We start from the raw sequence: 111778 nt of genomic DNA, 5'->3' as shown, positions 1-111778 counted from the left end.
CCACCCTCGACCACGCCGACACCCGCGCTGCCGTGAGCGCCGAGCGCGCGCTGCTTGCCGCCCTGGAGGCCGGCTGCACCGCCCCGGTCGGCGCGCTCGCCGAGGTGGTCGAGTCTCTCGATGCCGACGGCGCCACCACGCTCGAGCTGTCGCTGCGAGCCGTTGTTGCTGCCCCGGATGGCTCAGAGACGTTGCGCCGCAGTGCTTCAGGCCCCATCGAGTCGCCCGAGGGGCTGGGTGGCGCGCTCGCCGCCGAGCTGCTCGAGGACGGCGCCGCCGAGCTCGTCACCGCCGAGGTCATGACCGCCGACCACGAACGACCACCTTCGCCCGCCCTCGCACCGAATCCCGCCGAGCACTCACCGGAGCGTGCTTCGTGACAACCACCACCCGTTCCACCTCTCGCGCCACGGGCCGCGTCGCCTTCGTCGGCACCGGCCCCGGCGACCCCGGGCTGCTCACGCTGCGCGCCGTCGAGCTGCTCGGCGCGGCTGACGTCGTCGTGCTCGACCAGCTGCTGCGCGAGGCCGACGTCCAGCGCTGGACGCGCGACGACGTCGAGTTCGTCGACGCCGGCTTCGGCGACGACGGCACGCCGCTCACCGTGGCCGGGCGCGCCAAGCTGGTCACGCGCGCGGCCAAGGGCGGGCGCCGCGTCGTGCGCCTCATGGACGGCGACCCCGCCACCTTCAACGGCCTGGCCGAGGAGGCCGTGGCCTGCCGCAAGGCGCAGGTGCCCTTCGAGGTCGTGCCGGGCGTGTCCGCCGCGGCGGCCGTGTCGGCGTACGCGGGCGTGCCGCTGACCACCAAGTCCTCGCGCGCCGTCCACGTGATCAACCCCGGCGACGGCAAGGTCGACTGGGCGAGGTCGACCGGCTCCGACGTCACCGTCGTCGTGCTGGGCACGCCCGAGTCGTTGTCGGCCGCGCTGGTCGACCTGGCCGAGGCCGGTCGCGACGACTCCTGCCCCGTGGCGATCACCTCGCACGGCACGTCGACCGAGCAGCGCACGATCACCGCGACCCTCGGCGACGCCCCCGCGGCGCTCAAGGCCGCGCGGCTCGACAAGCCGGTCATGGCGGTCGTCGGTGACGCGGTGGGTCTTCGCGAGGAGCTGTCGTGGTTCGAGACCAAGCCGCTGTTCGGCTGGCGGGTGCTGGTGCCTCGGACCAAGGACCAGGCGGGCGCCACCACCGACCGGTTGCGTGACTTCGGTGCGGTGAGCGAGGTCGTGCCGACCATCTCGGTCGAGCCGCCGCGCACCCCGCAGCAGATGGAGCGCGCCATCAAGGGTCTGGTCACGGGCCGCTACGAGTGGATCGGCTTCACCTCGGTGAACGCCGTGCGCGCCGTCCGCGAGAAGTTCGAGGAGTTCGGGCTCGACGCCCGGGCGTTCGCGGGGCTGAAGGTCGCGGCCGTCGGCGGAGTCACCGCGAAGGCGTTGCGCGAGTGGGGGATCGAGCCCGACCTCGTGCCCAGCGGCGAGCAGTCGGCGCAGGGCCTGCTGGCTGACTGGCCGCCGTTCGACGAGGTGCTCGACCCGATCAACCGGGTGTTCCTTCCGCGGGCTGACATCGCCACCGACACCCTCGTCGCCGGCCTGCAGGAGGGCGGCTGGGAGGTTGACGACGTGACGGCGTACCGCACGGTGCGCGCCGCGCCCCCGGCTGCCGAGATCCGCGAGGCCATCAAGACCGGCAAGTTCGACGCCGTGGTCTTCACCTCGAGCTCGACGGTGCGCAACCTCGTCGGGATCGCCGGCAAGCCGCACGCCTCGACCGTCGTGGCCTGCATCGGCCCGGCCACCGCGAAGACCGCCGAGGAGCACGGCCTGCGGGTCGACGTCCTGGCACCCGAGGCGAGCGCTGCGGCCCTGGTCGACGCGCTGGCGGAGTACGGCGCCGGGCTCCGGCTCGCGGCGCTGGAGGCAGGCGAGCCCGTGGTGCGACCGAGCCAGCGCAAGGCCGGGTCGCGGCGCAAGGCGCGCTGACGTGGCGTTCCCGGCGCACCGCCCCCGCCGCCTGCGCTCGACGCCGGCCCTGCGCCGGCTCGTCGCCGAGACGCGGCTGCACCCCGCCGACCTCGTGCTGCCGCTGTTCGTGCGCGAGGGCGTCGACGAGCCGGTGCCGCTGACGTCGATGCCCGGCGTCGTCCAGCACTCCTTGACGTCGCTGCGGGCCGCCGCGCGTGAGGCGGTCGAGCTCGGCGTCGGCGGCCTGATGCTCTTCGGCGTGCCGCGGCAGCGCGACGCCGTCGGCTCGGGCGCGGACGACCCGGACGGCATCCTCAACGTCGCGCTGCGCGAGGTGCGCGACGAGGTCGGCGACGCCATCGTCGTCATGGCCGACCTGTGCCTCGACGAGTTCACCGACCACGGCCACTGCGGGCTGGTGGCCGACGACGGCACGGTCGACAACGACGGCACGCTCGAGCGGTACGCCTCGATGGCGCTGGCCCAGGCCGACGCCGGCGCCCACGTCGTCGGGCTGTCGGGGATGATGGACGGCCAGGTCGGGCACGTGCGCGCCGCACTGGACGACGCCGGGCGCTCCGACGTCCTGATCCTGGCGTACGCCGCGAAGTACGCGTCGGCCTTCTACGGGCCGTTCCGCGAGGCCGTCGAGTCGACGCTCACCGGTGACCGGATGACCTACCAGCAGGACTCCGGCAACGCGATCGAGGCGCTGCGCGAGGTGCGGCTCGACCTCGACGAGGGCGCCGACATCGTCATGGTGAAGCCGGCGCTGCCCTACCTCGACATCGTCCGCGCGGTGGCTGAGGAGTCCGACGTCCCCGTGGCGGCGTACCAGGTGAGCGGCGAGTACGCGATGGTCGAAGCGGCGGCCGCGGCCGGCATGATCGACCGCGAGCGCGCGATCATGGAGTCGCTGCTGGCGATCCGGCGGGCCGGCGCGTCGATCATCCTCACCTACTGGGCCGCCGAGGTCGCCCGCACCCTCTGACCCTCTTCGGCCACCCAGGCCGGTTTGCGCCACCAGGACCGCCTTCCGCTCCGTCATACCGGTCTGAGTGGCGCAACGGCACCCCGACCGGCCCGACGGGCTCCTAGGCTGCGGCGGTGCCCAGCAGCTCCTTCCCCTCCGCGGACCCGTGGCTCCCGCCGCTCGTCCAGCCCCTCTCGGTGGTGCCGCCCCCCGCCGGGCTTCGACCGCGGCCGTTAGCGGCGCGCGTGGTCGCCGGGTTCGCGGCGGTGTTCGCCGATCTCGTGGTCGTGAGCGGCGATCCGTTCACCGACAGCGCGGTCACGGTCTGGGCCCAGGAGCACGTGAGCCGCCACCTGATCATCCAGCCCGCGCTGGCGGCGCTGGTGGTGCTCATGTGGTTCGTCCTGCCCCTCGTGTCCTACCGCCGCCGGGACGCGCTGATGGTGCTGATCCCGTTCTACGGCCTGTGGATCATCGGGATGGCGTTCTACCGCCTCACCGGCCTGCCGTACCGCGACTGGCGTCCGCGACCCGACGAGCGCGACCATCTGGCAGCCGTCGACGGCCTGCCGCGCTACTACGTGCTGCTCGCCCCGGAGTGAAACGGGTGCTCCGAGCGGCGCGGCCGCGCCCGCGTCACACCGCCCGCGGCACGGCCGCCCGTCATCCGAACGGCCCCAACGCGGCCCGAGGTCTGGTTGCGGGGCCCTGCGGCGGGTTAAGGTCTGCCGCTGATCTCTACGATCCCCAGGGGGACCGGTGCGCCGCACCACCGTCTTGACCTCGCTGACGGCGACGGTGGCCGCTCTGCTCGTGCCCCTGGCGCCCGCCGCATCCGGTGCCGCGATCGCGCCGTCGTCCGGAGCCACGCAGGTGGTCGTGGGGAGTGGCGAGGGGTACTCGGGGCCGGCCTCCCGGGCCCTTCTGGAGGGCGCCGGGCACGTCACGCTGGCACCGAACGGCGCGGTGTACGTCGTCGTCGGCGCCGACCTGCTGAGGGTCGACCCGGTCGCCGACCGCGTCACGGTCGTCGAGCGGTTCGACGAGGCGCAGCAGCGCGGCGCGGTGGACGTGGCCGTCGTGGGCACGACGACGTACCTGCTCACGCCGTGGGGGCTCGACCGCCTCGACGGCGGGGGCGCTCGCACCCGGCTGTGGACCGGTCAGGCCACAGCGGTCGACGTCGGGACGGACGGCGTCGCCTGGCTCGCCCGCAGCTACGGCGTCACCCGCGTGCAGCCGGACGGTACGGCGAGCGCGGTGCCCGGCACCGACGTCATGCAGCCGGGGGACATCGCGGTGAGCGACTCCGGCTCGACCGCGTACGTGCTCGACCAGGCACCGGAGCGCTACGGCATCTACGCGGTGACCGCGGCCGGGGTGGGCGAGCGCGTGGCAGGCACCGGCTATCGCGACGACAGCCTGCGCGACGGAAACCTGGCGACGTCCGCCTCGACGGAGGCGGTGGGCGGCCTCAGCGTCGACGGCACCACCATCACGGTCGCGTCGCGCGAGTACCGGTTGGTCGCGAGCTTCCCCATCGGCGGGGTGATCACCGTCCGCTCCACCGGCGACTACGCAGGCGCCGTGGACGGCGTCGCCGGCACCACGGTGGCGACGACTTCCGGCTTCGGTGCCTCGGGCCTCACGCCCGAGTCGGTCGTGCGGCTCACCTCGGGCGGCTCCACCCGCATCCTGGGCGCCGACCCCGCGCGGCAGTGGTCACCCGACGGTGTCCTGGCCGTCGACGCCTACACCGGCAGCCTGCGCGGCGCCGCGCCGATCGACGCCACCCGCCTCGTCTTCGTCACTGCATCGGGCCTGGTGCGCGAGGTGGACGCCGACGGCCGGCTGCGCACCCGTGCGACCCTGGCTCCCATCCGGACGCGCGGGAAGGTCGCGGTCGGGCCGGACGGCACCGCGTACGTCGTCGACGACGCCGGACACGTCGTGCGCGTGCCCTCCAGCGGCTCGCCGCAGACGCTGCCGCTCACCGCGACGGCGGCCGACGTCGAGGTGCTGCCCGACGGCCGCGTCGTCGTCGCCGACACCTCGACCCCGCGCCTGCTCATCGCCAACGCGGACGGCTCCGCGCAATCTGTGCTGGCCACGCTCACCGGCACGCCCTCGGACCTCGGGCTGGACGGCGGCGACGCCGTCCTGGTCGCGGATGACGGCCTGCGTCGCGTGGCTCTGGACGGCAGCGTGACCACGCTGCTGACCGGAGGTCAGCCGACCGCCGCCGCTCGCGGGCGTGACGGCATCTGGACGGGCGAGCTGCAGCGGGTGCTCACGAGCGCGATCGTGCTGCAGCCCGGCGGCGGCCTGGGGGCGTTGCGCGCCGTCTTCGACGTCGGCCACCAGGCCCAGTCCGACGCCGGCGACGCGGTGCTGGTGACCCGGGACGACTCCGTGCTGCGCGTCACGGACGGCGCGGCGGTGCCGGAACAGGCCACCCCGCACGTCAACGCGACTCCCGGCGAAGGCCGGATCACCCTCACCACCGACGACGGCCAACCGATCGACGGCGTCGTGGTAGCCAAGCGCGGCAACCAGCCACCGCGTGACGAGTGGGACGGCGAGCCCGTGGGGTCGACGGTGTTCCGCGTAGGCGGCGAGCTCATCGCACCAGGCGAGCCGTACAGCTTCGCGGTGTTCGGCTCGGTCGGGGCGGTGACGGCCGGGGGCGTCTTCGTCAGGTCGTACGCCACCAGGGCCACCGCCACGGCTGCGGCGGGTCCGGACACGACGCCGCCCCCGCCGCCGTACAGCCCGACGGTCTACAGCGACCACACACAGATCCGGCTGACGTACGGCGACCCGATCTGGCAGGGCACGGACGTGCCGGACGTCGACCACACGGCGGTGCGGTACAGCTTCGGCGACCAGCCCCCGGCGTCTCCGACAGACGGCGTGGGGCTCGACGCGGGGTCGGGGAGCGGCCACGACGTCTCGATCCCCGACCCGGTGAAGGGTCAGCAGTACGGCATCTCGGTGTTCGTCGTGGACTTCCGAGGCAACTTCAGTCGCTGGAGCTCGGTGTCGCAGCTGGACTTCGAGCCGCCGGGCGTGGCGACGGGTGTTGCCGTCACCCCGTCGTACCGCTCCGCCGCTGTGCACTTCACGGCACCGTCGGACGCCGACTACCAGGGCGTCACGTGGGCCATCGCGCCCGGCAACACCGCACCGACGCTGCCGAGCGGGGCGTGGTTCGGTCGGTACCAGGACTTCACAGCGTCGAACCTGGCCATGGACACCACCTACACGATCGCGCTGTGGACCAGCGACGCCGCGGGCAACGTGTCGGCGCCCGTCACCGCCACGTTCCGCACGCTCCTGGACGCCACTCCTCCAGGGCCCGTCACCGGACTCACCGCCCAGGGCGGCAGCTACAGCATCACGGCGAGCTGGACGAATCCCACGGACGCCGACTTCGCGGGTCCGGTCGCCGAGCTGGTCGACCCCGCGAGCGGGGCGACCATGGCCTGCCCCACACTGAACAGCGCCAAGACCTCCTGTACCTGGCGGCTCAAGGGCGGTGCCACGCGGACGGTGCGGGTGCGCACCAAGGACGTCAACGACAACCTCTCGGACGCGGTGGAGGCGACGGCGACGACGCTGCCAGACACCAACGGCACCCCCACCATCCCCGACCCGGTCACCTGGTCGCCCGTCGACCCCACCACCCTGACGGTCCATCTGACGCGGCCCGACGTGCCCGACCTGGCGGCGATGTGGTGGACCCTCCGCTACAGCGGGGAAACCACCGGCTACGCCTCCGGCAGCCCGATCTCGCTGTCCCGCAGCGACTTGGTGCAGAAGATCGCCCTTCCGGACGCGGCTCGTACCTACGACCTCCACCTGTACGCCCAGGACCTCAACGGCAACCGCGACGAGCGCGTGCTGCACGACCTCCACGGTGGGCCGGACCCTGCCGGGCGGCCGTCGACACCGGGCGACGTCGCGGTCTCGTCCCCGGCCGACAACACCCTGCGCGTGACGTGGACGCCGAACCCGTGGTCGGCGCCCGTGACCGGGTGGGTCGTGACCGCCACGGCGGCCGACGGCACGGTGCGCACAGTGCGCACGGCGGGCACGGCCACCGGGGCCACCCTGGGTGACCTCGTCGGGCGCCAGACCTGGTCGGTCGTCATGCACGGCGCGAACGACGTCGGCGAGGGGCCGAACACGCCGCCGCAGGTCCTGCTCGTCGGTGACGCGACCGCGCCCGCGCGGGTCAGCGGCCTGACGGGGTCCTCGGCGTACGACACGGTCACCCTGCGATGGACGAACCCGGCGGCCTTCGACTTCGCCAGGGTGGCCGTCGTGCGCCGCGACCGCACGACCGGAGCCGCCACCACCCTGTACGCCGGCACCGGAACGAGCCTGCGGGCCACCGGTCTGGTGCCGGGACGGTCCTACGCCTTCGAGGTGCGCAGCTACGACAGGCTCGGCAACATCTCGGCGGCCAACACGCTGAACACCACCCAGACGGCCATCAGCGTGAGCTCGGCGTCGACCGTGCGCTACGGGTCCGCAGCGCGCGTCGTTGGTGGCCTGTACCTGAAGGGCCAGAGGCTGGGTGGGCGGTGGGTCAGCCTGTTCGCGCAACCGGTGGGCGCGACGACGTGGGCGCGCGTGGCGTCGACGACCACCGGCTCGACGGGCTACTACGCGTTCTCCGTCAAGCCGGCTGCGAACGTGCGGTACCGCGTCGGGTACTACGGCTCAGGAACCGTCGGCGGCTCCTTCAGCGCCGTGCGGACGGTCTACGTCGCGCCCTTGCTGAGCAACCACGCGAGCCGGACGTCCGTGCGACGCGGGTACACGGTGACGTTGAGCACGACGGTCTGGCCGAACCACGCGCGGCGGGCGGTCGCCTTGCAGCGGTGGACGGGGCGGGCGTGGGTCACCTCGACCTGGCGCTACCTCAGCTCGAGGAGCTCGGCAGGCGTGACCGTGCGCCCGACGTCCCGGGGGTACGTCTACTACCGGTGGTACCTGCCGGCGCACGCAGACCACGCCGGTGCCGTCAGCGCCGCGGTGCGGCTGCACGTGTCCTGAGGCCCGAGGGAACACCCCGCGGCGGTCGTTCGTCCTCACCTGCACTGGCCGAGGGAGCAGGGAGACACCGATGCAGATCACCGAGAGCGCCATCTCGCTCAACGTCCCGGATGTGGAGGCGTCCGCTGCTTGGGTGCAACGGCACCTGGGGTTCTCGCAGGTCATGGCCGCCGATGGCTTCTGCTCGCTCGCCCACCCGCGGGCCGGCTTCAACGTCATCTACCTGCGCACCGGGCTGCCGACGTTCAAGCCCGCTTCCGCGGCCGGCCGGGCCGACGGGCTGCTGGTCGTCTTCACGGTCGAGGACGTCGACGCCGAGTACGCGCGGCTGCAGGCCGAGGGGGTCGACGTCGTGACGCCGATCGAGACCGAGCCGTGGGGTGAGCGGTACTTCCAGATCGCCGATCCCAGCGGTGTCGTCTACCAGCTCGTGCAGTGGGTGACGCCGGACGAGGGCTGACCGAAGCGGTCAGAACGAGATGGGCAACGGCGTGGACTGGGCCGGAGAGCCCGGCAGGCCCGGCACGGCCAGGAACGCGCTGCCCTGGAGGTCAGAGCCGGCGGGTGCCAGGTGGGCGTCGTGCAGCCCGCGCGCGAGGGCGCGTGCCGCCTGCGTCGGCGCCGGTGATCCGTGCCACCACACGTAGGTGCGCCGCGGTTCGCTGCCGGGGCACGCCTGCAGCCCGTCGGGGACGGCGACGCGCGCGGTGACCACACCGGCGGCGCTGAGCTCGCGCTGGGCTGGGCTTGAGCCGCACGCCGAAGGGGCCGACCCGAGTATCTCGGGTCGGCCCCTTCGCGGTTGTGCAGCGGGCAGGACTCAGGCGTCCTTGCCGGCCTCGATCTCCAGGACGATGGTGACCTTGTCGCCGACGAGCACGCCGCCGGTCTCGAGCGCGACGTTCCACTCCAGGCCGAAGTCCTTGCGGCTGATCTCGCCCTTGGCGCTGAAGCCGGCGGTCGGCTTGCCCTCGGCCAGCGGGTTGGCGGAGGCGCCGTTGAACTCGAGCTCGAACGAGACCGGGCGGGTGTTGCCGCGGATCGTCAGGTCGCCGTCCAGCACGAAGTCGTCACCGTCGGTGCGGATGCCGGTGGAGCGGAAGGACAGCTCGGGGTAGGTCTCGACGTCGAAGAAGTCGGCGGAGCGCAGGTGGGCGTCGCGGTTGTCGTCACGCGTGCTGATGCTCGCGGCCGGCACGGAGGCCACGACCGAGGACTCCAGGATGTTCTCGGCGACCGTGATGGTGCCGGTGACCTGCGAGAAGTGGCCCTTGACCTTGCTGACCATCATGTGGCGGACGACGAAGCCGATCTCGCTGTGCGAGGAGTCGATCGTCCAGGTGCCGGTGGTGAGGCCGGGGAGGGTGGTGACGGTGCTGGTGCTCATGAAAGCTCCTTCGGGTCGGGCTCTGGGTGCGGGGTGAGGCGGGGGTGCAACGCTGACTACCTGGTTGCGATATCAACTACCGTAGCCGACGTTGGTTTAGTTTTCAACTTCCGATCCGGTACGCTTGTTCCATGACCGAGACCCGTTGGCTGGACGCCGAGGAGCAGCGCGCGTGGCGCAGCTACCTGCGCGCCGTCCGCCTCCTCGACGAGGAGCTGCGCCGAGGGCTCGAGGAGCACGGCCTGAGCCACCCCGAGTACGAGATCCTCGTACGCCTGTCCGAGAGCGACGAGCGCGTCATGCGGATGTCCGAGCTCGCGGCGAGCGTGGTCAGCTCGCGCAGCCGGCTGACGCACACCGTGGCCCGGCTCGAGCGCGAGGGGCTCGTCGTCCGGCGTGCCTGCACCCGCGACGGCCGCGGCGTCGAGTGCGTGCTCACCGAGCGGGGCATGGCCACGCTCGAGGCCGCCGCGCACACCCACGTCGAGCAGGTGCGCACCCATCTGCTCGACGCCATGAGCCGCGAGCAGTTCCTGGCCCTAGGCGAGGCGCTCAGCCAGGTGTCGCAGCGCCTCGACCCGCACGGCCGCCTCACCGTCTGACCCGCCCCCGCCCCCTCTGCGGTGATCATGCAGGCCAGCGCAGCGGGTGGTCACGGTTGTGGCGCGGTGGCACCCCGCGGCCAACCTATGGCAGCTGGGTGCCCCAGTCGCCATCGGCGAATGAAGTGATCCTCCCCGGACATGCGCCGGCGTGCATGATCACGGGTGGGCGGCCGGACCCGCGGTGCGCTGGCGTGCATGATCACGGGTGGGGAGGGAGCGGGTGGGGAGCTCTCAGGTGGCCTTGCGACAATGCCAGGCGTGACTTACCCCTACGAGGCCCCGGCCAGCGAGGCGCTGCTCGAGCGCGCCCGTCGCGTCACTCCCGGCGGCGTCAACTCCCCTGTGCGCGCGTTCCGCGCCGTCGGTGGCACGCCGCGGTTCATGACCCGCGCCCAGGGCCCCTACCTGTACGACGCCGACGGCCGTGAGTACGTCGACCTGGTGTGCTCGTGGGGTCCGATGATCCTCGGTCACGCCCATCCCGCCGTCCTCGAGGCCGTGCAGTCCGCCGCCGCCCGGGGCTTCAGCTTCGGCACGCCGAGCGAGAACGAGGTGGCGCTCGCGGAGGCGATCGTCGCGCGCGTCGAGCCGGTCGAGCAGGTGCGGCTGGTGAGCAGCGGCACCGAGGCCACGATGAGCGCGATCCGACTGGCCCGCGGGGCCACCGGCCGTAGCAAGATCGTCAAGTTCGCCGGCTGCTACCACGGTCACGTCGACGCGCTGCTGGCGTCGGCCGGCAGCGGCCTGGCGACCTTCGGCCTGCCCGACAGCCCCGGTGTCACCGGCGCGTCGGCGGCCGACACGATCGTCGTCCCCTACAACGACGTCGCCGCGGTCGAGGCCGCGTTCGCCGAGCACGGCGACCAGATCGCGTGCGTCATCACCGAGGCCTCACCGGGCAACATGGGCGTGGTGCCGCCCGAGCCGGGCTTCACCGCAGCCCTGCGCCGCATCACGGCCGCCCACGGTGCGCTGCTCGTCAGCGACGAGGTCATGACGGGCTTTCGGTGCTCGGACGCCGGCTGGTACGGCGTCGAGGGGCCGTACGACGACGGCGCGCCCGACCTGTTCACGTTCGGCAAGGTCATGGGCGGCGGCTTCCCCGCGGCGGCGTTCGGTGGCCGCGCTGACCTCATGGCGCAGCTCGCGCCCGACGGGCCGGTCTACCAGGCGGGCACGCTGTCGGGTAACCCGGTCGCGACCGCCGCCGGCCTGGCCACCCTGCAGCACTGCACGCCCGAGGTCTACACGCGCCTCGCGCAGGTGGCCGACACGATCAGCACGGCGGCGTCTCAGGCCCTGAGCGCGGCCGGTGTGCCGCACGTCGTCCAGCACGCGGCGAGCATGTTCAGCGTCTTCTTCACCGACCAGCCCGTGCGCGACTACGACGGCGCTCGCAGCCAGGACGTCGGCGCCTTCCGCGCGTTCTTCCACTCGATGCTCGCCCAGGGCGTGCACCTGCCGCCGAGTGCCTACGAGGCGTGGTTCGTGTCGGCGTCCCACGACGACGCCGCCGTGAGCCGGGTGCTGGATGCACTGCCGGACGCCGCGCGTGCGGCGGCCCAGGGGGGCGCGGCGTGAGCACTCGCACGATCGTGCACCTCCTGCGCCACGGTGAGGTGCACAACCCCGAGGGCGTGCTCTACGGACGGCTGCCCGGGTACCACCTGAGCGACCGCGGACGCCGGATGGCCGATCTCGTCGCCGACAGCCTGGCTGAGCGCGACGTCACCCGCGTCATCTCCTCGCCCCTCGAGCGCGCGCAGGAGACCGCGGCGCCGATCGCGTCGCGGCACGAGCTGCAGATCGCGATCGACGTCCGGCTCATCGAGGCGGGCAACCACTTCGAGGGCATGACCTTCGGTGTCGGCGACGGCTCGCTGCGTCACCCTGGCCACTGGCCCAAGCTCATCAACCCGTTCCGGCCGTCGTGGGGCGAGCCCTACGAGCAGATCGCGGCGCGCATGCTCGCCGTCGTCGACCGTGCGCGCGACGAGGCTCGTGGCCACGAGGCGGTGCTCGTCTCGCACCAGTCGCCGGTGTGGATCGCCCGGCTCAAGCTCGAGGACCGCCGCCTGTGGCACGACCCGCGCAAGCGTCAGTGCAGCCTCGCTTCGCTCACGAGCCTGACGTACGACGACGACCGGCTGGTGTCGATCGAGTTCAGCGAGCCGGCCGCGAGCCTGCTTCCTGGCGCCAGCAAGATCCCGGGGGCCTGATGCGGCGCGTCGTCTCGATCACCGTGCTCGCTGTGGCGACCTCGCTCGCCGTCGGCAGCTGCACGGGCGGCGGCACCGACACGGTGGCCGGGCAGGCGCGCGCCGGGGACGGCAAGGGCTACGTCGCCGGCGACGGCACCATCGAGCAGATCGCCCCCGAAGACCGCACGACCACGATCACGGTGCGCGGCACGACGCTAGAGGGTGAGGACGTCGACACGGCCTCCTACCGCGGCAAGGTCGTCGTGCTCAACACCTGGGGCTCGTGGTGCCCGCCCTGCAACGCCGAGGCGCCCGACCTGCAGAAGACGTGGACCGAGCTGAAGCCGAAGGGCGTGCAGTTCCTCGGCATCGACCTGCGCGAGGGCCCGGCGTCCGGGCGCGCGTTCCAGCGCAAGTTCGCCCTCACCTACCCCTCGCTGGCGTGGGACGGCGGCGGCGTGCTGCTGCAGCTGAAGGGCAAGGCGTCCGCCACCCCGACGACGCTCGTGATCGACCGGAGCGGACGCCTGGCCGCCCGCATCTCCGGCCAGGCCCAGGCGACGACGCTCAGCGACATGGTCGAGCAGGTGCTCGGCGAGGACGCCAAACCATGAGCGAGCTGGTCGCCTCGGGATCGCTGCCGGTGGCGCTGCTGGTCGCCGCGGTGGCGGGCCTCGTGTCGTTCGCTTCCCCATGCGTGCTGCCGCTCGTGCCGGGCTACCTCGGCTACGTCACCGGGCTGAACGGCGTCGCGCTGGAACGCCAGCGTCGCAGCCGGATGGCGACCGGTGCAGTGCTCTTCGTGCTCGGCTTCACGCTCGTGTTCGTCGTCGTCTTCGCCACCTTCTCCTCACTCACCCAGCTGCTCGTGGGGCACCAGGCGGTGCTGCTGCGGGTCTTCGGGGTGGTCGTGATCGTGCTGGGGCTGCTGTTCATCGGCGCCCTGCCCGGTGGCGGGCGCGTCGTGAAGCCGTCGTGGCGCCCGGCGGCCGGACTCGCCGGCGCGCCACTGCTGGGCGCGGTGTTCGCCGTCGGGTGGAGCCCCTGCATGGGCCCGACGCTCGCCGCCGTGCTCGCTCTCGCCACGGGTGAGGGGGGTGGCGCCTCGCGCGGTGTGCTGCTCGCCGTCGCCTACAGCCTGGGGTTGGGCATCCCGTTCGTCGTCGCCGCCGTCGCGTACGCCGGTGCCTCGCGTGCCCTCGCGGTGCTGCGCCGCCACCAGCGCGGCATCCAGGTTGCCGGGGGAGTCCTGCTCGTCGTGATCGGGGTGCTCATGGTGAGTGGCGTCTGGGTCGAGCTCGTCAGCCGGCTCGGGACGGCGATCGCCGGGTTCGAGGTGGCGGTGTGAGCGAGCCGTCGACGCGTCCCGCCGACCAACCGGTGCAGCCCCAGCTGGGGCTGCTCGGCACGCTGCGCTTCGCCTGGCGGCAGCTGACGAGCATGCGGACGGCGCTGTTCCTGCTGCTGTTGCTGGCGGTCGCGGCCGTTCCGGGATCGGTGCTGCCGCAACGCGGTGTCGACGCCAGCAAGGTGTCGGCGTACCTCAAGGAACACCCTTCGTCCGGCCCGTGGCTCGACCGGCTCGGTGGCTTCGACGTCTACTCGTCGGTCTGGTTCTCGGCGATCTACCTGCTGCTGTTCATCTCCCTCGTCGGGTGCGTGCTGCCGCGGACGCGGCTGCACCTGCGAGCCCTGCGGGCACGACCGCCTCGGGCGCCGTCGCGGCTCGGCCGGTTGCCGGCGTACCGCAGCCAAGTGGTGACGCTCGCCCCGGACGACGCGCTCGACCACGTCCGCACGTCCCTGCGCGCGAGGCGGTTTCGCGTCGACGTCGGCGACGGCTACCTCAGTGCCGAGCGCGGCTACCTGCGCGAGACGGGCAACCTGGCCTTCCACCTCTCGCTCGTCGTGCTGCTCGTCGCCGTGGCCCTGGGGCACCTGCTCGGCTGGCGCGGCGACGTCATCGTGCCGGTGGGCACGACGTTCTCGAACACCGTCTCGACGTACGACACGATCGACCCCGGCCCGTGGGTCGACACCGAGCACCTGCCGCCGTTCTCGGTGACCATCGACAAGGTGTCGGTGCAGTTCGAGACCGGTGCGGCCGAGCGCGGCGCCCCCCGCAGCTTCGAGGCGAACGTCACGACCCGCGCCAACCCGGACGCCGCACCCGAGCGGGGCACGATCAAGGTCAACCACCCGCTGCAGCTCGACGGCGCCAACATCTACATGCTCGGCAACGGCTACGCCCCCGTGATCACCGTGCGCGACAGCACCGGGGCCGTCGTCTACTCCGATCCCACGCCGTTCCTGCCGCAGGACGGCATGTACACGTCCACTGGCGTGGTGAAGGCGCCGGGCGCGCAGCCGCAGCAGCTCGGGATCGTGGGGCAGTTCCTGCCCACCTTGTCGCAGGGGCCGGGCATGCGACGCTCGGTCTTCCCCGACGCCCTCGACCCCGTGCTCGTGCTGACGGCCCTCGAGGGCGACCTCGGACTCAGCAGCGGTGTGCCGCAGTCGGTCTACAACATCGACACCTCGAAGATGAAGAGCCTCAAGATGCCGAACGGCGACACGTTCCGCGCGCTGCTGCGGCCGGGTCAGACCGTGCAGCTGCCGGGGGGCAAGGGCTCGATCACCTTCGACCGCGTCGAGCGCTTCGCGGGCCTGTCGATCCGGCACGACCCGGGCAAGCTGTGGGCGCTGGGGTCGGCGATCGTGGCGATGCTGGGGCTGGCGCTGTCGCTGTTCGTGCCGCGTCGACGCGTCTTCGTACGGGTGCGCCCGGACGACGACGACCCGGCCCGTACCCTGGTGGAGGTCGGTGCGATCGCCCGTGGCGAGGACTCCGGCCTGGACGACGAGATCGACCGTGCGCTGAGCGGCCTGCCCTCCGGCGGGAAGCCGGCAGCGGTGGTCCGATGAGGAGGGGCGCGTGAGCGTCAACGAGACCCTGGCCACGCAGGCCAACATCCTGCTCTACGGCTCCATGGCGAGCTACGCCGTGGCGTTCGTGGCCTACACGACCGACCTCGCGGGCGGCGCCGCTCGGGCCGAGCGTCGGCGTGAGCGCGAGGCCGTCGTCGAGCGCGAGCTGGTGGGCGCCGGGGCGCCGGTCGAGGCGACGTCGGCAGCCGCCGCGTCCGCCGTAGCGACCGACGTCGAGCCCGAGAAGCGGCGCGCGGCGGCCATCGGCACCTCGCTCACGATCCTGTCGCTGCTGCTGCACGCCGGGTCGGTCGCCCTGCGCGGCGCCGCCGTCCAGCGTCCGCCGTGGAGCAACATGTTCGAGTTCTCGACCGCCGGTGCGGCGGTCGTGACGCTCGTCTACCTGCTCGCCCTGAAGTGGCGCGACCTGCGCTACCTCGGTGCGTTCGTCGTCGGGCCGGTGCTGCTGACGCTCGGGCTCGCCGTGACGGTGCTCTACACGCGGGCGGCGCAGGTGGTGCCGTCGCTCAAGAGCTACTGGCTGGCGATCCACGTGAGCGTCGCGTTCATCGCCTCCGCCCTGCTGACCCTCGCCTTCTCGCTCACCGTGCTCTACCTCGCGCAGGACCGCCGCGAGCGCCGCAGCGCGGCCGGCGAGGTGGTGTCGCGCTCGTTCATGGACTCCCTGCCGGGCGCGCGCGAGCTCGACCTCGCGTCGTACCGGTTGCACGCGGTGGCCTTCCCGCTGTGGACCTTCACGCTCGTCGCCGGGGCGATCTGGGCCGAGAGCGCGTGGGGCCGATACTGGGGCTGGGACCCCAAGGAGGTCTGGACCTTCGTCATCTGGGTCGTCTACGCCGGCTACCTGCACGCGCGCGCCACGCGCGGCTGGCAGGGGCGCAAGTCGGCCACGATCGCGATCATCGGTTTCGGCTGCCTGCTGTTCAACTTCCTCGTCGTCAACATCTTCTTCGTCGGCTGGCACAGCTATGCCGGCGTCGGCTGACGGGTCGCCGGGCGCGAGCGGGCCACTCGCCGTCCTGCGCGCCGAGCGGGCGCAGCTCGCCGAGCAGCTGTCGACGCTGCAGCGTGAGTTCGACCGCGTCGTCGATGCCTCGGCGTCCTCGAACGCCGACGACGAGCACGACCCCGAGGGCTCGACCATCGCGTTCGAGCGCGCCCAGCTGGCCGCGGTGCTCGACCAGACGCGCGAGCGCCTCGCCGACGTCGACCGGGCGGTCGGGCAGGTGGCCTCCGGCGACTACGGCCGCTGCGCTCGCTGCGGGCAGCCGATCGACCCCGAGCGCCTGGTGGCCCGCCCGACGGCGACCCTGTGCATCACCTGCGCCCGCGCCCCCCACCCCTGACCGTGCACTTCGGATCCAAGAGTGCACGGGGAGTCGGGGCACGGGGGTTCGGGATGCGGGGGTTCGGGATGCGGCGGACGTGCCGCCGGGGGAGCCTGGCGTCATGACCGATCACCAGCCCGAGCCCCAGATCGACCACGAGCCCGACAAGGAGCACGGCGACCCCGTGATGGAGGAGTTCGAGCGCGACGGTGCCGAGGAGCGCACGCTCGACGACATCGGCGAGGGCGAGACGCAGGACGGCCCGGCCTGACGGCACACTGGGCGGTGTGAGCGTCGCCGTCCGCCGTGCCCTGCCTGCCGAGTACGCCGCCATCGGCGACCTCACCGCCCGCGCCTACCTGGACGACGGCCTGGTGCCCGATGGCTCTGACTACGACGCGACGCTGCGCCGCGCCGACGACCGGGCGTCCCACAGCGAGCTGCTCGTAGCGGTGGACGACGACGGCGCGCTGCTCGGCACCGTGTCGTACGTGCAGGCCGGCTCGCTCTACGCCGAGGTCTCGCGTGAGGGCGAGGCTGAGTTCCGCATGCTCGCGGTCGACCGCAGCGCCCGCGGCCGCGGCGTCGGGCGTCTGCTCGCCCAGGCCTGCATCGACCGCGCCCGCGCGGACGGCGTCGGCGCCGTCGTCATCTCGACAGCCACGAACATGGCACCGGCCCACGCCCTCTACGACTCGCTGGGCTTCGTCCGGCTGCCCGAGCGCGACTGGCGCCCGATCCCCAGCGTGCTGCTGCTGGCCTACCGGCTGGAGCTCACGCCCGCGCCGCCAGCGCCCTGACCGACTCCACGAAGTTCCCGGCGAGCGCCGGCCGCCCCAGGTGCCAGCCCTGGCCGAACTGGACGCCGAACCCGGCGAGGGTGGTGAGCTGGTGCGGGGTCTCGATGCCCTCTGCGACGCACTCCATGCCGAACGACGTCGCGAGCTGCACGACCGTGCGCGCGATCGTGTCGTCGCGGTCGAGGTTGGCGACGAACTCGCGGTCGATCTTCAGCACCTGCAACGGCAGGCGGGCGAGGTAGGCGAGCGAGGAGAAGCCGGTGCCGAAGTCGTCGACCGCCACGGTGATTCCCTTGACGCGCAGGTGCTGCAACGCCTCGCGGGTGCGCTCGACGTCGTCGACGACGTCGCGCTCGGTGATCTCCAGCGTGAGCGCGCCCGGCTCGAGGCCGGCGTCGTCGACCAGCCGGGACAGCTCGTCGGGCAGGGACGGTGTGAGCAGGTCGCGGGCGCTGATGTTGACGGCGACGCTGCGCACGTCGGCGAGACCGGCCTGGCGCCAGGCGGCGAGGGCCCGCACCGACTGCCGCGCGACGGCGAGTGCCAGGTCGAGGCCGAGGCCGAGCTCCTCGGCGAGCGGCACGAAGCGCAAGGGTGAGACGTCGCGGCCGTCGATCTGCCAGCGTGCGAGGGCCTCGGCGCCGACGACGCGTCCGGTGGCGAGGTCGACCACCGGCTGGAACACCGCGGTGACGGCGCCCGGGCGCAGGTGGTCGCCGTCGACGTTGCCGGCCTCGATCGCCTCCCGCAGCTGCTGCTCGACGGCGAGGTCGGCAGCCACCTCCTCGCTCATGGCGGCGTGGTAGAGCACGGCGGTGCCGCGCCCGGCGCGCTTGGCGGCGTACATCGCCGCGTCGGCGGAGCGCAGGAGGTCGGCGCGGGTCTCGATGCCGGCGCCGCTGACGGCCACGCCGACCGACATCCCGATGCGGTACGGCGCGCCGTTGAGGTCGACCGGCTGGTTGAAGAGCTGGACCAGCCGGTGGCCCATCTCCTGCGCCCGCTGGGGGGACGTGGGGGCGCAGACGATGGCGAACTCGTCGCCGCCGAGGCGCGCGGCGCGCTGGTGCGGGCCGAGGAGCGAGGCCAGTCGCCCCGCGACCTCGCGCAGCAGTCGGTCGCCGGCGAGGTGGCCGAGGGTCTCGTTGACGTTCTTGAACCGGTCGAGGTCGATGATGAGCACCGCGACCTGGTCGTCGTCGCCGCCGCTCCGCGCGTGCAGCGCGGTGTCGATGAACAGGTCGAGCGAGGAGCGGTTGGGCATCCCGGTGAGGTTGTCGTGCGTGGTGGCGTGGTGCAGCTCACGCTCGGCGTGCTCGGCGGCGAGCTGACGCCGTCGGGCCTCGTCGCGGGCCGTGCGGTAGGCCGCGCCGGAGTAGGCGACGATGAGGCCGATGCCGGCGAGCAGGAGCGTGCGCAGCGTCCAGCCCGACAGCGTGACGTGGGGGATCGCCGTGCCGGTGAAGTACTGCGTCAGCAGGCCCGCGGAGATGCAGCCCGTCACCCACCACGCGATGCGGCGGGGGAGCAGGAGCGGGTAGACGGCGATGATCGCGTACCACCACTGCAGGACGTGCGAGACGAGGTGCACGTTGAGCAGCGGCAGCGTGAAGGCGATCGCGCTGAGCAGCAGGGCGCGGGTGACCAGGGCGCCCGTGCCCTGCCACCCGGCGAAACCGGCGGCGCCGAGAAGGCCGGTCAGCAGGACGAGCCCGAGCGCTGGGGGACCGCCGCCGACGAACACGACGGCGACCAGACCCAGCGCGGAGAGCATGAGCGGCAGCACCGGCTCGAAGCGGACGGCCGGTCCCGACGCCTCCGGGGCGCCGAGATCAGGGTCGACCGGGTCAGAGCTCACGTGATCGTTGTCGGCGTGCTCGGGGTCATTCTTGACACTGACGGGTGGCGAGGTGTTCGCCACCTCGCCGCGAGGTCAGCGCGACCAGCGACGCAGCAGGCCGGCGATGCTGGCGCGGGGACGGGTTGAGCGGGCGGTGCTGGGCTGCGCGAGCCGCGTGATCTCGGTGATGTAGGCGCGCGCGTACTCCGGGGTGACCATGATTCCTTCTCTGTCGTTGCTTTGGATGTGTTGGCTGTATCGGCCCAACGCCGATGATCCTACCAGTATTCCTCGGCCTCGGCTTTCGATTCTTTAGCACTACGGGGCTTCGGCCTATGATGTGGTGATGGACGCGATCGACCGCCAGCTGGTGGCTGCGCTGCACGACAACGCCCGCGCCAGCTGGGCCGAGCTCGGGCGCTTGGTGGGCCTGTCGGGCCCGAGCGTGCAGGAGCGCGTGCGCCGCCTGGAGGACCGTGGCGTGATCCGCGGCTACCGGGCCGAGATCTCCCCGGACGCCGTGGGCCTGGGAGTCAGCGCGCTCGTCGACCTCTACCAGCGCGACGAGGTGCCCACCGAGGACGTCTCCGAGCAGCTGCGCGCCATCCCCGAGGTGGAGGACTGCTGGTACGTCGCCGGCGACGAGGAGTTCGTCGTGAAGGTGCGGGCGCAGGACGTCGCGGGCCTGGAGGCCGTCATCAGCAAGCTCCGCGGGGTGCGCGGCGTGGCCCGCACGCGCACGACGGTGGTGCTGTCCACGTACTGGGAGGGGCGCGGGCTGCCGCTGCCCCCGGCCGACCCGCCCGCGGGCGACCCGGGCGACCGGGACGACCAGGGCTCGTCGGCGCGCCCGTAGGCTGGACGACGTGACGGTCCTTCGCTACTCGCTGCTGCGCCTGATGCTCCTGCTGGGCGTGCTCGTCGCCCTGTGGCTGCTCGGGGGCCTGTGGGCGCCGCTGCGTGACCCGCTGCTGCTCGTCCTCGCGACCGCGGTGCTCTCGGTCGTGCTCTCCTACTTCGTGCTGCGCGGGCCGCGCGAGGCGATGACCCAGCAGATCGCCGACCGCGTCTCCGGCCGCCTCGCGCCCGCCCCCGCGGACGAGGACGCCGCCGCGGAGGACGCCGAGGCCGCGGGCCCGGTGCCGCCGTCAGCCGTGAAGCCGTCAGCTGCGGAGCCGTCAGCCGAGCGCGAGCCCCAGGCCCAGCAGCACGCCGTAGACGAGCTCGGCGCGCCCGGTGTCGCGCAGCACGGGGATGAGCCCGAGGCCGGTCACACCACCTCGGACGACGCGCACCGCCGGCCAGAGCAGCAGGGCTGAGGCGAGGGCGAGCAGCGCCCACGGGCTCCTGGCCCCCACGGCGACCGCCAGCACGAGCGGGACGGCGACGAGCGCGACGTACAGCCCGCGGGTGCGGGCGTCGCCCAGCCGGACGGCGAGCGTGCGCTTGCCGGCGACGGCGTCGGTGGGGATGTCGCGCAGGTTGTTCGCAACGAGGATCGCGCAGGCGAGGCTGCCGATCGCGACCGCGGCCGCCCAGCTCGCCCACGACAGCCGCCCGGCCTGCGTGTACGTCGTGCCGAGTACCGCCACCAGCCCGAAGAACACGAAGACGAACAGCTCGCCGAGACCGAGGTAGCCGTACGGGCGCGAGCCGCCGGTGTAGAACCACGCCGCGACGATCGCCAGCGCGCCCACCACCAGCAGCCACCAGGCGCTCGCCAGCGCCACCAGCGCGAGGCCGGCGACCGCGGCGACGCCGAACGCAGCGAAGGCGGCCGCCTTCACCGCGCGGGGCTCGGCCGCGCGCGAGCCGGTGAGCCGGAACGGGCCGACGCGGTCGTCGTCAGTGCCGCGGACGCCGTCGGAGTAGTCGTTGGCGTAGTTGACCGCCACCTGCAGTGCGAGCGCCACGACGAGCGCGAGCAGGGCGCGGACCAGGTCGAACCCGTCGAGGGCCGCGGCGGCGCCCGTGCCAGCGGCGACGGGAGCCACGGCCGCCGGCAGCGTGCGGGGTCGGGCACCTTCGATCCACTGCGCGGGGGTCGCCATGCGCACGATCTTCTCGTGCCGCCCCGCGCGGCTCGCACGCGGGTTGGTGCGCCGGTCAGGCGAGCCGTTCGGCCGCCAGGCGAGTGGCGGCGGCGCGGTCGGGCTTGCCGAGCGCCTTGTGCGGGAGGGCGTCGACGCTGACGAGCGCGCGCGGCGCCGCCGCCGCGCCGATTCGCTCGCTGGCCTTGTCGCGCAACGCCTCCAGGGGCGCCGTCCCCACCACGACGGCCACGACCCGCTGGCCCCACTCGACGTCGGGCACGCCCACCACGAGGCACTCCCGGACGCCGGGCACCTCGGCGAGCACGGCCTCGACCGCCTGGGGCGAGACCTTGCTGCCACCGGTGACGATGACGTCGTCGGCGCGACCGTGCACGGTCAGCCGGTCGCCGGCCAGGCTGCCGACGTCGTCGGTCTCGAACCAGCGAGTTCCGTTGCGCTGCAAGAACTTCGGCGACTCCGGCTGGAGGCGGTAGCCGCGTGCGACGACCGGGCCGCCGAGGCGGATGCGCTCGCCGACGTCGACGTGCACGCCGTCGAGCGGGACGCCGTCGTAGACGCAACCACCGCAGGTCTCGCTCATGCCATAGGTCGTCACGACGCTCACGCCGGTGCCCCGCGCGCGAGCGAGCAGGGCCGGCGTGGCGGCGGCACCGCCGAGCAGCACCGCGTCGAACGAGCGCAGCGCGTCCAGAGCGTCCGGCCCGGCGTCCAGGAGGCGCACGAGCTGCGTCGGCACCAAGGCGGTGTAGCGGCGGCCCGGCGCGCGCTCGATGAGCGCCTCGGTGGTCGCGACGAAAGCCCTGGCGCGGAACCCTTCTCGCAGATCGAGCAGCTGCGGGTCGGTGCCGGCCGCGATGGACCGCAGCAGCACCTGCACGCCGGCGACGTGGTGGGGTGCGAGGGCGAGCAGCCAGGTGCCGGGGCCGCCCAGCCGGTCGTACGTCGCGGCCGCCGAGGCCTGCAGCGCCGACGCGGGCAGCAGCACGCCCTTCGGCTCGCCGGTCGACCCCGAGGTGGCGACGACGAGAGCCGTGGGGTCGGTGTCGTCGTCCTCGCCCTCGCGCAGTGTCGTGCCGGCCTGCAGCGACGCGCGAGCGCGTACCGACGCAGGGTCGGCAGACGTCGGCAGGATCGCGTCGCCGCTGCCGTCGAGCGCGGCGGCCAGCAGGTCGAGTGCGTCGCGCAACGGAAGACCGGCGAGATCGACGGCGCTCAGCTGGCGGGACACGTCCTCAGGCTAGGTCAGGCGCCGCCTACTGCGTGTGCTGGGTGACGTTGATGATCGCGCCGTTGGGATCGCGGACGAAGAACCGCCGAAGTCCCCAGTCCTCGTCGGTGATCGGGTACGTGATCTCGGCACCGGCAGTGACCGCGCGCGCGTAGACCTCGTCCACGTCGTCGACCTCGATGGAGACGTCGGGATGCTGGTGCGCCTTGACGTCCAGCGACATGACGCTCAGCTGCACCTCGCGCTGGTCGGTGCCGAAGAACAGGATCCAGTCCAGGCCCTGGCCACCCTCGAGGCCGATGACCCCGGTGTAGAAGGCCCGGCTCGCGTCGAAGTCGCGCGACAGGATGTTCGGCTTGATCCGCTTGACCGCCACACCTGACCCTACTGCGGCGTGAGCGGGGGCCGGCTGGGGTCGCCGTCCGCGCCGCCCACCAGGCCGCCCTCGTACGCGACGACGACGGCCTGTACGCGGTCGCGCAAACCGAGCTTCATGAGCACTCGCGCGACGTGCGTCTTCACCGTGGTGTCACTGATGTACAGCTCGGCCGCGATCTCCGCGTTGGACAGTCCACGGGCCACCAGGCGCAGGACGTCCAGCTCCCGCGCCGTGAGCCGATCGAACGCGGGCTCTGGCACCTGCGGCCGCTCGTGCGCGAACCGGTCGACGAGTCGTCGCGTCAGTGCGGGTGCGAGCAGCGCATCGACACCACGAGCGACTTGGCGGACGGCGGCCACGATGTCCTCGGCGGCCATGTCCTTGAGCAGGAATCCCGACGCACCGGCGCGCATAGCGCGGTAGACGTACTCGTCCAGGTCGAAGGTGGTGAGCATCAGGACCTTGGTGACCGACGCCGAGGCCGTCAGCCGGGTCAGGGCCTCCAGCCCGTCGAGGCCAGGCATCTGCACGTCGAGGAGCAGGACGTCGGGCGTCGTCGCCGCCACGAGCGCGAGCGCCTCGGTGCCGTCGGCCGCCTCCCCGGTGACGGCGAGGTCGGTCTCGGCCTCGAGGATCATCCGCAGTCCGCTGCGCACCAGCGGCTGGTCGTCGGCGATGGCGACGCTGGTCATCAGCCCACCACGTGCGGGGTCCGCAGCGGGAGCACCGCTTGCACGGCGAATCCTCCGTCGGCGCACGGGCCCCAGCTGATCTCGCCGGCGCAGGCGGCGGCCTGCTCGCGGAGCCCGATCAGGCCGTGGCCGCCGCCGAGGATGCCGCTGGGCCGGGTGCCGGCGCCGTTGCGCACGACGATGGTGAGACGGCCGTCGTCGTGGCGCAGTCGCACGCTGGCCGGTGCGCCGCGCGCGTGGCGCAGCACGTTGGTCAGAGCCTCCTGGACGACGCGGTAGGCGAGCGCGTGCACCCGCGGGTCGAGCAGTCTGATGGACTCGAGCTCGGCTGGGTCCGTGCTCAGATCCACGCCCGCCGCGAGCGTGCGCTCCAGCAGCGACGGCAGGTCGGCACCGGTGGCATCCGGCTCGATCGAAGCGGCCGTCATGGCGGCGAGACCGTCGCGTGCGGCGGCGGCTACGGTCGCCATGATGACGCGCGCGCCGTGGGGGTCAGCGGCTGCGAGTCGTCGAGCCGCGCCCGCCTGGATCGCCACCACCGTGAGGCTGTGCCCGATCTGGTCGTGCACCTCGCGGGCGAGCCGCAGCCGCTCCTCGACGACGGCCCGTTGACGAGCCACGGTTTCCTGCCCTTCCAGCAGCCGGTTCGTGACGCGGCTGAGCTCGACCAGCCGACTCGCCTCGTTGACCGCCAGCCCACCGAGCCAGCACAGCAGGAGCATCACCGTCACGCCCAACGGGTCGGACACGCCGACGCCCGCAACCTGGCCGATCGAGCACGCCAGGAGGCCGAGCGCCGCTGCTCGTCTGGTCGACAGGGCGGCGACAGCGAACGCCGAGGCCACGGCGAGCGCCGCACCGCTGAGCATGCCGTCCATCGGGGCGACGAGGCGCGAGAAGGCCGTGGCGGCCACCCACAGGACGACGACGGCGGCCAGCGGGCGCCACCAGACCAGCATGAGGGGCAGGGTGAGCGCGAAGGCGGCCGTCACGGCAACTGCGGCCGGGACGGCGATAGGCACCGTCTGGGTCGACTCGAGGGCCAAACCCGCGCCGATGACTCCTGCACCGAGCACGGCCCACCGCTGGGCGACCGCCCTCAACGGCCCCAAAAACTCTGCTTGAGGTGGTGGTTCGGTGTGCGGGACTTCGACGGGTGCTGTCAGCGCCACGACCTCCTCACGCGTCCGGCTGAGCAGCTGTCGGGCGGCCTGTTCGACGTCCTCGGGCTCGGCGCCGGCGTCCACCTGGTCAGCGAGCCGGCGGAGGCCCCTCAGCAGGGTGGGCCGCAGATGCTCGGCAGTGCGCAGTCGTTCAGCGAGCACCGCGGCCTCGCGTCGTGCCTGCTGCTCATGCACTACCTGGGTGCGCTGGCGCTGGAGCGCGGCGAGCCGCTCACGTCGTGCGCGCACCGCACGGCCGACGGCGGTGGGCAGGACACCGACGAACGCCGTGACGAAGGCGACGCCGCTCACCAAGGACCATCCGTGCATGCTCGGGAGGTCGACCACGAGCACGACACCGAGAGGGAGCAGACCTCCGAGCATCACCACGCGGCCTCGACCGTGCGCGCCCAGCGAGTACGCCGACAGCAGGAGCGCCAGCATCCACACTCCGCCGCTGTCACTCGCGCCAGGCCAGACGCGGGCCTGCACCGTCGTCCCGGCCGCGGCCAGCGCGGTGATCACGACGATCGGCAACGTCGGGCGCACGCGGCGCAGGGCGAGGACGCCCAGCGCAGGCGCTCCGGCCGCGGCGAAGGCCAGCAGCGCGGGCGTCTGCCGATGCAGGGCGACGGCCTCGCCGAGGGCGGCCAGCACGAAGACCGCGGCAACCACCAGGTCGCCTCTGGTCAGGCCCGCACGCGCCAGCACGACCTCCAGCGTAGGCAGCGAAGGCCCTCTCGGCGTCCTCCTTGCGGATGACTGCACCAGGCGGACCCGCCTTCGGCCGTCAGGCGGACGACCCGGGGCCCGGTGCTGCCTAGCGTGGGCGGCATCCCTCGTGAAAGGACCTGTCATGACCACATCGACCCTGCAGCCCGCGGCGCGTACCGACGCGTCGTGGCTGCGGCTCACGCTCGCCGGCATCGCGTTCGCGATCGTCGGTCTCCTGATGATGGGGCTGGCGATGCTCTTGGTGCCGAGCGTCAACGAAGGGGGCGACTTCACTGGCGTCTCCGACTACGTCCTCACCGCGGCGGCGCTCCCGCAAGGGCTCGGGCTGTTGCTGACGGCTTTCGGGGTGCACCGTCTGCAGGGCGGCCGTGACGGTCGTCTGGGCAGCGCCGGGGTCTGGCTGTACGGGGTCTGCGTGACCGAGCTCATCATCCAGTGCATGGCCTCCGTGGCCGTGGGCTCCGAGCTGATCTGGGGGCCGCTCTACCCTGTGTGCGCCTTCGGTCTGATGCTCGGCCTCGCGCTCCTGGCGGCCGGCTCGTGGCGCGTCGGTCTCGTTCCGCGGTGGATGCTGGCGCTCTGGCCCCCGCTAGGGCTCGTGGGATCGTTCCTCGGCGTGGGTCCGATTCCGCTCGTGTTCGTCGGGTTCCTCGTGGCGCTGGCCGTGGTGCTGCGCGAGCGCGTCGGGCGCTGATCCTTCATCGACCCCCAGCGCGCACCGGCCGTCCTCGTCAACGGCAGCTCGCCGTCGGCTCAGGCCTCGTCGTCGGGCAGCGGTACGCGAAAGACCCTGAGCGAGAGCGCCAGCAGGTCGTAGTAGCCGGTGAGGGTCACGAGCTCGACGAGGCGCTCGAGGCCCAGGACGTCGCGCGCGAGCTCGAACTGCTCGTCGTCGAGGTCGCGGTGGTCGAGCAGCGCGACCACCGTGTCGCGGGTCACCGACTCGGTGGGCGACAGCGACGCGGGGCTCTGGTGGTCGCGCAGGGCGTCCAGCTCGTCCTGGGTCAGCCCCACCTGGCGGCCGACGCGTTCGTGCGCGTACCACTCGAACGCGCTGTCGCGGGCGGCGGCCAGGGTCAAGATGGCGATCTCACGGCAGCGATCCGACAACCCCGTCTCGAAGCGGATCGCCGCCCCCAGGCGCTGCAGCGCCATCCCCACCCCGGGGCTGGCCAGCATCGCGTTGAACGGCCCTTCCAGAGCGCCGTCAGAGTCGGTGAGCCGGAACAGCTGGGGCCCAGCGGCCCTCGGGCCGCCGGCGATGGCGTCGTACACCGCTCGGCGCTCCGGAGCCAAGGCGTCCGGCGCGTACTTGGGCAGTCGCTGGTGCACTTGTCCTCCCGTGGCCGGCCGCCGGACCCGTCCGGTCCGCGCTCCGCTGAGCCCGACGGCCACAGTGCACCACGCGACGTGCCCCGGTGCCGGCTGACCCTCCCTCGAGATCGCAGTAGTGGCCGATCGCGGCGTCCTCGGAGTGGCCGCTACTGCGACCTCGGCGACTGCGCCGGCTCAGTAGTACCAGGGGAACGCGGACCAGTCGGGGTCGCGCTTCTCGAGGAACGCGTCGCGGCCCTCGACGGCCTCGTCGGTCATGTAGGCCAGGCGTGTCGCCTCACCGGCGAAGACCTGCTGGCCCATCAACCCGTCGTCCGTGAGGTTGAACGCGAACTTCAGCATGCGCTGGGCGGTCGGGCTCTTGCCGTTGATCTCGCGGGCCCACTGCAGCGCAACGGTTTCGAGCTCGGCGTGGTCGGCCACCTCGTTGACGGCGCCCATCCGCTGCATGGTCTCGGCGTCGTAGGTGCGGCCGAGGAAGAAGATCTCTCGGGCGTTCTTCTGGCCCACCATCTTGGCCAGGTACGCCGACCCGTAGCCGCCGTCGAACGAGCCCACGTCGGCGTCGGTCTGCTTGAAACGCGCGTGCTCGCGGCTCGCGATCGTGAGGTCGCACACCACGTGCAGGCTGTGCCCGCCGCCCGCAGCCCATCCCGGCACGACGGCGATCACCACCTTCGGCATCGTGCGGATCAGCCGCTGCACCTCCAGGATGTGCAGCCGGCCGCCGGACGCCTTCACCCGCGCCTCGTCGACCGTGTCGGCCGTCTCGCCGGTCGCGTACTGGTAGCCGCTGCGGCCGCGGATGCGCTGGTCGCCGCCGGAGCAGAACGCCCAGCCGCCGTCGCGCGGGCTGGGGCCGTTGCCGGTGAGCAGCACGCAGCCGACGTCCGGTGTCATGCGCGCGTGGTCGAGCGCGCGGTAGAGCTCATCGACCGTGTGCGGGCGGAAGGCGTTACGCACCTCGGGCCGGTCGAAGGCGATGCGCACCGTGCCGGCGTCGCGGCCGTCCTCGACGGCCCGGTGGTAGGTGATGTCGGTGAAGTCGAAGCCCTCGACCTCTCGCCACGCCGACGGGTTGAAGATCTCGCTCACGCGCTCACTGGTCACATCGGCGAGGATAGGGGCGTGCTGCCCGACCTCGACGCCCTGCTGGCCGCCGCGCACGTCGTGAGCCTGCCGATGCGCGTGCGGTTCAGGAGCATCACGACCCGCGAAGCCGTTGTGCTGCAAGGGCCGCACGGCTGGGGCGAGTTCTCACCCTTCGTCGAGTACGACGACGCCGAGGCCGCGCGCTGGCTCGCGGCGGGAGTCGAGTCGGCGTGGTCGCCGCCAGTGTCGCGCGTGCGTGACGCCGTCCCGGTGAACGCCACGGTGCCCGCGGTGCCGGCGGCTGACGTGGCAGCAGTGCTCGAGCGCTTCGACGGCTGCCGGACGGCGAAGGTGAAGGTTGCCGAGCCGGGCCAGTCGCTGGCGGACGACGTCGTGCGCGTCGGCGAGGTGCGCCGGCTGCTCGGGCCCACCGGCCGGGTGCGGGTGGACGCCAACGGCGCCTGGAGCGTGGACGACGCGCTGCGGGCTGCCCAGGCGCTTGCGCCCTACGACCTGGAGTACCTCGAGCAGCCCTGCGCGACCCTCGACGAGCTGGGCGAGCTGCGGCGGGCGCTCGCCCGCTCCGGCGTCGACGTCCTCGTCGCGGCCGACGAGAGCATCCGCAAGGCCGACGACCCGCTGAAGGTCGCCGCCGCGGGCAGTGCCGACGTCGTCGTCGTGAAGGTCGCCCCGCTGGGGGGTGTGCGCGCCGCCCTCGAGGTGGCCGAGGCGTGCGGGCTCCCCGTCGTCGTGTCATCGGCGCTCGACACGTCCGTGGGTATCGCGGCAGGCGTCGCGCTGGCCGCCGCGCTGCCCGACCTGCCGTACGCCTGCGGGCTCGGCACCGTGGGGCTCTTCGAGCGCGACGTCGCGTCGACCCCGCTGCGGCCTCGCGCTGGTGAGCTCAGTGCCGCGGCGGCCAGTGCGGTGCACCCCGACCAGCTCGCCGACGTCCTGGCTGGCCCCGAGCGTCAGCGGTGGTGGCGCGACCGGCTGGCCCGCTGCCACGCCGTGCTCAGCGCACGATCCTGACCCCCGCCGCGTCGAGCACGGCCCACACCACCTTGCCACCGCCGGCAGCGGGTAGCGCCCCTGACGTCGCGGCCAGCGTCTGCACGATGCGCAGCCCGCGGCCGGACAGGCTGTGAGGGTCGACGGCCGGGGTCACCGGCGGCTCGTCGCCGCGGTCGCGGACGGCCACGCGCAGCCGACCGTCGTGCTCGGCCAGCTGGACGTCGACGTCGCCGTCGGTGTGCTGCACCGCGTTGGTCACCAGCTCACTGACGACCAGGGGCCCCGCTTCGAGGTGCTGCGGCACCTGCCAGTCCAGGCACGTGCGCGTGAGGAACGCCCTGGCCGCGCGCGCGGCGAGCGCGTTGCCCGTCACCGCCAGGACCGCCGTCCGCTGGGCGCCGCCCGTTCGCAGCTGCGACCACGCGTGCAGCAGGGACGACGAGCGCTGCAGGTGCCGCCCGCCCGGCCGGGCCGCCACCTCGGCCCAGCCTGCGTCGTCGGCCCAGACCACGACCACCGGCGTGGCCCGCCAGCGCGCGACGTGACGTCCCAGCCCCGCCAGCGCGGTCACGAGCGGCTCGTCGGCCGCGGCGTCAGGCGGCAAGGCGCACACCAGCCCCAGCGGGCACTCGGCCAGCGCGAGCTGCACGGTGAGGTCGAGGGCGGCCACGGCGTCCGGACCGGACTGCAGCACCTCGACCAGCCACACGCCGAGGTGCTGGTAGGCGGTGACCTCGTGCTGGCTGCCCAGCGTCACGCGGGCCGACCAGCTGGAGTCGGCCCAGCTGCGCTCTGAGGGGAGGGTCCGACCAGACCACGCAGGCGGTGCGATCGGTGTCATGGCCACTGCCTCGCATCCGAGCGCGGCACGGACGACTCCACGAGAACGCCCACCCACGCCTGCAGGAAACGTACGCCGGGCCGTCGCTCGGTGGAAGAGGTGCGGCAGGATCTCACCGTGAACCCGAGCACCGCCTGCGCCGAGGTCGTCGTCGACGAGCTCGTCCGCCACGGAGTACGCGACGCCGTCCTGTGCCCTGGCTCGCGGTCGGCCCCGCTCGCGTTCGCGCTGCACGGCGCCGACCGCGACCAGCGGCTGCGGCTGCACGTGCGCCTCGACGAGCGGGCCGCGGCGTTCCTCGCCCTGGGGCTCGCCAAGGGCAGCGGGCGGCCCGTGCCCGTCGTGACGACGTCCGGCACCGCCGTGGCCAACCTGCACCCCGCCGTGCTCGAGGCGTCGCACTCCGGCGTCCCGCTGCTGCTGCTCACCGCCGACCGGCCGCCCGAACTGCGCGGCACCGGCGCCAACCAGACCACCGACCAGCCTGGGATCTTCGGCTCCGCCGTCCGCTGGCAGCACGACCTCGGCACGCCCGACACGCGGCCCGGTCAGGTGCCGGTGTGGCGCTCGACGGTGTCGCGAGCGATCGCCGCTGCCACCGGCGTGCGCGGCGAGCAGCCCGGCCCCGTGCACCTCAACCTGCCGTTCCGCGAGCCGCTCGTGCCGGGCGAGGGCCCGGAGCTCGCCGAGCCCCTCGGTGGGCGTCCGGACGGCGCACCGTGGACCGCGCCGGTCACCGGACCGGTGGTGAGCCGCGTGCTGTCGGCCCCTCCCGTGCCCGACGACGGGCGGCGGACCCTGATGGTGGTGGGCGACCTGCCACTCGAGGACGTCGACTGGGGCGCCGCCGCGGCCGAGCTCGCGGCCTCGCGCGGCTGGCCGCTCATCGCGGAGCCGTCGAGCGGGGGAGCGCGCTCGCACGCGCTGCCCCACGGCACGCTGCTGCTCTCGGCGACGGACTGGATGGCGTCCCACCGGCCGGAGCGGGTCGTCGTCGTCGGGCGGCCCACGCTCGCCCGGCCGGTGTCGCGGCTGCTCGCCGACCCCGGTCTCGACGTCGACCTCGTCGTGGCGCCGGGGCCCTGGCCGGACCCCGCGGGACGCGCCCGTTCGGTGCTTCCGCTGGAGTCGCTGCTCGTGCAGGGCGGCGGCGCGGCAGCCGAGGCGTCCGGCTGGGTCGCCGAGTGGGCGGACGCCGCGTCCCTCGTGTCGGCCGCCGTGGCGGGTCCGGTGGCCCAGAGCTGGCCGTCCGGGGTCGCCGTGGCCCGCACGCTCACCGGCGCCGTGGCCCCGGACGCCCAGGTCTTCGCCGGGTCGTCGAACTCCGTGCGCGACCTCGAGCTCGCCGCGACGCCCGGGCCGCGGGTGGTCGCCAGCCGCGGTCTCGCCGGCATCGACGGGTGCCTGTCGACGGCGTCCGGGCTGGCGCTCGCGAGCGAGCGGCCGACGTACGCGCTCGTGGGTGACCTGACGTTCCTGCACGACGTCGGCGGGCTGGTGGTGGGGCCGCCCGAGCTGCAGCCCGACCTCACCGTCGTGGTGGTCAACGACGACGGCGGAGGGATCTTCTCCCTGCTCGAGCCGGGGGCGTCGCAGCACGCCGCGGCGTTCGAGCGGGTCTTCGGGACGCCGCACGATGCCGACCTGGCCGCGCTGAGCCGGGGGGCCGGTGCTCGATTCACCAGCGTGTCGGCGCCCGACGAGCTGGCCGAGGTGGTCGCGGCGCCGCCGAGCGGCCTGCACGTCGTCGAGGTGCGGGTCGACCGCACCGGGCACCGCGACCTGCACGCGCGGCTGCGCGCGCTGGCGGCCGACGCCCTGCGCTGACTGCGTGGGCCGGTCAGGCCGCGGCGGGGTGGCGCGAACCAGCCTGGGTGGCGCACACCAGCCTGGGCGGCGGAAGGGTGGGGCTCAGGCGCGGTCGAGGGCGTCGCGCATGGGCACGAGCTTGGCGTCGGACTCCGCGAGCTCGCGCGCCGGGTCCGACCCCGCGACGATGCCGCAGCCGGCGAACAGCCGCACCCGGTGCGGGTCGGCGCCGTCGAGCTCGGCACAGCGCAGCGCGATGCCCCATTCGCCGTCGCCGCGGCCGTCGGTCCAGCCGACCGGGCCGGCGTACCGACCGCGGTCCATGCCCTCGAGCTCGCGGATCAGCTCGACGGCGGCCGCGGTGGGCGTCCCACCCACGGCGGCCGTGGGGTGCAGCGCCGCCACCAGCGTGAGCGACGTCGCGCCGTCCGACAGCACACCCGCGACGTCGGTGGCCAGGTGCATGACGTTCGGCAGGTGCAGCACGAACGGCGCCTCGGGCACGTTCATCGACGTGCAGTGCGGTGCGAGGGCGTCCGCGAGCGAGCGGACGGCGTACTCGTGCTCCTCGAGGTCCTTGCTCGAGCGCGCCAGCGACGCGGCGAGCGCCAGGTCGTGATCGTCGTCGCCGGTTCGGCTGATCGTGCCGGCGAGCACGCGGGAGTGCACCAGGCCCCGCTCGAGGCGCACGAGCAGCTCGGGGGTGGCGCCGACGAGTCCGTCGACGGCGAACGTCCAGCAGCCGGGATAGCTCTCGGCGAGCCCGCGCAGCAGCCAGCGGGGGTCGACGGGATGCGCGGTGCGGGCCTCCAGGTCACGCGCCAGCACCACCTTGTCGACGTCGCCGCGCGTGATGCGCTGCACCGCCTGCGCGACCACGCCTTCCCAGTCGGCGCCGGACATCGTGCCGTCGGCGTACGTGACTGCGCCCGGCGCGCGCGCCTCGTGGCGTGCCAGGCTGGCGGCGGCCGGCAGCGCCCCCTGCGTGGCGGTGGTCGTGACCCACCAGCGCCCGCCGCGGTGCCCGACGACGACCGCGGGCACCGCCAGCACGCTGCCGGGCGACCCGGCGTCGAAGGTGAAGGAGCCGAAGGCCACCGGCCCGGTGCCCGGCAGGTCGACCTCGTCGCGGACGACGGCGCCGGACACGGTCTCGGCCCACCACCGCTGGGCCTGCTCGAAGCGGTCGTCGCCCCGGGAGGCGAAACGAGCCGCCTCACCCCAGCCGACGAGTCCCTCGCCGCGGCGCACCCACGAGACGCAGGGCTCGTCGGGCAGCAGGTCGAGCAGGGGGCCGGGGTCGTCGAGCGCGACGGTACGCACGACGAGCGGTGCGGCGGCTCCGGACGCGGCGACGGTCACGTCGATCAGCGTAGGCGGCGCCCGCCCGGTGTGCCCCACGCAGGGTGCGCTGGCGTGCATGATCACGCCAGGAGGGCGGGCGTGATCATGCACGCCAGCGCACCGGGCCTCGCCGGGCCAAGGCCGCGTGCGCGAGGATGGCGCCGTGACCCGAGCCCACCTCGACAAGCGCCCCGACGAGGTCGCCGCGATGTTCGACACCGTCGCCGCGCGCTACGACCTCACCAACGACGTGCTCAGCCTGGGCCAGGACCGCCTGTGGCGTCGGGCCGTCGGTCGCGCCCTCGACCTGCGGCGCGGCGAGCGCGTCCTCGACCTCGCAGCCGGCACCGGCACGAGCAGCGAGCCCCTCGTGGCGGCCGGCGCCGACGTGGTGCCGGCCGACTTCTCGCTCGGCATGCTGCGCGTCGGCAAGCGCCGACGTCCGGACCTGCAGCTCACCGCGGGCGACGCCACGCGCCTGCCCTTCGCCGACGGCTCGTTCGACGCGGTCACCATCTCGTTCGGCCTGCGCAACGTCGTCGACACCGGCGCCGCCCTGCGCGAGATGCTGCGCGTGACTCGACCTGGGGGCCGGTTGGTCATCTGCGAGTTCAGCCACCCCGTGTGGGGGCCGTTCCGCGCCGTCTACGTCAACTACCTCATGCGGGCGCTGCCGCCGATCGCGCGCCGCGTGAGCTCCAACCCCGACTCCTACGTCTACCTCGCCGAGTCGATCCGCGACTGGCCCGCGCAGGAGCAGCTGGCCGGCCTGCTACAGCAGGCCGGCTGGGCCGACGTCGCGTGGCGCAACCTGTCGGGCGGCATCGTCGCGTTGCACCGTGCGGTGCGGCCCGCCTGATCATCGCCGTCTCCGGATGCGGACCCGGCCAACCCCGGCTTGACTGGCCTCTCGAAGCACCCGCGTCGACACGGACGCCGACCGAGGAGGCAGGCATGGGAGCCGACGACAAGCTGAACAACACCGGCGAGGACCTCAAGGGCAAGGCCAAGGAGGCCGCCGGCAAGCTCACCGACGACGAGCGCATGGAGGCCGAGGGCAAGGGCGACCAGTCCAAGGCCGACCTGAAGAACGCCGGCGAGAAGGTCAAGGACGCGTTCAAGCACTGAGCGTCCTGACCCCGAGATCGTGATGGCGACCGGCTCCCCGACGGGGGGGCCGGTCGCGTCGCGTCCGGCTGGCCTAGACTCACCGATGCGTTCGTGAAGCCGATCACAAGCGGTGGACGGCGCACCGCGGCCCCCGTCCGCCCGGCCGCCTCCGGCGGCCCTAGGATGAGGTCGCTTCGGGCCCTGTGGGCTGCCCTGCGGCCACCAGGCCGCGAGTCGCCCGGCAGTCACCGCCCGAGCCACGCAACTGACGAGACAGAGGGGAGCGAGACGGCGTGAACCCCTACGTGCCGATTCTCGTCCTGTTCGCTTTGGGAGCAGGCTTCGCGGTGTTCTCCGTGGCCGCCGGCTCCGTGGCGGGCCCCAAGCGCTACAACCGCGCCAAGGTCGACGCCTACGAGTGCGGGATCGAGCCGTCCCCGCACGCGGCGGGCGGTGGCCGCTTTCCGGTCAAGTACTACCTGACCGCCATGCTCTTCATCATCTTCGACATCGAGTCGGTGTTCCTCTTCCCGTTCGCGGTGGGGTTCCAGCGGCTGGGTGTCTTCGCGCTCGTCGAGATGGTGCTGTTCATCCTCACCGTGTTCATCGCGTACGCCTACGTGTGGCGACGCGGCGGACTGGAATGGGACTGAGGCCTTCATGGGTATCGAGGAGAAGCTCCCCGCCGGCTTCCTGCTGACGACCGTCGAGTCGCTCGCGGGATACATGCGCAAGAGCTCGGTGTGGCCGGCGACGTTCGGTCTGGCCTGCTGCGCCATCGAGATGATGGCCGTCGGCACGCCCGACTACGACATCGCCCGCTTCGGCATGGAGCGGTTCAGCGCCACGCCGCGCCAGGCCGACCTGATGATCGTGGCCGGCCGGGTGAGCCAGAAGATGGCCCCCGTCGTGCGCCAGGTCTACGACCAGATGCCCGAGCCCAAGTGGGTCATCTCGATGGGTGTCTGCGCGAGCAGCGGCGGCATGTTCAACAACTACGCGATCGTGCAGGGCGTCGACCACATCGTGCCGGTCGACGTCTACCTGCCCGGCTGCCCGCCCCGGCCGCAGATGCTGCTCAACGCGATCATCACCCTGCACGAGCAGATCCAGAGCATGCCGCTCGGCGTCAACCGCGAGCAGGCGGCTCGGGCCGCCGAGGCCGCGGCGCTGCAGTCGACGCCCACCGAGCACATGCACGGGCTGCTGCGATGAGCGACGCGACGAACGAGCCCGGCCGGAAGGACGACGTGAGCGAGCCCCGCGAGGCCGACGAGAAGGCCGCTGGCCAGACCAAGCCGACCTCGGCGGTGGCCCAGGAGGCCGCCCCGACGACGGCCGAGGTGCACAAGTCGCCGGTCGACCAGCCCGAGGTCACGCACGCCGAGGTCGTCGACGTCCGCACGGGCATGTTCGGCGTCCAGGACGCGGGTGACACCTCCGGCTACGGCGGTCTCGTGCGCCCCGTGGTGTTCGCCGCTCCGGCGCAGCGCCCGCTCGACGGGTGGTGGGAGGACGCCGTCACCGACCTCGAGGCGGCGCTGGGCGACGAGGGCGTGACCTTCGACGACGCGATCGAGAAGGTCGTGGCCGAGCTCGGCGAGCTCACGCTGTTCGTGCGGCGCGAGGCGCTGCCCGTGGTCGCGCGCACCATGCGGGACGAGCCGAGCCTGCGGTTCGAGATCTGCACCGGCGTGAGCGGCGTGCACTACCCGCACGAGACCGGCCGCGAGCTGCACGCCGTCTACCACCTGCTGTCGATCACCCACGGCGCCCGCCGCGTGCGGCTCGAGGTCGCCTGCCCGGACGGCGACGCCTGGATCCCGTCGGTCATCGACGTCTGGCCGGGCAACGACTGGCACGAGCGCGAGACGTGGGACATGTTCGGCATCGTCTTCCGGGGCCACCCGGCGCTCACCCGGATCCTCATGCCCGACGACTGGCCGGGCCACCCCCAGCGCAAGGACTACCCCCTCGGCGGCATCCCCGTCGAGTACAAGGGCGCGCAGGTACCGCCGCCCGACGAGCGGAGGTCGTACAGCTGATGAGCGACCAGACCATCACCCCCGGCGCCACCCCGGACTCCCAGCGCGTGGACGCCGACCCGTACGGCGCCACGGACGCCGGCGCACCCCTCGAGGGCGCGGTGTTCAACGCCTCCGGCGGCGACTGGGACGACGTCGCCGAGGAGGCGGCCGCCCTCGGCGAGGAGCGCATCGTCGTCAACATGGGGCCCCAGCACCCCTCCACCCACGGCGTGCTGCGGCTCATCCTCGAGATCGACGGCGAGAGCGTCACCGAGGCCCGGGCCGGCATCGGCTACCTGCACACCGGCATCGAGAAGAACATGGAGTACCGCACCTGGGTGCAGGGCGTCACGTTCTGCACGCGCATGGACTACCTCACGCCCATGTTCCAGGAGGCCGCGTACTGCCTCGGCATCGAGAAGCTGCTCGGGGTCACCGACCAGATCCCCGAGCGGGCCTCGATCATCCGCGTGCTGATGATGGAGCTCACGCGCATCTCCTCCCACCTGGTGGCCACGGCCACCGGCGGTATGGAGATGGGCGCCACCACCGTCATGACGGTCGGCTTCCGCGAGCGCGAGCGCATCCTGGCCGTGATCGAGAACATCACCGGCCTGCGGATGAACAACGCCTACGTCCGCCCCGGCGGGGTGGCGCAGGACCTGCCGCCGGGCGCCATCGACCGCATCCGCGACATGGTGCCGGCCGTGCGCGCCGGTCTGGGTGAGCTCGAGGCGCTGCTCAACGAGAACCCCGTGCTCAAGGGCCGCATGGTCGACGTCGGCTACCTCGACCTCACCGGCTGCATCGCCCTCGGCGTCACCGGCCCGGTGCTGCGCTCGACGGGCCTGCCGCACGACCTGCGCAAGGTCGCGCCGTACTGCGGGTACGAGACCTACGACTTCGAGGTCATGACCCGCGACACCTGCGACGCCTACGGGCGCCTGCGGATCCGCCTCGACGAGTGCTACGAGTCGCTCAGCATCATCGAGCAGGCGGTCGACCGGCTGCAGAACACGTCCGGGCCGGTGATGATCGACGACAAGAAGATCGCCTGGCCCGCCCAGCTCGCCATCTCCTCCGACGGCATGGGCAACAGCCTCGACCACATCAGGCACATCATGGGCACCTCGATGGAGGCCCTGATCCACCACTTCAAGCTGGTCACCGAGGGCTTCCGGGTGCCGGCCGGCCAGGTCTACCAGGCCGTGGAGTCGCCGAAGGGCGAGCTCGGCGTCCACCTGGTGAGCGACGGCGGCACGCGTCCCTACCGCGCGCACTTCCGCGACCCGAGCTTCAACAACCTGCAGGCCACGGCCGCGATGTGCGAGGGCGGCCAGCTGGCCGACGTCATCGTCGCCGTCGCCTCGATCGATCCCGTCATGGGAGGGGTGGACCGCTGATGCCCGCGGACGACCAGGCCACGTTCGCCGTCGCAGGCGCCGCCGAGGGGGCGGACGCCTACCCCGACGACGTGCGCACCCGGCTGGACGCCGACAGCGCCGAGATCATCGCGCGTTACCCGCAGGCCCGCTCGGCGCTGCTGCCCATGCTGCACCTCGTGCAGAGCGAGGACGGCTTCGTCAGCCAGCGCGGCATCGAGTACTGCGCGCAGCGCCTCGACCTCACCACCGCCGAGGTGGCCGGCGTCGCGACGTTCTACACGCAGTACAAGCGCCACCCCAACGGCACCTACACCGTCGGCGTCTGCACCAACACGCTGTGCGCGATCATGGGCGGCGACGCGATCTTCGACTCCCTGTCGCAGCATCTCGGCGTCGGTCACGACGAGACGACCGACGACGGCGCCATCACCCTCGAGCGCGTCGAGTGCAACGCGGCCTGCGACTACGCCCCCGTCGTGATGGTCAACTGGGAGTTCTTCGACAACCAGACGCCGTCGTCCGCCCGCGACCTGGCCGACCGGCTGCGCGCCGGTGACGCGGTGCAGCCCACCCGGGGCCCGAGCCGGGTCTGCACCTTCAAGCAGGTCTCGCGCACGCTCGCCGGTTTCCCTGACGGCCTGGCCGACGAGGGCCCCGGCGCCGGCGAGCCCACCCTGCGCGGCCTGCAGCTGGCCCACGAGAAGGGCTGGACGGCGCCCCAGACCTCCGCCCCCAACGCGGGAGCCGCATCCGAGCAGGTCGCCGCCGAGCACGTCGCCGACCCTGCCCACCCCAGTGCCAACGACGCCGCCATCGCCTCTGGCACGCAGGGCGCCGCGTCCACCCAGCCCGCGAAGGAGGACTGAGCCATGACCACGCTCACCCCGATCCTCAGCGAGTTCTGGGACGCCGACCGCTCGTGGTCGATGGAGACCTACGAGGCGCACGACGGCTACCAGGCGCTGCGCAAGGCGCTCGGCATGGCGCAGGCCGACGTCATCACGACCGTCAAGGACTCCGGCCTGCGCGGGCGCGGCGGCGCCGGCTTCCCCACCGGCATGAAGTGGGGCTTCCTGCCCCCGCCGGACGGCGGCCCTCGCTACCTCGTCGTCAACGCCGACGAGTCCGAGCCGGGCACCTGCAAGGACATCCCGCTCATGATGGCGACGCCGCAGTTCCTCATCGAGGGCGTCGCCATCACCTCGTACGCCATCGGCTGCAACCACGCCTTCATCTACGTGCGCGGCGAGGTCGTGCACGTGCTCCGCCGCCTGATGCGCGCGGTCGAGGAGGCGTACGCGAAGGGCTACCTGGGCAAGAACATCCTCGGCTCGGGGTTCGACCTCGACGTCACCGTGCACGCCGGCGCGGGCGCGTACATCTGCGGTGAGGAGACCGCGCTGCTCGACTCCCTCGAGGGTCGTCGCGGCCAGCCGCGGCTGAAGCCGCCGTTCCCCGCGGTGGCGGGCCTGTACGCGCGCCCGACGGTGGTCAACAACGTCGAGTCGATCGCCAGCGTGCCGCCGATCCTGCTCAAGGGCGCGGACTGGTTCACGTCCATGGGCACCGAGAAGTCCACGGGCTTCGGCTTCTTCAGCCTCTCGGGCCACGTCAAGCACCCGGGCCAGTACGAGGCACCGCTGGGCATCACGCTGCGCGAGCTGCTCGACATGGCCGGCGGCATGCGCAGCGAGCAGAGCAAGCTGAAGTTCTGGACGCCGGGCGGATCGTCGACGCCCATCTTCACCGCCGAGCACCTCGACGTCCCGCTGGACTTCGAGTCGGTCGGTGCCGCGGGCTCGATGCTCGGCACGCGCGCGCTGCAGATCTTCGACGACACCACGTGCGTCGTACGGGCGGTCGACCGCTGGATCGACTTCTACGCCCACGAGTCCTGCGGCAAGTGCACGCCGTGCCGCGAGGGCAACTACTGGATGAAGCAGGTGCTGCACCGGCTCGAGCACGGCCAGGGCACGGAGGCCGACCTCGACAAGCTGCTCGACATCTGCGACAACATCCTCGGTCGCGCGTTCTGCGCGCTCGGAGACGGTGCCACGAGCCCGGTGACGTCGAGCATCCAGTACTTCCGCGACGAGTACCTGCGGCACCTGCCGTCCGCTGAGAACCCCAGCGGTGGCTGCCCGTTCGACCGCGCAGCCTCCGCCCTGTTCGCACCTGAGGTGATCGCAGCACCATGACGACGACGACCAGCGTCACCACCCCCTCGGGCGGGGACGCCGCCAAGCGCGACGACCTCGTCTCGATGGTCATCGACGGCGCCACCGTCGAGGTGCCCAAGGGCACGCTCGTCATCCGGGCCGCCGAGCAGGTGGGCGTGCAGATCCCGCGCTTCTGCGACCACCCGCTGCTCGAGCCGGTCGGCGCCTGCCGCCAGTGCCTGGTGGAGGTCTCGACCCCCGGTCCGGACGGCTCGCTGCGCGCCATGCCCAAGCCGCAGGCCTCCTGCACCCTCGCCGTCAGCGAGGGCATGGTGGTCAAGACCCAGCGCACGTCGCCGGTGGCCGACAAGGCCCAGCACGGCGTCATGGAGTTCCTGCTCATCAACCACCCGCTGGACTGCCCGGTCTGCGACAAGGGCGGCGAGTGCCCGCTGCAGAACCAGGCGCTGTCGAACGGCCGGCCCGAGACCCGCTTCGACGACGTCAAGCGCACGTACCCCAAGCCGATCAACATCTCGAGCCAGGTGCTGCTCGACCGCGATCGCTGCGTGCTGTGTGCGCGCTGCACCCGCTTCAGCAAGCAGATCGCCGGCGACCCGTTCATCGAGCTGGTCGAGCGCAGCGCGCTGCAGCAGGTCGGGATCTACGCCAAGCAGCCGTTCGAGAGCTACTTCAGCGGCAACACCGTGCAGATCTGCCCGGTGGGCGCGCTGACGGGTGCCGCCTACCGCTTCCGCGCCCGGCCGTTCGACCTCGTGTCGGTGCCGTCGGTGTGCGAGCACTGCGCGTCCGGCTGCGGCCTGCGCACCGACCACCGCCGTGGCGTGGTGCTGCGCCGGCTGGCCGACAACGACCCGCAGGTCAACGAGGAGTGGAACTGCGACAAGGGGCGCTGGGCCTTCCAGTACGCCACGCTCGACCGTCTCACCCACCCGCTCGTGCGCGACACCGACACCGGCGAGCTGCGCGTGGCCTCCTGGCCCGAGGCGCTGTCCGTCGCCGCCGAGGGGCTGCGCGCCGCCCGCGCGGCCGGCGGCGTCGGCGTCCTCACCGGCGGGCGCGTGACGCACGAGGACGCCTACGCGTACGCCAAGTTCGCGCGCGTCGTGCTGGGCACCAACGACGTCGACTTCCGCGCCCGGCCGCAGTCGGCCGAGGAGGCCGAGTTCCTGGCCCACGCCGTGGCGGGGGCCTGGGTCGGCGCCGAGGGCGTCAGCTACGACCAGCTCGAGCAGGCTCCGGCCGTGCTGCTGGTGGGGCTGGAACCCGAGGAGGAGTCGCCGATCGTCTTCCTGCGCCTGCGCAAGGCCGTGCGGGCGCACCGCCAGCAGGTCGTCTCCATCGCCAGCTGGGCCACCCGCGGGCTCGAGAAGCTCGACGGCCGGCTGATCCCGGCCGGTCCCGGCACCGAGGCCGAGGTGCTCGACGCCCTCGCCGAGGGCCTGGCCGAGGTCGAGGACACCACCCAGCTGCTGCGCGCCGAGGGCGCTGTGGTGCTGGTCGGCGAGCGGCTGTCGCAGACGCCCGGCGCCCTGTCGGCGGTGCTGCGCCTGGCCGAGGCCACCGGCGCTCGCATCGCCTGGGTGCCCCGGCGCGCCGGTGAGCGCGGCGCCGTCGAGGCCGGTGCGCTGCCGAACCTGCTGCCCGGGGGCCGCCCGGTCGGCGACGCCGCAGCGCGCGTCGACCTGGCCGCGGCCTGGGCCGTCGACGGCCTGCCCGAGCAGCCCGGACGCGACACCGCCGCCATGCTGGAGGCCGCGCGCAGCGGCGAGCTCGGCGGCCTGGTCGTGGGCGGTGTCGAACCGGCTGACCTGGCCGATCCCGTGGCCGCGGTCGAGGCACTCGACGCCGCCGGGTTCGTCGTCTCCCTCGAGCTGCGGCCGAGCGCCGTCACCGAGCGCGCCGACGTCGTCCTGCCGGTCGCCGCGGTCGCCGAGAAGGGCGGCACGTTCTGGACCTGGGAGGGTCGCGAGCGGCCCTTCGGTATCGCGCTGGAGACCAACGCGCTCAGCGACTACCGCGTGCTCGACCTGCTGGCCGACGAGCTGGACGTCCCGCTGGGCCTGCGCGACCTCGCCAGCGTGCGGGCCCAGGCCGCCGAGATCGCGGTGTGGGACGGCGAGCGGGCTGCGGCGCCGTCCGTGCCGGCCGCCGAGCCCCCGGCGGTCGGCCCCAACCAGGCCGTGCTGTCGACGTGGCACCTGCTGCTCGACGCCGGCCGGCTGCAGGACGGCGAGCCCTGGCTCGCCGGCACCGCCCGTAGACCGGTGGTGCGTCTGTCGGCCGCCACGGCCGCCGAGGTCGGTGTCGCCGAGGGCGACCTGGTCACCGTGTCGACCGAGCGCGGTCAGCTCACGCTCCCGCTGGTGGTCACCGACATGCCCGAGCGGGCCGTGTGGCTGCCCACGAACCAGACGGGATACCCGGTGCGTACGCTCCTCGGGGCTGATTCCGGCTCCGTCGTCACGCTCAGCAGGGGAGGTGCGGCATGACCACGGCCCTGCTCACGGCCAACCCCGGCGCCGCTGACTTCAGCGACACCACGTGGTGGCTGGTCGTCATCAAGGCGCTGGCGATCTTCGTCTTCTTGATGCTCAACACGCTCATCGTCATCTGGTTCGAGCGCCGGGTCATCGGGCGCATGCAGCAGCGGCCGGGCCCGAACCGCACCGGCCCGTTCGGCCTGCTGCAGACGCTGGCCGACGGCATCAAGCTGGCGCTGAAGGAGGACATCATCCCCAAGGCCGCCGACAAGGCGGTCTACATCATCGCCCCGGCGATCGCCGGTGCGATGGCGTTCGTGTCCTTCGCGATCATCCCGTTCGGTCCCGAGGTCTCGATCTTCGGGCACCGCACCCCGCTGCAGCTCACCGACATCCCCGTCGCGGTGATCTTCGTGCTCGCCGTCGCGAGCGTCGGCGTCTACGGCATCCTGCTGGCCGGCTGGTCGTCGGGTTCGACGTACCCGCTGCTCGGTGGACTGCGCTCGTCGGCGCAGATCGTCAGCTACGAGATCGCCATGGGCCTGTCGCTCGTGCCGGTGTTCCTCTACGCGGGCTCGATGTCGACGTCCGAGATCGTGCACGCGCAGACCTCGCAGTGGTTCATCATCCCCGCGATCTTCTCGTTCGTGGTCTACGTCATCACGATGCTGGGTGAGACCAACCGCCTGCCGTTCGACCTCGCCGAGGGCGAGGGTGAGCTCACCGGTGGCTTCCACACCGAGTACTCCTCGCTGAAGTTCGCGATGTTCTTCCTCGGCGAGTACGTCAACATGCTCACCGTCTCCGCTCTCGCCACCACCTTGTTCCTCGGCGGCTGGCGCGCCCCGTGGCCGCTGTCGTCGATCAACGACGGCATGTTCAACCACGGCTGGTGGCCGATCCTGTGGTTCGTCGTCAAGCTGTGGATGTTCCTGTTCTTCTTCGTCTGGGTCCGCGGCTCGCTGCCCCGGGTGCGGTACGACCAGTTCATGCGGTTCGGCTGGAAGTTCCTCATCCCCGCCAGCCTGCTGTGGATCGTGGCCGTCGCGACGATCCGCGCGCTGCCCGACATCACCGACACCGGACGTCGCGGCCTGTTCATCGCCATCGGCGTGCTGGCGCTGATCGGTGGCGCCATTGCCTGGGCCGTCGACTCGCGCTCGGCCCGCCGCGCGGACGAAGGCGGCTGGGACCTCGGCGAGATCGACCCGTTCGCCGGTGGCCACCCCGTGCCACCACTGCCCGGCCAGACCATCGCGGTGACCCGCGGGCCCCGCCCGCGGCCCGCGGACTCGGAGCGCGCGCTCACCGGCGCGGCCCCGAGCACCACCGAGGAGGATCTTCGTGGCTGACGGATCACTGCGTCCGGCCGGCGACTCGACGCCGGCGCAGGGCGGGCGAGGCCATGCCGAGCCCCGCGAGCCCCGCAAGAGCGACAAGAAGCGGCTGCTGGCCACGCTGGCGCCCCAGGTCGCGGGCTTCGGCGTCGCCTTCTCGACGATGTTCAAGAAGGTCGCTACCGAGGAGTACCCCGAGAAGCCGCGCGGCACCGAGCCGCGGTACCACGGCCGGCACCAGCTCAACCGTCACCCCGACGGTCTGGAGAAGTGCATCGGCTGCGAGCTGTGCGCCTGGGCCTGCCCGGCTGACGCCATCTACGTCGAGGGCGCCGACAACACCGAGGACGCGCGCTACTCCCCGGGTGAGCGCTACGGCCGCGTCTACCAGATCAACTACCTGCGCTGCATCTTCTGTGGGCTGTGCATCGAGGCGTGCCCCACGCGCGCGCTCACGATGACCAACGAGTACGAGCTCGCCGACGACGCCCGCGGCAAGCTCATCTTCGAGAAGGACCAGCTGCTCGCGCCGCTGCGCGCCGGCATGCTCGCCCCGCCCCACCCCATGCCCGAGGGCGCGAACGACAAGAGCTACTACCGCGGTGAGGTCGACAAGGCCACGCCCGAGCAGCAGGCGTGGGTCGAGGAGCGCGCCGGTCAGCTCGGCGACGAGTCGGCCTCGGCCCTCGGCCCGCAGACGCAGGGCACGGCACTGGCCGAGGAGGCCCGTCGATGAACGCCATCGTCCTGCCGGCCCAGCTGCTCGCGGCCGGTGACCCGTCGCCTGGCTCGGCCGAGACGGTGATGTTCTGGATCCTCGGGCCGATCATGGTGCTCGCCGCGCTCGGTCTGGTCTTCGCGCGCAAGGCGGTGCACGCGGCGCTCGGCATGGCGGTGGTCATGGTGAGCCTCGGGGCGATCTACCTGGCTCAGGACGCCGACTTCCTCGGCGTCATCCAGGTGTTCGTCTACACCGGTGCCGTGATGATGCTGTTCCTGTTCGTGCTGATGCTGGTGGGCGTCGACTCCTCGGACTCGATGATCGAGACGATCACCGGCCAGCGCTGGGTGGGCCTGCTGCTCGCGATCGGACTCGGCGTGCTGCTCATCGCCGGCGTCGGCTCCGCGACCTTCGGTCAGCCGCTCGGCCTCGCCGACGCGAACGCGGACGGCAACGTCAACGGCATCGCCAACCTCATCTTCGGCAAGTACGTGTGGGCCTTCGAGGTCACCAGCGCCCTGCTGATCACCGCCGCCATGGGCTCGATGGTGCTGGCGCACCGTGAGCGGCTCGGCATCAAGCGCACCCAGCGCGTGCAGGCCGAGGAGCGGTTCCGCACCGGCAGGATGCCGGCGGGCCTGCCGGCCCCGGGCGTCTTCGCCCGCCACAACGCCGTCGACACCCCGGCCCTGCTGCCCGACGGCACGCCGAGCGAGCTGTCGGTGTCGCGGGTGCTGCGCATCCGCCAGCAGGTGCGCCCTGCCGACGACTTCGACCGTGACGTCCCGGCCATCGAGCAGGACGTCGAGGAGGGGGGCCGGCGATGAACCTGACCAACTACGTGTACCTGGCGTCGATCCTGTTCGCGATCGGTGCGGTCACGGTGCTGCTGCGGCGCAACGCGATCGTGGTGTTCATGGGCGTCGAGCTCATGCTCAACGCGACCAACCTGCTGTTCGTGACCTTCGCCCGCATGCAGGGCAGCCTCGACGGTCAGGTGGTGGCGCTGTTCGTGATGCTCGTCGCGGCCGCCGAGGTCGTCGTCGGGCTCGCGATCATCCTGAGCATCTTCCGCGCCCGCCGCTCGGCCTCGGTCGACGACGCCAACCTGCTCAAGCTCTGACGGGCACGAGAACCGAAACGGAACCGATACCCAGATGACCACCACATCGCTCCTCGCGGCCGAGGGCACGTCGCAGGTCGCCGCAGCGTCGGGCGTCTTCTCCCTGACCTGGCTGCTGATCGGGCTGCCGCTGCTCGGCGCCGTGGTGCTGCTCTTCGGCGGCCGGCGCACCGACCGCTTCGGCCACCTGCTCGGCACCGCCGCCTCGTGGGCCGCGTTCGTCGTCGCGGCGCTGCTGTTCTTCGCCATGGTCGGCAAGGGCTCCGGCGAGCGCGCGGTGGGTCAGCACCTGTTCACCTGGGTGCCCGCGGGGTCGTTCAAGGTCGACGCCGGGCTGCTTCTCGACCCGCTGTCGATGGCCTTCGTCCTGCTCGTGACGTTCGTCGGCTCGCTGATCCACGTGTACTCGATCGCGTACATGGAGCACGACGCCGACCGGCGGCGCTTCTTCGGCTACCTCAACCTCTTCGTGGCCTCGATGCTGCTGCTGGTGCTGGCTGACAGCTACCTGCTGCTGTACGTCGGCTGGGAGGGCGTCGGCCTGGCGTCGTACCTGCTCATCGGCTTCTGGTACCAGAACTCCGCGTACGCGGCCGCCGGCAAGAAGGCGTTCGTGGCCAACCGGGTCGGCGACTTCGGCCTGTCCGTCGCGATCATGATCATGTTCGTGCAGTTCGGCGGGGTCGACTTCCGCTCGGTGTTCGCGGGCGCGAGCGGCGCGTCCGAGGGTGCGCTCACCGCCATCGGCCTGATGCTGCTGCTCGGAGCGTGCGGCAAGTCGGCGCAGTTCCCCTTGCAGTCCTGGCTCGGTGACGCCATGGCCGGCCCGACGCCGGTCTCGGCGCTCATCCACGCGGCCACGATGGTCACCGCCGGCGTCTACCTCGTCGTGCGCTCGCACCCGATCTTCGACCTCGCGCCCACCGCGCAGCTGGTGGTCGTCATCGTGGGCGCGATCACGCTGCTGTTCGGTGCGATCGTCGGCTGCGCGAAGGACGACATCAAGAAGGCTCTCGCCGCCTCCACCATGAGCCAGATCGGCTACATGATGCTGGCTGCCGGCCTCGGCCCGATCGGCTACGCGTTCGCGATCTTCCACCTGCTCACGCACGGCTTCTTCAAGGCCGGCATGTTCCTCGGGGCCGGGTCGGTCATGCACGGTATGAACGACCGCGTCGACATGCGCCGGTTCGGCGGCCTGTCCGGCGTCATGAAGATCACCTGGATCACCTTCGGGCTCGGGTGGCTCGCGATCCTGGGCGTCCCGCCGTTCGCCGGCTTCTGGAGCAAGGACAAGATCATCGAGGCCGCGTTCATCGGCGAGGGCTGGCGGCCGTGGGTCTTCGGCCTGGCCGCGCTCATCGGCGCCGGGATCACGGCGTTCTACATGTCGCGCCTGTTCTTCATGACCTTCCAGGGCAAGCGGCGGTGGGAGGACGACGTCCACCCGCACGAGTCCCCGCTGCTCATGACCGTGCCCATGATGGTGCTGGCGGTCGGCTCGGCCTTCCTCGGCCTGATCCTGGGTCCGACGAACCTCATCACCAACTGGCTGGCGCCGGTCGTCGGCGAGCACGCCGAGGGCGAGCCGGTGATCGCCGTCCCGGTGCTCATGGTGCTCACCCTGCTGCTCGTGGTGATCGGCATCGCGCTGGCCTGGATGCAGTACTGGCGCGCCCAGGTGCCCCTCGTGGCGCCGACCGGCTCGCTGCTCACCCGCGCGGCCCGCCGCGACCTGCTGCAGGACGACGTCAACGAGGCCGTGCTCATGCGCCCGGGCCAGCACCTGACCCGCTCGCTGGTGTTCGTCGACAACAAGGGCGTCGACGGCGCCGTGGGCGGCTTCGCCGCACTCATCGGCGGGACGTCGGCCCGGCTGCGTCGCTGGCAGAACGGCTTCGTGCGCTCGTACGCCCTCAGCATGCTGGCCGGCGTCGTCGTCGTGCTGGCCGCGCTGGCGGTGATCCGGTGAGCGCCCCGGTGACCGACCCGGTGACTGACCTCAGCTGCCCTGACCACCCGCGACGCGGAACGGACCGATGATGCAGAACTTCCCCTGGCTGACGGTGATCGGCGCCGTGCCGCTCGTCGGCGCGGTGGTCGTGGCCCTGCTGCCGCGTGGACTGGCCGGGCGGGCCAAGCAGGTCGCCCTCGCGGTGTCACTCGTGCCGCTGGTGCTGACCATCGCCATGGCCCTGCGCTTCGAGGCCGGCGGCCCGCAGTTCCAGTTCACCGAGCACCACCGCTGGATCCCGCAGTTCGGCGTGAGCTACGCGGTCGGCGTCGACGGCATCGCGCTGGTGCTCGTGGCGCTCGCCGTCGTCCTGACGCCGGTGTGCATCCTGGCCGCCTGGCACGACGTGCCCGAGGTCGGGCGGCGCGAGCAGAACTACTTCGCGCTTTTCCTCGTGCTCGAGACGATGATGGTCGGCGTCTTCGCGGCCACCGACGTGTTCTTGTTCTACGTCTTCTTCGAGGCGATGCTGATCCCGGTCTACTTCCTGATCGGGTCCTTCGGCGGGGCGCAGCGCCAGTACGCAGCGGTGAAGTTCCTGCTCTACTCCCTCGCCGGCGGTCTGGTGATGCTCGTCGGCGTCATCGCGCTCTACTTCGCCGGCCCCGGGGGCGCGGACGGCTTCCTGCTCAGCAAGCTCACCGGCCTCGACATGGGGGTGGGTGCCGAGCGGCTGATGTTCCTGGCCTTCTTCTTCGCCTTCGCGGTGAAGGCCCCGATGTTCCCCGTGCACACCTGGCTGCCCGACGCTGCGGCCGAGGCTCCCGCGCCGGTGTCCGTGCTGCTCGTGGGCGTGCTCGACAAGGTCGGCACCTTCGGCATGATCCGCTTCTGCCTGCCGCTGTTCCCAGACGCCTCGCGCTGGGCGACGCCGGTCGTCATCGTGCTGGCGCTGGTGTCGATCATCTACGGCGCGCTGCTCGCGATCGGGCAGACCGACCTGCTGCGGCTGATCGCCTACACGTCGGTGTCGCACTTCGGCTTCATCGTGCTCGGCATCTTCGCCATGACCTCGCCCGGCCAGAGCGGCTCGACGCTGTACATGGTCAACCACGGCTTCTCCACCGCGGCGCTGTTCCTCGTGGCGGCCATGCTGATCCGACGGCGTGGCTCGCGTCGGATCCCCGACTACGGCGGCTGGCAGCGGGTCACCCCGCTCATCGCGGGAGTGTTCCTCCTGGCCGGCATGTCGAGCCTGGCGCTGCCGGGCCTGTCGAGCTTCGTCAGCGAGTTCCTGGTGCTGGTGGGCACGTTCAGCCGGTACCCGGCGGCCGGTGTCGTGGCCACCGTGGGCATCATCCTGGCCGCGCTCTACATCCTGCTGATGTACCAGCGCATGATGACCGGCCCGCGCCCCGAGACCGTCACGGGGACTCGCGACCTCGGGGCACGCGAGGCGTGGGTCGTGGCGCCGCTGATCGTCGCGATCATCGGGCTCGGTGTCTTCCCCAAGCTCGTGCTCGACGTCGTCGACCCGGCCGTGAAGAAGACCATGACCCAGGTGGGGGTCACCGACCCCGCGCCGCGGGTCGCCCCTGCAGCTGAAGGGACCTCCAAGTGAGCGCGCTGGTGACGGCGGACGTCACGGCACCGTCGGTCAGCTACCACCTGGTGGCGCCGATGCTGATCGTCCTCGGGACGGCGCTGGTCGGCGTCCTGGTCGAGGCGTTCGTCCCGCGGCGCTGGCGCTACGCGAGCCAGGTCAGCGTCACGCTGGTCGGCCTGATCGCGGCCTTCATCGCCGTCGTGCTGGCCAGCGACCACACCAAGGCGAGCACGCTGGCCCGAGCGGTGGTCATCGACGGTCCGGCGCTGTTCTTGCAGGGCACGATCCTGGTGCTGGCGATCCTCGCGGTGCTCACGATGGCTGAGCGGTTCGCGGGCAACGAGGGCGACGCCTTCACCTCGCAGGGGGCGAGCGTGCCCGGCTCGGCGTACGAGGCGGCCACCGCCCGCGCCGGCTGGGTGCAGACCGAGGTCTTCCCGCTGACGCTGTTCTCCGTGGCGGGCATGATGCTCTTCCCGGCCGCGGGCGACCTGCTGACCCTGTTCGTCGCGCTCGAGGTGCTGTCGCTGCCGCTGTACCTGCTCACCGGCCTGGCCCGCCGTCGCCGGCTGCTGTCGCAGGAGGGCGCGCTCAAGTACTTCCTGCTCGGGTCGTTCTCGTCGGCGTTCTTCCTGTTCGGAGCGGCGCTGCTGTTCGGCTTCTCGGGCTCGCTCTACCTCGGTGACATCGCCCAGGCGATCGGCACCCGCACCAACGCCGACGCGATGCTGCTGATCGGCATCGCGATGGTGGCGATCGGGCTGCTGTTCAAGGTCGGCGCCGTCCCGTTCCACGCCTGGACGCCGGACGCCTACCAGGGTGCTCCCACCCCGGTCACCGGCTTCATGGCCGCGTGCACCAAGGTCGCGGCCTTCGGCGCGATGCTGCGCGTGTTCTACGTCGCGGTGAGCGCGGCGCGCTGGGACTGGCAGCCGATCGTGTGGGGTGTCGCCATCATCACGATGGTGGTCGGTTCCGTCCTGGCCATCACCCAGACCGACATCAAGCGCCTGCTGGCCTACTCGTCCATCGCGCACGCGGGCTTCGTGCTCACCGGCGTGCTGGCCTTCGACCGCGCCGGCATCGCGGGCACGCTGTTCTACCTGGCGGCGTACGGCTTCACCACGATCGGCGCCTTCGCCGTCGTCACGCTGGTGCGCGACAGCGCCGGCGAGGCGACGCACCTGTCGCAGTGGGCCGGCCTGGCGCGCCGCTCGCCGCTGCTGGCCGGCGTCTTCACGCTGTTCCTGCTCGCCTTCGCGGGCATCCCGTTGACGTCGGGTTTCACCAGCAAGTTCGCGGTGTTCTCGGCGGCGATCGCGAACGGCGGCACCTGGCTGGCGGTGGTCGGTGTGATCTCGAGCGCGATCGCGGCGTTCTTCTACGTCCGCGTCATCGTGCTGATGTACTTCTCGGCGCCGGCGCCGGACTCCGAAGGCACCCTCGTGGCGGCGCCGAGCGCCTTCACCACGATCGCGATCGGCATCGGCGCGCTCATGACGATCCTGCTGGGCGTCCTGCCCGGCCCGCTCCTCGACCTGGCGAGCCGCTCGGCTCTGTTCCTGCCTTGACGACGCCATGACCGACCTCACGAGCGCCAGTGGAGCCGAGGCCTTCGGGCTGCTGCTCGACGACGCCGACCTCGGGGCCGCCGTCACCGACGGCATGGCGCGGGTCGAGCAGGGGCTGCGCGAGTCGGTCGGTCACGTCGACAACTACATCGCCACGACGGCGGGGCACCTGCTCGGGGCGGGTGGCAAGCGGTTCCGGCCGTTGCTGACGCTGCTCGCCTCGCAGGTCGGCCCGCAGGCGGGCAAGGTCTCGGACGACGTCGTCAAGGCGGCCGTGGTCGTCGAGCTGACCCACCTGGCCTCCCTCTACCACGACGACGTCATGGACGAGGCGCTCATGCGCCGGGGCTCGCAGTCAGCCAACGCCCGGTGGGGCAACACGGTGGCGATCCTCACCGGCGACCTGCTCTTCGCGCGGGCCTCGCAGGTGGTGTCGGATCTCGGCGCCGACGCGGTGCGCGTGCAGGCCATGACGTTCGAGACGTTGTGCTCGGGCCAGATCCGCGAGACGGTCGGACCGGCCGAGGGCCAGGACCCCGTCGAGCACTACCTCGCGGTGCTCGCCGAGAAGACCGGAGTGCTCATCGCGACCGCGGGTCGCTTCGGTGCGTGGTTCTCCGGCTGCGACGAGGCCACCACCGAAGTCATGCGCCAGTACGGCGAGCGCATCGGTGTCGCCTTCCAGCTGGCCGACGACCTCATCGACCTGTCGTCCCAGGCCGAGCAGTCGGGCAAGACGCCGGGCACCGACCTGCGCGAGGGCGTGGCCACGCTGCCGGTGCTGTTCGCCCGCGAGTCCGACGACCCGGCCGACGCGCGCCTGCGCGAGCTGCTCGACGGTGACCTCACCGACGACGTCCGGCACGCCGAGGCGCTCGAGCTGCTGCGCCGTCACCCGGCCATGGAGCGGGCGCGGGCGCAGACGCGCGAGTGGGCCGAGGCCGCCCGGCAGGCGCTCGAGCCGCTGCCCGACAGCCCGGTCAAGGCGGCCCTGGCCACGCTGGCCGACGGCGTCGTCGAGCGCACCGCCTGACCCACCCCCCTGCGCGGCCCTTCCCGTTGATCACGTCAAGTGGGTGACACGCCGCTTGTCGAGGGGTGCAACCCTCGACAAGCGGCGTGTCCCCTCGGGAACCGGATCAACGGGCGGGGGGAGAGCCTAGGGGCGGCGTCCACAGGGGCCAGGAGTGTGGTTGACGGTGGCCACCAGCCTGCGAGAAGATCGTCCGGCACGCCGTGGGGCGCGGAGCGTGGGCGTGGCAGGAGGGGCTCGAGGGTGGACGTCACGTTGTTGAGCGCGTTCGTGCGGGTGTCGGAGATCGGGTCGATCTCTGAGGCGGCGCCGGTGCTGGGCTACTCCCAGCCGGGGCTGAGCCAACGGATCCAGTCGCTCGAACGCCGGCTGGGGTGCCGGCTGTTCGAGCGCGGCCCGCAGGGGGTGCAGCTCACCGACACCGGTGCGGCCGTGCTGCCCTACGCACGGATCCTGCTCACGGTGGCCGACGAGCTCGCCGCCACCGCGCGGCGCCCCGTCGGCTAGGGCGCCTGCTCCGGCACGGTGGTCGCGACGAGGGCGCGGCTGCGCCGTCGTCGCGACGCCTGCACCGAGTCGACGGTGAGCACCACCAGGGCCGACCACACGATCGCGAAGCCCACCCACCGCGAGAGCGGCACGCTCTCGCCGAGCAGCAGCACGCCCACGAGCAGCTGCAGCACCGGCGTGACGAACTGCAGCAGACCGATCGTCACGAGCGGCACGCGCCGAGCCGAGGCCGCGAACAGCAGCAGCGGCAGCGCCGTGGCCACGCCGGTGGAGGCGAGCAGCAGCCCGTGCCAGGGGGCGTCGACGGTCATGGTGCCGCGCCCCGTCACCTCGAGCCACACCAGCGCCGCGGCGGCCAGCGGGAAGAGCAGCGCCGTCTCGGTGGTGAGGCTCGCGACGGCACCGACGTTCACGCCCACGCGCTTCTTCATGAGCCCGTACGTCGCGAACGACGCCGCGAGCGACAGCGCGATCCACGGCGGCCGCCCGTACCCCGCGGTGAGGACGACGACCGCGACCGCTCCGAGGCCCACAGCCACCCACTGCGGCCGGCTGAGCCGCTCGCGCAGCACCAGCACCCCGAACAGCACGGTGACCAGTGGGTTGATGAAGTAGCCGAGCGCCGCCTCGACGACGTGCCCGGAGTTCACGGCGTAGACGTAGATACCCCAGTTGAGCGCGATGCACAGCGCGGCCACGGCGAGCGTCGCCAGCTGGCGGGGTGCGCGCAACAGCGGCCGCACCCACGCCACCTGCCGGGTCGCGGCGAGCAGCAGCAGGCACACCACGAGCGACCAGGCCACGCGGTGCACGACGATCTCGACCGCACCGGCCGGCTTCAGCGCGCGGAAGTACAGCGGGAACGCGCCCCACAGCAGGTAGGCGCCGGCGCCGTAGACGGTGCCGCGCCGCAGCTCGCGTGCCTCGGCGTCGTCGTCAGAGGCGCTCACGCGCCCCCGCCGACCGTCCAGGTGTCGTTGCCCGCGATGAGTGACTGCAGGGCCTCGGTGGTAGGCGGGCCGTCGGCGCTGGCGGTCGTCACCTGCGCGCGCACGAGGTCGTCGTACGTCGGGCGCTCGACGTCGCGGAAGACGCCGACCGGCACGTGCGTCATGTCGGGGGAGTCCAGGCGCGACAGCGCGAACGCGAGCGAGGGGTCAGCGGCGTGCGCGTCGTGCACCAGCGCGGGGCGCCCGTCGGACGCCGGCACCACGGCCAGCGAGCCGTCGGCCTCGCGCACCACCACGCGGGCCTCGTCGCCCTCCCCGAGGGTGAGCGGCTCGCCGTGCTGCAGCCGCAGCAGCCGGGCCTGCGCCTGGTCGCGGTCCTTGAGGACGTCGAACGCCCCGTCGTTGAAGATCGGGCAGTTCTGGTAGATCTCGACGAGTGCGGTGCCGCGGTGCTCGGCCGCGGCACGCAGCACCTCGGTGAGGTGCTTGCGGTCGGAGTCGAGCGTGCGGGCCACGAAGGTCGCCTCGGCGCCGAGGGCCAGCGACACCGGGTTGAAGGGGTTGTCGACCGACCCGGCGGGCGTCGACTTGGTGACCTTGCCCGTCTCGGACGTCGGCGAGTACTGCCCCTTGGTGAGCCCGTAGATCCGGTTGTTGAACAGCAGGATCTTGAGGTTCACGTTGCGCCGCAGCGCGTGCACGAGGTGGTTGCCGCCGATGGAGAGCGCGTCACCATCGCCGGTGACGACCCAGATCGACAGGTCAGGGCGCGAGACCGCGAGCCCGGTGGCGATGGCCGGCGCGCGCCCGTGGATCGAGTGCATCCCGTAGGTGTTCATGTAGTACGGGAAGCGGCTCGAGCAGCCGATGCCGGAGATGAACACGATGTTCTCCCGGCGCAGGCCCAGCTCGGGCAAGAAGCCCTGCATCGTCGCGAGCACCGCGTAGTCACCGCAGCCCGGGCACCAGCGCACCTCCTGGTCGGAGGTGAACTGCTTCTTGGTCTGCGGCGCGGCGCCGTCGGGCAGCCGGGGGACGTCAGCCAGCCCGGAGGGCATGCCGAGGTCGATGGTCATGAGCGCACCTCCTGGGCGATGACGGGTGCTCCGCTCGCCGCGGAGATGACCTCGGCGAGCTCGGTGGTGGTGAACGGCAGGCCGCGCACCTGGTTGTAGCCGGTGACGTCGACGAGGTACTTCGCGCGCAGCAGCATCGACAGCTGCCCGAGGTTCATCTCGGGCACGATCACCTGGCGGTACGCGCGCAGCACCTCACCGGTGTTGGCGGGGAACGGGTTCAGGTGCCGCAGGTGCGCTTGGGCGACCCGGCCACCGGCGGCCCGCACGTCGCGCACCGCCGCGCTGATCGGCCCGAACGTCGAGCCCCACCCGAGCACGAGCACGTCGGCGCCGCGGCCCTCGGCGTCCTCGGGGTCGTCGACGACCAGCGGCGGCACCGACCGTGCGACGCCGTCGACCTTGGCCTGGCGCAGCCGCACCATGTGGTCGTGGTTGTCGGGGTCGTAGCTGATGTTGCCCGTGACGTCGGCCTTCTCGATGCCGCCGATGCGGTGCTCGAGACCGGCCGTGCCCGGCACCGCCCACGGGCGGGCGAGCGTCTCGGGGTCGCGCAGGTAGGGGCGGAACACCGGCTCACCGGCGTCGTCGACGGCGTTCGGCGCGCTGGCCAGCTCGACGTCCATGGCCGGCAGCGCCTCCAGCTGCGGCACCCGCCACGGCTCGGACCCGTTGGCGAGGTAGCCGTCCGACAGCAAGAACACGGGCGTGCGGTAGGTCGTGGCGATGCGCACGGCCTCGACCGCGGCGTCGAAGCAGTCGGCCGGTGAGCTGGCCGCGACGATCGGCACCGGCGCCTCGCCGTTGCGGCCGAACATCGCCTGCAGCAGGTCGCTCTGCTCGGTCTTGGTGGGCAGACCGGTCGATGGGCCGCCGCGCTGGATGTCGCAGATGACGAGCGGCAGCTCGAGCGAGACAGCCAGCCCGATGGTCTCCGACTTCAGGGCGACGCCGGGGCCGGACGTGCTGGTGACGCCCACGGCCCCGCCGAACGACGCGCCGAGCGCCGCCCCGATGCCGGCGATCTCGTCCTCGGCCTGCAGCGTCGTGACGCCGAAGCGCTTGAGGCCCGACAGCGTGTGCAGGACGTCGGACGCCGGCGTGATCGGGTACGAGCCCAGCACCAGCGGCCGCCCGGCGAGGTGCGCGCCGACGACGAGGCCGTAGGCCAGGGCGATGTTGCCGGTGATGTTGCGGTAGGTGCCGGGCGCCATCGGGGCGGGAGCGATCGAGTAGCGCACCGCGAAGTCCTCGGTGGTCTCGCCGTAGTTCCACCCCGCGTGCAGCGCGGCGAGGTTGGCCTTCAGGATCTCGGGCTTCGCCGCGAACTTGGCGTGCAGGAACGCCTCGGTGGTGTCGGTGGGCCGGTCGTACAGCCACGACAGCAGGCCGAGGGCGAACATGTTCTTCGCCCGCTCCTTCTCCTTGCGGGTCAGCTCGAAGTCGGCCAGCGCCTCGACCGTGATGGAGGTGAGCGGCAGCGGGTGCAGGTGGTACGACGCGAGCGTGTCGTCGTCCAGGGGGCTCGTGGTGTAGCCGACCTTGGCGAGGTTGCGCTTGCTGAACTCGTCGGTGTCGACGATCACGGTCGCGCCGCGGGGCAGGTCGCGCAGGTTGGCCTTCAGGGCGGCGGGGTTCATCGCGACGAGCACGTCCGGTGCGTCGCCCGGCGTCATGACGTCGTGGTCGGCGAAGTGCAGCTGGAAGCTCGAGACGCCCGGCAGCGTGCCCTGCGGCGCGCGGATCTCGGCGGGGAAGTTGGGCAGCGTCGACAGGTCGTTGCCGAGCGCCGCGGTCTCGGACGTGAAGCGGTCGCCCGTCAGCTGCATGCCGTCGCCGGAGTCACCGGCGAATCGGATCACCACGCGGTCCAGCTTGCGGACGGCCTTGCCGCTCGTGGGGTGCTTCATCTGCGCCGTCATCGCCCTGTTGTCGAGGTCTTCGCTACCTACGCCATCGTAGGTCGTGTGCTGGGCGCATGACCCGCCGGCCGCCATCTGGACGCAGGCGCTCACGCCACCCGGGGCGCGGCGCTGGTCTGCGGCGGCACACCGAGTACCCTCTAGGCGAGTTTGACCAAGGGGTGACCACGACGACGCACGACGGCTACCGGCACGAGGCACTGCTCTACCGGGACGACGCCGACTACCTCGCCGGCACGGTGCCGTTCCTCACCGATGCCCTGGCCCACGGCCAGCCGGCCATGGTGGCGGCCCCGCCCGACCGGCTCGACCTCGTGCGTTCCGCGCTGCCCGCGGGCGGGGCCGGCATCCACTTCGTCGACATGGTCGAGCTCGGCCACAACCCCGCGCGGATCATCCCCGCGTGGCAGTCCTACCTCGACCGCTTCCCCGGCCAGGCCGTGCGCGGCGTCGGTGAGCCGGTGTGGGCCGGGCGTCGGCGCGCCGAGATCGAGGAGTGCCACCTGCACGAGACGCTGCTCAACGTCGCGGTGCCGCCCGAGACGCCCCTCTGGCTGGTCTGCCCGTACGACGTGGAGGCGCTGGGTGAGCCGGTGGCGCTCGCGGTGCAGCGCAGCCACCCGACGTACGTCGAGCGTGGCCAGCTGCGGGGGAGCCCGGTGTACGCGGGGCTCATCGAGCTGCAGGACGTCTTCGGCGGCGCGCTCGACGAGCCCACCGCGCCGGTGCGCGAGCTGCCCTTCGGTGACCACGACCTCGGGCGCGTGCGTCAGGCAGTGCGCGAGCACGCCGCGGCGCTGAGCCTGAGCCACGACCGCGTGGACGACGTCGTGCTGGCCCTCACTGAGCTGGCGACCAACAGCCTGCGCCACGGTGGCGGGCAGGGCCTGCTGCGCACGTGGTGCGAGCCGGACGCGCTCGTGTGCGAGGTGAGCGACTGCGGGTGCATCACCGACCTGCTCGTCGGGCGGCGCGCGCCGCAGCCCAGCGACGAGGGCGGCCGTGGCGTGTGGATGGCCAACCAGCTCTGCGACCTGGTGCAGGTGCGTTCGGGGGACGCCGGCACCGTCGTCCGCACCTACACCTGGCTCTAGCCGAGCCGCGTCACGCCCCCTCGGCCGGCGTCAGGCCGCCAGCGACCCGGCGAAGATCTGCCAGGCCAGGGCTGACTTGGCCACCAGGCTGAGCACCAGATAGGCCTTCTCGCCCACGAGGTACCGCCGCCACCCCCCGACCTTGCGGTACTGCAGCCACTGGTTGAGCGCGAAGCTGTTGAAGAAGACGAAGAGCGACACGAAGATCCCGACGACGAAGCCGGGCACCTGGTCGGCGGCGACGAGGTTGTAGCCGATCGCGAGCCACGGGGCCGCGCCCGCGATGCAGCCGAACCAGAACGGCAGCATCGTCACCCGCTGCGTGCTCGGCGGGTTCATGGCCTCCTGCAGCCAGCCGAACAGGATCATGGCGACGTTGGCGGCGGCGATCCCGATGAGCGCGGAGATCCCGTCGATGCCGGTGTAGAGCGCGATGAGCACCACCATGAGCGTGGCGCTGACGGAGTACTCGGCCCACCGGAAGCGGTTGATGCCGGCGGCCAGTTCGGTCTCGTAGGTCCGTCTGAACACGGTGGCCGTCAGCAGGTGGTCGAGCGCCGCGAGGCCCAGGAACACCGCGACGGCCGGGCCGACCGGCACGTCGAACAGCGGCTCGGGTGCACCTGCCGGTGTCCCTGGTGGCCCGGCGGGCAGCGACCGCGTGACGGTGACTGCGAAGTCCTTCGCGAGCAGCAGCACCGCCGCCGCCTGGCCGAGGTGCAGCGCCGTGAGCGCGAGGTTCCACCGGCGCAGCGACCGCAGGTCGCGCTGCTCGGTCTCGGTGCCCATGCACCGATCATCGCGCGTGGGCGGTGGCGAGGGACCCAGACCGAGGAACTCGCGGCTAGGCTGCGAGCGTGGGCCAGCTGCCGCCGTACGCCGTGGTCGGGATCGTCGTCCTGACCGGCATCGCGCTGTTCCTGGCCGGCACGCAGGGCACGCGCCTGCTGCGCCCCGCGGCGCCCACGGCCGCCAAGCTCATGACGTACGAGTGCGGGGTCGACCCCGTCGGCGAGGGCTGGGCGCAGACCAACGTGCGCTACTACCTCTACGCCTACCTCTACGTGGTGTTCGCGGTGGACGCGATGTACCTGCTGCCGTGGGCGACGGTGATCCGGCTTCCCGGCTTCGGCTGGCGGACCCTCGCCGAGATGGGCGTGTTCCTCGGCGTGCTGGCGGTCGGGTTGGCGCACGCCTGGCGCCGCGGCCTGCTGCGCTGGGTCTGATCCGGCGGGACGTCGGGCCCTGCCGTTCGCACGGCGGGTGAGCGCACGCTCGAGGTGGTTGCTGGAGGTGGTCACCCGTGCCGGTGATGTGGGTGTCCTTCGGAGTCGTGATCGTGGCCGCGGCGGTGCGCGCGCGCCGCAGCGTGCGGGCGCTGCAGGTGGGTCTCGTGGCGGTCGCGGGGCTGTTCGTGCTGGCCGGTGCGCTGGTGAACGCGGCGTACCTGATGCGGGGGGACGACTACGCGACCTTCGCGAGCGGCTCGACGATCGGCTTCGTGCGTGACACGTGGGCCTCGCTCGTCGTGCCGCACCACCACCTGTTCATCGGTCTGCTGGTGGCCTTCGAGGCGACCGTGGGCGTGCTGGTGCTGCTCGGGCCGCGTGCCCGCGAGGTCGGGCTGGTGGCGGCGATCGTGTTCCACGTGCTGCTGGTGTCGTTCGGCTGGGGGTTCGCGCTCTGGTCGGCTCCGATGGTCGTGGCGCTCGGGCTGCTGCTGCGGGCGTCGCGCCGTCGTCCGGACGCCTTGGCGAGCTGGAGTGGTGCGCCGACCTCCCGCGGGACGCCGCGCCGTACTTTGCACGGCGTCTGAGCACTTCACGCGGCGTCGACGCCGCGTGAAGTGCTGGCGCGCCCACTTCACGCGATCACCGGGGAGGCCCCGCGGATGGGTGGGGGAGGGTGGCGTGCGCAGTAGGGTGGCGGCCGTGGCTGTCGACCTCCCGGCTCCCCGTGTGGGCGCGCTCGCCGAGGCCGCCCCGCGCCCGCTGCGGCTGGTGCTGAACTGGGGACGGCGCTACAGCCTGTGGGTGTTCAACTTCGGCCTGGCCTGCTGCGCGATCGAGTTCATCGCGGCTTCGATGGCGCGGCACGACTTCATCCGCCTCGGCGTGATCCCCTTCGCGCCCGGTCCGCGGCAGGCCGATCTGATGATCGTGAGCGGCACGGTCACCGACAAGATGGCGCCGGCGATCCGGCGGCTCTACGAGCAGATGCCGGAGCCGAAGTACGTCATCTCCTTCGGCGCGTGCAGCAACTCCGGCGGACCGTACTGGGACTCCTACTGCGTCACCAAGGGCGTCGACCAGATCATCCCCGCCGACGTCTACGTTCCCGGCTGCCCACCGCGGCCCGAGGCGCTGCTGCAGGGGATATTGCGGCTGCAGGAGAAGATCGCCGCTGAGTCCGTGACCGGCGAGTCGATCGCCCGGCGCCGGCGTCCGGTGTCGGCGGCGCAGGTGACGCGGCCGCTCGTCAGCCCGGACGACGGCGGTGCGGTGCGTCCCGCCGGGGCCGACGCATGACCGCCGCGATCGGTGAGCCCGATCTGGTCGCCCGCCGCCTCGGCAGCGCCATGGGCTTCGACGGCGAGCTCGCGGCCGAGGACGCGAACGGCGTCGTGTGCGTCGACGTCCCTCGCGAGCAGTGGCACGACGCGATGCTGGCCGCCCGTGACTCTTTGGGCCTCGACTTCTTCGACTGGCTGAGCGGTGTCGACGAGCCGGCGGCCGACCCGGCGTCCGTGGACGTCGTCGCGCACCTCGTCGTGTCGCAGTCCGGTGGCGACGGCATCGGCGACAGCGCGGGCCTGGTGCGGCTGCTACTGCGCACCCGCGTGCCGGCCGACGACCCGGTGCTCGCGAGCGTCACCGACGTCTGGCCCGGCGCCGCCTGGCACGAGCGCGAGACCCACGAGATGTTCGGCCTCGACTTCGCCGGCTTCGACGACGGCCAGCGCACGCTCGACGGCGAGCCGTTGGGCCTGCGCCCGTTGCTGCTGCCGGACGGCTTCGAGGGCACGCCGCTGCGCAAGTCGTTCGTGCTGGCCGCCCGTGCGAGCAAGCCGTGGCCGGGCGCCAAGGAGCCCGGCGAGAGCGACACGGCCGCCTCGCCGTCGCGCCGCAAGATGCTGCCTCCCGGCGTTCCGGACGCCGAGTGGGGGCCGCGCGAGCCCGGCGCCGCCGTCCAGGGTGCGGCCCAGCCCGGCGACGGACCCGACGATGGACCCGGCGATGGACCCGGCGACGGACCCGGCGATGGCTGACGCCCTCGAGGTGGTGGTGCGCGTCGTCGCGGTGCTCGCGGCGTTCCTCACCCTGCCGCTGCTGGTCGGCCAGACCGAGCACAAGGTCATGGCGCACATGCAGGGCCGGCTCGGGCCGATGTACGCGGGCGGCTTCCACGGCTGGGCCCAGCTGGTCGCGGACGGCGTGAAGTTCATGCAGAAGGAGGACGTCACGCCGGCGGCTGCCGACCGGCGGGTCTTCCGGCTAGCGCCCGCGGTCGCGCTCGTGCCCTACCTCGTGGCCATGGTCGCGATCCCGCTCGCGCCCGGCGTGGTCGGGGCCGAGCTGGACGCCGGGTTGCTCTTCGTCCTGGCCGCCAGCGCGGTGGGCGTGCTCGGCACGCTGATGGCCGGCTGGAGCAGCGCCAACAAGTACGCGCTGCTCGGCGGACTGCGCGCGGCCGCGCAGCTGCTGTCGTACGAGCTGCCGATCGTGCTGGCCGCCAGCAGCGTCGCGATGGCCGCCGGAACGCTGTCACTCGTCGGCATCGGCGAGGCGTGGCGCCCGTGGTGGCTGGTGTGGCAGGCGCCGGCCCTCCTCTGCTTCCTCGTCGCGGGCGTCGCCGAGCTGCAGCGCCCGCCGTTCGACATGCCGGTGGCCGACTCCGAGATCGTGTTCGGCCCGTACACCGAGTACACCGGCCTGCGCTTCGCGTTCTTCCTGCTGAGCGAGTACGCCGGCATCGTCGTGCTCTCGGCGCTCACCGCGGTGCTGTTCCTCGGCGGCTGGCACGGCCCGTTCAGCGACGCGCTCGGCTGGCTCTGGACGCTGCTGAAGACCGGCGCCGTCGCCGTCCTCGTCATCTGGGTGCGCGTGGCGTGGCCGCGCCTGCGCGAGGACCAGCTGCAGGCGTTGGCCTGGAAGGTGCTCGTCCCCCTGGCGCTGGCTCAGCTGGCGCTCACCGGACTCGTGGTGGTGATGATCTCGTGAGCGACCGACCTCAGCCCAAACCCGGCAAGCCCGGCCTGCCCGGACTCATCAAGGGCCTCGCGGTCACGGCCAAGAACCTCACGACGCCGAGCCACACCGCCGAGTACCCGGACGTCGAGCCGTCGCTGCCGCCGCGCAGCCGGGGCGTCATCGCGCTGGTGCAGGAGAACTGCACCGTCTGCATGCTCTGCGCGCGCGAGTGCCCCGACTGGTGCATCTACATCGACTCGCACAAGGAGACGCTGCCCGCGGCCACTGAGGGCGGCCGCGAGCGCCAGCGCAACGTGCTCGACCGCTTCGACATCGACTTCTCGCTCTGCATGTACTGCGGCATCTGCGTCGAGGTCTGCCCGTTCGACGCGCTCGAGTGGAGCCCGGAGTTCGAGTACGCCGAGCTCGACATCAAGGACCTGCTGCACGACAAGGAGCGGCTGTCGCAGTGGTTCGCCACTGTGCCGCCCCCGCCCGGCCCGGAGGCCGGCGCCGCCGAGCCCAAGGAGGTGGCGGCGGCCCTGCGCCCGGCGCGCCCGCGTCGTCCGGTGCGCCCGCCGGCGGGTGGCGCGGACGGCGGCGCCGCGCCGCCGCCGGGGGAGCAGGCGTGAGCGCGCGCGACGTCCTGTTCGTCGCCCTGGGGGTGCTGACGGCGGCGGCGGGCCTGCTCGCCGTCAGCTCGCGCCAGGTGGTGCACGCGGCCCTGTGGCTGGTGACCGCGCTGGGTGCGCTCGCCGGGTGCTACCTCGTGCTGGGCGCCGAGGTCGTCGCGCTCGTGCAGGTGCTGGTGTACGTCGGCGCGATCGTCGTCCTGGTGCTGTTCGCGCTCATGCTCACGCGCGCACCGATCGGGCGGTCTGCGGATCTCGACGCCCGCTGGCCCCAGCGCGTCGCTGCCGCTGCGGCGGGTGGCGCCGTCGCGGCCCTGCTGGGCACGACGCTGGTGCTGGCCGTCGGTGGGCGCGCGGTGGCCGTCGACGAGGGTCGCGCCGCGGCCGAGCCGCTCGCCCGCTCGCTCTTCGGTGCGTGGGCGCTGCCGTTCGAGGTGCTCTCGCTGCTGTTGCTGGCCGCGCTCGTGTCGGCCCTCCTGCTCTCGCGTGAGCGGGGTGAGCGGTGATCCACCTCGCCTCCCCGCTGCTCCTGGCGGCGGTGCTCGCGGGCTGTGGCGTCTACGGCGTGCTGGCCCGACGCAACGCGGTGCTGGTGCTGATCGGCATCGAGCTGATCCTCAACGCCGCCAACCTGCTGCTCGTGACCTTCGACGTGGCGTACGCCGACCGGCTGCACGGCGGGCAGGTGCTCACCCTGTTCGTCATCACGGTGGCGGCGGCCGAGGTGGGCGTGGCGCTCGCGGCGGTGCTGCTGCTGTTCCGCCGCCGCGGCGACGTCGACCTGCAGCGCGCCCGCGACCTCGCCGAGCGCGTGGACGTCCCGTGAGCGCCCTGGCCTGGGCCGCGCGGGTCGCCGTGCTCGCGCCGCTGCTGGCGGCGCTGGCCGGCAGCTTCGTCCCCCGGCACGGACGTCGCGCGGCGGCCGGGGTGGCGCTGGCGGGCACCGCGGTCGCGCTCGTCGCCGCGCTGGCCGAGCTGGCGCTCGCCGGCGACGTGCGGCGCGTGGCGCTCCTCGGCTCGGTGCCCACCGGTGGCGGTGTCGTGCACCTCGACCTGCGGGCCGACGACCTCAGCGCGGTGGTCGCGGTGATGGTGGCCGTCGTCGCGCTGTGCGTGCAGCTGTACTCGACCGCCTACCAGGCCGCGGACCCGCGCTACCGCGCGTTCGCCGCGACGGTGTCGCTGTTCACCGCGGCGATGATGCTGGTGGTGCACGCGGACGACCTCGTGCTGCTGCTCATCGGCTGGGAGGCGATGGGCCTGTGCTCGTACCTCCTGGTGGGTCACGAGAGCGAGCGCGAGGCGGCGCGCGCCGCGGCCGTGAAGGCGTTCCTGGTGACGCGGGTCGGTGACGTCGCGTTCGTGATCGGCATCGTGGTGCTGTGGGTCGCGGGCGGCACCACGCGTCTCAGCACCCTGCTCGAGCCGGCCGCGCTGCAGGCGGTGGGCACGCCGACGCTCACTGCTGCCGCCCTGCTGCTGATCGTCGGTGTCATCGGCAAGTCGGCGCAGTTCCCGCTGCACACCTGGCTCCCCGACGCCATGGAGGGCCCGACGCCGGTGTCGGCGCTGATCCACGCGGCGACGATGGTCGCGGCGGGCGGCGTGGTGCTGGCCCGGCTGCTGCCGCTGCTCGGCCACGCCCCCGCTGCCCGCGCGACGCTGGCGGTGGTGACGGCCGTGACGATGCTCGGCGCGGCGCTGGTGGCCCTCGTGCAGACCGACCTCAAGCGCGTGCTCGCGTGGTCGACGATCAGCCAGGTCGCCTACCTGCTCGCCGCGCTGGCCGTCGTCCCGGTGGCGCTCGGGCCGGCGTCGTCGGTGGTGCACCTGCTGTCGCACGCGGGCTTCAAGGCCCTGCTGTTCCTTTCGGCCGGCGCGCTGGCGCACCAGGTGCACAGCACCGCCCTCGGTGACCTCGCCGGAGCCGGCCGGCGCGCGCCGGCCGTCGCCGGGCTGTTCACCGTCGGGCTGGCCTCGCTGGCCGGCGTGCCGCCGCTGTCGGGCTACTGGTCGAAGGAGGCCGTGCTCGGCGCGGCCGAGGAGGCGACGCACGGCGGCTGGGCGTGGACGGCCTGGCTCGTGCTCGTCGTCGGGCTGCTCACCGGTCTGGTCACCGCCGCCTACTGCGGCCGCACGTGGTGGCTCGTCGTGCGCGAGACGCCGCGCGAGGCCCACGCCGAGATGGCGGACGTCGAGGACGCCGGAGCCGAGGTGGCCGCGGCCGAGGGGGCGGTGCCCGTGACGCCGGTGCCCCGCGCCATGACCGTGCCCCTGGTGGTGCTCGCCGTGCCGGCCGTGGCCGGGGGGCTGCTGCTGATCGGTCCGGCGGCGCCCGGCCAGGTGCACGTCGGCATCGCGACGGCGGTGCTCGGCGCGGTGCTCGCCCTGCTCGGGGCCGGCGGGGCACTGGCGGTGGCCCGACGCTCGGGCGATCCGGCCGCGCTGCTACCCGTTGCGGCGCAACGGGTGCTGGCGTCCGGCTTCGGCATCGACCGAGCCCAGCACGTCGTGGTGGTGCGGCCGGCGCGCGCCCTGGCCCGGCTGCTGACGGCCGGTGACCGCGACGTCGTCGACGCGTACGTCCGCGCCCCGGCCACGCTCAGCCGCTGGGCGGGGCTCGTGCTGCGCCGCACGCAGACCGGCAACCCCACCGGGTACCTCACCTGGGTGGTCGCCGGCGGCGTCGTCGCCGCCCTCGTCGGGGTGGGGCTGCGATGAGCGCCCTGCTCGTGCTGCTGGTCGGGCTGCCGCTGGTCAGCGCGCTCGTGCTGATGCTCGCGCCGCGCCGGCTGGGTGAGGACGTCGCCCCCACCGTCGGGGTGGTCGCCAGCGCGATCACGGCACTCGCGGCCGTGCTCACGCTGGCCTCCGCGCCCTGGCGCGCTGCCGGCCCGGCGCTCGAGATCGACGTGCCGTGGGTGCCCACGCTCGGGGTGCGGCTGCACCTGGTGCTCGATGGCATCAGCGTGCCGCTCGTGCTGCTCACCGCCGGGCTCGGCCTGGCGGTCACGCTGCACGTCGCGCGCCGCCCACCGGCTACTGACCCGGGGCTCACGCCGTCGACCCGCTCGCTCGTCGCGGCGCTGCTCGCCGTCGAGGGCGGCGCGCTCGCGACCTTCACCGCCGCCGACCTGATCGTGTTCTTCCTCGCCTTCGAGACGGTGCTGATCCCGATGTGGGCGATCGTGCGGTGGTGGGGCGACCCGCACGACGCCGCAGCCCGGCGCGACGCCGCAGCCCGCTTCGTGCTCTACACCGCGCTCGGATCGGCCGTGATGCTGCTGGGGTTGCTGGTCGTGGCGCTCGACGCCGGCACGAGCGACCTCGTGGCGCTCGCCTCCGCGCACGGCGACGGCATGGGCCGCACGGCCCAGGTGGTGGCGGCGGCCCTCCTGCTCGGCGGTCTGGCGGTGAAGGTGCCGGTGTGGCCGCTGCACACGTGGCTTCCGGCCGCGCACACGACCGCGCCCACGGTCGGCTCGGTGCTGCTGGCCGGAGTGCTGCTGAAGATGGGCAGCTACGGCATGGTGCGGATCGTCGTCCCCGTGGTGCCGCAAGGGTTCTCGGTCGTCGCTCCCTATCTCGCGGCGTTCGGTGTCGTCGGGATCGTCTGGGGTGCGCTGGTGTGCCTCGTCGAGCGCGACCTCAAGCGGCTGGTGGCGTACTCGTCGGTGTCGCACATGGGGTTCGTGACGCTCGGCATCGCCACCGGCACGCCTCAGGGGCTGCAGGGCGCGCTGTTCGCCAACGTGGCACACGGCATCATCACCGCACTGCTCTTCCTCGTCGCCGGTGGGCTGAAGGACCGCACCGGCAGCGGCCTGCTCGCCCGCATCGGCGCCGGTCTGCGCGACAGCCGCCCGCGGCTCGGCGCGCTGCTCGCCGTCGGCTGCATCGCCGGTCTCGGGCTTCCCGGGCTGGCCGGGTTCTGGGGTGAGCTGCTCGCGATCTTCGGTGCGTGGCAAGGCTTCTCGGGTGGGTCGGTGACGTACTGGCGGGTGCTCGCGGTCGTGGCGGCGGTGGGGACGGCGCTCGCCGCGGCCTACCTGCTGCGCGTGCTGCGCACGGTGTGGCACGGCGTCCCCGCGGCTACGGGCGGTGCGGACGCCGGCGACCCCGGCGACCCGAGCGACGCCAGCGCGGTGGAGCTGTGGGTGGGTGCGCCGCTCGTGGTGCTGACGGTGGCGCTCGGGCTGTTCCCGTGGCTGGTGCTGCGGCTCACCGAGCCGGCCGTTCAGGCGCTCCTCGCGGTCGCGAGGGGGACGATCTGATGGGCGTCCCCGCGGTCGACTGGCTCGCCGTCGCGCCCTCGCTGCTGCCTGCGGGCGGAGCGGTCGTCGTCCTGGCGGTCGACGCGGTGCTGGGACGCGGGCGCGCGCCGCGGGTGCTCGGCGGGATCGGCGTCGCGAGCCTGCTGGCGGGGCTCGTGACGCTGGTGCCGCTCGCGTCCGGCACGCGGCGCACCTTCTGCGCGGCGGCAGGCTCGTGCGGCTGGGTGGCGAGCCACCTCAGCTTCGCGCTGCAGCTCGTCGTGCTCGTGAGCGCGCTGGTGACGCTGCTGCTCGCCCTGGCCGACCTGCGCACCGGCTGGCCGGACGTCGACCGGACGGCGCGGCCCCTGGCCGAGCTGCTCGTGCTCGTGCTCACCGCGACGGCGGGAGCGGCAGCGCTCGCGGCGGCGCGCGACCTGGCCACCTTCACCGTCGCGCTCGAGACGGCGTCGCTGCCGCTGGTGGGGCTCGTGGCCCTGCGCCGCGACTCGCGCGGCGCCGAGGCCGGCGTCAAGCTGCTGCTCACGGCGGTGCTGTCGTTCGGCCTGCTGACGCTCGGCGTGGCGCTGCTCTACGCCTCGACAGGGTCGCTGTACCTGGGTGCGCCGGTGTCCGAGCAGCTCGGTGACCTCGCAGTCGTGCACGGGCTGGGCCTGGCGCTCGTCGTGGCCGGCGCCGCCTTCAAGCTCTCGCTCGTGCCGTTCCACCTGTGGACGCCCGACACCTACGCCGGCGCGCCGCTGCCCGTGGCGGCCTTCCTGTCGACGGTGTCGAAGGCGGCCGGGCTCACTGCCGTCGTCGTGGTGCTGGCGGTCGGGGCACCCGAGCGCAGCACCGTGTGGGCCGCGCCGGTCGGTGTGCTGGCCGTGCTCACCATGACCGTCGGCAACCTCGTGGCGCTGCGCCAGGACGGCGCCGTCCGGCTGCTCGCCTGGTCGACCGTCGCGCAGGCCGGGTGGGTGCTGCTGCCGCTGGCCGGGGCCGTGGGGCACGGCCGGGTGCCCGGCGCGGTGTCGGCGTCCGTCGCCTACCTGCTGGCCTACGTGACCGCGACGGTCACGGCCTTCGCCGTCGTGGCGCGCACCGCCCGGGTGCACCGCGACGGCGAGCGCCACCGGCTGACGGCGTACGCCGGCCTCTGGCGCGAGCAGCCGGCGCTCGCGCTGGTGCTCGCCTTCGCGCTCGTCTGCCTCGCGGGCCTGCCGCCGGGGGTCATGGGGCTCGTGGCGAAGGTCGTGGCGATCGTGCCGGTGGTGGGCGCCGAGGCGTGGTGGCTGGTCGGGTTCGCCGTGGTCAACGTCGTGCTCGGCGTCGCGGTCTACCTGCGCTGGGCGGTGCAGGTGTTCTCACCGCGCGTTGACGGCGAGGTCGTCCCCGAGGCACCGCCCACGCCCCTCAGCGCCCGGCTCGCGCTGTCGCTGGCGGCCGCCGGGTGTGTGGCGCTGTCGGTGCTGCCCGAGGGGCTCATCGGCCTGCTCGCCGGCGCCCCGCTGCACTGACCCCGGTGATCACGTGAAGTAGGTCCCCAGCACTTCACGCGGCCCGGACGCCGCATGGAGTGCTGGCATCCCGTGCCAGGCTCGGGACGCCGTCCGGCCGCCGGGAACGTTGGACGCCGGTCCGTGCGTTCCACCCACAGCCGCGCACGGTGCGCCGGCGACTGCACTCGGAAGGACGACATGGGCCACCAGCACTTCAACGGGCTCAAGACCGCGGCGCTGCTCGGCGGCATCTTCGGCCTGCTGCTGCTCGTCGGTGGGGTGATCGCGGGCGGCCGGTTCATCTGGGCTTTCGCGCTGTTCGGCCTGGCGATGACCGCCTACGGCTACTGGAACAGCGACAAGATCGCGATCCGCGCCATGCACGCGCGCCCGGTGAGCGAGGCCGAGCAGCCGGCGATGTACCGCATCGTGCGCGAGCTGTCGACGCGCGCCCAGCAGCCGATGCCGCGCCTGTACGTCTCGCCGACCATGGCGCCCAACGCCTTCGCCACCGGCCGCAACCCGCGCAACGCCGCCGTCTGCGCCACCGAGGGCATCCTGGCGATCCTCGACGAGCGCGAGCTGCGCGGCGTGCTCGGCCACGAGCTGATGCACGTCTACAACCGCGACATCCTCACCTCGTCCGTCGCCGCGGCGATCGGCGGCGTGATCACCTCCGTCGCGCAGATCGGCCTGTTCTTCGGTGGCGGCTTCGGCGGCAGCGACGAGGACCGCCCCAACCCCATCGCCATGCTGCTCATCGCGCTCGCCGCCCCGCTCGCCGCCGTCGTGATCCAGATGGCCATCAGCCGCACCCGCGAGTACGACGCCGACGAGGACGGCGCCAACCTCACGAGCGACCCGCTGGCCCTGGCGTCGGCGCTGCGCAAGCTCGAGTCCGGCACCCGCCAGCTGCCCCTGCCGCCCGACCGCGAGCTGGTGAACTCCAGCCACCTGTTCATCGCCAACCCGTTCCGCGGCGACGGCTTCAGCAAGCTCTTCAGCACCCACCCGCCGATGGCCGAGCGCATCGCGCGGCTGGAGTCCATGGCCGGCTACCGCCGCTGACCTTCCCCCGTTGATCACGTTCAGTGGGCGACACTCCGCTTGCCGAGGGTTGCAACCCTCGGGAAGCGGAGTGTCACCTAGGTAACGTGATCAACGGGGAGAGGGCGCTGGGTCAGGCGCGTGGCACCAGCACGCCACGGTCGAGCTCGGCGAGGGACGCGCACCCGGCCAACCCCATCGTGAGCTCCAGCTCGGCCACGACGTGCTCGAGGACGGCGGTGACGCCGGCCTCACCCGCCAGTGCCAGGCCGTAGGCCCACGGTCGCCCGATCCCGACGGCGTCGGCGCCCAGCGCGAGGGCGACAAGGGCGTCGGCTCCCGAGCGCACGCCGCTGTCGAAGATCACCGGCACCCGCCCGGCCACCCGCTCGACGACGCCGGGCAGCGCGGCGAGGGACGCGAGCGCGCCGTCGACCTGGCGTCCGCCGTGGTTCGACACCCACACGCCGTCGACGCCGGCGTCCAGCGCTCGCGAGGCGTCGTCGGCGTGCTGGATGCCCTTGAGCACGATGGGCAGCCGCGTGCGCTCGCGCAGCCAGGCCAGCTCGTCCCACGTGAGGCTCGGCCGCGAGAACACCTCGAGGAAGGTCTCGACCGCCGCCCGCGGCAGCGGCGAGCGCAGGTTCGCCCGCGTGCTGCCGGGGTGGTGGCGCGCCATCGACAGCAGCGCCGCGACGGCCGCGGGGGTGGGCCGCTCGCGCTTCCCCCCGGACGCCGACCCCGCCCTCACCCGCTCGCGCACCAGCTCGGCGAACACCGGGTCGGCGGTGTACTGCGCGATGCCGAGGCCGTGCGCGAACGGCAGGTACCCCAGGTCGAGGTCACGCGGACGCCACCCGAGCGTGTGGGTGTCGAGCGTGACGACGAGCGCCTCGCACCCGGACGCCTCCGCGCGCCGGACGAAGCTGTCGGCCAGCTCGTCGCGGTTGCTCCAGTAGAGCTGGAACCAGCGCGGCCCGCTCGCCGCGGCGGCGACGTCCTCCATCGAGTGCGACGCTTGGCTCGACTGCACCATCGCCAGCCCGAGCCGGGCGGCCGCGCGGGCCACCGCGAAGTCGGCGCCACGGTGCGCGAGCTCCAGCACGCCGATGGGGCAGAGCAGCAGCGGCGCCGGGAGCCGGCGACCGAACAGGTCGGTCGAGGTGTCGGGCGCTGAGACGTCCCGCAGCATGCGCGGCACGATCGCCCAGTGGTCGAAGGCCGCGAGGTTGGCCCGCGCCGTCCGCTCCTGGCCGGCCGAGCCGGCGACGTAGGCGAAGGCCCGCCGCGACATCCGCTGCTCGGCCGCCGCCTCGAGCGCAGCCCCGGACGTCGGCGCCACCGGGCGCCGCCCGTACACCCCGGCGCGGTAGATGGCCGCCTGCACGGCCCGGCCGACGCTGGCCACGGCCGTCAGCGGTAGTTGGTGAACTGCAACGCGACGTCGAGGTCGGACTCCTTGAGCATGCGCTGCACGGCCTGCAGGTCGTCACGCGACTTGCTCGTGACGCGCAGCTCGTCGCCCTGGATGTGCGCCTTCACCGACTTCGGCCCCTCGTCGCGGATCAGCTTGGAGATCTTCTTCGCGCTCTCCTGGCTGAGCCCCTCCTTGAGGGTGGACTCGATGCGGAACTCCTTGCCGGAGGCCTTGGGCTCGCTGGAGTCGAGCGCCTTCAGCGACACGCCCCGGTGCACGAGCTTGGACTGCAGGACGTCGAGCACGGCCTTTGCGCGCTCCTCGCTGTTGGCCTTGATGAGGATCATCTCGCCGCTCCAGCCCACCGAGGCGTCGGTGCCCTTGAAGTCGTAGCGCTGCGCGACCTCCTTGGCGGCCTGGTTGAGCGCGTTGTCGACCTCCTGGCGGTCGACCTTGCTGACGACGTCGAACGAGGAGTCGGCCATGGTGTCCTCCTGGTGGGACGGCTGGTGGGGGATCGGGTTTCGGATCGGCAGGGCGTCCTTGCTATCCTTCCATCCGCCGGAACCCGGGGGCACTTCGGTGCTCGCGCCCGGCACGGCAGGTTGCCCGAGCGGCCAATGGGAGCGGACTGTAAATCCGTCGCGAAAGCTTCGAAGGTTCGAATCCTTCACCTGCCACTCGCTGGACGCACCCGACCCCCACCTCTGGTGGGGGTCGCGTGCGTTGCGGGACGCCGCGGCGTCCCGCGCTCTCGGAGTGCCCAGGGGTCAGGTCGCTGACCCAGGTGTGGCCAGAGGTCAGCTCGCGCCGTGGCGGTCGGTGCCCGCCGTCGGCTGAGCCCGACTCGCCCTACGGGTTCGGCTGCGAGGATTCGCGCACGACGAGCAGCGGCGTCAGCCGTTCGGACTCGACCTCCTCGCCGCCCAGTCGCTTCATGAGCAGGTGCACCGCCTTGACGCCCATGTCGTGCATCGGCGATCGCACGGTGGTGAGTGGCACCGGCAGCGACCCGGCGAGCGGGACGTCGTTGTAGCCCACGACCGCGACGTCGGTGCCCACCTGCAGGCCGGCCTCGCGCAGGGCGCCCATGGCGCCGATCGCCGCGAAGTCGTTGGTGGCGAACACCGCTGTGGGCCGCCGACGTGAGGCCAGGATCTGCTGCATGGCGTCCCGGCCACCGGGCGTGTCGAAGTGCGAGTGCACGACCTTCGAGCGCGCGATGGTGATGCCGGCCTCGGCGAAGGTGTCGACGAAGCCTGCGGTGCGGTCGATTCCGGTGCTGGCGTAGGGCTCGCCGGCGATCACCGCGACGTTGCGGTGGCCCAGCTCGAGCAGGTGCTGGGCCGCGAGCCGGCCGCCCTCGTAGTCGTCGCACGTCACCGACGGGTGGTGCGACGCGCGGCGCGAGACGAGCACGAACGGCACGCCCTGGTGCGCGACGTCGTCGAGGAAGGTGCCGTCGATGTAGGCGTCACCGAAGATCATCGCGTCGACGCGACGGGCGAGCACCATCTGCGTGCGCAGCCGCTGGGCCACGGGGTCGTCACCGGTGTTGGCGACGAAGGCGGAGAACCCGAACGACGCCGCGGCCTCCTCGACCCCCTCGTAGATCGTGGCGAGCACGATGTCGACGAGGCGGGGCACCAGGACGCCGATGAGCTGGCTGCGGCGGGTCCGCAGCCCCGTCGCGTGGGGGTTGGGCTGGTAGCCGACCTCGAGGGCGATGCGCCGGATCCGCTCGGTGGTGGACGCGCCGGCGGTGCGTACGCCCGTGCCGGTGCTGCCGTTGAGCACGCGCGAGACGGTCGAGACGTGGACGCCGGCGAGCTCGGCGACGGTGCGCAGCGTCGCCCGCCCCGACGCGTCGACGTAGGGCAGCCGGCCCTCTTCGCCCCGAATGGTCATGCACCCGCCCTCTCGTCTGGTCGACATTTTTCCATCAAGACCCTTGACGGCTGCGACCCACGCCGGATTGAATCTGCGCAATCGTTCGGCGCAAACGTTAGCGCTAACGGTAGGGCGAACCCCAGTACCGGGAGGTCGGTCAGTGCGCGCAGTGACGGTGCTCGCCACGGGCGGGACGATCGCGAGCCGCACCAACGCTCAGGGCAGCACGGTGGCGAGCGCGTCGGGCGCCGAGCTGCTCGAGCGGCTGGGCCGGCTCGACGTCGACGTCACCGTGCGCGACGTCTTCCGCGTCGGCAGCTACCTCATGACGCTCGAGCGCATGCACGAGCTGGCCGGGCAGGCCCAGCGCGTGCTCACCGACCCGGCGGTCACGGGCCTGGTCGTCACCCACGGCACCGACACGATCGAGGAGACGGCGTTCTTCCTCGACCTGTTCGTCGGCTCCGACCGGCCGGTCGTCGTCACGGGCGCGCAGCGGCCCGCCGACGCGCCCGACACCGACGGCCCGCGCAACCTCGCCGACGCCATCAGGGTCGCTGCAGAGCCTGCGGCACAAGGGCTCGGGACGGTCGTGGTCTTCGACGGCGCCGTCTTCGCCGCCGCTGGCGTCCGCAAGGTCCAGACGCTCGCCTCGCACGCGTTCGGTGCGCCCGACCACGGCCCGCTCGGCTGGGTGTACGGCGACTCGGTGAGCCTGTCGCGGCGCCGTGGGCCCCGGCGCGTGCTGCCGGTGGCGGACTTCGACGCCGCGCGGGCCCGCGTCGACATCGCGGCGTGCTACCCCGGAGCGGACGCGACGGCGCTGCGCGCCCTGGCGGCGGCCGGAGCCCGCGGCATCGTGCTCGAGGCCACCGGCGCCGGCAACGCGAACCCCGACATCTGCGCCACGGTCGAGGAGCTGACGGCGCAGGGCGTGGTCGTCGCGACGTCGACCCGCGTCGCCTGCGGCCCCGTCGCCTCGATCTACGGCGACGGCGGGGGCGCCGACCTGCTCGGCGCCGGCGCGGTGCCCATGGGGCTGCTGCGTCCGGGCCAGGCGCGCGTCCTGCTCGCCGCACTGCTGGGGGTGCACGCCGACCCCGACAAGGCGCGCGTCGCCCTGCACGACCACCTGTCCAGCTGACTCCCCGTGTCACACCGCCTCGGCTGCCGCAGCTGAGCCAGAAGAAGAGGAGATTGCCTTGCCGAAGGAAATTCTCTGTGCGTTCGGCGTCGACGTTGACGCGGTCGCCGGATGGTTGGGTTCCTACGGCGGTGAGGACTCACCCGACGACATCTCGCGAGGGATGTTCGCCGGTGAGGTGGGGACCCCCCGTCTGCTGAACCTGTTCAAGAAGTACGACCTGCCGAGCACGTGGTTCGTGCCGGGGCACTCCATCGAGACGTTCCCCCAGCAGTTCCAGCAGATCGTCGACGCCGGGCACGAGATCGGGGTGCACGGCTACAGCCACGAGAACCCCATCGCGATGAGCCGTGAGCAGGAGACGGCGGTGCTCGACCGCTGCATCGACCTCATCCAGAACGTCACCGGACGCCGCCCGACCGGCTACGTGGCGCCCTGGTGGGAGTTCTCCAACGTCACGAACGAGCTGCTGCTCGAGCGTGGCATCAAGTACGACCACTCGTTGATGCACAGGGACTTCACGCCGTACCGCGTCCGGGTCGGAGACAGCTGGACGAAGATCGACTACTCCGCCTCGGCCGACGACTGGATGAAGCCGCTGGTGCGTGGTGAGGAGACCGACCTCATCGAGATCCCGGCGAACTGGTACCTCGACGACCTGCCGCCGATGATGTTCATCAAGTCCAGTCCCAACAGCCACGGCTTCGTCAACCCTCGCCAGCTCGAGGAGATGTGGCGCGACCAGTTCGACTGGGTCTACCGCGAGATGGACTACGGCGTCGTCACCTTCACGATCCACCCGGACGTCTCGGGGCGTCCGCAGGTTCTCCTGATGCTCGAGCGCCTGATCGAGCACATCAACCAGCACGAGGGTGTCCGGTGGGCCACCTTCGACCAGATCGCGGACGACTTCGCCGCCCGCCACCCCCGCAACGGAGACAGCGCATGAGTGACCTCGCCACGCCTCTCGAGGGGGAGGAGTCCGCCCGCCAGCGGGCGCGCTTCCCCCACTTCACGCGCAAGCAGACCAACACCGCCATGGTGCTGGCGCTGCTCGCCTGGACCGTGGCCGTCTTCGACTACGGCCTGTTCGGCACACTGCTGCCGGCGATGCAGGACGACTTCGGCTGGTCGGAGTCGACCGCCTACCTGGTCAACACCCTCATCGCCGTCGGCACGGCGATCGTCGCGTTCGGCGTCGGCCCGGTGATCGACCGGCTCGGCCGCCGCCGCGGCATGATGCTGACGATCGGCGGCACTGCGGTCGCGTCGGTGCTGACCGCGATCATCCCCGCGCGGCTCGGTGCCGTCAGCAACACCGCGATCGTCGCCGTCCGCTCGCTCGGCGGCCTCGGGTTCTCCGAGCAGTCGGTGAACGCGACCTACCTCAACGAGGTCTTCGCGATCACCGAGGACGAGAAGAAGCGCGAGCGTCGCGGCTTCTGGTACGGCATCGTGCAGGGCGGCTGGCCGCTGGGCTTCCTGCTGTCGAGCGCCCTCGCACTCGTGCTGCTCGACCGCCTGGGCTGGCGCGCGATGTACCTCGTCGCGACGCTGCCAGCGGTGGTGCTCATCATCGTGATCAGCAAGAAGCTGCGTGAGACGCCGCAGTTCGAGCTGCACCAGCGCCTGACGCGGCTGAAGAAGGAGGGCAAGTCCGCCGAGGCCGAGCGCCTGGCCGCGGAGTACGGTGTCGAGCACACCGAGAGCGCGCCGATCGCGCGCATCATGCAGCCCGAGCTGCGCCGCAACACGATCGTGCTGTCGCTGGCGTGGATCATCAACTTCTTCGGTATCAACATCTTCAGCGTCCTGGGCAGCTCGGTGCTGGCCAACGCCAAGGGCGTCGAGCTCAGCACGGCGTTCTGGATGCTGATCGTCATCAACCTGGGCGCGTACTTCGGCTACGTCTTCCACGGCTGGCTCGGCGACCGCATCGGCCGCAAGAAGACCATCGTCATCGGCTGGATGATCTCGGGAGTGGCCTTCGCGGCCATGCTCTCGCCGGTCGTCGACACCGCGGCGCTCATCGTCGCCACCTACGCCATCGGGCTGTTCTTCCTGGTCGGCCCGTACGCCGCGATCATGTTCTACATGGGTGAGTGCTACCCGACCGACTGCCGCGGTACCGGCACCGTGATCATCGGCGCCATGAGCCAGCCCGGCACGATCCTGGGTGGTTTTCTCTTCACGGCCGTTGCGGCGGCGTGGGGCACGGGCCCGGCCGCGCTCTGGGTCGGGGCGCTCGGCACCTTCCTGTCCGGCGTCCTGATGCTGTTCGCCAAGTCGGTGCCGCAGCTCGAGCACTGAGTCCGGTCGCTCACCGCCGTCGAGCGGAGGGGGCGCGCCTGCCGCGCCCCCTCCGCCACGACCCCCACGAAGGGTGCATCACATGCCAGGCAGCACCAGCGGCCAGCAGGTCGCCGTCATCACGGGCGCCGCGAGCGGCATCGGTCGGGCGCTCGCCGTGCGGTACGCGCGCGAGCGCGTCAACGTCGTCATCGGCAGCTACCCCGGCGACCCGCACGACCCGCACGAGACGCTGCGCCAGGTCGAGGCCGAGGGCGGTACCGGCCTGGTGGTCGACGTCGACGTCCGCGACGCCGGGCAGGTCGACGAGCTCGCCCGCCGGGCCCACGAGACGTTCGGACGCATCGACAAGGTCGTCGCCAACGCCGGCATCCTGCGCCGGGCCCCCCTCGCCGAGCTCACGGACGACGCTTGGGACGACATGCTCTCGGTCGACCTCACCGGCGTGCTGCGTACCTTCCGGTCGTGCTCGCCGTACCTCGGGGAGGGCGGTGCGATGGTCGCTGTGTCGTCGATCGCCGGTGGCGTGTACGGCTGGGAGGACCACGCGCACTACGCGGCCGCCAAGGCCGGTGTGCTCGGCATCTGCCGCAGCCTGGCCGTCGAGCTGGCTCCGCGCGGCATCCGCGTCAACGCCGTGATCCCGGGCCTCATCGAGACGCCGCAGTCGTCCGACCCGGTCAACTCCTTGGGGCCCGAGGGTCTCGAGCGGGCCGGCGACGACATCCCGTGGGGTCGCGTGGGACGCCCCGAGGAGGTCGCCGACGTCATCTGGTTCCTCACCTCGAACGACTCGCGGTACGTCACGGGCCAGGAGCTCGTCGTCGACGGCGGCCTCATCGTGAAGATGCGCGCATGAGCGGCGTCCTGAGCGGGCAGACCGCACTGGTCACCGGAGGGGCCAGCGGTATCGGGCGGGCGATCGCGGCGGCGTTCGTCGACAGCGGCGCGCAGGTCGTGGTGCTCGACCGCGATCCAGCGGTGAGCCAGGAGGCAGCCGAGGCCCTGGGCGCGCGCGGAGCGGTCGCGGCCGACGTCACCGACGAGCAGGCGGTGGTGCGCGCGGTGGCCGAGGCGGAAGAGCAGCTGGGCCGCATCGACGTCCTCGTGAACTCCGCGGGCATCCTCACGCAGTCGCCGCTGGTCGAGATGTCGCTGGCCCAGTGGCAGCAGACGATCGACGTCGACCTCACCGGCGTGTTCCTCCTGTGCCGCCACGTCGTGCCCGGCATGGTGGCCCGCGGGTTCGGGCGGGTCATCAACATCGCCTCGCAGCTCGCGCTCAAGGGTGGCACGTCGCTGACGCACTACAGCGCCGCCAAGGCCGGCGTCATCGGCCTCACCAAGTCCCTGGCGCTGGAGGTGGCGCGCGACGGCGTCCTGGTCAACGCGATCGCCCCCGGACCCATCGAGACGCCACTCGTCGACGGCATCTCCGAGGACTGGAAGCAGGCCAAGCGGGCCGAGCTGCCGCTCGGGCGGTTCGGCACGCCGGCCGAGGTGGCACCCACGGCGGTGCTGCTGGCCAGCTCACCGGGCGGCGACCTGTACGTCGGGCAGACGCTCGGCCCGAACTCCGGCGACGTGATGCCGTAAGGGGGATCCACCATGTGCGGGGCCTGCAGCAGGAAGGTGGCGACCGACCCGTGGTCCGGTGTGCTGGCCACGCGCCGGGCCCGGTGGGAGGCGACGCGCACGGTCAACGACGTGCTGCGGCGCGCCGGCCACCCGGCTCGCGTCGACGTCGGCAGCGGCCCGTGGGTGGTGCGCTCGGGCACCGGAGCCGCCGCGCTCGCCGACACGGTGACCGACGTGTGGCGCCGGCTCGTGGCCGTCCGGCCGATCGACGAGGCCCACCTGGCCGACCCGGGTGACGCGAGCCGCTCCCCGGTGGTGCTCGCGGTGTTGGACGCCGCCCGGCACGTCAGCGCGAGAGGCGTTGCGACACAACGAACCGAGTGAGACGGCGACATGACGAAGAGGGTGAGTGCATGACGGTGAAGGTCACGATCAACTCCGACATGGGGGAGTCCTTCGGGATCCACTCGTTCGGCAACGACGACGCCCTGCTGCCCCACATCGACACCGCGAACATCGCGTGCGGATTCCACGCCGGCGATCCGGTGGGTATCCACGAGACCGTCGCCAAGGCTGCGGCCGCAGGTGTGACGGTGGGGGCGCACCCCGGCCTGCCGGACGCCGTGGGCTTCGGGCGGCGCGAGATGAAGCTGTTCCCCGAGGAGGTGCGCGACCTCGTGCTCTACCAGGTCGGTGCACTGAAGGCGTTCTGCGACATCGAGGGAGTGCCGCTCGACCACATCAAGCCGCACGGCTCGCTCTACGGCATGGTCGCTCGCGACGAAGAGCTGATGGACGCGCTGTGCGACGTCGCCGTCCACTACGGCGTCCCGGTGTACGGCATGACGGGGACGGCGCACGAGCGGGTCGCGCAGCGGCGCGACGTGCCGTTCGTCGCCGAGTTCTACGTCGACCTGGGCTACCGCGCCGACGGCAGCCTCATCATCGCTCGCCGACCGCACGCGACGGCGCCGGAGCTCGCGGCCCAGCGGGCCGTGCGGGCGCTGCGGGAGGGCGTCGCCGAGGCCGACACCGGCGAACGCATCCCGGTGAGCTTCACGAGCATCTGCGTCCACTCCGACACCGCCACCGCCGTCGCGGTGGCGGCGGCGGTGCGCGACGTCATCGAGTCCGCCGACACGGACGTCACCGAGAAGGGAAGTCAGCATGGCTGAGCACGTCGTCCACTCTCCGCTCCCCGGGGTCTTCTACCGCAGGCCCTCACCCGACGCCGACCCGTACGTCGAGCCGGGTGAGCAGGTGACGGCGGACCAGACGATCGGCCTGGTCGAGGTGATGAAGCAGTTCGCCGAGGTGAAGGCCGGGGCCGACGGAACACTCGTGTCGTTCGTGGTCGAGGCCGAGCAGGTGCTGTCGCCGGGCGAGCCGGTCGCCACCATCGAGGTCGCCTGATGCGAAAGCTCTTCATCGCCAACCGCGGTGAGATCGCCGTGCGCGTCGCCAGGGCGGCGCGCGAGCTCGGTATCTCCACGGTCGCGGTGTGCAGCGAGGCGGACGTCGACGCGGTGCACGTGCGCTACGCCGACGAGCACGTGGTGGTCGGCCCCGCACCCGCCGGCCAGAGCTACCTCGACGTCGACGCCGTCGTCGCGGCGGCGAAGGGGTGCGGTGCCGACGCCGTGCACCCCGGGTACGGCTTCCTGTCGGAGAACGCCGACTTCGCCGAGCGCGTCATCGGTGCGGGGATGACCTGGGTCGGTCCCTCGCCCGAGGCGATCCGGCTCATGGGCGACAAGGCACGTGCTCGGGCCAGCGCCCAGCAGGCCGGCGTCCCGACGATCGCCGGGTCGGACGGTGCGGTGGTGGACCTCGCGGCCGCCCAGCGCGTGGCGGCCGACGTCGGTTACCCGGTGGCCATCAAGGCCGCGGCGGGCGGCGGTGGCCGAGGCATCCGCGTCGTGGGCTCCGACGACGAGCTGCGCTCCCAGCTGCCCGTGGCGCAGGCCGAGGCGCGGGCGGCGTTCGGCAGCGCCGAGGTGTACCTCGAGCGCTTCGTCCCCCGGGCCCGGCACATCGAGGTGCAGGTGTTCGGCGACGGCACCGACGTGATCCACATGGGCACACGCGACTGCTCGATGCAGCGCCGCCGGCAGAAGGTCGTCGAGGAAGCCGGCGACCTCGGCCTGCCCGCCGACGTCGAACGCGCCATGACGGATGCCGCGGTGCGGCTGGCGAGCGCGGTGTCGTACCGCGGCGCGGGCACGGTGGAGTTCCTCTACGACGCCGAGCGGAAGGACTTCGCGTTCATCGAGATGAACACCCGCATCCAGGTGGAGCACCCCGTCACCGAGATGGTGTGGGGTTTCGACCTCGTGCAGGAGCAGCTGCTGGTCGCTCGTGGGCAGGCGCTGTCACGGTTCCAGGACCAGCACCCACCGCGCGGGCACGCCATCGAGGTGCGGCTGAACGCCGAGGACCCCGCGACGGGGTTCATGCCCAGCCCGGGACCGCTCACGCGCTTTCGCCTCCCCGGCGGCCCCTTCGTCCGCGTCGACTCGGGGTACGAGGAGGGCGGTCAGGTGCCGCCGTTCTACGACTCGCTGCTCGCCAAGGTGATCGTGTGGGGGGCGACGCGCGACGAAGCGATCTCCCGGCTGCGCCGCGCGCTCGCCGAGGTGGAGGTGGAGGGCGTGGCCACCACCGTCGGCTTCCTGCGCGACGTCGTCGACCTGCCCGAGTTCCGCAGCAGCGACCACCACACCCGGTTCCTGGAGGAGTGGATGGCGCGAGAGGAGGTGGCGGTGTGAGCGCCGCCGTGGCGAACCCCCGCTACTCCTGGGGTGGCGACGAGCACCTCGTGGTGCAGATCGCCGAGGCGATGAGCCTGGAGGCCAACTTCACCGCCATGGCGATGAGCAAGGCCCTCGCCGACGAAGGCCTCGACGGCGTGGTCGACATCTGTCCGGGCAACGCGTCCTTGCTGATCCGCTTCGACCCCGACGTGATCCATCCCCGTCAGCTCGAGGCCGTCGTCCGGCGCATCGAGGTCGGCGTCACCGAGGCGCCACGGCTGGGGCTCGACACGCGCATCATCGAGGTGCCGGTCTGGTACGACGACCCGTACACGAACGAGACCGGAGCCCGCTTCCGCGACCGTCACCAGCGGCCGGAGGGCAACGACCTGGAGTTCGCGGCGATCGCCAACGGGCTGGACTCGGTGGAGGCGTTCATCGAGGCGCACTCCGGCTTGCCGTGGATCACGTCCATGGTGGGGTTCGTCGCCGGACTGCCGTTCATGTTCCAGATGGTCGAGCAGGAGCGGCAGCTCCAGGTGCCGAAGTACATCCGGCCGCGCACCGACACACCGGCCCTGACCGTCGGCTACGGCGGCTGCTTCTCGTGCATCTACTCGGTGCGCGGGGCGGGCGGCTACCAGATGTTCGGTCTCACCCCGGCGCCGATCTTCGACCCCGAGCAGCGGCTGCCCGACTTCGCGGACTTCATGGTGTTCTTCCGCCCTGGGGACATCGTGAAGTTCCGTCCCATCGACGAGGCCGAGTACCGCGGCATCCAGGCGGAGGTCGAGGCCGGCACCTACCGGTTCCGGACGGCGCCCGTGAAGTTCACCCTGGAGGACTTCCTCGCCGACCCCGACCGCTACAACGCAGGTCTCCTGGAGGCACTGAATGTCCATTGAGGTCATCTCGCCGGGACTCGGCTGCAGCGTGCAGGACCGCGGGCGGCCCGGCTACTACGACGTGGGCATCCCGCCGTCGGGTGCCCTCGACCTGCAGTCGGCGCTCGCGGCGAACCTGTTGGTGGGCAACGGCCCGGACGCCCCGGTGATCGAGGCCGCGTACCTCGGCCCGCAGCTGAGGTTCACCGAGCCGGCCGTCATCGCGGTGACGGGCGCGGCGATGGAGGCCCGGCTGAACGGCGACGTCGTGCCCCAGTGGGAGTCGCTGGCGGTCGCGACCGGGGACGAGCTGACGTTCGGGTACCTGCAGCAGGGAGCGCGGATCTACCTGGCGGTCGGCGGCGGGATCGACGTCCCCGCCGTGCTGGGCAGCCGGTCGACCTACGCCGTCGGAGGCTTCGGCGGTTTCCAGGGCCGCGCGCTGCAGGCCGGGGACGTCCTGGCGCACGGTGCAGGGGGCACGCCCGGCCGCGTCGTCCCCGATCACCTGCGCCCCGCCCTGTCGCGCGAGGTGGACGTGCGAGTGGCGCTCGGGCTGTACGACTACCGGCTGACGGCGGCCGGGCTCGACCGCTTCCTCGACTCGACCTGGGCCGTCAGCCCGGTCGCCGACCGCATGGGCCTGCGCTACACCGGACCGGAGCTGGAGTGGGTCGACCGCGAGCAGCCGTTCGGCGCCGGCTCCGACCCGTCGAACATCGTCGACGCCGGCTACCCCATCGGCTCGATCCAGGTGCCCGGCGGCGTCGAGCCGATCGTGCTGCACCGCGACGCGGTGTCAGGAGGCGGGTACGCCATGGTCGCCACGGTGATCAGCGCCGACCTCGACCTCGTCGCGCAGTGCGCGCCCGGCACCCAGACGCGCTTCGTCCCGGTGTCGCTGGACGCCGCGGTCGAGGCGCGGGAGGCCGCCCGGCAGGTGCAGCAGCAGCTGCGATCGGCGCTGCAGTGACGACGGGGCGGCCGCGCTGCGGCCGCCCCGTCGGGCTCGTCTGCTGGATCGGCTGCGGGACTACCTGGTCACCCCACCCGCACGGCGTCGCGCAGCCGCTGCGAGGTCTCGGCCAGCGCGTGGGCGGCCTCGCGGATGCGGGCGAGCTCCGCCGTCGTGTGCCGGGACGCCGCGTCGACGCCCTCGAGCGTCACGGTGACCTCGCGGCCGCCGTCGGCCGCCTGGGTCAGGCTGGCCGCCATGAGCGAGGTCGTGGCCGTCTGCTCCTCGACGGCCCCGGCGATCGTGGCCTGGAAGTCGTTGATCCGGCCGATGATCTCGCCGATCTGGGCGATCTGGTCGGCGGCCTGCGACACCGCGCCCTGGATCGACTCCACGCGGGCCGAGATGTCGCCGGTGGCGCGCGCCGTCTCCTGCGCGAGCTCCTTCACCTCGCCGGCCACGACGGCGAAGCCCTTGCCGGCCTCGCCGGCGCGGGCTGCCTCGATGGTGGCGTTGAGGGCCAGCAGGTTGGTCTGCTCGGCGATCGTCGTGATCACCTTGACGACGCTGCTGATCTGGGCCGACGACTCGCCCAGCGCCGCCACCGTGTGGTTGCTGCCCTCGGCCAGCTGCACCGCCTCGCTCGCGATCTTGGCCACGGCGTGGGCGTTCTGCGCGATCTCGGTGATCGACGCGCCCATCTGGTGGGTGCCGGAGGCCACCTGGTCGATGCCCGTGCTCACCGCCTGGGCCGACGCCACGGCCGTCTCGGTCTGCTGCGCCGAGCGCTCCGCGGCCGCGGAGATGTCATCGCTGGTGCTGACGAGGGCGTGCGCGGCGTCGTCCAGCTCGGTGACGGCGGCGCCGACGTCGGCGGCGACGGCGGCCGACCGGTCGAGCGTGGCGTTGAGCGCGACGGCGAGCTGCTCGAGCTCGGTGCGGCCCCGTCCCTCGTGCAGGCGCGTGGTGAGGTCACCGCTCGCGAGCACGCGCGTGGCCGACCGGATCGGGCGCACGATCGTGCGACCGATGAGCAGGGCGGCACCGCCGACGAGCACCAGGACACCGAGCCCGCTCAGCAGGAGCTTGAGGGTCTCGTGCCAGGCGACCGACCGGACGTCGTCGACGTAGATGCCCGAACCGACCACCCAGCCCCACGGGGCGTAGCCCGCGACGTACGACACCTTGGGCTGCGGGTCCTTGAAGCCCGGCTTCGGCCACTGGTAGTCGACGAAGCCGGAGCCCTTGGCCTGCACGACCTTGGTGAACTCCACGAACAGGTGCTTGCCGTCGGGGTCGACGTTGTCGGTGAGGTCCTTGCCCACCAGCTCTGGCTTCATGGGGTGCATGAGCATCGTCGGGTGCATGTCGTTGACCCAGAAGTACTCCTTGCCCGAGTAACGCAGCCCGCTGAGGGTGGCCAGAGCGGCCTGCTGCGCCTGCTCCTTCGTCAGCTCACCGGACGTCACGCGGTCGCCGTAGTACGTGACGACCCCGAGCGCCGTCTCGACGACGCCCCGGGTGGCGGTCTTGCGCTCGGTCATGATGCGCGACGTCATCTTCGACGAGGCGACGAGCGCGAGCACACCGACGCCGACGGCGAAGAGCGCGACGATCGCGACGAGGCGGGCGTGGATGGACAGCGTGGTGAGGCGCTTCATAGAGGGTGCTCCGGTCAGGGGAATCGAGTCGTTCGCCCTTCTCATCGGCAGCGCCCGGGGCCAGTCAAGAAACATGGCCCAGATCACGTATCGCCTCGGCGGCGCGGGCGGTGCGCCGATCTGGTGCCCGGTGAGCGGTTCGTCCCAGTGCGCGCCACCCGATGAGCTCGGTCAGGTCGGCGACACCTCTTGTGCCACCACCTCGCGCGCTCTTATAGTCAATGGGCTAGCCCATTACCCAAATGAACGGGACGACGATGGACTCCGAGGCGTTCGACCGCGCGGTGACGCGGCACGAGTCGCGCGCCCTCGACTTCCTCGAGGCGCTGGTGCGCCAGCCGAGCCACCTCGGCCACGAGGTCGGTGCCCAGGAGGTCTTCGCGGCCGAGCTCGCTGACCTCGGCTTCACCACGACGGTGCTGCCCTTCGACGACGGCCTCGCGGACGACGAGCGGGCTGGCGTGCTGCAGGACGTGCCGGGCCCACGCCAGAACACCTACGCCTCGCTGACCGGAGAGCTGCGGTCGTCCCTGCTGCTGCACGGCCACATCGACGTCGTCCCGGCGAGCACGCCCGAGCTGTGGGCGTCCGACCCGTTCGAACCGCGCCGCGACGAGGGCCGCCTGTACGGTCGCGGCGCGGGGGACATGAAGTGCGGCTTCGCCATGGCCACGCTGGCGCTGCGGGCGCTGCGCGACGTCGTCCCCGACTTCGGCACGTGGTCGCTGGGGTTCCTGGCCGCCGTCGAGGAGGAGTGCACGGGCAACGGCACGCTGTCAGCGGCTCGGCAGGGCGTGCTCGCCGACGCCGTGGTGGCCGTCGAGCCGACCGGGCTCGACCTGCTGCTCGGCGGGGTCGGCATCGTCTGGGTCGACGTCACCGTCGTGGGCCGCTCCGCGCACGCCGAGGCCGCGCACCTCGCGGTGAACCCGTTCGACCTCCTGTGGGAGCTCGTCGCCGACCTGCGCCGCTGGACCGCCGAGCTGTCAGCGGCCGAGCGCGACCCGGTGCTGCGCGACGTCGAGAGCCCCTACAACCTCAACGTCGGCGTGGTGTCGGGCGGCGACTGGCCGTCGTCCGTGCCGGGCAAGGCCACGGCTCGCCTTCGCCTGGCCTACCCCACCGCGTGGACGCCGGAGCAGGCCGAGCACGAGGTGGCCGCCCGCATCGCGCGCTGCGCCGCCGCCAGCGGCCGGTTCCCGCAGCCGCCGCAGGTGCGCAGCAGCGGGTTCCGGGCCCCGGGGTACCACCTCGACGCCGAGCACGACCTGGCCGTGCGGCTGCGCCGCGCCCACCAGGCGGCCCACGGTCGTGAGCCGGCGGCCTACGCGCTCGGCAGCACCACCGACGCCCGCACCTACATCCGGTACTTCGACACCCCGGCGATCTGCTTCGGGCCCACGGCGGCCAACATCCACGGGATCGACGAGTCGGTGGAGATCGCCTCGATCGCAGCGGGTGCCCGCACGCTCGGTCGGTTCGTCGCGGACTGGTTCGAGGAGCCTGGAGGAGCCCGGACGTGAGTGACCTCATCGAGCTGAGCCTGGCGGGCGTCCTGGACGGCGGCGCCGAGGGGCTGCTGGGCCCGCGCCCGGCCACCAAGAACGTCGGCGAGCAGCTCGCCGAGCGACTGGTCACGGCGGTCGCCCTCGGCGTCTACGTCCCGGGCCAGCGGCTGCCGAGCGAGCGCGAGCTCTCCGAGCTGGTCGGCGTGTCGAGAACCGGTGTGCGCGAGGCGATCCACCGTCTCGCCGACGCCGGGTACGTCGAGGTGCGCCGCGGTCGCCAGGGCGGTGCGTTCGTCCGCGCCGACTGGGGTCCGCAGTCGCACGACATGATCCGCCGCTACCTGCTGCCCAACTGGGAGCGCTTCCAGGCGGTGCTCGACGCCCGCCTGCACATCGAGGGCACCATCGCGCGCGTCGCCGCCGAGCGTCGCACCGCCTCCGACATCGACCGCATGCGCGCAGCCCACCGGGCGTACACCGGCGCGGCCGACCGCGACGCCTCCCGAGTCGCCGACCAGCAGCTGCACCTGGCGGTCGCCGAGGCGACCGGTAACCCGGTGCTGACAGCGCTGTCGGTGCAGATCCGCTCGCGGGTCAGCCTCGGGCTGGGCGCCGAGCCGTACACCTCGTCGGTGCGGGACAAGGCCGCCGTGCAGCACGAGCAGCTCGTCGACGCCATCGCGGACGGCGACGCCGAGCTGGCCGCCCGGCTGGCCCAGGAGCACTTCGGACTCACCGAGCGGTTGCTGCGCAAGCTCGTGCGCCGGGTGAGCAAGGAGCTCGGCTCATGAGCTCCTACGGCCGCTTCGTGCTGCGGCGGCTGCTCATCACGATCCCCGCCCTCGTGGTGATGAGCGTCTTCGTCTTCGCCATCATGCGGCTCATCCCCGGCGACCCTGTGCGCTCGATGCTGGGCTTTCGCGCCACCCCGGAGAACGTCGTCGTGATCCGTCACCAGCTCGGACTCGACCGACCGGCGGTGGAGCAGTACTTCTCCTGGGTCGGTGGCATCCTGCACGGCGACTTCGGCCAGGACTACGTCAGTCGCGTGCCGATCTCCGAGCTTCTCGCGCAACGGTTCCCGGTGACCCTCGAGCTCACGGTGCTGTCACTCGCTCTCGCGCTGCTCGTCGGAGTGCCGCTCGGTGTGCTCGCGGCGTCTGGCTCGCGCTGGGTGCGCCGGCTCACCGACGGCTACGTCGTCGCCGGCGTCAGCATCCCCGACTTCTGGCTCGGCATCATGCTGGTGCTGCTCTTCGCCGCCGTGCTCGGCTGGCTGCCGCCGTCGGGGTACACGCCGCTCTCCGAGTCCCTCGGCGACAACCTGCGCTACCTCGCCCTGCCGGTGCTCACGCTGGCGGTGGGGGAGAGCGCGTACCTGCTGCGCACCACGCGCGGTGCCATGGAGTCGGTGCTGCGGCGGCCCTTCATCCGGTTCCTCGAGGCCAAGGGCGTGAGCCGGCGCGGCGTCGTCTGGCGGCACGCGCTGCGCAACGCGGCGATCCCGATCATCACGGTCACCGCGATCCAGTTCGGCGTGCTGCTCGGCGGCGCGATAGTCGTCGAGAGCCTCTTCGCGCTACCCGGTGTGGGCCGGATGGTCGTGACCGCCATCAACCAGCGCAACTACCCCGTGGTGCAGGCCGGCATCCTGTGCGTCGCCGCGCTCTTCATGCTCGTGTCGGTGCTCACCGACCTGCTCACCGGCTGGGTCGACCCCCGGATCGCTGACGGGCAGGAGTCATGAGCGCCTCGACGGTCGCGGACGTCGCGACACCACCGGTGCGTCGGCGCAGCCTGGGTGCCGGCTGGGTCGGACTCGGCCTGCTCGGCGTCATGGCCGTGCTCGCCGTCCTCGCGCCGCTCGTGGCGCCGCACGACCCCGAGGCGGTCGACCCGGCCCAGATCATGCAGCCGCCCAGCGGTCTGCACCTCTTCGGCACCGACGCGCTCGGCCGCGACGTGCTGAGCCGCACCGTCTTCGCGCTGCGCACCAGCCTCGCCGTGGCGGTGGGATCGGTCGCCCTGTCAGCGTCCCTCGCCATCCCCCTGGGTGCGCTCGCCGGCTACTTCCGGCGCTGGGTCGACACCGCGATCTCGCGGCCGCTCGACCTGCTGCTGGTGCTGCCGCCCCTGCTGCTCGCCGTCGCGCTCATCACGATCCTCGGGCCGGGCGCGCTGGTCGCCGGCATCGCGATCGCACTCATCTACCTGCCCATCCTGGCCCGGGTCATGCGCGGCAGCGCGCTGGAGACGGCGTCCCTGCCGTACGTCGAAGGGGCTCGCGCGCGCGGAGCGGGCCACCTGCGGGTGCTCACCGGTCACCTGGTGCCCAACGCCGTCGGGCCGGTGCTGGTGCAGGTGTCGATCCTCGGCGGCTTCGCGCTGCAGATCGAGGCCGCGCTCAGCTTCCTGGGTCTCGGCACGCAACCGCCGACGCCGTCGCTGGGGCTGATGCTGGCCGACGGCCGCAACACCCTCACGCAGGCGCCGTGGGCCGAGGTCTTCCCCGGTCTCGTGCTCGCCCTGGCCGTGCTCGGCTTCATCCTCGTCGGCGACGCCCTGCGTGCGCGCCTCGACCCGCACGGGTTGTCCGAATGAGCGCCGCCCTGGAGGTCGCGAACCTGCGCGTCGACTACCCGAGCGCCTCGGGAGCCATCTCGGCCGTCGACGGCGTGAGCCTGCGCATCGAGCGCGGCGAGCTCGTCGGCCTGGTGGGCGAGAGCGGCTGCGGCAAGTCCACGCTCGCGAACGCCGTCATGGGCCTGCTGCCCGAGGGTGCGCAGGTGTCGGGTTCGATCACGGTCGCCGGCGAGGAGCTCGCGAACGCCTCGCCGCAGCGCCTGCGCGAGCTGCGCGGCCGCGCCCTGGCGATGGTGTTCCAGGACCCCGCGACGAGCCTCGACCCGACGTTCAGCATCGGGTCGCAGGTGCGCGAGGCGGTGCTCGCGCACCAGCGCATCGGGCGCAAGGCCGCCACCGAGCGAGCCGTCGACCTGCTGACGCAGGTCGGCATCCCGGACGCCGCCGCCCGGTTCGGCACGCCGCCGCACCGCTTCAGCGGCGGCATGCGCCAACGCGTCGTCATCGCGGCCGCGCTCGCCAACGACCCCGCGCTGCTGCTGGCCGACGAGCCCACCACCGCGCTCGACGTCACCATCCAGGCGCAGATCCTCATGCTGATGCAGCGCCTGGCCCGTGAGCACGACACCGCGGTCGTCATCATCACGCACAACCTGGGCGTGGTGGCGCAGACGTGCGACCGGATCGCCGTCATGTACGCCGGGCAGCTCGTGGAGCAGGGCACCACGGCCGAGCTCTTCGCGAGTCCGCAGCACCCGTACACCCGCGCCCTGCTCGCGGCCCTGCCGACGTCCGAGGCGCAGCCGGGCCAGCTGGCCGTGATCCCGGGGCAGGTGCCCGACCTGTCCGGTGACCTTCCCGGCTGCCGCTTCCTCAGCCGGTGCCCGCTCGCCCACGACCGGTGCCGCGAGAAGCCGCAGCTGCGGCGCAGGGGTGGCACCGAGGTCGCCTGCTGGGCCGTCGAGGAGGGCCGCGATGAGTGAGCTGCTGCAGATCGAGGGCCTGACCAAGACGTTCTCGGTGCCCGCGGGCCTGTTCTCCTCGCGCCCCGTCTCGGCTGTGGCCGACGTGTCGCTGGCGATGGGCCGCGGCGAGATCCTCGGCCTGGTGGGGGAGTCCGGCAGCGGCAAGTCGACGCTGGCCCGCTGCGTCCTGGGCCTCACCCGCCCGACCGCCGGACGCATCCTGTTCGACGGTGAGGACGTCACGCGGCTGCGACCCTCGGCCCTGCGCGAGTACCGGCGGCGCGTGCAGCCGGTGTTCCAGGATCCCTACGCCAGCCTCGACCCGCGGTGGACCATCGGGCGCACGATCCGCGAGTCGCTCGACGCGTTCGGCATCGGGTCGAACCGCGATCGCGACGCGCGGGTGATCGACCTGCTCGAGCGGGTCGGCCTGCGGCGCGAGCACGCCGACCGTCGTCCGGCCTCGCTGTCGGGTGGTCAGCGCCAGCGGGTGGGTATCGCTGCCGCGCTCGCCAGCCGGCCCGAGCTGATCGTCGCCGACGAACCGGTCTCGGCCCTCGACGTCAGCGTGCAGGCGCAGATCCTCAACCTGCTCGCGTCACTGCGGGCCGATCTCGGCGTCTCGGTGCTGTTCATCACCCACGACCTGTCGGTGGTCGAGCACCTGTGCCAGCGCACCGCCGTCATGTACCTCGGCCGGCTCACCGAGGTGGCGCCCACCGAGACGTTCTTCGCCGCACCGCAGCACCACTACAGCGTGGCCCTGCGCGACGCCATCCCACGCCCTGACCCTGCGCACCGCCTCGAGCACGTGCCGCTACGAGGTGAGATCCCGAGCCCGCTCTCACCGCCCTCGGGCTGCCGGTTCCACCCGCGCTGCCCCGCCGCGCTGCCCGTCTGCAGCAGCGACGACCCGCCCCTCCAACCTCAGGCGCCGCACCACCTGGTCGCCTGCTGGAACCCCGTCCGTGCGACGGCCCCGACCACCCAACTGCCCGTCCGTCCTGCGCCGTGAGGAGAAGAGCTGCCATGCCCACCGCCAACGTCAACGGCGTCACCCTGAACTACGAGGTCACCGGAGAAGGGCCGGAGACGATCGTCCTCATCAACGGCCTGGCCGACGACATCGAGTCGTGGGGCTTCCAGGTGCCCGACTTCGTCGACGCGGGCTACCGCGTGCTGACCATCGACAACCGCGGCATCGGCAAGAGCGAGGCCCCCGCCGGCCCGTACACCTCGCGGATGCTCGCGGACGACGCGAAGGCGGTCGTCGACCAGCTCGGCATCACCGGCTTCCACCTCATGGGTGTCTCCATGGGCGGCATGATCAGCCAGGAGTACGCGCTGGCCTACCCCGACGACCTGAAGTCCGCCACGTTCGCGTGCACCTACGCCGCACCGGGCCCGTTCTGCAGCCGGATGTTCGCCATGTGGGGCGACATGGCACCGCAGCTCGGCGTGCCGTTCGTGATGCGCGACGTCACCCTGTGGGCCTTCACCGTCCCGTTCTTCACCGAGCGCGAGGACGAGCTGAAGGAGTTCGAGGAGGGCATGGCGGCGCTGCCGATGTCGGTCGACGCCTACCTGTCACAGCTCAACGTCATCCAGACGCACGACACGCGCGATCGGATCGGGGCGCTGAGCGTCCCGTGCCTGGTGCTGGCTGGCGAGGAGGACATCCTCATCCCCACCCGGCTGTCGAAGCAGCTTCACGACCTGATCCCGGGTGCGCAGTGGCGCACCGTCCCCGGAGGCCACGCCTGCCTGTGGGAGACCCCTGGGCCCTTCAACCAGGCCTACCTCAACTTCGTCCGCTCCCACTCCTGAGGACTCGACATGGACGCACAGACCCCATCCACCCGACCCAGCCGCCGCCTCGTCCTGCAGGGGGCAGGCGTCTTCACCCTCGCCGCGCTGTTCCCCGGCCTCGCCGCCTGCAGCTCGGTCAACGACAAGTCAGCCTCCTCGAAGACGGCGACCTCGACCGCGACGGCTACCCCAGGCGGCACGCTCGTCGCCGCCCTCACCGGTGAGCCCGACAGCCTCGACCCCGCGACGTCGACGGTGTACACCGGCGCGCAGGTCTACGACGGCATCTTCAGCAAGCTGCTCACCATGGACGCCAAGGGCGAGTTCGTCCCCCGTCTCGCCACCAAGTGGACGGCGACCGACGACCGGACCTGGACGTTCGACCTGGTCGACAACGCGACGTTCCACAACGGCGAGAAGTTCACCAGCAAGGACGTCAAGTACACCTTCGACCGCATCCTGAACCCGAAGACAGCCAGCTCCTACGCCGGCCTGTTCGCGGCCATCGCGTCGGTCGAGACGCCGTCGGACACCCAGGTCGTCTTCAAGCTCAAGACCCCCTACGGCCCCTTCCTGACCAACCTCGCGAACAACGGCGAGATCGTGAACCAAAAGGCCATCGAGAGCCAGGACCCCGCCCGCAAGCCGGTCGGCACCGGGCCGTTCCAGTTCGTCGAGTGGGTGCAGGGCGACCACATCACCGTCAAGAAGTTCGACGGCTACTTCGAGCAGGGCAAGCCGCTGGTCGACGAGGTGACCTTCCGCTTCCTCAACGTCGACCAGAGCCGCATCGACGCGCTCGGCTCCGGAGAGGTGAACTGGGTCGACGCCGTGCCGCTGACCCAGCTCGCGTCCTTGAAGAACGACAGCCGGTTCACCTACGTCACCAGTGCCACCGCGGGCATCCCGGACTTCCTCGCGATGAACACCACCAAGGCGCCGTTCGACAAGGTCGAGGTGCGCCAGGCGATCGCGTGGGCGCTCGACCGGAGCGCCATCCGCGCCCTCGCCTACGCCGGCACGGGCGAGGTCGGCAACCAGGAGGTGCCGAGCGGTTCCAGCTGGTTCGACGGCAGCGACCCCTACAAGAGCGGCCCGGACCTCGCCAAGGCCAAGGACCTGCTGGCCAAGGCGGGCTACTCGAACGGCCTCACCATCGAGTACCTCGGGCTGCCGCAGTACCCCGAGCTGCTCAAGACCGGCGAGGTGGTGCGCGACCAGCTGAAGAAGGTCGGCATCACCATGAACATCAAGCAGGTCGACGTCTCGGTGTGGTTCGACGCCTTCTCCAAGAAGGACTACCAGATCACCAGCGCCTACCAGGAGCGCACGATCGACCCGGACAACTTCTACTCGCTCGTCATCGCGTCCGGCGGACCGATCAACACGACGGGCTACTCCAACCCGCAGGTCGACAAGCTCATCGCCCAGGCCGCGCAGGAGACCGACGAGGGCAAGCGCAAGGCGCTGTACACGCAGATCCGCGACATCGTGCGCACGGAGGCGCCGCTGGTGTTCGTGCACTACGAGACGGTCAACTACCTGATGCAGAAGAACGTGGTCGGCAGCCAGGTGACGCCCGTGCTCGAGCTGGGCCTGCAGGACGTCGGCTTCACTGGCAAGGGCTGACGCGCACTCGGCGGGGCGGCCGCCTCGGTGGCCGCCCCGCCGACCGCGTGCCCGCAGGGGTGCGGGTCAGGCGCTCACCGGCGCACCGGCGACCTGGGCGTACGGCTGCTCGGCGGCGAGATCGCGCCCGATCAGCCCGAAGGCGAACATGATGGGCAGCGCCGCGCTGCCCATCGACGTCAGCTGCAGCACCCCAGCCGCCAGCGGGATGGTGAGCGCCAGCAGCCACCCGGCCAGGCGCGGCACCCCGCCGCGGCGCAGCAGCGCGATGCCGAGCAGCGTGGAGCCGACGAGGGTGAGCAGCAGCCCGGCGATCGTGACGGCGAACATCGGCCCGGCCACGGCGTCGGGCAGGTACGACGTCCACTGCGTGTAGTAGTCGAGGAAGACCCCGACGCACGCGAGGGCGTAGCCGGTGAGGGCCACGGCCCAGGCCACCTTCTCGAAGCCGCTCGGCCGCCGACGTCGGCGCACCACGACCGCGCAGAGCGTGAACGCGACGAACACCGGCAGCCAGATCTTGCCGTAGGTGAGGTACACCGTGTCGGGGTCGGCCCAGTCGAGCAGTGGTCGCAGTGCGGAGCGCGCCGGGTCCGACCACAGGCGGGTCAGGGGCAGCGTGAGGTCGCCGGCACCGTCCGCGGTGTTGTGCCGGGCGAGCGCGTGCAGCTGGCCCACCACCAGTCCCGTCCACGCCGCCACCCAGGCCAGCCGTCCCACGGTGCGCTGGCTGTGTGCCGTGCTGAGCATGTCGTCCTCCTTCTCGAGCCGGACCCTGCGTCCGTGCTCGACGACGCTAGGAACCGCGACCGGCCTGCGTCGTCGCCGCAGGGATGGCACCGGGGTCCGCCCCAGGGTGGAGAGGGCGTCGCCCGTCAAGTCGATGTCGGCAGGGCCCCGGCCGCCGTACGCTCGGCGCGTGCTCGAGCGCACTCTTTCGCGGTACGGCGACCTCCTGCTGCCGGTGGGTCTGCTCGTCGTGGCGCTCGGTGAGCTAGCCATGACCCGGCCGCAGGGCGGCCCGGCTGCGGCCGCACTCGAGGTCGTCGCGGCAGCGCTGCTGGTGAGACGCCGTCGGTACGGCGTGCTGGCGCCCACGGCCAGTGCGGTCACGCTGCTGCAGATCCCCTGGATGGGGCCCGCGCTGGACGACCTCGCGGCGCCGATCCTGTTCTGCGCCGCGGTCGGGTACGCCCTCGGGCGCTGGCCGGCGGGCAACCGCGGCCTGGCCGGCCTCGCCGTGGTGCTGGCGACGTTCTGGGTCGACTACCGGTTCGTCGACACGCGCCAGCACGGCGTCGGCGACGTCATCTTCGTGCTCACCCTGATCGCTCCGCCGTACGTGCTCGGCCGCCTGATGCAGCGACTCGCGCAGCAGAAGACCCTTCTGGAGCAGTCGCAGGAGGCCGCCCGCCGGGCGGCCGTGCGCGCCGAGCGCGACCGCATCGCCCGCGAGCTGCACGACGTCATCGCCCACTCGGTGAGCGCCATGGTCGTGCAGACCGCCGCGGCGCAGGACCTCGTGCGCCGCGATCCCGACCGCGCCGAGCAGCTGCTCGCTGCCGTGGCCGCCACCGGCCGCCAGGCGCTGGCCGACACCGGCCGGTTGCTGCACGTCGTGCGCGACGAGGCCGACGAGCTCGGCCTCGCTCCGATACCCGGACTCGCGGACCTGCCAGCCCTCGTCGACCGCTTTCGCGGCGACGGGCTCGAGGTCACCGCCGACCTCGACCTCCCCCTCGTCGGGTTGCCAGCCGGAGTGGACGTGAGCGCCTACCGCATCGCGCAGGAGGCGCTCACCAACGCCCTGCGGTACGGCGCCGACCGCACCGCAGAGATCACGATCGCCTGCTCGCCCGAGGCGGTGACGATCCGGGCCAGCAACCCCAGCAGCGGCACCGGCGGCCTGGGCAGCGGGCTGGGCCTGCTGGGGATCGCCGAGCGCGTCTCGCTGCTCGGGGGAACGCTGTGGCACGGCCTCGCGGACGACGGCCGCTTCCACCTCGACGCCGTGCTGCCTCTCGCGCCGGTGGAGCGGACATGACCTCGGTGGTGATCGCCGACGACCAGGAGCTCGTCCGCTCAGGGCTCGAGCTCGTCCTGTCGGCTCGCGGGATCGACGTCGTCGGCCTGGCCGCCGACGGACGCGAGGCGGTCGAGGTGGTGCGCCGCACCGGGCCCGACGTCGTGCTCATGGACATCCGCATGCCGGTGCTCGACGGCATCGCCGCCACCGCGGCGATCACGGCGACGGCCACGTCGACGGTCACGGCGACGCAGAGTGCGCCGCGGGTGCTCGTGCTCACCACCTACGACGTCGACGCCTACGTCTACGCGGCGCTGAAGGCAGGGGCGTCGGGTTTCCTGCTGAAGGCGAGCGCACCCGACCTGCTCGCCGAGGGCGTGCGCACCGTGGCGGACGGTGGGTCGCTGCTCGCGCCGTCGGTGACCCGCCGGCTGATCGAGGAGTACGTCGACCGGCCGCCCCCCGTGGTGGGCGTTCCGCCGGAGCTGCGAGGTCTCACCGAGCGCGAGCTGGAGGTGCTCTCGCTCGTGGCCCGCGGGCTGTCGAACGACGAGGTCGCCCGGCGGCTCGTGGTGGCCGAGAGCACCGTGAAGACCCACGTCAACCGCGTGCTGGCCAAGCTGGGCGTCACCAGCCGCGTGCAGCTCGTCGTGCTGGCCTACGAGTGCGGGCTGGTGCGGGCCGGCGGGGCCGGGTCAGGACCGGCAGCGGGTCGACGCCGCAGCTAGGCTCGGCGCGTGCCCGAGCTGCCCGAGGTCGAGTCCGCCCGGCAGGTGATCGAGCGGCACGCACTGGGGCGGCGGATCGTCGACGTCGACGACTCCGACACCTACGAGTGCCGCCCGCACCGCCCTGGCGACCTGCGCGTCGCGCTCGTCGGTCGCGAGCTCCTCGCCGCGCACCGCCGCGGCAAGAGCATGTGGTGCGAGACGTCCGGCACGGCCGCCGACCCCCGGCCCGGCCCGCACCTCGGCATCCACCTCGGCATGTCGGGCAAGGTGGTCGTCGCCGAGCCGGATGGCGTCGAGACCGACGGTGGTGACTACTGGGAGCGCGGTCGCACGGCGGGCGACGAGCGCTTCACGCGCTTCGCGATGACCTTCGACGACGGCGGCCGCTTGCTGCTGCTCGACCCGCGCCGCCTCGGCCGGGTGCGGCTCGACCCCGAGGTGCACCTGCTCGGTCCCGACGCCGCCACGATCACCTTGCGCGAGTTCCGGGCGGCGCTCGCACGCGGCACGGCGCCGGTCAAGGCGCGGCTGCTCGACCAGACGGCACTGGCCGGAGTCGGCAACCTGCTGGCCGACCAGGCGCTGTGGCAGGCCAGGCTGCACCCGCGCCGGCGCGTCGACGAGCTCACGGACGACGAGGTGCGGGTGCTGCACCGCGCGGTGCGCTCCGCCGTCCAGACGGCCCAGCGTGGCGGCGGCGTCCACACGCTGCGGCTGCTGCCCTTCCGGGCCGCCGGGGCCGCCTGCCCGCGCGACGGCGCGCCCATGGTGCGTGGCACGGTCGGCGGGCGCACGACGTGGTGGTGCTCTGCCGAGCAGGACTGACGCAGGCGTCGCTCAGGCGCGGATGCCCGCCAGCACGATGCTGACGACGCGGTCGGCCTGGTCGGGCTCGACCGGCCCCATCATCGAGCAGCCGCCGATGAGCCGGGTGAGGTCGGCGGGCTCGACGTCGGCCCGCACGACACCCGCCTCACGCGCCCGCTGCAGCACCTGCTCGGCCGTGGCGGTGATGACGGACCGCGAGTAGGTGAGCAGCTCGGAGTCGCGTCCGATGGCGTCGACCAGCTCGGCGAACAGCGCGCGCTTGGTCGAGGCGTAGTCGAGGAAGTGCTGCACCCAGGCCTCGACGGCGGCCCAGGGGTCGTCCTGCTGCATCAGCTCGTCGGTGTGGGTGCGCAGGCCGTCGACGTCCTCGCGGTAGACCGCCTCGAGCAGGGCCAGCCGCGTGGGGAAGCGGCGGTACAGCGTGCCGATGCCGACGCCGGCCCGCCGGGCGATGTCCTCCAGCGACGCCGCTGCGCCTTGCTCGCGCAGCGCCTCGCGCGCCGCGGCCACGATCTGCTCGTAGTTGCGGCGAGCGTCGGCGCGCAGCGGGCGCTCGGGCACCACGGAGGTGCCGTTGCCGGTGCGAGTGCCGGTGCTCACGGGAGCCACCTCGAAAACGGGACGACGACAAATGGGCTTGCTAAGTGGAGGCTGCCTCCGTATGTTTATCCGGAGGCCTCTTCCACTTACGTCGTCATCGTACTACCTCCAGGAGCACCTGTGTCAGCCCAGACCCTCGCTTCACGCCCGGCCACGCCGCCGGGCCCGGCGCCGCAGCCCACCGGCCGCGTCGCCGCCTCGTCGGGGTTCATCCTCGGCGTCGTCCTGATCGCCCAGCTCATGGTCGTGCTCGACGCGAGCATCGTGAACGTCGCGCTGCCCGACATGGCGCGCGTGCTGCACCTGTCGCAGACCGGCCTGTCGTGGGTGATGAACGCCTACACCCTCGCCTTCGGTGGCCTGCTGCTGCTCGGCGCCCGCGCCGGCGACCTGTTCGGTCGCCGTCGCGTCTTCCTCGCGGGCATGCTCGTCTTCACCGCCGCCTCCTTCGTCGGCGGCCTCGCCACCACGGGGGAGTGGCTCATCGCCTCGCGCGCCGTGCAGGGCGTCGGCGCGGCGCTCGCGGCGCCGGCCGTGCTGGCGCTGCTCACCGTGAGCGTCCCCGAAGGTCGCGAGCGCAACCGCGCCCTCGGCCTGTTCACCGCCGTCTCCATCGGCGGTGCCGCCATCGGCCTGGTCGCCGGCGGCATGCTCGTCGAGTGGGTCTCGTGGCGCTGGGTGATGTACGTCAACGTGCCCATCGGCATCGGCGTGATCATCGCGGCCGCTCTCGTGCTGCCCGAGACGCCGCGCCACCGCGGCCGCGTGGACGTCGAAGGTGCCATCACCTCGACCCTCGGCATGACCTCCCTCGTCTACGGCTTCGTCAGCGCCGCCGACCGCGGCTGGAGCCACGTCGTCACCCTCGGGTCGTTCGTCGCGGCAGCGGTGCTGCTCGTCGGGTTCGTCCTGCTCGAGCGCCGCGCACAGGCGCCGATCACGCCGCCGGCGCTGTTCCGCGACGTCACCCGCTCGGCTGCCTTCGTCGGCCGCATCACGCTCGTGGCCGGGATGATGGGCATGTTCTTCTTCATGACTCAGCTGCTGCAGGAGGTCGTGGGCTACTCGCCGCTGCGCGCAGGCCTGGCGTTCCTGCCCGTGCCGGTGGGCGTGTTCCTCGCCTCGCAGGTGGCGGCGCGCCGAGTCGTCGACCGCATCGGCCCTCGCCGCACCATGGTGCTGGGAGCGCTCGTGTCGGCGTCCAGCGTGTTCTGGCTGAGCCACACCTCCGCCGACACCGCCTACTGGGCGATCGCCGTCCCGCTGTTCTTCATGGGCGTCGGCAACGGCACGGTGTTCGTGCCGCTGACAGCGGCTGCGCTGCAGGGTGTGCGGCCGCAGGAGGCGGGCGCGGCGTCCGGCCTGGTGAACGTGTCGCAGCAGGTGGGCTCGACCCTCGGGCTCGCCGTGCTGGTCACGGTGTTCGCCTCGGCCGCGCGCAGCGCGGCGTCCACCGCGTCGAGCGGCGCCGCCCACGCGAGCGACGTGTTCGTCGCGGGGGCCGACCGGGCGCTGCTCGTGGCGTCCCTGCTCATCTTCACGACCTCGGTCGTGGCGATGGCCACCCACCGGGGGCCGTGGCGGCGTCGTCCGCGCGTCGCCGTCCCTTCACCCGGTGTGAGCCCGCGCATGACGCGGCGTTCACGCTCTGCCGCAAGGCTCTCGCCGACATCCCCGTCGAGAGGAGCAGGGTATGAAGGTACGCGCCGCCGTGGCATGGGCTGCGGCACTGAGCGCAACGGCGGTGCTGGCGTCGGCCGCCACCGCCTCCGCCGACCCCCGAGAGCACGAGCCGCGCCGCGGTCCGTTCAGCTTCGCCGTCATAGGCGACGTGCCGTACGGCGACGCGCAGATCGCCGCCTTCCCCGACCGCATCGCCCAGATCAACGCCGACCCGGACGTCCGCCTCGTCGACCACCTCGGCGACATCAAGAGCGGGTCGAGCCAGTGCACCGACGCCTACTTCGCCTTGATCCGCAAGGACTTCGACGGCTTCGCCGACCCGCTCGTCTACACGCCCGGCGACAACGAGTGGACGGACTGCCACCGGCCGAACAACGGCGGCTACGACCCGCTCGAGCGGCTCGCGGCGGTGCGCAGCGTGTTCTTCGACCGGCCGGGTCGTAGCCTCGGCCAGCACTCTGTCGCGGTCACCTCGCAAGCGGCGCAAGGGATCCCCGAGAACGTGAGCTACCGGCGAGCGGGGGTGTCGTTCGCCGCCGTGCACGTCGTGGGCAGCAACAACTCCATGGCGCCCTGGACCGGCAAGACCGCGCCCACGCCGCAGCAGGCGGCCGAGGTGCTCGAGCGCACGGCGGCGTCCGTCGAGCTCATCCGCGACACCTTCGCCGACGCGCGTCAGCACCGGGACCGCGCCGTCGTCCTCATGATGCAGGCCGACATGTTCGACCCCACCGAGAACGACCCGTCGTTCGCCGACTCCTACGCGTTCGCTCCGATCGTGCAGACGATCGCCCGGGAGTCGCGGTCGTTCCGGCGTCCGGTGTACCTGTTCAACGGCGACAGCCACGTCTACAACGCCGACGCGCCCCTGGCTTCTGGCTCGCCGTGGCTCTCGTTCTACGGCGTGGCCGCCCCAGCCGACAACCTGCGGCGGGTCACCGTCGACGGCTCGACCGGGCTCGACGACTGGCTCAAGGTCACCGTGCACCCCGATCGCCGCGAGGTGCTGAGCTGGACGCGCGTCCCCTTCGCGCCCTGAGCCGACGGCTCCGGGTCGTGGCATCGAGGGTCGCCGCGCTGACCCTCGATGCCACGATCGCGAGGTTGGTCCGATAACTCGTGACGGGTGTGGCAGATGGTTCCGCCCAACCGGGTGACGGCTCGGCTGACCGCGAGAACACTCCGAGGGGTCAGGTCCACCCAAGGAGGCACCATGCGTGATCCAGCATCAACGCGCGGCAGGAGTCGCCGACTCGCCGTCTCGCTCTCCGCGACCATCGCGACCTTGGCCGCAGTCATCCTCGCCGCACCGCCGGTGTCGGCGAGTGCCGGCGCACCCGGCGTCACCGTCGTCGCCAACCACCTCGACAACCCCCGCGGGCTCTCCTTCGACAGAGCCGGGCGGCTCTACATCGCCGAAGCCGGCCACGGTGGCAGCGTCTGCCTCGGCGCCGGCCCCGAGGGCCCGCAGTGCGCCGGCCGCACGGGCGCGGTCAGCGTGCTCTGGCACGGCCACCTTCGCACCGTGGTCGACCACCTCGCGTCCGTCGCCGCTCCGGACGGCACGGCAGCCGAGGGCATGGTCGCCGTGTCAGCTCACCGCGGCCGGGTCTACGGCCAGATGGCACTGCACAGCGCGGTCGTGCCGCCGGACGCGCCGTCCGGTGCCGTCGTGCGGGCCCTGCGGCACCAGCTGGGACGCACGCTTGCCATCTCTCGCAACGGTTCCTGGTCGGTCGTGGCCTCCACCGGTAACGTCGACTACCGCTGGACCGACCACCACAAGTACCTGCAGCCGGACCAGTTCCCCGACGCCAACCCCAACGCGATCACGACGGTGGGACGCACCCACTACGTCGCGGACGCCGGTGCCAACCTCATCGCCAAGGTCGATGCGCGCGGCCACGTCTCGACGTTGACCTACCTGCAGGTCCCTCGCGGCTCGGCGACGGACGCCGTGCCGACCTGCGTGGCGCCGGCACCCGACGGCTCGTTGTACGTCGGTGAGCTGCTCGGCGGCAGCTACGAGCCCGGGCACGCGCGGGTGTGGCGCATCGTGAACGGCCACGCGACCGTCAAGTGGCGTGGCTTCACCGGAATCCAGGGCTGCGGCTTCGACCGCCGCGGCAACTTCTACGTGACGCAGTTCCAGACCAACGGCATGTTCGGCCCCGATCCCGCAGGTGCCGTCGTCCGGATCACGCCCAGCGGGCACCGCACCGTCCTCGGCGCGGGCTCGCTGTTCCTGCCGTCCGGCTTCGCCTACCACGACGGCGCGGTCTACGTGTCGAACTGGAGCACCATGCCGGCCCACAACAGCGGCGGCCCGACCGGTCAGGTTGTCCGCATCCACGTCGGCTGACTGCGTCTGCGCAGGATCCGTTCGTGAGGATCCGGTCGTGGCGCCGGGGGCCAGCCTGCTGGCCTTCGGTGCCACGACCGTGCCGTTGCCAGAAGTGGTCGCAGGCGGTTCGCTGAGCAGGTCGCGTCGAGAGGAGCCGTCATGGAGACCAGGCCGCCCGTGCCGCCGTTCAGCCGCGAGGACGCCCTCGCCAAGGTGCGGGGCGCTGAGAACGCGTGGAACACCCGTGACCCCCAGCGCGTCTCGCTCGCCTACACGGTCGACAGCCGGTGGCGGAACCGCCACGAGTTCGTCGAGGGCCGCGAGCAGATCGTCGCCTTCCTCGCCCGCAAGTGGGAGCGCGAGCGGGAGTACCGGCTCATCAAGGGCCTGTGGGCCTTCGGCGACGACCGGATCGCCGTGCGGTTCGCCTACGAGTCGCACGACGCGGACGGGCAGTGGTGGCGCTCGTACGGCAACGAGAACTGGGAGTTCGACGAGCACGGCCTCATGCGCCGGCGGCACGCGAGCATCAACGACCTGCCCATCAGCGACGCCGAGAGGCTGTTCCACTGGGACCTCGCCGGCCCGCGTCCGGACGACCACCCGGGCCTGGACGAGCTGGGTCTCTAGCCGGTCTGTCGGTCGATTTCTCGGGGGCTGCCCTCACCGTGTACGCTCGTCCGCGCTGCCCCAATAGCTCAGTCGGCAGAGCGTCTCCATGGTAAGGAGAAGGTCTACGGTTCGATTCCGTATTGGGGCTCGACGAGGCTGGCCGTCCACGCGTGTGCTGGACGGCGAGGCTCACCCGGCGGGGTAGCTCAGGTGGTTAGAGCACACGGCTCATAATCGTGGTGTCGCGGGTTCGAGTCCCGCCCCCGCTACGCACGGGCGCGGGTTTGGTTCGCCGCCGCCTGTCCCGTATCCTCGTGAAGTTGTTCCTGCGTGTCGTAGTTGACTCCCCCGAAAGCGAGCGTCCCCCGTGGCCACCAAGAGCGCCGACATCCGCCCGAAGATCACTCTGGCGTGCACGGAGTGCAAGGAGCGCAACTACATCACCAAGAAGAACCGGCGCAACGACCCCGACCGGCTCGAGCTCAAGAAGTACTGCCGTCGCGAGAAGCGCCACACGCTGCACCGCGAGACCCGCTGAGCAGCCTCCACGCATCCGAAGCGGCCGTCCCCGTCCAGGGGGCGGCCGCTTCGTCGTGCTGTCTGCGGACGCCGGTAGCGTGAGGCCCATGGTCAACGCCGAGTTCGCGGGTCGCCAGTACCCGCCGACCCCGCCGTACGAGGTGGGGCGCGAGAAGATCCGCGAGTTCGCCGAGGTCGTGGGGCCGCACCCCGTGCACACCGACCCCGACGCGGCCCGGGCCGCGGGCTATCGCGACGTCATCGCGCCGCCCACCTTCGCCGTCATCGTCGCCCAGCGCTGTGACGCCCAGCTGGTGCTCGACCCCGAGGCGGGCATCGACTTCAGCCGCGTCGTGCACGGTGAGCAGAGCTTCGTGCACCACCGGCCGATCACGGCCGGCGACCGGCTGGTCGCCGTGCTGCACGTCGACTCCGTGCGCTCGGCCGGCGGCCACTCGATGGTCACCACCCGCAGCGAGATCACGACCGAGGACGGCGACGCCGTGTGCACCGCCACGTCCACCATCGTCGTGCGAGGGGAGGGGTCGTGAGCGAGCGCCCGACGTTCGACGCCGTCGCGGTGGGCACCACCCTGCCCACGCAGGTCTACGCGATCACCCGCGCCGACCTCATCCGCTACGCCGGCGCCAGCGGTGACTTCAACACCATCCACTGGAGCGACCGCATCGCCCGCGACGTCGGTCTGCCCGGCGTCATCGCGCACGGCATGTTCACCATGGCCACGGCCGTGCGACTGGTGACCGCATGGGTCGACGACCCCGGCGCCGTCGTGCAGTACGGCGTGCGCTTCACCAAGCCGGTGCCGGTCGACGACGTCGAGGGCGCGCAGATCGAGGTGAGCGGTGTGGTCGCGGCCAAGGACGACGACGCACGCACCGTGCGCGTCGACCTCACGGCCACCACCCGCGGCGACGACGGCTCCTCGGTGGCCGTGCTCGGGCGGGCCCGCGCCGTCGTCCGGCTGCCGTGACCTCACCCGAGGTCTCGAGAGCTCGCGCCGCCGTCCTCGCGGTCTTCCTGCTCAACGGGCTGGTCTTCGCGGCGTGGGTCTCGCGCATCCCGTCCACGCGTGACCGGCTCGGCCTGGAGCCCGCCGAGGTGGGTCTGGTGCTGCTCGCGGTGTCGCTGGGCGCGGTGCTGGCGCTGCCCAGCACCGGGGCGGTGGTGCAGCGGGTCGGTGCGGCCACCACCGTGCGCGCCGGTGCCGTGGTGTGCACGGTCGGCCTCGCGCTCGCCGGGATCGCCGACCGCGTGCCGCTGCTCGTCGTCGGCCTGTTCCTGATGGGCTTCGGCTCGGGCAGCTGGGACGTCGCGATGAACGTCGAGGGCGCTGAGGTCGAGCGCCGGCTCGACCGGCACGTCATGCCGCACTTCCACGCCTCCTGGTCGGTCGGCAGCGTCGTCGGGTCTCTGGCCGGCGCGCTGCTGGTCTACCTGCACGTCGCGACCGTCGTGCACCTCGTCGTGGTCGCGGCCGTGGTGCTCGTGCTGGCGCAGGTCGGCTGCACGTGGTTCCTACCGGCAGGATCGGCGCACGAGCAGGAGGCGACGCCGCGCGAGAGCGCCCTGTCGGCCTGGCGCGAGCCGCGCGTGCTCGCCATCGGACTGCTCGTGCTGACCTTCGCGTTCACCGAGGGCACCGCGAACGACTGGCTCTCGCTCGCGGTGATCGACGGCTTCGACGTCCGTCCGGCGCTGGGTGTGCTGACCTTCGGCTTCTTCGTCACGGCCATGACCATCGGGCGCGTGGCAGGCACGAAGCTGCTCGACCGCTACGGCACCGTGCGCGTGCTGCGCGCCACCGCGCTCGCGGCTGTGGTGGGCCTGCTGCTCGTGGTGCTGGGCCCGAACCTGCCCGTCGCCATGGTGGGGGCCGTGATCTGGGGGCTCGGCGCGTCGCTGGGCTTCCCCGTGGGCATGAGCGCCGCCGCAGACGACCCCGCCCGCGCCGCGGTGCGCGTGAGCGTCGTCGCGTCCATCGGCTACACGGCGTTCCTGGCCGGGCCACCTGCCGTGGGCTTCCTCGCCCAGCACGTGGGGGTGCGCGACAGCCTGTGGCTCGTGCTCGCCGTCCTCTTGCTCGCGCTGTTCCTCGCCCCCGCCACCGCGCCCCGAGGGGACGCCGCGGTGGCACCCCGTCGCCAACCTAAGGCAGCTGGGGCACCCAATGGCCACGAGGGAATGCAGTGATGGCACCCACTGACGACGGCGCGACCCGCCTCGCCGAGCTCACCACCTTCCGCGTCGGGGGTCCGGCCGATCGGCTGGTCACCGCCACCACCACCGACGAGCTCGTGGACGCCGTCCGCGAGGTCGACGACGCCGACGAACCCCTGCTCGTCGTCGCGGGCGGTTCGAACCTGCTCGTCACCGACGAGCCGATCGCCGGCACGGTGGTGCGCATCGCGACGCGTGGCGTCACCGTGGAGTCGGCTGACTCCTGCGGTGGCGTGAACGTGCGCGTCGCGGCCGGTGAGCCGTGGGACGACCTCGTCGCCCGCGCCGTCGCCGAGGGCTGGGTCGGCATCGAGGCGCTCTCCGGCATCCCCGGCAGCGTCGGTGCGACGCCGGTGCAGAACGTCGGGGCCTACGGTCAGGAGGTCGCGCAGACCATCGCCTCGGTGCGCGTCTGGGACCGCTTCGGCCAGCAGGTCGTCACCGTCGCGAGCGCCGACTGCCGGTTCACCTACCGGCACTCGGCGTTCAAGGGCACCGACCGCTTCGTCGTCCTCGACGTGCTCTTCCAGCTGCGCCTCGGCGACCTGTCGGCGCCCGTCGGGTACGCCGACCTCGCCCGCGGCCTGGGCGTCGAGGTCGGCGCGCGCGTGCCCTTGGCCGAGGCGCGCGAGGCCGTGCTGGCTCAGCGCCGCCGTCGCGGCATGGTGCTGGACGCCGACGACCACGACACCTGGAGCGCCGGCTCGTTCTTCACCAACCCGATCCTGTCGCCGGGGCGGTTCGAGGCGCTGCGCGAGCGAGTGCACGACGTGCTCGGCCCGGACGTCGACCCACCGGCCTTCCCGGGCGGCGAGGGCGTCAAGACGAGCGCGGCGTGGCTCATCGAGCGCGCCGGCTTCACCAAGGGGTACGGCCTGCCGGGCCCGGCCGCGCTGTCGACCAAGCACACTCTCGCCCTCACCAACCGTGGCGGCGCCTCAGCGTCCGACCTGGTTGCGCTCGCGCGCGAGGTGCGCGACGGCGTCCGCGACCGCTTCGGGGTCACGCTGGTCAACGAGCCGGTGCTGGTGGGCCTCAGCCTCTGAGCGTCAGGCCGGCGCCGCGGACGTGTCGACGCACACGACACCGCGGTTGCCGTCCTGGTCGGCGACCACCGTGAGCGAGGGTGCGTCGCTGTCGTCGACGACGGTGCCGCCCGCGGCGACGGCGGCGGCGATCCGCTGCTCGGCCACCTCGGGGGCGACGTAGACCTCGACGTGGAAACGCTGGGCGGAGGGGTCGTCCGGGGCGTCCCCGAACCACAGGTGCGGCACGCGGCCGGTGGCGTCCCGGATCTCGTCGCCGGGGGTGCCGCGGCCCTGCGCCGCGGCGTCGCCGGTGAGCAGAGCCGCCCAGACGGGCGCGATGGTCGCGGACCGTGCCGTGTCGAGCCCGAGCTCGACCTGGCTGACCGCGGCCGGGTCGGCGCGCAGCCCGTGGTCAGCGGCGATCTGCGTGATGCGTCGCGCGAGGTCGACGTCCTGCTGCGTCACCCACTCGACGACGTGCTCGGTGCCCTCGTCGTCGCGGTAGACGGCGTCGCGGGTGACCAGCGCGAGGTCGACGTGTCCGGTGGCCAGCGCCACGCTCGGGTGGTGCCCGAGGTCGTCGCCCGCCTCACCCACCGCTGCGACGAACCGCGCGCCGGTGGTGAAGCCCTCGACCAGGTAGCGGGCGTGCAGTCCCTGGGCCAGCTTGCGCCAGTCCGCCAGGCCCGCCGCGGCGATCTGCGCCCCCCTCAGCATGTCCATGAGCGGGGACCCTACCGCCGGCTCACGTCACTGCGCGACGGCCGCGTCGTACCGGTCGAGCACCACCTCGACGAGCCGGGGATCGGGCGCCGCACCCGCCAGCAGCAGCGGAGCGGCGACGACGTCCGCGCCGCACCCGAGCAGGCGCTCGTGGAAGAACCCGGGCGCGAGCAGATAGGCCGCGACGACCACCCGCCGGCCGGGGTGCTCGGCCCGTGCGGCGCTCACCGCCTGCGTGACGGACGGCGACGCGCCGGCACCGAAGCCGACGCTGACCGGTCCGGCGTGGTGGGCCTGCACCGCCCGTGCCACCTGCTGGACGTCGGCCGCGGCGCGCGGGTCGCTGGAGCCGGCTGCGGCCAGCACCACGGCGTCCCCGGCCGCCAGCCCCCAGGCACTCAGCCGGTAGACGAGCAGGGAGGCCAGCCGCGGGTCCGGCCCGAGCGCGCCGGCCGCGACCGCCCGGCGGCCCTCGACGGCGCGCGCCACGTCGACACCGACGTGGAACCCGCGCGAGAGCAGCAGCGGCACGACGACCGCGCTGCCGCCGTCCGCGGTGGTGCGCTCGACGACGTCCGCGACCGTCGGCGGCTGGACGTCGACGAAGGCCGCCTCGACCACCAGCCCCGGTCGGGCGGCGGCGAGGGCCGCGACGAGCGCGCCGACGGCCCGGCGGCCGCGGACGTCGCGGGTGCCGTGGGCGCAGGCGATGAGCACAGGTGCCGTCACGATCGACAGTCTGCCCTTCTCAAGAGCGGCGACGGCGTGTCGAATCAGTAGGTGGCACAGCAGCACTGGAGGACACCATGGATCTGACCACCTACGTCACCGAGCTCACCGCGGGACTCATCGGTGCCGCCTCCTTCGCCGCCGCGGTGCGGCAGACCGGCCAGACGGCCGACGCCGTGCGCCTGCTGGTGCCGATCGCGCAGCACGACGCGGCGGCCGCCGAGGCCCTCACGCGGCTCGCACCCGGCTGGCGCTGACGGCGCTGACGGCGCTGTCGGTGCGGCGTGGTCTGCTGACGCCATGACGCAGATCGTGCTGTTCCCCTCCGTCCTCGGGCTGCGGCCCGGCATCCACGACGCCGCGCAGCGGCTGCGCGCCGACGGCCACGACGTGCTCGTGGTCGACCTGCTTGACGGGCAGGTCTTCGACGACTACGAGCAGGCCATCGCGAGCTGGCGCGCGTCGTCGGACGAGATCGACCGGCGCACGCTCGAGGCGGTCGCCGACCTGCCCGAGGGGTTCGTCGCCGCCGGGTTCTCGGCCGGCGGCGGCCAGGCGGTCCTCGCCGCCACCAAGCGTCCCGTCTCCGGCGTGCTGCTGCTGTCCGGCGTCTTCGTGCCGAGCTGGCTCGGCGACGACGTCACATGGCCGCACGGTGTGCCGGCCCAGGTGCACACGATGCTCGACGACCCGTTCCGCGACGACGCCGAGGCCTTCGGGGCCCAGCGCCGCGAGGTCGAGCAGGCCGGTGGCACCGTCGAGATCTTCGACTACCCCGGGTCCGGGCACCTGTTCGCCGACCCCTCGCTGCCGGGCGAGTACGACGTCGCGGCGGCCGAGCTCATGTGGTCGCGCGTCCTCGGCTTCCTGCGCGGGCTCGACGTCTGATCGCCGCTGCGTCCTCCCGTCCGCGTGACGGACGGGAGGGCGTCCGTGACGCGGACGGCGCGCGGCTCAGGCAGGCTGGTCGAGGCGCACCGGCATCAGGATCGACAGCGTGCCGTCCCGGTCGGGGTTGCGGATGGCCAGCGGCGCGATGGGGTCGTCCAGGCCGAGGGTGAGCTGGTCACCGGCCTCCAGTGCCTCGAGCAGGAACTCGCGGTTGACCGCCACCACCAGCGCGTCCGGCTCGTCGGACGCGCCGACCTCCACCCCTCGCGCCGTGACGCTGAGCGGGCTGACGTCGTAGGCGACGCCGTCGGTGTCCCGGACGCGGGTCTCGGTCGCCCCGGCGTCGAGCGCAGCGCGCAGGGCCCCGGCGTCCACGGGCACGTTCTGGCGACCCAGGTCGAGCCAGCTGCGGTACGGCGGGAAGTCGGTGTCCGGCACCTGCGCCCGCACCGTGCCCCCGCTGCCCGACATCGTGATCGTGCCGTCGGCGGCCACGACCTCGAGCGCGCCCGTGTGCTCGCCTGCGAGCAGCTCGTCAACGGCCGCTGTGGGCAGCAGCAGGTGGAGGTCCGACGGCTGCCTCGTGGGCACCGTGCTGGTGGCCAGCCGGTACCGGTCGGTGGCAACCACCCGTAGCCGGTCGGCCTCGCTGTCGAGGTAGACGCCGTTGAGCCGGGGCTGGTCCGGGTCCGGGCAGACGGCGTACCGGACCTCTCGCAGGGCTCGGACCAGGTCGTCGGCAGGCAGCGTGCAGCGGGTCATGGGGGTCTCCTTGTTCATGAGTAGGTGATGAACCATGGAGATCTCCCTGCGGGCGTCTGCGAGGCCGGCTTCCAGCCGGTGCAGGTGGGCGGCCAGCACCGACTCGGCCCGGGCCGGGTCGTTCACGGTGGCCCTGATGTCGTCCAACGGCAGGCCGACCCGGCGCAGGTGCGCGACCAGCCGAGCCTGGAACACCTGGCTCGGAAGGTAGAAGCGGTACCCCGACGACGGGTCGACCACCGCGGGCGCGAGCACGCCGGCGCCGTCGTAGAAGCGCAGCGCACTGACGGGCAGCCCGCTGAGCGAGGCCAGCCGGCCGATGCCGAGCAGCTCGTTCTCCATGGGTGCAACCTCCCGTCTCGACCTGCTCGAGGGTCAAGCGGCTCGGTGACAGCCCGCTCGAGGTCTGACGCTAGAACGGGCGGCCGTCACCCTTGCGCAGGTCGTCGGTCCGGCGCCGGGCCCAGGCCAGCACCTCGTCGAGCGGTACGTTCTCCGGCCCCTGTTCCAGCCAACCCGGGTCGCCCTCCCAGTAGGCGGAGAACCGACCCGGTTGGTCGAGGTCCTCGGCGACCCACACCCGACCCCGCCGGCCGATGACCGCCGGCAGGTCGTCGATCGCGTCGAGCAGCCGTTGCGCGGCGGCGGAGCAGTCGGCGCGGCTCGTCGCGACCTGCTGCACCACGGCGCGCAGCGACGCAAGGTGCTCGTCGCAGGAGCCGTCGCCGTCGGGGATGCACTCGCGCAAGCGGGCGGCCAGGCCGGGGTCGATCGGCGCGAGCACCTCGGCCAGCGACCGGGCGCGGTCCTCGACCGCGACGGTGCGGGGGTTCACCGGTGTCACGACGCCTCGCCTCCTCGGGCCCCGAGCCAGGCGTCGACGTCCGCGAGCAGCGCGGCGCGGACGTCGGACGGCGCGCGCGACCCGCGGATCGAGGCGCGCGCCAGCTGGGCCAGCGCCGCGTCGTCCAGGCCGTGCACCTCGCGGGCCGTGCGGTACTGGTCGGCGAGCCGGCTGCCGAACAGCAGCGGGTCGTCGGCGCCCAGCGCCACCTGCGCTCCCGCGTCGAGCAGGTGGCGCAGGGGCACGCTGTGCGCCTGCTCGTAGACGCCGAGCGCGACGTTCGAGCCCGGGCAGACCTCGAGGGTGATGCCGCGGTCGATCACGTCGTCGAGCAGGGCCGGGTCCTCGGTGCTGCGCACGCCGTGCCCGATCCGGTCGGGGGCCAGGTGGTCGAGCGTCGTGCGTACGTGGTCGGGCCCCAGCAGCTCACCGCTGTGCGGCACGCTGGCCAGGCCCGCGCGTGAGGCGATCCGGAACGCCGCGGCGAACTCCTCGGTGACCCCGCGCCGCTCGTCGTTACTGAGGCCGAACCCCACGACCTCGCCGACGCCCTGCCCGGCGTAGCGCGCGGCGAGGCGAGCCAGCGTCCGGGCGTCGAGCGGGTGCCGGATGCGGCTCGCCGCCACCACCACCGAGATGCCCACGCCGGTGCGGGCGCTGGCGTCCTTGACGGCGTCCAGCACCAGCTCGAGCGTGGGGATCAGGCCGCCGAAGTGCACGGCGTACGACGTCGGGTCGACCTGGATCTCCAGCCACCGCGAGCCGTCGGCGGCGTCGTCCTCGGCGGCCTCGAGCACGAGCCGGCGGACGTCGGCCTCGTCGCGCACGCACGAGCGCGCGATGTCGTAGAGGCGCTGGAAGCGGAACCAGCCCTTGCTGTCGGTGGCGCGCAGCTGCGGCGGCTGCCCGCTGGTCAACGCCTCGGGCAGGTGGATGCCGTGCTTGGCGGCCAGGTCGATCACCGTCGTCGGGCGCATCGACCCCGTGAAGTGCAGGTGCAGGTGGGCCTTCGGCAGCGCGGCGACGTCGCGGACGGCCTCACCGACCCCGAGCGTGCCGACTCCCTGCATGCCGCGATCCTGCCAAACGACCGCGGCTGCGCTCAGCGCGCCTCGCCCAGCAGCTTCTGGATCCGGCTCACGCCCTCGGTGAGGTCGGCGTCCCCGAGCGCGTACGACAGCCGCAGGTAGCCGCTCGGCCCGAACGCCTCGCCCGGCACCACCGCCACCTCGGCCTCCTCGAGGATCAGCTCGGCGAGCTCGGCCGACGTGGTCGGCGTCCGGCCGCGGATCGTGCGCCCCAGCACGCCCTCGACCGAGGGGTACACGTAGAACGCACCCTTCGGCACCGGGCACACCACGCCGTCGATGTCGTTGAGCATGCCGACGATCGTGCGCCGACGCCGGTCGAAGGCCGCACGCATCTCGGCCACCGCCGAAAGGTCTCCGGTGAGCGCCGCGATGGCCGCGCGCTGCGAGACGTTGGCGACGTTCGACGTCGCGTGCGACTGCAGGTTGGTGGCGGCCTTGATGACGTCACGCGGGCCCACCATCCAGCCCACCCGCCAGCCCGTCATCGCATAGGTCTTGGCCACGCCGTTGAGCACGACGCAGGTGTCGGCCAGCTCGGGCACCTCGACCGGCATCGAGACGAACCGCGCGTCGTCGTACACCAGGTGCTCGTAGATCTCGTCGGTGACGACCCAGATGCCGTGCTCGAGCGCCCACTGACCGATGGCGCGCACCTGCTCGGGCGGGTACACCGCGCCCGTGGGGTTGGACGGCGAGCAGAACAGCAGCACCTTCGTGCGTCCGGTGCGCGCGGCCTCGAGCTGATCGACCGTCACGAGGTAGCCCGCGTCGGCCCCGGCGAAGACGTCGACCGGCACCCCGCCGGCGAGCTTGATGGCTTCGGGGTACGTCGTCCAGTACGGCGTGGGCAGCAGCACCTCGTCGCCCGGGTCGAGCAGCGTCGCGAAGGTCTGGTAGACCGCCTGCTTGCCGCCGTTGGTGACCAGCACCTGCTCGGGGGCGATCTCCAGGCCGCTGTCGCGCCGGGTCTTGGCGACGATCGCGGCCTTCAGCTCGGGCAGGCCCCCGGCGGGGGTGTAGCGGTGGTTGACCGGCTGCCGCGCCGCCTCGACCGCGGCCTCGACGATGTAGCCGGGCGTCGGGAAGTCGGGCTCGCCGGCACCGAAGCCGATGACCGGGCGGCCCTCGGCCTTGAGGGCCTTGGCCTTGGCATCGACGGCCAGGGTCGCCGACTCGGCGATGGCCGCGATGCGCTGGGAGATCCGACGGGCGGGGCTGGGGGAGGGCTGCTCGCTCACGAGGTCCATCCTCCCACCGCGCGGGCGCGAGGCGTCGGCGGCGTTCGCACCTCGGACGTCGGGGCCACCCACTTCACGTGATCACCGAGCCCGCGGTGAGGGATCGGCCGTCGGCGAGTTCGACCCGCGGCGGGAGCTTCGCGTACACTCGTGGGCGGTGGTTGACGGCCGCCATGCTGTCGCCTGCCCGTCATCCGGTACGTCGGGTGCTGGGCGAGATCGAGAGATGGCCGTCGCTCACCGAAGGGCAGTAGCTCAACTGGCAGAGCACCGGTCTCCAAAACCGGCGGTTGGGGGTTCAAGTCCCTCCTGCCCTGCGTAGCAACCCCCGGCCAGTGGGGGACCAGTACGGAACCGCCGCGAGGCGGCGCGGCCGGCGCCAACGGGCGTCGTCCGCGGCCCCGGGGCGCCTGACGCGTCCTGCGGGTGTCCACGGCGACCTGTAGGTGAGGATCCTGTGAGCCAGACCAGCACCGGCGACGTCGACCGCAGCCGCGGCACGGCGTCCTCGCGCAGCCGGCGCGGGCCGTTCGGCCGGCTCGCGCTGTTCTTCCGCCAGGTCATCGCCGAGCTGCGCAAGGTCGTGCGGCCCACGCGCAGCGAGCTCATCACCTACACGAGCGTCAGCATGGTGTTCGTCGTGGTGGTCATGGCCTACGTCGCCGGGCTCGACGTCGGTCTGGGCGCCATCGTGGTGCGGGTCTTCGGCGGCACCGGCGGCTGACCGCCTCGCCCCACGACCGCCAGGGCGCACGCGCCGCACATCGCACGAGCACACGACCAGGAAGCAGGAACGACGTTGTCCGACCAGACGGATTCGACGCCCGAGACCCTCGAGCGCGACGACCTCGACCTCGAGGCCGCGCCTGAGGGCACCGACGTCGCCACCGACGCCGAGGTGAGCGACGCCGAGGTGAGCGACGCCGAGGCGAGCGACGCCGAGGCGAGCGACGCCACGGCCGAGGTGGAGGACGCCGAGGACGACCAGGACGTCGACCCGGTCGAGGAGTTCAAGGCCGGCCTGCGCCGCGCGGCGGGCGAGTGGTTCGTTATCCACTCCTACGCCGGCTACGAGAACCGCGTGAAGGCCAACCTCGAGACCCGCATCCAGAGCCTGACCATGGAGGACTACATCTTCCAGGTCGAGGTGCCCATGGAGGAGGTCACCGAGGTCAAGAACGGCCAGCGCAAGCAGGTGCGTCGCGTGCGCATGCCCGGGTACGTCCTCGTGCGCATGGATCTCACCGACGAGTCGTGGGGCGCCGTCCGGCACACCCCCGGCGTCACCGGCTTC

Annotated in this window: 115 protein-coding genes, 4 tRNA genes and 1 pseudogene (2 of these 120 only partly in view); 91 read left to right on the top strand and 29 right to left on the bottom strand. The window is 72.5% G+C overall.

Annotation, left to right across the window (positions count from 1 at the left end; genetic code table 11):
- The 6 genes from hemC to ASD06_RS09115 form a co-directional block, all read left to right on the top strand.
- Positions 1-380, top strand: partial view of a hydroxymethylbilane synthase gene (gene hemC / locus ASD06_RS09140; RefSeq protein ID WP_056676039.1) — the end only. It extends 655 nt beyond the left edge of the window; the window shows 380 of its 1035 coding nt (coding positions 656-1035); its start codon lies beyond the left edge, outside the window; the stop codon is at positions 378-380.
- Positions 377-1990, top strand: a complete 1614-nt coding sequence (locus ASD06_RS09135) for a uroporphyrinogen-III synthase (RefSeq protein ID WP_056676036.1) — start codon at positions 377-379, stop codon at positions 1988-1990. Before hemC ends, ASD06_RS09135 begins: the two co-directional genes overlap by 4 nt.
- A 1-nt stretch (position 1991) precedes the next feature.
- Positions 1992-2963: a porphobilinogen synthase gene (hemB, locus tag ASD06_RS09130; protein ID WP_056676033.1), complete on the top strand. Its 972-nt coding sequence runs from the start codon at positions 1992-1994 to the stop codon at positions 2961-2963.
- A 116-nt stretch (positions 2964-3079) separates the two neighbouring features.
- Positions 3080-3547, top strand: coding sequence for a hypothetical protein (locus tag ASD06_RS09125; RefSeq protein WP_157371607.1), 468 nt, complete (start codon positions 3080-3082; stop codon positions 3545-3547).
- A gap of 157 nt (positions 3548-3704) precedes the next feature.
- Positions 3705-8009 (top strand): fibronectin type III domain-containing protein, encoded by a 4305-nt coding sequence (locus ASD06_RS09120; protein ID WP_056676028.1) that lies wholly within the window; start codon positions 3705-3707, stop codon positions 8007-8009.
- 70 nt (positions 8010-8079) lie between these two features.
- Positions 8080-8469, top strand: a complete 390-nt coding sequence (locus ASD06_RS09115) for a VOC family protein (RefSeq protein WP_056676023.1) — start codon at positions 8080-8082, stop codon at positions 8467-8469.
- A gap of 9 nt (positions 8470-8478) precedes the next feature.
- Here ASD06_RS09115 and ASD06_RS09110 read toward each other — a convergent pair whose 3' ends face one another.
- Positions 8479-8724 (bottom strand): hypothetical protein, encoded by a 246-nt coding sequence (locus ASD06_RS09110; protein ID WP_056676020.1) that lies wholly within the window; start codon positions 8722-8724, stop codon positions 8479-8481.
- Positions 8725-8829: 105 nt separating this feature from the next.
- Complete coding sequence (locus ASD06_RS09105; protein ID WP_056676017.1) at positions 8830-9396, bottom strand: YceI family protein; 567 nt, start codon at positions 9394-9396, stop codon at positions 8830-8832.
- A gap of 131 nt (positions 9397-9527) precedes the next feature.
- Here ASD06_RS09105 and ASD06_RS09100 point away from each other — a divergent pair, with 131 nt between their 5' ends.
- From ASD06_RS09100 to ASD06_RS09060, 10 genes are all read left to right on the top strand, one after another.
- Positions 9528-9998: a MarR family winged helix-turn-helix transcriptional regulator gene (locus ASD06_RS09100; RefSeq protein ID WP_056676014.1), complete on the top strand. Its 471-nt coding sequence runs from the start codon at positions 9528-9530 to the stop codon at positions 9996-9998.
- A gap of 261 nt (positions 9999-10259) precedes the next feature.
- On the top strand, positions 10260-11582 hold the full coding sequence (gene hemL, locus ASD06_RS09095; protein WP_235502275.1) for a glutamate-1-semialdehyde 2,1-aminomutase: 1323 nt from the start codon (positions 10260-10262) through the stop codon (positions 11580-11582).
- Positions 11579-12220, top strand: a complete 642-nt coding sequence (locus tag ASD06_RS09090) for a histidine phosphatase family protein (protein WP_056676008.1) — start codon at positions 11579-11581, stop codon at positions 12218-12220. Before hemL ends, ASD06_RS09090 begins: the two co-directional genes overlap by 4 nt.
- Positions 12220-12816, top strand: coding sequence for a TlpA disulfide reductase family protein (locus ASD06_RS09085; protein ID WP_056676006.1), 597 nt, complete (start codon positions 12220-12222; stop codon positions 12814-12816). Before ASD06_RS09090 ends, ASD06_RS09085 begins: the two co-directional genes overlap by 1 nt.
- The gene (locus tag ASD06_RS09080) at positions 12813-13550 is read left to right on the top strand and encodes a cytochrome c biogenesis CcdA family protein (RefSeq protein WP_056676002.1); all 738 of its coding nucleotides are present in this window, start codon (positions 12813-12815) and stop codon (positions 13548-13550) included. The genes ASD06_RS09085 and ASD06_RS09080 overlap by 4 nt, the downstream gene beginning before the upstream one ends.
- Positions 13547-15127, top strand: coding sequence for a cytochrome c biogenesis protein ResB (locus ASD06_RS09075; RefSeq protein WP_056675999.1), 1581 nt, complete (start codon positions 13547-13549; stop codon positions 15125-15127). The genes ASD06_RS09080 and ASD06_RS09075 overlap by 4 nt, the downstream gene beginning before the upstream one ends.
- Before the next feature lie 10 nt (positions 15128-15137).
- The gene (gene ccsB / locus ASD06_RS09070) at positions 15138-16136 is read left to right on the top strand and encodes a c-type cytochrome biogenesis protein CcsB (RefSeq protein WP_235502274.1); all 999 of its coding nucleotides are present in this window, start codon (positions 15138-15140) and stop codon (positions 16134-16136) included.
- Positions 16120-16497 (top strand): TraR/DksA family transcriptional regulator, encoded by a 378-nt coding sequence (locus ASD06_RS09065; protein WP_056675996.1) that lies wholly within the window; start codon positions 16120-16122, stop codon positions 16495-16497. The genes ccsB and ASD06_RS09065 overlap by 17 nt, the downstream gene beginning before the upstream one ends.
- Before the next feature lie 103 nt (positions 16498-16600).
- Positions 16601-16750, top strand: coding sequence for a hypothetical protein (locus tag ASD06_RS18860; RefSeq protein ID WP_157371606.1), 150 nt, complete (start codon positions 16601-16603; stop codon positions 16748-16750).
- Positions 16751-16766: 16 nt separating this feature from the next.
- Positions 16767-17279, top strand: coding sequence for a GNAT family N-acetyltransferase (locus ASD06_RS09060; protein WP_056675993.1), 513 nt, complete (start codon positions 16767-16769; stop codon positions 17277-17279).
- Here ASD06_RS09060 and ASD06_RS09055 read toward each other — a convergent pair.
- Together ASD06_RS09055 and ASD06_RS19775 are read right to left on the bottom strand one after the other, a co-directional pair.
- Positions 17254-19137, bottom strand: a complete 1884-nt coding sequence (locus tag ASD06_RS09055; RefSeq protein WP_157371605.1) for a bifunctional diguanylate cyclase/phosphodiesterase — start codon at positions 19135-19137, stop codon at positions 17254-17256. The genes ASD06_RS09060 and ASD06_RS09055 overlap by 26 nt on opposite strands.
- Before the next feature lie 75 nt (positions 19138-19212).
- Positions 19213-19338 (bottom strand): hypothetical protein, encoded by a 126-nt coding sequence (locus tag ASD06_RS19775; protein ID WP_255354486.1) that lies wholly within the window; start codon positions 19336-19338, stop codon positions 19213-19215.
- 127 nt (positions 19339-19465) lie between these two features.
- On the opposite strand from ASD06_RS19775, the gene ASD06_RS09050 reads away from it, so the two are divergent.
- Positions 19466-19975, top strand: coding sequence for an Lrp/AsnC family transcriptional regulator (locus ASD06_RS09050; RefSeq protein ID WP_056675989.1), 510 nt, complete (start codon positions 19466-19468; stop codon positions 19973-19975).
- A gap of 10 nt (positions 19976-19985) precedes the next feature.
- A pseudogene (locus ASD06_RS19770) lies at positions 19986-20186 on the top strand (DUF4229 domain-containing protein); the annotation flags it as partial.
- Positions 20187-20297: 111 nt separating this feature from the next.
- Here the strand turns inward: ASD06_RS19770 and ASD06_RS09045 are convergent.
- Genes ASD06_RS09045 through ASD06_RS09025 form a run of 5 tightly spaced genes read right to left on the bottom strand, consistent with a single transcriptional unit; the run spans position 20298 to position 25346 of the window.
- Entirely contained in the window at positions 20298-21170 is an 873-nt protein-coding gene (locus ASD06_RS09045) for a 1,4-dihydroxy-2-naphthoate polyprenyltransferase (RefSeq protein WP_056675988.1), read from the bottom strand.
- Between the two features lie 55 nt (positions 21171-21225).
- Positions 21226-22401 (bottom strand): o-succinylbenzoate--CoA ligase, encoded by a 1176-nt coding sequence (menE, locus tag ASD06_RS09040; protein WP_056675987.1) that lies wholly within the window; start codon positions 22399-22401, stop codon positions 21226-21228.
- Positions 22402-22426: 25 nt separating this feature from the next.
- Entirely contained in the window at positions 22427-22777 is a 351-nt protein-coding gene (locus ASD06_RS09035) for a VOC family protein (protein WP_056675985.1), read from the bottom strand.
- A gap of 8 nt (positions 22778-22785) precedes the next feature.
- A complete protein-coding gene (locus ASD06_RS09030) occupies positions 22786-23475 on the bottom strand; it encodes a response regulator transcription factor (RefSeq protein WP_162248065.1) in 690 nt (229 codons plus the stop codon).
- The gene (locus tag ASD06_RS09025; RefSeq protein WP_056675979.1) at positions 23472-25346 is read right to left on the bottom strand and encodes a sensor histidine kinase; all 1875 of its coding nucleotides are present in this window, start codon (positions 25344-25346) and stop codon (positions 23472-23474) included. Before ASD06_RS09025 ends, ASD06_RS09030 begins: the two co-directional genes overlap by 4 nt.
- 145 nt (positions 25347-25491) lie before the next feature.
- On the opposite strand from ASD06_RS09025, the gene ASD06_RS09020 reads away from it, so the two are divergent.
- Positions 25492-26064 carry a hypothetical protein gene (locus tag ASD06_RS09020; protein WP_056675977.1) on the top strand — a complete coding sequence of 191 codons (573 nt, stop codon included), beginning with the start codon at positions 25492-25494 and terminating at the stop codon, positions 26062-26064.
- A gap of 59 nt (positions 26065-26123) precedes the next feature.
- On the opposite strand, the gene ASD06_RS09015 is transcribed toward ASD06_RS09020, so the two are convergent.
- Both ASD06_RS09015 and ASD06_RS09010 read right to left on the bottom strand, forming a co-directional pair.
- A complete protein-coding gene (locus ASD06_RS09015) occupies positions 26124-26702 on the bottom strand; it encodes a carboxymuconolactone decarboxylase family protein (protein ID WP_056675973.1) in 579 nt (192 codons plus the stop codon).
- Between the two features lie 177 nt (positions 26703-26879).
- Positions 26880-27815 (bottom strand): 1,4-dihydroxy-2-naphthoyl-CoA synthase, encoded by a 936-nt coding sequence (locus tag ASD06_RS09010; RefSeq protein WP_200941982.1) that lies wholly within the window; start codon positions 27813-27815, stop codon positions 26880-26882.
- A gap of 18 nt (positions 27816-27833) precedes the next feature.
- Between ASD06_RS09010 and ASD06_RS09005 the strand changes: the two genes are divergently transcribed.
- Entirely contained in the window at positions 27834-28829 is a 996-nt protein-coding gene (locus ASD06_RS09005) for an o-succinylbenzoate synthase (protein ID WP_056675970.1), read from the top strand.
- Here ASD06_RS09005 and ASD06_RS09000 read toward each other — a convergent pair.
- A complete protein-coding gene (locus ASD06_RS09000) occupies positions 28813-29568 on the bottom strand; it encodes an ATP-binding protein (protein ID WP_056675967.1) in 756 nt (251 codons plus the stop codon). The genes ASD06_RS09005 and ASD06_RS09000 overlap by 17 nt on opposite strands.
- Before the next feature lie 201 nt (positions 29569-29769).
- On the opposite strand from ASD06_RS09000, the gene menD reads away from it, so the two are divergent.
- Positions 29770-31479 (top strand): 2-succinyl-5-enolpyruvyl-6-hydroxy-3-cyclohexene-1-carboxylic-acid synthase, encoded by a 1710-nt coding sequence (gene menD / locus ASD06_RS08995; protein WP_056676445.1) that lies wholly within the window; start codon positions 29770-29772, stop codon positions 31477-31479.
- A gap of 84 nt (positions 31480-31563) precedes the next feature.
- Here menD and ASD06_RS08990 read toward each other — a convergent pair whose 3' ends face one another.
- A complete protein-coding gene (locus tag ASD06_RS08990; RefSeq protein WP_056676442.1) occupies positions 31564-32832 on the bottom strand; it encodes an isochorismate synthase MenF in 1269 nt (422 codons plus the stop codon).
- Between the two features lie 136 nt (positions 32833-32968).
- Here ASD06_RS08990 and ASD06_RS08985 point away from each other — a divergent pair, with 136 nt between their 5' ends.
- From ASD06_RS08985 to ASD06_RS19625, 18 genes are all read left to right on the top strand, one after another.
- A complete protein-coding gene (locus tag ASD06_RS08985) occupies positions 32969-33664 on the top strand; it encodes a demethylmenaquinone methyltransferase (RefSeq protein ID WP_056675964.1) in 696 nt (231 codons plus the stop codon).
- Positions 33665-33759: 95 nt separating this feature from the next.
- The gene (locus tag ASD06_RS08980; protein ID WP_056675961.1) at positions 33760-33933 is read left to right on the top strand and encodes a CsbD family protein; all 174 of its coding nucleotides are present in this window, start codon (positions 33760-33762) and stop codon (positions 33931-33933) included.
- A gap of 275 nt (positions 33934-34208) precedes the next feature.
- On the top strand, positions 34209-34568 hold the full coding sequence (locus ASD06_RS08975) for an NADH-quinone oxidoreductase subunit A (protein WP_056675957.1): 360 nt from the start codon (positions 34209-34211) through the stop codon (positions 34566-34568).
- Between the two features lie 7 nt (positions 34569-34575).
- On the top strand, positions 34576-35130 hold the full coding sequence (locus ASD06_RS08970; protein ID WP_056675953.1) for an NADH-quinone oxidoreductase subunit B family protein: 555 nt from the start codon (positions 34576-34578) through the stop codon (positions 35128-35130).
- Positions 35127-35960 (top strand): NADH-quinone oxidoreductase subunit C, encoded by an 834-nt coding sequence (locus tag ASD06_RS08965; RefSeq protein ID WP_082537863.1) that lies wholly within the window; start codon positions 35127-35129, stop codon positions 35958-35960. The genes ASD06_RS08970 and ASD06_RS08965 overlap by 4 nt, the downstream gene beginning before the upstream one ends.
- A complete protein-coding gene (locus tag ASD06_RS08960; protein WP_082537862.1) occupies positions 35960-37345 on the top strand; it encodes an NADH-quinone oxidoreductase subunit D in 1386 nt (461 codons plus the stop codon). The genes ASD06_RS08965 and ASD06_RS08960 overlap by 1 nt, the downstream gene beginning before the upstream one ends.
- A complete protein-coding gene (gene nuoE, locus ASD06_RS08955; protein WP_056675951.1) occupies positions 37345-38193 on the top strand; it encodes an NADH-quinone oxidoreductase subunit NuoE in 849 nt (282 codons plus the stop codon). Before ASD06_RS08960 ends, nuoE begins: the two co-directional genes overlap by 1 nt.
- 3 nt (positions 38194-38196) lie before the next feature.
- A complete protein-coding gene (nuoF, locus tag ASD06_RS08950; protein ID WP_056675948.1) occupies positions 38197-39525 on the top strand; it encodes an NADH-quinone oxidoreductase subunit NuoF in 1329 nt (442 codons plus the stop codon).
- Positions 39522-41999: an NADH-quinone oxidoreductase subunit G gene (locus ASD06_RS08945; protein WP_056675944.1), complete on the top strand. Its 2478-nt coding sequence runs from the start codon at positions 39522-39524 to the stop codon at positions 41997-41999. The genes nuoF and ASD06_RS08945 overlap by 4 nt, the downstream gene beginning before the upstream one ends.
- Positions 41996-43342 carry an NADH-quinone oxidoreductase subunit NuoH gene (gene nuoH, locus ASD06_RS08940; protein ID WP_082537861.1) on the top strand — a complete coding sequence of 449 codons (1347 nt, stop codon included), beginning with the start codon at positions 41996-41998 and terminating at the stop codon, positions 43340-43342. The genes ASD06_RS08945 and nuoH (ASD06_RS08940) overlap by 4 nt, the downstream gene beginning before the upstream one ends.
- On the top strand, positions 43335-44063 hold the full coding sequence (gene nuoI, locus ASD06_RS08935; RefSeq protein WP_082537860.1) for an NADH-quinone oxidoreductase subunit NuoI: 729 nt from the start codon (positions 43335-43337) through the stop codon (positions 44061-44063). The genes nuoH (ASD06_RS08940) and nuoI overlap by 8 nt, the downstream gene beginning before the upstream one ends.
- Positions 44060-44875, top strand: coding sequence for an NADH-quinone oxidoreductase subunit J (locus tag ASD06_RS08930; RefSeq protein WP_056675941.1), 816 nt, complete (start codon positions 44060-44062; stop codon positions 44873-44875). Before nuoI ends, ASD06_RS08930 begins: the two co-directional genes overlap by 4 nt.
- On the top strand, positions 44872-45171 hold the full coding sequence (gene nuoK, locus ASD06_RS08925) for an NADH-quinone oxidoreductase subunit NuoK (protein WP_056675937.1): 300 nt from the start codon (positions 44872-44874) through the stop codon (positions 45169-45171). Before ASD06_RS08930 ends, nuoK (ASD06_RS08925) begins: the two co-directional genes overlap by 4 nt.
- 34 nt (positions 45172-45205) lie before the next feature.
- On the top strand, positions 45206-47143 hold the full coding sequence (nuoL, locus tag ASD06_RS08920; protein ID WP_056675934.1) for an NADH-quinone oxidoreductase subunit L: 1938 nt from the start codon (positions 45206-45208) through the stop codon (positions 47141-47143).
- 70 nt (positions 47144-47213) lie between these two features.
- A complete protein-coding gene (locus tag ASD06_RS08915; RefSeq protein ID WP_056676430.1) occupies positions 47214-48746 on the top strand; it encodes an NADH-quinone oxidoreductase subunit M in 1533 nt (510 codons plus the stop codon).
- Entirely contained in the window at positions 48743-50302 is a 1560-nt protein-coding gene (gene nuoN, locus ASD06_RS08910; RefSeq protein WP_056675933.1) for an NADH-quinone oxidoreductase subunit NuoN, read from the top strand. The genes ASD06_RS08915 and nuoN overlap by 4 nt, the downstream gene beginning before the upstream one ends.
- A gap of 7 nt (positions 50303-50309) precedes the next feature.
- Positions 50310-51335, top strand: a complete 1026-nt coding sequence (locus tag ASD06_RS08905) for a polyprenyl synthetase family protein (RefSeq protein ID WP_056675930.1) — start codon at positions 50310-50312, stop codon at positions 51333-51335.
- 243 nt (positions 51336-51578) lie between these two features.
- A complete protein-coding gene (locus ASD06_RS19625) occupies positions 51579-51842 on the top strand; it encodes a LysR family transcriptional regulator (protein ID WP_056675926.1) in 264 nt (87 codons plus the stop codon).
- On the opposite strand, the gene rarD is transcribed toward ASD06_RS19625, so the two are convergent.
- From rarD to ASD06_RS08885, 3 genes are read right to left on the bottom strand one after another with little or no spacing between them, the layout of a single operon-like run.
- Positions 51839-52795, bottom strand: a complete 957-nt coding sequence (rarD, locus tag ASD06_RS08895) for an EamA family transporter RarD (RefSeq protein WP_056675923.1) — start codon at positions 52793-52795, stop codon at positions 51839-51841. The two genes, ASD06_RS19625 and rarD, sit on opposite strands and share 4 nt — an antisense overlap.
- Complete coding sequence (locus ASD06_RS08890) at positions 52792-53871, bottom strand: 2-oxoacid:ferredoxin oxidoreductase subunit beta (RefSeq protein WP_056675920.1); 1080 nt, start codon at positions 53869-53871, stop codon at positions 52792-52794. Before ASD06_RS08890 ends, rarD begins: the two co-directional genes overlap by 4 nt.
- Positions 53868-55793 (bottom strand): 2-oxoacid:acceptor oxidoreductase subunit alpha, encoded by a 1926-nt coding sequence (locus tag ASD06_RS08885; RefSeq protein ID WP_056675916.1) that lies wholly within the window; start codon positions 55791-55793, stop codon positions 53868-53870. Before ASD06_RS08885 ends, ASD06_RS08890 begins: the two co-directional genes overlap by 4 nt.
- A 161-nt stretch (positions 55794-55954) precedes the next feature.
- On the opposite strand from ASD06_RS08885, the gene ASD06_RS08880 reads away from it, so the two are divergent.
- A complete protein-coding gene (locus ASD06_RS08880; RefSeq protein ID WP_056675913.1) occupies positions 55955-56887 on the top strand; it encodes a sensor histidine kinase in 933 nt (310 codons plus the stop codon).
- A 30-nt stretch (positions 56888-56917) separates the two neighbouring features.
- On the opposite strand, the gene heR is transcribed toward ASD06_RS08880, so the two are convergent.
- Complete coding sequence (gene heR / locus ASD06_RS08875) at positions 56918-57676, bottom strand: heliorhodopsin HeR (protein ID WP_056675910.1); 759 nt, start codon at positions 57674-57676, stop codon at positions 56918-56920.
- A gap of 68 nt (positions 57677-57744) precedes the next feature.
- Between heR and ASD06_RS08870 the strand changes: the two genes are divergently transcribed.
- The 12 genes from ASD06_RS08870 to htpX all read left to right on the top strand — a co-directional run bounded on the left by ASD06_RS08870 (position 57745) and on the right by htpX (position 68532).
- Positions 57745-58113: an NADH-quinone oxidoreductase subunit A gene (locus tag ASD06_RS08870; RefSeq protein ID WP_056675907.1), complete on the top strand. Its 369-nt coding sequence runs from the start codon at positions 57745-57747 to the stop codon at positions 58111-58113.
- Positions 58114-58205: 92 nt separating this feature from the next.
- On the top strand, positions 58206-58703 hold the full coding sequence (locus ASD06_RS08865; RefSeq protein ID WP_157371602.1) for a hypothetical protein: 498 nt from the start codon (positions 58206-58208) through the stop codon (positions 58701-58703).
- 106 nt (positions 58704-58809) lie between these two features.
- On the top strand, positions 58810-59415 hold the full coding sequence (locus ASD06_RS08860; RefSeq protein WP_056675901.1) for an NADH-quinone oxidoreductase subunit B family protein: 606 nt from the start codon (positions 58810-58812) through the stop codon (positions 59413-59415).
- Positions 59412-60155 carry an NADH-quinone oxidoreductase subunit C gene (locus ASD06_RS08855; RefSeq protein ID WP_200941979.1) on the top strand — a complete coding sequence of 248 codons (744 nt, stop codon included), beginning with the start codon at positions 59412-59414 and terminating at the stop codon, positions 60153-60155. Before ASD06_RS08860 ends, ASD06_RS08855 begins: the two co-directional genes overlap by 4 nt.
- Positions 60148-61107, top strand: coding sequence for an NADH-quinone oxidoreductase subunit NuoH (gene nuoH, locus ASD06_RS08850; protein ID WP_056676426.1), 960 nt, complete (start codon positions 60148-60150; stop codon positions 61105-61107). The genes ASD06_RS08855 and nuoH (ASD06_RS08850) overlap by 8 nt, the downstream gene beginning before the upstream one ends.
- Positions 61104-61709, top strand: coding sequence for an NADH-quinone oxidoreductase subunit I (locus ASD06_RS08845; RefSeq protein WP_056675899.1), 606 nt, complete (start codon positions 61104-61106; stop codon positions 61707-61709). The genes nuoH (ASD06_RS08850) and ASD06_RS08845 overlap by 4 nt, the downstream gene beginning before the upstream one ends.
- On the top strand, positions 61706-62215 hold the full coding sequence (locus ASD06_RS08840; RefSeq protein WP_056675896.1) for an NADH-quinone oxidoreductase subunit J: 510 nt from the start codon (positions 61706-61708) through the stop codon (positions 62213-62215). The genes ASD06_RS08845 and ASD06_RS08840 overlap by 4 nt, the downstream gene beginning before the upstream one ends.
- Entirely contained in the window at positions 62212-62535 is a 324-nt protein-coding gene (gene nuoK / locus ASD06_RS08835) for an NADH-quinone oxidoreductase subunit NuoK (RefSeq protein ID WP_255354484.1), read from the top strand. Before ASD06_RS08840 ends, nuoK (ASD06_RS08835) begins: the two co-directional genes overlap by 4 nt.
- Positions 62532-64430 (top strand): NADH-quinone oxidoreductase subunit L, encoded by a 1899-nt coding sequence (locus ASD06_RS08830; protein ID WP_056675892.1) that lies wholly within the window; start codon positions 62532-62534, stop codon positions 64428-64430. The genes nuoK (ASD06_RS08835) and ASD06_RS08830 overlap by 4 nt, the downstream gene beginning before the upstream one ends.
- The gene (locus ASD06_RS08825) at positions 64427-65983 is read left to right on the top strand and encodes a NuoM family protein (protein ID WP_056675888.1); all 1557 of its coding nucleotides are present in this window, start codon (positions 64427-64429) and stop codon (positions 65981-65983) included. The genes ASD06_RS08830 and ASD06_RS08825 overlap by 4 nt, the downstream gene beginning before the upstream one ends.
- The gene (locus ASD06_RS08820) at positions 65983-67482 is read left to right on the top strand and encodes an NADH-quinone oxidoreductase subunit N (RefSeq protein WP_056675885.1); all 1500 of its coding nucleotides are present in this window, start codon (positions 65983-65985) and stop codon (positions 67480-67482) included. The genes ASD06_RS08825 and ASD06_RS08820 overlap by 1 nt, the downstream gene beginning before the upstream one ends.
- A 180-nt stretch (positions 67483-67662) precedes the next feature.
- Positions 67663-68532, top strand: a complete 870-nt coding sequence (gene htpX / locus ASD06_RS08815; protein ID WP_056675882.1) for a zinc metalloprotease HtpX — start codon at positions 67663-67665, stop codon at positions 68530-68532.
- A 112-nt stretch (positions 68533-68644) separates the two neighbouring features.
- On the opposite strand, the gene ASD06_RS08810 is transcribed toward htpX, so the two are convergent.
- Positions 68645-69919 carry an alpha-hydroxy-acid oxidizing protein gene (locus ASD06_RS08810; protein WP_235502271.1) on the bottom strand — a complete coding sequence of 425 codons (1275 nt, stop codon included), beginning with the start codon at positions 69917-69919 and terminating at the stop codon, positions 68645-68647.
- A gap of 5 nt (positions 69920-69924) precedes the next feature.
- Complete coding sequence (locus tag ASD06_RS08805; RefSeq protein WP_056675876.1) at positions 69925-70413, bottom strand: YajQ family cyclic di-GMP-binding protein; 489 nt, start codon at positions 70411-70413, stop codon at positions 69925-69927.
- 114 nt (positions 70414-70527) lie between these two features.
- Between ASD06_RS08805 and ASD06_RS08800 the strand changes: the two genes are divergently transcribed.
- Positions 70528-70608, top strand: a tRNA-Tyr gene (locus ASD06_RS08800).
- Positions 70609-70780: 172 nt separating this feature from the next.
- Here the strand turns inward: ASD06_RS08800 and ASD06_RS08795 are convergent.
- A complete protein-coding gene (locus tag ASD06_RS08795) occupies positions 70781-71836 on the bottom strand; it encodes a LacI family DNA-binding transcriptional regulator (RefSeq protein ID WP_056675873.1) in 1056 nt (351 codons plus the stop codon).
- 142 nt (positions 71837-71978) lie between these two features.
- Between ASD06_RS08795 and ASD06_RS08790 the strand changes: the two genes are divergently transcribed.
- From ASD06_RS08790 to ASD06_RS08740, 11 genes are all read left to right on the top strand, one after another.
- Complete coding sequence (locus ASD06_RS08790; RefSeq protein WP_056675869.1) at positions 71979-72962, top strand: asparaginase; 984 nt, start codon at positions 71979-71981, stop codon at positions 72960-72962.
- A 58-nt stretch (positions 72963-73020) separates the two neighbouring features.
- The gene (locus ASD06_RS08785) at positions 73021-73911 is read left to right on the top strand and encodes a polysaccharide deacetylase (RefSeq protein ID WP_056675866.1); all 891 of its coding nucleotides are present in this window, start codon (positions 73021-73023) and stop codon (positions 73909-73911) included.
- The gene (locus tag ASD06_RS08780; RefSeq protein ID WP_056675863.1) at positions 73908-75272 is read left to right on the top strand and encodes an MFS transporter; all 1365 of its coding nucleotides are present in this window, start codon (positions 73908-73910) and stop codon (positions 75270-75272) included. Before ASD06_RS08785 ends, ASD06_RS08780 begins: the two co-directional genes overlap by 4 nt.
- An 82-nt stretch (positions 75273-75354) precedes the next feature.
- Positions 75355-76131 carry an SDR family NAD(P)-dependent oxidoreductase gene (locus tag ASD06_RS08775; RefSeq protein ID WP_056675860.1) on the top strand — a complete coding sequence of 259 codons (777 nt, stop codon included), beginning with the start codon at positions 75355-75357 and terminating at the stop codon, positions 76129-76131.
- Positions 76128-76868: an SDR family NAD(P)-dependent oxidoreductase gene (locus ASD06_RS08770; protein WP_056675857.1), complete on the top strand. Its 741-nt coding sequence runs from the start codon at positions 76128-76130 to the stop codon at positions 76866-76868. The genes ASD06_RS08775 and ASD06_RS08770 overlap by 4 nt, the downstream gene beginning before the upstream one ends.
- A gap of 36 nt (positions 76869-76904) precedes the next feature.
- A complete protein-coding gene (locus ASD06_RS08765) occupies positions 76905-77234 on the top strand; it encodes a hypothetical protein (RefSeq protein ID WP_056675854.1) in 330 nt (109 codons plus the stop codon).
- A gap of 29 nt (positions 77235-77263) precedes the next feature.
- Positions 77264-78025 carry a 5-oxoprolinase subunit PxpA gene (gene pxpA / locus ASD06_RS08760; protein WP_157371601.1) on the top strand — a complete coding sequence of 254 codons (762 nt, stop codon included), beginning with the start codon at positions 77264-77266 and terminating at the stop codon, positions 78023-78025.
- On the top strand, positions 78018-78263 hold the full coding sequence (locus tag ASD06_RS08755) for an acetyl-CoA carboxylase (RefSeq protein WP_056675851.1): 246 nt from the start codon (positions 78018-78020) through the stop codon (positions 78261-78263). Before pxpA ends, ASD06_RS08755 begins: the two co-directional genes overlap by 8 nt.
- Positions 78263-79618: an acetyl/propionyl/methylcrotonyl-CoA carboxylase subunit alpha gene (locus tag ASD06_RS08750; protein WP_056675848.1), complete on the top strand. Its 1356-nt coding sequence runs from the start codon at positions 78263-78265 to the stop codon at positions 79616-79618. The genes ASD06_RS08755 and ASD06_RS08750 overlap by 1 nt, the downstream gene beginning before the upstream one ends.
- Complete coding sequence (locus ASD06_RS08745; protein WP_157371600.1) at positions 79615-80508, top strand: allophanate hydrolase subunit 1; 894 nt, start codon at positions 79615-79617, stop codon at positions 80506-80508. Before ASD06_RS08750 ends, ASD06_RS08745 begins: the two co-directional genes overlap by 4 nt.
- Positions 80498-81460 carry a biotin-dependent carboxyltransferase family protein gene (locus tag ASD06_RS08740; protein WP_056675845.1) on the top strand — a complete coding sequence of 321 codons (963 nt, stop codon included), beginning with the start codon at positions 80498-80500 and terminating at the stop codon, positions 81458-81460. The genes ASD06_RS08745 and ASD06_RS08740 overlap by 11 nt, the downstream gene beginning before the upstream one ends.
- 68 nt (positions 81461-81528) lie before the next feature.
- Here ASD06_RS08740 and ASD06_RS08735 read toward each other — a convergent pair whose 3' ends face one another.
- On the bottom strand, positions 81529-83103 hold the full coding sequence (locus tag ASD06_RS08735; RefSeq protein ID WP_056675843.1) for a methyl-accepting chemotaxis protein: 1575 nt from the start codon (positions 83101-83103) through the stop codon (positions 81529-81531).
- A 242-nt stretch (positions 83104-83345) separates the two neighbouring features.
- On the opposite strand from ASD06_RS08735, the gene ASD06_RS08730 reads away from it, so the two are divergent.
- From ASD06_RS08730 to ASD06_RS08695, 8 genes are read left to right on the top strand one after another with little or no spacing between them, the layout of a single operon-like run.
- A complete protein-coding gene (locus tag ASD06_RS08730; RefSeq protein WP_082537855.1) occupies positions 83346-84626 on the top strand; it encodes a M20/M25/M40 family metallo-hydrolase in 1281 nt (426 codons plus the stop codon).
- Complete coding sequence (locus ASD06_RS08725; RefSeq protein WP_056675837.1) at positions 84623-85402, top strand: FadR/GntR family transcriptional regulator; 780 nt, start codon at positions 84623-84625, stop codon at positions 85400-85402. The genes ASD06_RS08730 and ASD06_RS08725 overlap by 4 nt, the downstream gene beginning before the upstream one ends.
- Complete coding sequence (locus ASD06_RS08720; protein WP_056675832.1) at positions 85399-86358, top strand: ABC transporter permease; 960 nt, start codon at positions 85399-85401, stop codon at positions 86356-86358. Before ASD06_RS08725 ends, ASD06_RS08720 begins: the two co-directional genes overlap by 4 nt.
- Entirely contained in the window at positions 86355-87212 is an 858-nt protein-coding gene (locus ASD06_RS08715; RefSeq protein ID WP_082537854.1) for an ABC transporter permease, read from the top strand. Before ASD06_RS08720 ends, ASD06_RS08715 begins: the two co-directional genes overlap by 4 nt.
- Complete coding sequence (locus ASD06_RS08710) at positions 87209-88177, top strand: ABC transporter ATP-binding protein (RefSeq protein ID WP_056675830.1); 969 nt, start codon at positions 87209-87211, stop codon at positions 88175-88177. Before ASD06_RS08715 ends, ASD06_RS08710 begins: the two co-directional genes overlap by 4 nt.
- Positions 88170-89174 carry an ABC transporter ATP-binding protein gene (locus ASD06_RS08705; RefSeq protein WP_056675826.1) on the top strand — a complete coding sequence of 335 codons (1005 nt, stop codon included), beginning with the start codon at positions 88170-88172 and terminating at the stop codon, positions 89172-89174. The genes ASD06_RS08710 and ASD06_RS08705 overlap by 8 nt, the downstream gene beginning before the upstream one ends.
- A gap of 14 nt (positions 89175-89188) precedes the next feature.
- Entirely contained in the window at positions 89189-89986 is a 798-nt protein-coding gene (locus ASD06_RS08700; protein WP_056675823.1) for an alpha/beta fold hydrolase, read from the top strand.
- Between the two features lie 9 nt (positions 89987-89995).
- On the top strand, positions 89996-91597 hold the full coding sequence (locus tag ASD06_RS08695; protein WP_056675819.1) for an ABC transporter substrate-binding protein: 1602 nt from the start codon (positions 89996-89998) through the stop codon (positions 91595-91597).
- 66 nt (positions 91598-91663) lie between these two features.
- Here ASD06_RS08695 and ASD06_RS08690 read toward each other — a convergent pair whose 3' ends face one another.
- On the bottom strand, positions 91664-92347 hold the full coding sequence (locus ASD06_RS08690) for a hypothetical protein (protein WP_056675816.1): 684 nt from the start codon (positions 92345-92347) through the stop codon (positions 91664-91666).
- A 169-nt stretch (positions 92348-92516) separates the two neighbouring features.
- Between ASD06_RS08690 and ASD06_RS08685 the strand changes: the two genes are divergently transcribed.
- From ASD06_RS08685 to ASD06_RS08675, 3 genes are read left to right on the top strand one after another with little or no spacing between them, the layout of a single operon-like run.
- Complete coding sequence (locus tag ASD06_RS08685) at positions 92517-93641, top strand: sensor histidine kinase (RefSeq protein ID WP_056675813.1); 1125 nt, start codon at positions 92517-92519, stop codon at positions 93639-93641.
- On the top strand, positions 93638-94351 hold the full coding sequence (locus ASD06_RS08680; protein ID WP_056675810.1) for a response regulator transcription factor: 714 nt from the start codon (positions 93638-93640) through the stop codon (positions 94349-94351). Before ASD06_RS08685 ends, ASD06_RS08680 begins: the two co-directional genes overlap by 4 nt.
- Positions 94352-94360: 9 nt before the next feature.
- Positions 94361-95179 carry a DNA-formamidopyrimidine glycosylase family protein gene (locus ASD06_RS08675; protein WP_056675807.1) on the top strand — a complete coding sequence of 273 codons (819 nt, stop codon included), beginning with the start codon at positions 94361-94363 and terminating at the stop codon, positions 95177-95179.
- A 12-nt stretch (positions 95180-95191) separates the two neighbouring features.
- On the opposite strand, the gene ASD06_RS08670 is transcribed toward ASD06_RS08675, so the two are convergent.
- Positions 95192-95782: a TetR/AcrR family transcriptional regulator gene (locus tag ASD06_RS08670; RefSeq protein ID WP_056675804.1), complete on the bottom strand. Its 591-nt coding sequence runs from the start codon at positions 95780-95782 to the stop codon at positions 95192-95194.
- Between the two features lie 120 nt (positions 95783-95902).
- Between ASD06_RS08670 and ASD06_RS18465 the strand changes: the two genes are divergently transcribed.
- The 11 genes from ASD06_RS18465 (at position 95903) to ASD06_RS08600 (ending at position 104224) form a co-directional block, all read left to right on the top strand.
- Positions 95903-97909, top strand: coding sequence for an MFS transporter (locus ASD06_RS18465; protein WP_157371598.1), 2007 nt, complete (start codon positions 95903-95905; stop codon positions 97907-97909).
- Positions 97884-98504, top strand: coding sequence for a hypothetical protein (locus ASD06_RS19620; RefSeq protein WP_235502270.1), 621 nt, complete (start codon positions 97884-97886; stop codon positions 98502-98504). Before ASD06_RS18465 ends, ASD06_RS19620 begins: the two co-directional genes overlap by 26 nt.
- 246 nt (positions 98505-98750) lie before the next feature.
- Positions 98751-99827: a ScyD/ScyE family protein gene (locus ASD06_RS08640; protein ID WP_162248057.1), complete on the top strand. Its 1077-nt coding sequence runs from the start codon at positions 98751-98753 to the stop codon at positions 99825-99827.
- 141 nt (positions 99828-99968) lie between these two features.
- The gene (locus ASD06_RS08635; RefSeq protein WP_056675785.1) at positions 99969-100439 is read left to right on the top strand and encodes a nuclear transport factor 2 family protein; all 471 of its coding nucleotides are present in this window, start codon (positions 99969-99971) and stop codon (positions 100437-100439) included.
- A 57-nt stretch (positions 100440-100496) separates the two neighbouring features.
- Positions 100497-100569, top strand: a tRNA-Thr gene (locus ASD06_RS08630).
- Between the two features lie 47 nt (positions 100570-100616).
- Positions 100617-100690, top strand: a tRNA-Met gene (locus ASD06_RS08625).
- Between the two features lie 98 nt (positions 100691-100788).
- Positions 100789-100959: a 50S ribosomal protein L33 gene (rpmG, locus tag ASD06_RS08620; RefSeq protein WP_056675782.1), complete on the top strand. Its 171-nt coding sequence runs from the start codon at positions 100789-100791 to the stop codon at positions 100957-100959.
- A gap of 88 nt (positions 100960-101047) precedes the next feature.
- Positions 101048-101491, top strand: a complete 444-nt coding sequence (locus ASD06_RS08615) for a MaoC family dehydratase N-terminal domain-containing protein (protein WP_056675777.1) — start codon at positions 101048-101050, stop codon at positions 101489-101491.
- Positions 101488-101931, top strand: a complete 444-nt coding sequence (locus tag ASD06_RS08610) for a MaoC family dehydratase (protein ID WP_056675776.1) — start codon at positions 101488-101490, stop codon at positions 101929-101931. The genes ASD06_RS08615 and ASD06_RS08610 overlap by 4 nt, the downstream gene beginning before the upstream one ends.
- A complete protein-coding gene (locus ASD06_RS08605; RefSeq protein WP_056675773.1) occupies positions 101928-103151 on the top strand; it encodes an MFS transporter in 1224 nt (407 codons plus the stop codon). Before ASD06_RS08610 ends, ASD06_RS08605 begins: the two co-directional genes overlap by 4 nt.
- Complete coding sequence (locus ASD06_RS08600) at positions 103151-104224, top strand: UDP-N-acetylmuramate dehydrogenase (protein WP_056675770.1); 1074 nt, start codon at positions 103151-103153, stop codon at positions 104222-104224. Before ASD06_RS08605 ends, ASD06_RS08600 begins: the two co-directional genes overlap by 1 nt.
- A gap of 3 nt (positions 104225-104227) precedes the next feature.
- On the opposite strand, the gene ASD06_RS08595 is transcribed toward ASD06_RS08600, so the two are convergent.
- Positions 104228-104929 (bottom strand): VOC family protein, encoded by a 702-nt coding sequence (locus ASD06_RS08595; RefSeq protein ID WP_056675768.1) that lies wholly within the window; start codon positions 104927-104929, stop codon positions 104228-104230.
- Positions 104930-104956: 27 nt separating this feature from the next.
- Positions 104957-105658 carry a sirohydrochlorin chelatase gene (locus ASD06_RS08590; RefSeq protein WP_200941978.1) on the bottom strand — a complete coding sequence of 234 codons (702 nt, stop codon included), beginning with the start codon at positions 105656-105658 and terminating at the stop codon, positions 104957-104959.
- Between the two features lie 77 nt (positions 105659-105735).
- On the opposite strand from ASD06_RS08590, the gene ASD06_RS08585 reads away from it, so the two are divergent.
- Together ASD06_RS08585 and ASD06_RS08580 are read left to right on the top strand one after the other, a co-directional pair.
- Positions 105736-105915, top strand: a complete 180-nt coding sequence (locus ASD06_RS08585) for a hypothetical protein (RefSeq protein WP_056675762.1) — start codon at positions 105736-105738, stop codon at positions 105913-105915.
- Positions 105916-105958: 43 nt separating this feature from the next.
- Positions 105959-106546, top strand: a complete 588-nt coding sequence (locus ASD06_RS08580; protein WP_056675760.1) for a dienelactone hydrolase family protein — start codon at positions 105959-105961, stop codon at positions 106544-106546.
- 66 nt (positions 106547-106612) lie between these two features.
- Here the strand turns inward: ASD06_RS08580 and ASD06_RS08575 are convergent, their stop codons facing one another.
- The 4 genes from ASD06_RS08575 to ASD06_RS08560 form a co-directional block, all read right to left on the bottom strand.
- Positions 106613-107653 carry a MerR family transcriptional regulator gene (locus tag ASD06_RS08575; protein ID WP_056675758.1) on the bottom strand — a complete coding sequence of 347 codons (1041 nt, stop codon included), beginning with the start codon at positions 107651-107653 and terminating at the stop codon, positions 106613-106615.
- 70 nt (positions 107654-107723) lie between these two features.
- Positions 107724-108146 carry a hypothetical protein gene (locus tag ASD06_RS08570; RefSeq protein WP_157371596.1) on the bottom strand — a complete coding sequence of 141 codons (423 nt, stop codon included), beginning with the start codon at positions 108144-108146 and terminating at the stop codon, positions 107724-107726.
- A gap of 5 nt (positions 108147-108151) precedes the next feature.
- Positions 108152-109225: an adenosine deaminase gene (locus ASD06_RS08565; RefSeq protein ID WP_056675751.1), complete on the bottom strand. Its 1074-nt coding sequence runs from the start codon at positions 109223-109225 to the stop codon at positions 108152-108154.
- Between the two features lie 32 nt (positions 109226-109257).
- On the bottom strand, positions 109258-110493 hold the full coding sequence (locus ASD06_RS08560) for a pyridoxal phosphate-dependent aminotransferase (protein ID WP_056676409.1): 1236 nt from the start codon (positions 110491-110493) through the stop codon (positions 109258-109260).
- A gap of 235 nt (positions 110494-110728) precedes the next feature.
- On the opposite strand from ASD06_RS08560, the gene ASD06_RS08555 reads away from it, so the two are divergent.
- The 3 genes from ASD06_RS08555 to nusG form a co-directional block, all read left to right on the top strand.
- Positions 110729-110801: transfer RNA gene (locus ASD06_RS08555), tRNA-Trp, on the top strand.
- A gap of 140 nt (positions 110802-110941) precedes the next feature.
- Entirely contained in the window at positions 110942-111208 is a 267-nt protein-coding gene (secE, locus tag ASD06_RS08550; RefSeq protein WP_056675748.1) for a preprotein translocase subunit SecE, read from the top strand.
- 75 nt (positions 111209-111283) lie between these two features.
- Positions 111284-111778, top strand: partial view of a transcription termination/antitermination protein NusG gene (gene nusG / locus ASD06_RS08545; protein WP_056675745.1) — the 5' portion only. 288 nt of this gene lie beyond the right edge of the window; 495 of the gene's 783 nt are visible here — the first part of the coding sequence; it begins with the start codon at positions 111284-111286; its stop codon lies beyond the right edge, outside the window.

Source organism: Angustibacter sp. Root456, assembly GCF_001426435.1.
Classification (GTDB): domain Bacteria; phylum Actinomycetota; class Actinomycetes; order Actinomycetales; family Angustibacteraceae; genus Angustibacter.
Note: the sequence above shows the minus strand (reverse complement) of the source record. Positions and strands in the feature narration are given on the sequence as shown.

Excerpts from the sequence above, each read along its gene's own strand:
- ASD06_RS09115 (WP_056676023.1), top strand. The coding sequence starts at position 8,080 with ATGCAGATCACCGAGAGCGCCATCTCGCTCAACGTCCCGGATGTGGAG.
- ASD06_RS09105 (WP_056676017.1), bottom strand. The coding sequence starts at position 9,396 with ATGAGCACCAGCACCGTCACCACCCTCCCCGGCCTCACCACCGGCACC.
- ASD06_RS09100 (WP_056676014.1), top strand. The coding sequence starts at position 9,528 with ATGACCGAGACCCGTTGGCTGGACGCCGAGGAGCAGCGCGCGTGGCGC.
- ASD06_RS09085 (WP_056676006.1), top strand. The coding sequence starts at position 12,220 with ATGCGGCGCGTCGTCTCGATCACCGTGCTCGCTGTGGCGACCTCGCTC.
- ASD06_RS09080 (WP_056676002.1), top strand. The coding sequence starts at position 12,813 with ATGAGCGAGCTGGTCGCCTCGGGATCGCTGCCGGTGGCGCTGCTGGTC.
- ASD06_RS09065 (WP_056675996.1), top strand. The coding sequence starts at position 16,120 with ATGCCGGCGTCGGCTGACGGGTCGCCGGGCGCGAGCGGGCCACTCGCC.
- ASD06_RS18860 (WP_157371606.1), top strand. The coding sequence starts at position 16,601 with ATGACCGATCACCAGCCCGAGCCCCAGATCGACCACGAGCCCGACAAG.
- ASD06_RS19775 (WP_255354486.1), bottom strand. The coding sequence starts at position 19,338 with ATGGTCACCCCGGAGTACGCGCGCGCCTACATCACCGAGATCACGCGG.
- ASD06_RS09050 (WP_056675989.1), top strand. The coding sequence starts at position 19,466 with ATGGACGCGATCGACCGCCAGCTGGTGGCTGCGCTGCACGACAACGCC.
- ASD06_RS09045 (WP_056675988.1), bottom strand. The coding sequence starts at position 21,170 with ATGGCGACCCCCGCGCAGTGGATCGAAGGTGCCCGACCCCGCACGCTG.
- ASD06_RS09020 (WP_056675977.1), top strand. The coding sequence starts at position 25,492 with ATGACCACATCGACCCTGCAGCCCGCGGCGCGTACCGACGCGTCGTGG.
- ASD06_RS08980 (WP_056675961.1), top strand. The coding sequence starts at position 33,760 with ATGGGAGCCGACGACAAGCTGAACAACACCGGCGAGGACCTCAAGGGC.
- ASD06_RS08970 (WP_056675953.1), top strand. The coding sequence starts at position 34,576 with ATGGGTATCGAGGAGAAGCTCCCCGCCGGCTTCCTGCTGACGACCGTC.
- ASD06_RS08965 (WP_082537863.1), top strand. The coding sequence starts at position 35,127 with ATGAGCGACGCGACGAACGAGCCCGGCCGGAAGGACGACGTGAGCGAG.
- ASD06_RS08960 (WP_082537862.1), top strand. The coding sequence starts at position 35,960 with ATGAGCGACCAGACCATCACCCCCGGCGCCACCCCGGACTCCCAGCGC.
- nuoE (WP_056675951.1), top strand. The coding sequence starts at position 37,345 with ATGCCCGCGGACGACCAGGCCACGTTCGCCGTCGCAGGCGCCGCCGAG.
- nuoF (WP_056675948.1), top strand. The coding sequence starts at position 38,197 with ATGACCACGCTCACCCCGATCCTCAGCGAGTTCTGGGACGCCGACCGC.
- ASD06_RS08945 (WP_056675944.1), top strand. The coding sequence starts at position 39,522 with ATGACGACGACGACCAGCGTCACCACCCCCTCGGGCGGGGACGCCGCC.
- nuoH (WP_082537861.1), top strand. The coding sequence starts at position 41,996 with ATGACCACGGCCCTGCTCACGGCCAACCCCGGCGCCGCTGACTTCAGC.
- ASD06_RS08930 (WP_056675941.1), top strand. The coding sequence starts at position 44,060 with ATGAACGCCATCGTCCTGCCGGCCCAGCTGCTCGCGGCCGGTGACCCG.
- nuoK (WP_056675937.1), top strand. The coding sequence starts at position 44,872 with ATGAACCTGACCAACTACGTGTACCTGGCGTCGATCCTGTTCGCGATC.
- nuoL (WP_056675934.1), top strand. The coding sequence starts at position 45,206 with ATGACCACCACATCGCTCCTCGCGGCCGAGGGCACGTCGCAGGTCGCC.
- ASD06_RS08915 (WP_056676430.1), top strand. The coding sequence starts at position 47,214 with ATGCAGAACTTCCCCTGGCTGACGGTGATCGGCGCCGTGCCGCTCGTC.
- ASD06_RS08905 (WP_056675930.1), top strand. The coding sequence starts at position 50,310 with ATGACCGACCTCACGAGCGCCAGTGGAGCCGAGGCCTTCGGGCTGCTG.
- ASD06_RS08890 (WP_056675920.1), bottom strand. The coding sequence starts at position 53,871 with ATGACCATCGACCTCGGCATGCCCTCCGGGCTGGCTGACGTCCCCCGG.
- ASD06_RS08885 (WP_056675916.1), bottom strand. The coding sequence starts at position 55,793 with ATGACGGCGCAGATGAAGCACCCCACGAGCGGCAAGGCCGTCCGCAAG.
- heR (WP_056675910.1), bottom strand. The coding sequence starts at position 57,676 with ATGGGCACCGAGACCGAGCAGCGCGACCTGCGGTCGCTGCGCCGGTGG.
- ASD06_RS08855 (WP_200941979.1), top strand. The coding sequence starts at position 59,412 with ATGACCGCCGCGATCGGTGAGCCCGATCTGGTCGCCCGCCGCCTCGGC.
- nuoH (WP_056676426.1), top strand. The coding sequence starts at position 60,148 with ATGGCTGACGCCCTCGAGGTGGTGGTGCGCGTCGTCGCGGTGCTCGCG.
- ASD06_RS08825 (WP_056675888.1), top strand. The coding sequence starts at position 64,427 with ATGAGCGCCCTGCTCGTGCTGCTGGTCGGGCTGCCGCTGGTCAGCGCG.
- ASD06_RS08820 (WP_056675885.1), top strand. The coding sequence starts at position 65,983 with ATGGGCGTCCCCGCGGTCGACTGGCTCGCCGTCGCGCCCTCGCTGCTG.
- htpX (WP_056675882.1), top strand. The coding sequence starts at position 67,663 with ATGGGCCACCAGCACTTCAACGGGCTCAAGACCGCGGCGCTGCTCGGC.
- ASD06_RS08805 (WP_056675876.1), bottom strand. The coding sequence starts at position 70,413 with ATGGCCGACTCCTCGTTCGACGTCGTCAGCAAGGTCGACCGCCAGGAG.
- ASD06_RS08795 (WP_056675873.1), bottom strand. The coding sequence starts at position 71,836 with ATGACCATTCGGGGCGAAGAGGGCCGGCTGCCCTACGTCGACGCGTCG.
- ASD06_RS08780 (WP_056675863.1), top strand. The coding sequence starts at position 73,908 with ATGAGTGACCTCGCCACGCCTCTCGAGGGGGAGGAGTCCGCCCGCCAG.
- ASD06_RS08775 (WP_056675860.1), top strand. The coding sequence starts at position 75,355 with ATGCCAGGCAGCACCAGCGGCCAGCAGGTCGCCGTCATCACGGGCGCC.
- ASD06_RS08770 (WP_056675857.1), top strand. The coding sequence starts at position 76,128 with ATGAGCGGCGTCCTGAGCGGGCAGACCGCACTGGTCACCGGAGGGGCC.
- pxpA (WP_157371601.1), top strand. The coding sequence starts at position 77,264 with ATGACGGTGAAGGTCACGATCAACTCCGACATGGGGGAGTCCTTCGGG.
- ASD06_RS08755 (WP_056675851.1), top strand. The coding sequence starts at position 78,018 with ATGGCTGAGCACGTCGTCCACTCTCCGCTCCCCGGGGTCTTCTACCGC.
- ASD06_RS08750 (WP_056675848.1), top strand. The coding sequence starts at position 78,263 with ATGCGAAAGCTCTTCATCGCCAACCGCGGTGAGATCGCCGTGCGCGTC.
- ASD06_RS08740 (WP_056675845.1), top strand. The coding sequence starts at position 80,498 with ATGTCCATTGAGGTCATCTCGCCGGGACTCGGCTGCAGCGTGCAGGAC.
- ASD06_RS08735 (WP_056675843.1), bottom strand. The coding sequence starts at position 83,103 with ATGAAGCGCCTCACCACGCTGTCCATCCACGCCCGCCTCGTCGCGATC.
- ASD06_RS08730 (WP_082537855.1), top strand. The coding sequence starts at position 83,346 with ATGAACGGGACGACGATGGACTCCGAGGCGTTCGACCGCGCGGTGACG.
- ASD06_RS08720 (WP_056675832.1), top strand. The coding sequence starts at position 85,399 with ATGAGCTCCTACGGCCGCTTCGTGCTGCGGCGGCTGCTCATCACGATC.
- ASD06_RS08715 (WP_082537854.1), top strand. The coding sequence starts at position 86,355 with ATGAGCGCCTCGACGGTCGCGGACGTCGCGACACCACCGGTGCGTCGG.
- ASD06_RS08710 (WP_056675830.1), top strand. The coding sequence starts at position 87,209 with ATGAGCGCCGCCCTGGAGGTCGCGAACCTGCGCGTCGACTACCCGAGC.
- ASD06_RS08705 (WP_056675826.1), top strand. The coding sequence starts at position 88,170 with ATGAGTGAGCTGCTGCAGATCGAGGGCCTGACCAAGACGTTCTCGGTG.
- ASD06_RS08700 (WP_056675823.1), top strand. The coding sequence starts at position 89,189 with ATGCCCACCGCCAACGTCAACGGCGTCACCCTGAACTACGAGGTCACC.
- ASD06_RS08695 (WP_056675819.1), top strand. The coding sequence starts at position 89,996 with ATGGACGCACAGACCCCATCCACCCGACCCAGCCGCCGCCTCGTCCTG.
- ASD06_RS08690 (WP_056675816.1), bottom strand. The coding sequence starts at position 92,347 with ATGCTCAGCACGGCACACAGCCAGCGCACCGTGGGACGGCTGGCCTGG.
- ASD06_RS08680 (WP_056675810.1), top strand. The coding sequence starts at position 93,638 with ATGACCTCGGTGGTGATCGCCGACGACCAGGAGCTCGTCCGCTCAGGG.
- ASD06_RS08635 (WP_056675785.1), top strand. The coding sequence starts at position 99,969 with ATGGAGACCAGGCCGCCCGTGCCGCCGTTCAGCCGCGAGGACGCCCTC.
- ASD06_RS08615 (WP_056675777.1), top strand. The coding sequence starts at position 101,048 with ATGGTCAACGCCGAGTTCGCGGGTCGCCAGTACCCGCCGACCCCGCCG.
- ASD06_RS08600 (WP_056675770.1), top strand. The coding sequence starts at position 103,151 with ATGGCACCCACTGACGACGGCGCGACCCGCCTCGCCGAGCTCACCACC.
- ASD06_RS08595 (WP_056675768.1), bottom strand. The coding sequence starts at position 104,929 with ATGGACATGCTGAGGGGGGCGCAGATCGCCGCGGCGGGCCTGGCGGAC.
- ASD06_RS08585 (WP_056675762.1), top strand. The coding sequence starts at position 105,736 with ATGGATCTGACCACCTACGTCACCGAGCTCACCGCGGGACTCATCGGT.
- ASD06_RS08580 (WP_056675760.1), top strand. The coding sequence starts at position 105,959 with ATGACGCAGATCGTGCTGTTCCCCTCCGTCCTCGGGCTGCGGCCCGGC.
- ASD06_RS08575 (WP_056675758.1), bottom strand. The coding sequence starts at position 107,653 with ATGGAGAACGAGCTGCTCGGCATCGGCCGGCTGGCCTCGCTCAGCGGG.
- ASD06_RS08565 (WP_056675751.1), bottom strand. The coding sequence starts at position 109,225 with ATGCAGGGAGTCGGCACGCTCGGGGTCGGTGAGGCCGTCCGCGACGTC.
- ASD06_RS08560 (WP_056676409.1), bottom strand. The coding sequence starts at position 110,493 with ATGGACCTCGTGAGCGAGCAGCCCTCCCCCAGCCCCGCCCGTCGGATC.